General features: G+C 38.9%; 110 protein-coding genes and 2 tRNA genes (2 of these 112 running past the window's edge). 43 read left to right on the top strand and 69 right to left on the bottom strand.

All coding sequences use genetic code 11. From position 1 onward, the window contains the following. On the top strand, positions 1-77 hold the 3' end of the coding sequence (locus tag HCU67_RS03020) for a rhodanese-like domain-containing protein (protein WP_168551123.1). The gene continues 304 nt to the left of window position 1, outside the view; only the last 77 of its 381 coding nucleotides appear in the window; its start codon lies beyond the left edge, outside the window; it ends in the stop codon at positions 75-77. After that, entirely contained in the window at positions 77-658 is a 582-nt protein-coding gene (locus HCU67_RS03015) for a class I SAM-dependent methyltransferase (RefSeq protein WP_168551122.1), read from the top strand. Before HCU67_RS03020 ends, HCU67_RS03015 begins: the two co-directional genes overlap by 1 nt. 235 nt (positions 659-893) lie before the next feature. Here HCU67_RS03015 and HCU67_RS03010 read toward each other — a convergent pair whose 3' ends face one another. Genes HCU67_RS03010 through HCU67_RS03000 form a run of 3 tightly spaced genes read right to left on the bottom strand, consistent with a single transcriptional unit; the run spans position 894 to position 3,443 of the window. After that, entirely contained in the window at positions 894-1,766 is an 873-nt protein-coding gene (locus HCU67_RS03010; RefSeq protein ID WP_168551121.1) for a sterol desaturase family protein, read from the bottom strand. After that, positions 1,766-2,188 (bottom strand): monoheme cytochrome C, encoded by a 423-nt coding sequence (locus tag HCU67_RS03005; RefSeq protein ID WP_210423609.1) that lies wholly within the window; start codon positions 2,186-2,188, stop codon positions 1,766-1,768. Before HCU67_RS03005 ends, HCU67_RS03010 begins: the two co-directional genes overlap by 1 nt. Before the next feature lie 34 nt (positions 2,189-2,222). After that, positions 2,223-3,443, bottom strand: coding sequence for a sulfite oxidase (locus HCU67_RS03000; protein ID WP_168551119.1), 1,221 nt, complete (start codon positions 3,441-3,443; stop codon positions 2,223-2,225). Between the two features lie 199 nt (positions 3,444-3,642). Here HCU67_RS03000 and HCU67_RS02995 point away from each other — a divergent pair, with 199 nt between their 5' ends. The 8 genes from HCU67_RS02995 to HCU67_RS16710 all read left to right on the top strand — a co-directional run bounded on the left by HCU67_RS02995 (position 3,643) and on the right by HCU67_RS16710 (position 6,980). Continuing rightward, positions 3,643-3,849, top strand: coding sequence for a YgaP family membrane protein (locus HCU67_RS02995; RefSeq protein WP_168551118.1), 207 nt, complete (start codon positions 3,643-3,645; stop codon positions 3,847-3,849). A gap of 322 nt (positions 3,850-4,171) precedes the next feature. After that, on the top strand, positions 4,172-4,729 hold the full coding sequence (locus HCU67_RS02990) for a YeeE/YedE family protein (protein ID WP_168551117.1): 558 nt from the start codon (positions 4,172-4,174) through the stop codon (positions 4,727-4,729). Positions 4,730-4,731: 2 nt separating this feature from the next. Next, a complete protein-coding gene (locus HCU67_RS02985) occupies positions 4,732-5,145 on the top strand; it encodes a DUF6691 family protein (protein WP_168551116.1) in 414 nt (137 codons plus the stop codon). A gap of 97 nt (positions 5,146-5,242) precedes the next feature. Further along, positions 5,243-5,653 (top strand): response regulator, encoded by a 411-nt coding sequence (locus HCU67_RS02980; RefSeq protein WP_168551115.1) that lies wholly within the window; start codon positions 5,243-5,245, stop codon positions 5,651-5,653. A gap of 42 nt (positions 5,654-5,695) precedes the next feature. After that, positions 5,696-5,767 (top strand) — tRNA-Arg (locus HCU67_RS02975). A gap of 23 nt (positions 5,768-5,790) precedes the next feature. After that, a complete protein-coding gene (locus HCU67_RS02970; protein WP_168551114.1) occupies positions 5,791-6,231 on the top strand; it encodes a molybdenum cofactor biosynthesis protein MoaE in 441 nt (146 codons plus the stop codon). Further along, positions 6,213-6,671 (top strand): cyclic pyranopterin monophosphate synthase MoaC, encoded by a 459-nt coding sequence (moaC, locus tag HCU67_RS02965; protein ID WP_246865692.1) that lies wholly within the window; start codon positions 6,213-6,215, stop codon positions 6,669-6,671. The genes HCU67_RS02970 and moaC overlap by 19 nt, the downstream gene beginning before the upstream one ends. Positions 6,672-6,851: 180 nt before the next feature. After that, complete coding sequence (locus HCU67_RS16710) at positions 6,852-6,980, top strand: hypothetical protein (RefSeq protein WP_282597822.1); 129 nt, start codon at positions 6,852-6,854, stop codon at positions 6,978-6,980. A gap of 12 nt (positions 6,981-6,992) precedes the next feature. Here the strand turns inward: HCU67_RS16710 and HCU67_RS02960 are convergent, their stop codons facing one another. Continuing rightward, a complete protein-coding gene (locus HCU67_RS02960) occupies positions 6,993-7,934 on the bottom strand; it encodes an NAD-dependent epimerase/dehydratase family protein (protein ID WP_168551113.1) in 942 nt (313 codons plus the stop codon). Positions 7,935-7,999: 65 nt separating this feature from the next. Between HCU67_RS02960 and HCU67_RS02955 the strand changes: the two genes are divergently transcribed. Continuing rightward, complete coding sequence (locus HCU67_RS02955; protein WP_168551112.1) at positions 8,000-8,503, top strand: hypothetical protein; 504 nt, start codon at positions 8,000-8,002, stop codon at positions 8,501-8,503. A 59-nt stretch (positions 8,504-8,562) separates the two neighbouring features. On the opposite strand, the gene HCU67_RS02950 is transcribed toward HCU67_RS02955, so the two are convergent. The 4 genes from HCU67_RS02950 to HCU67_RS02935 form a co-directional block, all read right to left on the bottom strand. Next, positions 8,563-9,261 carry a tetratricopeptide repeat protein gene (locus tag HCU67_RS02950; protein ID WP_168551111.1) on the bottom strand — a complete coding sequence of 233 codons (699 nt, stop codon included), beginning with the start codon at positions 9,259-9,261 and terminating at the stop codon, positions 8,563-8,565. Positions 9,262-9,408: 147 nt separating this feature from the next. After that, entirely contained in the window at positions 9,409-9,786 is a 378-nt protein-coding gene (locus tag HCU67_RS02945; RefSeq protein WP_168551110.1) for a hypothetical protein, read from the bottom strand. Positions 9,787-9,915: 129 nt separating this feature from the next. Further along, the gene (locus HCU67_RS02940; RefSeq protein WP_168551109.1) at positions 9,916-10,719 is read right to left on the bottom strand and encodes an SDR family oxidoreductase; all 804 of its coding nucleotides are present in this window, start codon (positions 10,717-10,719) and stop codon (positions 9,916-9,918) included. After that, entirely contained in the window at positions 10,712-12,994 is a 2,283-nt protein-coding gene (locus tag HCU67_RS02935; RefSeq protein WP_168551108.1) for a M20/M25/M40 family metallo-hydrolase, read from the bottom strand. The genes HCU67_RS02940 and HCU67_RS02935 overlap by 8 nt, the downstream gene beginning before the upstream one ends. Positions 12,995-13,116: 122 nt before the next feature. Here HCU67_RS02935 and HCU67_RS02930 point away from each other — a divergent pair, with 122 nt between their 5' ends. Next, positions 13,117-13,587: a CBS domain-containing protein gene (locus tag HCU67_RS02930; RefSeq protein ID WP_168551107.1), complete on the top strand. Its 471-nt coding sequence runs from the start codon at positions 13,117-13,119 to the stop codon at positions 13,585-13,587. Positions 13,588-13,637: 50 nt separating this feature from the next. Here the strand turns inward: HCU67_RS02930 and HCU67_RS02925 are convergent, their stop codons facing one another. Genes HCU67_RS02925 through HCU67_RS02915 form a run of 3 tightly spaced genes read right to left on the bottom strand, consistent with a single transcriptional unit; the run spans position 13,638 to position 17,724 of the window. Further along, complete coding sequence (locus HCU67_RS02925; protein WP_168551106.1) at positions 13,638-13,994, bottom strand: hypothetical protein; 357 nt, start codon at positions 13,992-13,994, stop codon at positions 13,638-13,640. Between the two features lie 3 nt (positions 13,995-13,997). Further along, positions 13,998-14,570 carry a pentapeptide repeat-containing protein gene (locus HCU67_RS02920; RefSeq protein WP_168551105.1) on the bottom strand — a complete coding sequence of 191 codons (573 nt, stop codon included), beginning with the start codon at positions 14,568-14,570 and terminating at the stop codon, positions 13,998-14,000. Positions 14,571-14,574: 4 nt separating this feature from the next. After that, entirely contained in the window at positions 14,575-17,724 is a 3,150-nt protein-coding gene (locus HCU67_RS02915) for a VPS10 domain-containing protein (protein WP_168551104.1), read from the bottom strand. 161 nt (positions 17,725-17,885) lie between these two features. Between HCU67_RS02915 and HCU67_RS02910 the strand changes: the two genes are divergently transcribed. Beyond that, positions 17,886-18,635 (top strand): SDR family NAD(P)-dependent oxidoreductase, encoded by a 750-nt coding sequence (locus HCU67_RS02910; protein WP_168551103.1) that lies wholly within the window; start codon positions 17,886-17,888, stop codon positions 18,633-18,635. A 24-nt stretch (positions 18,636-18,659) separates the two neighbouring features. After that, on the top strand, positions 18,660-19,241 hold the full coding sequence (locus tag HCU67_RS02905; protein ID WP_168551102.1) for a TetR/AcrR family transcriptional regulator: 582 nt from the start codon (positions 18,660-18,662) through the stop codon (positions 19,239-19,241). A 9-nt stretch (positions 19,242-19,250) separates the two neighbouring features. Here HCU67_RS02905 and HCU67_RS02900 read toward each other — a convergent pair whose 3' ends face one another. Together HCU67_RS02900 and HCU67_RS02895 are read right to left on the bottom strand one after the other, a co-directional pair. After that, a complete protein-coding gene (locus tag HCU67_RS02900; protein ID WP_168551101.1) occupies positions 19,251-19,748 on the bottom strand; it encodes a DUF6265 family protein in 498 nt (165 codons plus the stop codon). A 36-nt stretch (positions 19,749-19,784) separates the two neighbouring features. After that, positions 19,785-20,486 (bottom strand): SIMPL domain-containing protein, encoded by a 702-nt coding sequence (locus HCU67_RS02895; RefSeq protein ID WP_168551100.1) that lies wholly within the window; start codon positions 20,484-20,486, stop codon positions 19,785-19,787. Between the two features lie 164 nt (positions 20,487-20,650). Between HCU67_RS02895 and HCU67_RS02890 the strand changes: the two genes are divergently transcribed. Further along, entirely contained in the window at positions 20,651-22,762 is a 2,112-nt protein-coding gene (locus HCU67_RS02890; protein ID WP_168551099.1) for a M48 family metalloprotease, read from the top strand. A 5-nt stretch (positions 22,763-22,767) separates the two neighbouring features. Here the strand turns inward: HCU67_RS02890 and HCU67_RS02885 are convergent, their stop codons facing one another. The 3 genes from HCU67_RS02885 to HCU67_RS02875 are packed head-to-tail and all read right to left on the bottom strand — an operon-like array spanning position 22,768 to position 24,350. Next, positions 22,768-23,190, bottom strand: coding sequence for a (4Fe-4S)-binding protein (locus tag HCU67_RS02885; RefSeq protein WP_168551098.1), 423 nt, complete (start codon positions 23,188-23,190; stop codon positions 22,768-22,770). A 1-nt stretch (position 23,191) separates the two neighbouring features. Continuing rightward, on the bottom strand, positions 23,192-23,485 hold the full coding sequence (locus HCU67_RS02880) for a GNAT family N-acetyltransferase (RefSeq protein ID WP_210423608.1): 294 nt from the start codon (positions 23,483-23,485) through the stop codon (positions 23,192-23,194). 55 nt (positions 23,486-23,540) lie between these two features. Next, entirely contained in the window at positions 23,541-24,350 is an 810-nt protein-coding gene (locus HCU67_RS02875) for a lysophospholipid acyltransferase family protein (RefSeq protein ID WP_168551097.1), read from the bottom strand. Positions 24,351-24,501: 151 nt separating this feature from the next. Between HCU67_RS02875 and HCU67_RS02870 the strand changes: the two genes are divergently transcribed. The 3 genes from HCU67_RS02870 to HCU67_RS02860 all read left to right on the top strand — a co-directional run bounded on the left by HCU67_RS02870 (position 24,502) and on the right by HCU67_RS02860 (position 25,911). Beyond that, on the top strand, positions 24,502-24,834 hold the full coding sequence (locus HCU67_RS02870) for a single-stranded DNA-binding protein (RefSeq protein WP_168551096.1): 333 nt from the start codon (positions 24,502-24,504) through the stop codon (positions 24,832-24,834). A 135-nt stretch (positions 24,835-24,969) separates the two neighbouring features. After that, a complete protein-coding gene (locus HCU67_RS02865) occupies positions 24,970-25,383 on the top strand; it encodes a hypothetical protein (protein WP_168551095.1) in 414 nt (137 codons plus the stop codon). A gap of 123 nt (positions 25,384-25,506) precedes the next feature. Beyond that, positions 25,507-25,911 carry a hypothetical protein gene (locus HCU67_RS02860; protein ID WP_168551094.1) on the top strand — a complete coding sequence of 135 codons (405 nt, stop codon included), beginning with the start codon at positions 25,507-25,509 and terminating at the stop codon, positions 25,909-25,911. A 283-nt stretch (positions 25,912-26,194) separates the two neighbouring features. On the opposite strand, the gene HCU67_RS02855 is transcribed toward HCU67_RS02860, so the two are convergent. After that, positions 26,195-28,573, bottom strand: coding sequence for a hypothetical protein (locus HCU67_RS02855; RefSeq protein WP_168551093.1), 2,379 nt, complete (start codon positions 28,571-28,573; stop codon positions 26,195-26,197). 68 nt (positions 28,574-28,641) lie between these two features. After that, complete coding sequence (locus HCU67_RS02850; RefSeq protein WP_168551092.1) at positions 28,642-29,544, bottom strand: histone deacetylase family protein; 903 nt, start codon at positions 29,542-29,544, stop codon at positions 28,642-28,644. A gap of 69 nt (positions 29,545-29,613) precedes the next feature. On the opposite strand from HCU67_RS02850, the gene HCU67_RS02845 reads away from it, so the two are divergent. Further along, positions 29,614-30,570, top strand: coding sequence for an L-threonylcarbamoyladenylate synthase (locus HCU67_RS02845; RefSeq protein ID WP_168551091.1), 957 nt, complete (start codon positions 29,614-29,616; stop codon positions 30,568-30,570). Positions 30,571-30,584: 14 nt separating this feature from the next. Here HCU67_RS02845 and HCU67_RS02840 read toward each other — a convergent pair whose 3' ends face one another. The 4 genes from HCU67_RS02840 to HCU67_RS02825 all read right to left on the bottom strand — a co-directional run bounded on the left by HCU67_RS02840 (position 30,585) and on the right by HCU67_RS02825 (position 38,014). Further along, positions 30,585-32,537, bottom strand: coding sequence for a hybrid sensor histidine kinase/response regulator (locus HCU67_RS02840; protein ID WP_168551090.1), 1,953 nt, complete (start codon positions 32,535-32,537; stop codon positions 30,585-30,587). Positions 32,538-32,636: 99 nt separating this feature from the next. Further along, complete coding sequence (metG, locus tag HCU67_RS02835; protein ID WP_168551089.1) at positions 32,637-34,715, bottom strand: methionine--tRNA ligase; 2,079 nt, start codon at positions 34,713-34,715, stop codon at positions 32,637-32,639. 142 nt (positions 34,716-34,857) lie between these two features. After that, positions 34,858-36,576, bottom strand: a complete 1,719-nt coding sequence (locus HCU67_RS02830; RefSeq protein WP_168551088.1) for a DUF1501 domain-containing protein — start codon at positions 36,574-36,576, stop codon at positions 34,858-34,860. A gap of 7 nt (positions 36,577-36,583) precedes the next feature. Continuing rightward, a complete protein-coding gene (locus tag HCU67_RS02825) occupies positions 36,584-38,014 on the bottom strand; it encodes a DUF1800 domain-containing protein (protein ID WP_345890686.1) in 1,431 nt (476 codons plus the stop codon). A gap of 244 nt (positions 38,015-38,258) precedes the next feature. On the opposite strand from HCU67_RS02825, the gene HCU67_RS02820 reads away from it, so the two are divergent. The 3 genes from HCU67_RS02820 to HCU67_RS02810 are packed head-to-tail and all read left to right on the top strand — an operon-like array spanning position 38,259 to position 41,361. Beyond that, positions 38,259-38,618, top strand: a complete 360-nt coding sequence (locus HCU67_RS02820; RefSeq protein WP_168552034.1) for a YraN family protein — start codon at positions 38,259-38,261, stop codon at positions 38,616-38,618. A gap of 51 nt (positions 38,619-38,669) precedes the next feature. After that, complete coding sequence (locus tag HCU67_RS02815) at positions 38,670-39,329, top strand: aspartate kinase (protein WP_168551086.1); 660 nt, start codon at positions 38,670-38,672, stop codon at positions 39,327-39,329. Between the two features lie 49 nt (positions 39,330-39,378). Beyond that, a complete protein-coding gene (locus HCU67_RS02810; RefSeq protein ID WP_168551085.1) occupies positions 39,379-41,361 on the top strand; it encodes a DUF3352 domain-containing protein in 1,983 nt (660 codons plus the stop codon). A 732-nt stretch (positions 41,362-42,093) separates the two neighbouring features. Here HCU67_RS02810 and HCU67_RS02805 read toward each other — a convergent pair. Together HCU67_RS02805 and HCU67_RS02800 are read right to left on the bottom strand one after the other, a co-directional pair. After that, complete coding sequence (locus HCU67_RS02805) at positions 42,094-43,128, bottom strand: alkane 1-monooxygenase (protein ID WP_168551084.1); 1,035 nt, start codon at positions 43,126-43,128, stop codon at positions 42,094-42,096. A 6-nt stretch (positions 43,129-43,134) separates the two neighbouring features. After that, positions 43,135-43,710: a TetR/AcrR family transcriptional regulator gene (locus HCU67_RS02800; protein ID WP_168551083.1), complete on the bottom strand. Its 576-nt coding sequence runs from the start codon at positions 43,708-43,710 to the stop codon at positions 43,135-43,137. A gap of 277 nt (positions 43,711-43,987) precedes the next feature. On the opposite strand from HCU67_RS02800, the gene HCU67_RS02795 reads away from it, so the two are divergent. After that, positions 43,988-44,224: a hypothetical protein gene (locus tag HCU67_RS02795; protein ID WP_168551082.1), complete on the top strand. Its 237-nt coding sequence runs from the start codon at positions 43,988-43,990 to the stop codon at positions 44,222-44,224. 48 nt (positions 44,225-44,272) lie between these two features. On the opposite strand, the gene HCU67_RS02790 is transcribed toward HCU67_RS02795, so the two are convergent. Beyond that, positions 44,273-45,166: a hypothetical protein gene (locus HCU67_RS02790; RefSeq protein WP_168551081.1), complete on the bottom strand. Its 894-nt coding sequence runs from the start codon at positions 45,164-45,166 to the stop codon at positions 44,273-44,275. Positions 45,167-45,392: 226 nt separating this feature from the next. On the opposite strand from HCU67_RS02790, the gene HCU67_RS02785 reads away from it, so the two are divergent. From HCU67_RS02785 to HCU67_RS02775, 3 genes are all read left to right on the top strand, one after another. Continuing rightward, positions 45,393-45,629: a hypothetical protein gene (locus HCU67_RS02785; protein WP_168551080.1), complete on the top strand. Its 237-nt coding sequence runs from the start codon at positions 45,393-45,395 to the stop codon at positions 45,627-45,629. Positions 45,630-45,715: 86 nt separating this feature from the next. After that, complete coding sequence (locus tag HCU67_RS02780) at positions 45,716-46,327, top strand: flavin reductase family protein (RefSeq protein WP_168551079.1); 612 nt, start codon at positions 45,716-45,718, stop codon at positions 46,325-46,327. A gap of 69 nt (positions 46,328-46,396) precedes the next feature. Next, entirely contained in the window at positions 46,397-47,602 is a 1,206-nt protein-coding gene (locus tag HCU67_RS02775) for a serine hydrolase domain-containing protein (protein WP_210423607.1), read from the top strand. 64 nt (positions 47,603-47,666) lie between these two features. Here the strand turns inward: HCU67_RS02775 and HCU67_RS02770 are convergent, their stop codons facing one another. From HCU67_RS02770 to HCU67_RS02740, 7 genes are all read right to left on the bottom strand, one after another. Continuing rightward, on the bottom strand, positions 47,667-48,089 hold the full coding sequence (locus tag HCU67_RS02770) for a hypothetical protein (protein ID WP_168551077.1): 423 nt from the start codon (positions 48,087-48,089) through the stop codon (positions 47,667-47,669). A gap of 60 nt (positions 48,090-48,149) precedes the next feature. Beyond that, positions 48,150-51,497, bottom strand: a complete 3,348-nt coding sequence (mfd, locus tag HCU67_RS02765; protein WP_168551076.1) for a transcription-repair coupling factor — start codon at positions 51,495-51,497, stop codon at positions 48,150-48,152. A 27-nt stretch (positions 51,498-51,524) separates the two neighbouring features. Beyond that, a complete protein-coding gene (gene pdeM, locus HCU67_RS02760; protein ID WP_168551075.1) occupies positions 51,525-52,157 on the bottom strand; it encodes a ligase-associated DNA damage response endonuclease PdeM in 633 nt (210 codons plus the stop codon). A 67-nt stretch (positions 52,158-52,224) separates the two neighbouring features. Next, complete coding sequence (locus HCU67_RS02755) at positions 52,225-54,684, bottom strand: ligase-associated DNA damage response DEXH box helicase (RefSeq protein ID WP_168551074.1); 2,460 nt, start codon at positions 54,682-54,684, stop codon at positions 52,225-52,227. A 28-nt stretch (positions 54,685-54,712) separates the two neighbouring features. Continuing rightward, positions 54,713-54,901 (bottom strand): hypothetical protein, encoded by a 189-nt coding sequence (locus HCU67_RS02750; protein WP_168551073.1) that lies wholly within the window; start codon positions 54,899-54,901, stop codon positions 54,713-54,715. Positions 54,902-54,926: 25 nt separating this feature from the next. Beyond that, the gene (locus tag HCU67_RS02745) at positions 54,927-56,561 is read right to left on the bottom strand and encodes an ATP-dependent DNA ligase (RefSeq protein WP_168551072.1); all 1,635 of its coding nucleotides are present in this window, start codon (positions 56,559-56,561) and stop codon (positions 54,927-54,929) included. Then, on the bottom strand, positions 56,558-57,583 hold the full coding sequence (locus tag HCU67_RS02740; protein ID WP_168551071.1) for a ligase-associated DNA damage response exonuclease: 1,026 nt from the start codon (positions 57,581-57,583) through the stop codon (positions 56,558-56,560). Before HCU67_RS02740 ends, HCU67_RS02745 begins: the two co-directional genes overlap by 4 nt. An 87-nt stretch (positions 57,584-57,670) precedes the next feature. Here HCU67_RS02740 and HCU67_RS02735 point away from each other — a divergent pair, with 87 nt between their 5' ends. Further along, positions 57,671-58,093: a tellurite resistance TerB family protein gene (locus HCU67_RS02735; protein WP_168551070.1), complete on the top strand. Its 423-nt coding sequence runs from the start codon at positions 57,671-57,673 to the stop codon at positions 58,091-58,093. On the opposite strand, the gene fbp is transcribed toward HCU67_RS02735, so the two are convergent. Next, positions 58,094-59,101, bottom strand: coding sequence for a class 1 fructose-bisphosphatase (gene fbp, locus HCU67_RS02730; protein ID WP_168551069.1), 1,008 nt, complete (start codon positions 59,099-59,101; stop codon positions 58,094-58,096). It abuts the gene before it with no gap. A 193-nt stretch (positions 59,102-59,294) separates the two neighbouring features. Between fbp and HCU67_RS02725 the strand changes: the two genes are divergently transcribed. The 3 genes from HCU67_RS02725 to HCU67_RS02715 are packed head-to-tail and all read left to right on the top strand — an operon-like array spanning position 59,295 to position 62,890. Next, on the top strand, positions 59,295-59,771 hold the full coding sequence (locus HCU67_RS02725; protein ID WP_168551068.1) for a GNAT family N-acetyltransferase: 477 nt from the start codon (positions 59,295-59,297) through the stop codon (positions 59,769-59,771). Beyond that, complete coding sequence (locus tag HCU67_RS02720) at positions 59,768-61,018, top strand: aspartate kinase (RefSeq protein ID WP_168551067.1); 1,251 nt, start codon at positions 59,768-59,770, stop codon at positions 61,016-61,018. Before HCU67_RS02725 ends, HCU67_RS02720 begins: the two co-directional genes overlap by 4 nt. A 54-nt stretch (positions 61,019-61,072) precedes the next feature. Further along, a complete protein-coding gene (locus HCU67_RS02715; protein ID WP_168551066.1) occupies positions 61,073-62,890 on the top strand; it encodes a GNAT family N-acyltransferase in 1,818 nt (605 codons plus the stop codon). On the opposite strand, the gene HCU67_RS02710 is transcribed toward HCU67_RS02715, so the two are convergent. From HCU67_RS02710 to HCU67_RS02630, 17 genes are all read right to left on the bottom strand, one after another. Then, positions 62,869-63,498, bottom strand: a complete 630-nt coding sequence (locus HCU67_RS02710) for a low molecular weight phosphatase family protein (protein WP_168551065.1) — start codon at positions 63,496-63,498, stop codon at positions 62,869-62,871. The two genes, HCU67_RS02715 and HCU67_RS02710, sit on opposite strands and share 22 nt — an antisense overlap. Before the next feature lie 14 nt (positions 63,499-63,512). Next, on the bottom strand, positions 63,513-63,989 hold the full coding sequence (locus tag HCU67_RS02705) for a GNAT family N-acetyltransferase (RefSeq protein WP_246865691.1): 477 nt from the start codon (positions 63,987-63,989) through the stop codon (positions 63,513-63,515). 34 nt (positions 63,990-64,023) lie between these two features. Then, on the bottom strand, positions 64,024-64,599 hold the full coding sequence (locus HCU67_RS02700) for a hypothetical protein (protein ID WP_168551063.1): 576 nt from the start codon (positions 64,597-64,599) through the stop codon (positions 64,024-64,026). Between the two features lie 7 nt (positions 64,600-64,606). Continuing rightward, on the bottom strand, positions 64,607-65,098 hold the full coding sequence (locus HCU67_RS02695; protein ID WP_168551062.1) for a DUF6428 family protein: 492 nt from the start codon (positions 65,096-65,098) through the stop codon (positions 64,607-64,609). A gap of 1 nt (position 65,099) precedes the next feature. Continuing rightward, positions 65,100-65,423, bottom strand: a complete 324-nt coding sequence (locus HCU67_RS02690; protein ID WP_168551061.1) for an ArsR/SmtB family transcription factor — start codon at positions 65,421-65,423, stop codon at positions 65,100-65,102. A 77-nt stretch (positions 65,424-65,500) separates the two neighbouring features. Further along, positions 65,501-65,941 carry a TM2 domain-containing protein gene (locus tag HCU67_RS02685; RefSeq protein ID WP_168551060.1) on the bottom strand — a complete coding sequence of 147 codons (441 nt, stop codon included), beginning with the start codon at positions 65,939-65,941 and terminating at the stop codon, positions 65,501-65,503. A gap of 53 nt (positions 65,942-65,994) precedes the next feature. Beyond that, positions 65,995-66,381, bottom strand: a complete 387-nt coding sequence (locus tag HCU67_RS02680) for a VOC family protein (protein ID WP_168551059.1) — start codon at positions 66,379-66,381, stop codon at positions 65,995-65,997. Continuing rightward, positions 66,378-66,833 carry a DUF1801 domain-containing protein gene (locus HCU67_RS02675; protein ID WP_168551058.1) on the bottom strand — a complete coding sequence of 152 codons (456 nt, stop codon included), beginning with the start codon at positions 66,831-66,833 and terminating at the stop codon, positions 66,378-66,380. The genes HCU67_RS02680 and HCU67_RS02675 overlap by 4 nt, the downstream gene beginning before the upstream one ends. Positions 66,834-66,839: 6 nt before the next feature. After that, on the bottom strand, positions 66,840-67,346 hold the full coding sequence (locus HCU67_RS02670; RefSeq protein WP_168551057.1) for a DUF4199 domain-containing protein: 507 nt from the start codon (positions 67,344-67,346) through the stop codon (positions 66,840-66,842). A 101-nt stretch (positions 67,347-67,447) separates the two neighbouring features. After that, positions 67,448-67,864 (bottom strand): LuxR C-terminal-related transcriptional regulator, encoded by a 417-nt coding sequence (locus HCU67_RS16705; protein WP_168551056.1) that lies wholly within the window; start codon positions 67,862-67,864, stop codon positions 67,448-67,450. 8 nt (positions 67,865-67,872) lie between these two features. Next, positions 67,873-68,814: a 2-hydroxyacid dehydrogenase gene (locus tag HCU67_RS02660; RefSeq protein WP_168551055.1), complete on the bottom strand. Its 942-nt coding sequence runs from the start codon at positions 68,812-68,814 to the stop codon at positions 67,873-67,875. Beyond that, positions 68,811-69,176, bottom strand: a complete 366-nt coding sequence (locus HCU67_RS02655) for a cupin domain-containing protein (RefSeq protein ID WP_168551054.1) — start codon at positions 69,174-69,176, stop codon at positions 68,811-68,813. Before HCU67_RS02655 ends, HCU67_RS02660 begins: the two co-directional genes overlap by 4 nt. Further along, entirely contained in the window at positions 69,173-70,525 is a 1,353-nt protein-coding gene (mgtE, locus tag HCU67_RS02650; protein WP_210423606.1) for a magnesium transporter, read from the bottom strand. The genes HCU67_RS02655 and mgtE overlap by 4 nt, the downstream gene beginning before the upstream one ends. Further along, positions 70,512-71,372, bottom strand: coding sequence for a 16S rRNA (adenine(1518)-N(6)/adenine(1519)-N(6))-dimethyltransferase RsmA (rsmA, locus tag HCU67_RS02645; protein ID WP_168551053.1), 861 nt, complete (start codon positions 71,370-71,372; stop codon positions 70,512-70,514). The genes mgtE and rsmA overlap by 14 nt, the downstream gene beginning before the upstream one ends. Before the next feature lie 20 nt (positions 71,373-71,392). Next, complete coding sequence (locus tag HCU67_RS02640; RefSeq protein ID WP_210423605.1) at positions 71,393-71,701, bottom strand: gamma-glutamylcyclotransferase family protein; 309 nt, start codon at positions 71,699-71,701, stop codon at positions 71,393-71,395. Positions 71,702-71,703: 2 nt separating this feature from the next. Next, positions 71,704-72,021, bottom strand: a complete 318-nt coding sequence (locus HCU67_RS02635; RefSeq protein ID WP_168551051.1) for a DUF4286 family protein — start codon at positions 72,019-72,021, stop codon at positions 71,704-71,706. Between the two features lie 84 nt (positions 72,022-72,105). Further along, entirely contained in the window at positions 72,106-73,893 is a 1,788-nt protein-coding gene (locus tag HCU67_RS02630; protein ID WP_168551050.1) for a tetratricopeptide repeat protein, read from the bottom strand. Positions 73,894-74,014: 121 nt separating this feature from the next. Here HCU67_RS02630 and HCU67_RS02625 point away from each other — a divergent pair, with 121 nt between their 5' ends. The 3 genes from HCU67_RS02625 to HCU67_RS02615 all read left to right on the top strand — a co-directional run bounded on the left by HCU67_RS02625 (position 74,015) and on the right by HCU67_RS02615 (position 78,168). Next, positions 74,015-75,388 carry a S41 family peptidase gene (locus HCU67_RS02625; RefSeq protein ID WP_168551049.1) on the top strand — a complete coding sequence of 458 codons (1,374 nt, stop codon included), beginning with the start codon at positions 74,015-74,017 and terminating at the stop codon, positions 75,386-75,388. A 109-nt stretch (positions 75,389-75,497) separates the two neighbouring features. Further along, positions 75,498-75,971: a (2Fe-2S)-binding protein gene (locus HCU67_RS02620; protein ID WP_168551048.1), complete on the top strand. Its 474-nt coding sequence runs from the start codon at positions 75,498-75,500 to the stop codon at positions 75,969-75,971. A 1-nt stretch (position 75,972) separates the two neighbouring features. After that, on the top strand, positions 75,973-78,168 hold the full coding sequence (locus HCU67_RS02615) for a xanthine dehydrogenase family protein molybdopterin-binding subunit (protein ID WP_246865690.1): 2,196 nt from the start codon (positions 75,973-75,975) through the stop codon (positions 78,166-78,168). A gap of 83 nt (positions 78,169-78,251) precedes the next feature. On the opposite strand, the gene HCU67_RS02610 is transcribed toward HCU67_RS02615, so the two are convergent. Genes HCU67_RS02610 through HCU67_RS02595 form a run of 4 tightly spaced genes read right to left on the bottom strand, consistent with a single transcriptional unit; the run spans position 78,252 to position 82,555 of the window. After that, positions 78,252-78,938 carry a hypothetical protein gene (locus tag HCU67_RS02610; RefSeq protein ID WP_168551047.1) on the bottom strand — a complete coding sequence of 229 codons (687 nt, stop codon included), beginning with the start codon at positions 78,936-78,938 and terminating at the stop codon, positions 78,252-78,254. Between the two features lie 47 nt (positions 78,939-78,985). Continuing rightward, positions 78,986-80,257, bottom strand: a complete 1,272-nt coding sequence (gene serS, locus HCU67_RS02605) for a serine--tRNA ligase (protein WP_168551046.1) — start codon at positions 80,255-80,257, stop codon at positions 78,986-78,988. A gap of 46 nt (positions 80,258-80,303) precedes the next feature. Next, positions 80,304-81,629, bottom strand: coding sequence for an HTTM domain-containing protein (locus tag HCU67_RS02600; protein ID WP_168551045.1), 1,326 nt, complete (start codon positions 81,627-81,629; stop codon positions 80,304-80,306). Next, a complete protein-coding gene (locus tag HCU67_RS02595; protein WP_168551044.1) occupies positions 81,629-82,555 on the bottom strand; it encodes a bifunctional riboflavin kinase/FAD synthetase in 927 nt (308 codons plus the stop codon). The genes HCU67_RS02600 and HCU67_RS02595 overlap by 1 nt, the downstream gene beginning before the upstream one ends. 53 nt (positions 82,556-82,608) lie before the next feature. Between HCU67_RS02595 and HCU67_RS02590 the strand changes: the two genes are divergently transcribed. Both HCU67_RS02590 and HCU67_RS02585 read left to right on the top strand, forming a co-directional pair. Beyond that, on the top strand, positions 82,609-86,361 hold the full coding sequence (locus HCU67_RS02590) for a reprolysin-like metallopeptidase (protein WP_168551043.1): 3,753 nt from the start codon (positions 82,609-82,611) through the stop codon (positions 86,359-86,361). 2 nt (positions 86,362-86,363) lie between these two features. Beyond that, the gene (locus HCU67_RS02585) at positions 86,364-87,071 is read left to right on the top strand and encodes a hypothetical protein (protein ID WP_246865689.1); all 708 of its coding nucleotides are present in this window, start codon (positions 86,364-86,366) and stop codon (positions 87,069-87,071) included. Positions 87,072-87,076: 5 nt separating this feature from the next. Here the strand turns inward: HCU67_RS02585 and pth are convergent, their stop codons facing one another. From pth to HCU67_RS02570, 3 genes are all read right to left on the bottom strand, one after another. Beyond that, the gene (pth, locus tag HCU67_RS02580) at positions 87,077-87,709 is read right to left on the bottom strand and encodes an aminoacyl-tRNA hydrolase (RefSeq protein WP_168551041.1); all 633 of its coding nucleotides are present in this window, start codon (positions 87,707-87,709) and stop codon (positions 87,077-87,079) included. Between the two features lie 78 nt (positions 87,710-87,787). Beyond that, positions 87,788-88,429 carry a 50S ribosomal protein L25/general stress protein Ctc gene (locus HCU67_RS02575; RefSeq protein WP_168551040.1) on the bottom strand — a complete coding sequence of 214 codons (642 nt, stop codon included), beginning with the start codon at positions 88,427-88,429 and terminating at the stop codon, positions 87,788-87,790. 63 nt (positions 88,430-88,492) lie between these two features. Next, the gene (locus tag HCU67_RS02570) at positions 88,493-89,434 is read right to left on the bottom strand and encodes a ribose-phosphate pyrophosphokinase (protein ID WP_168551039.1); all 942 of its coding nucleotides are present in this window, start codon (positions 89,432-89,434) and stop codon (positions 88,493-88,495) included. A gap of 143 nt (positions 89,435-89,577) precedes the next feature. Here HCU67_RS02570 and HCU67_RS02565 point away from each other — a divergent pair. From HCU67_RS02565 to HCU67_RS02555, 3 genes are all read left to right on the top strand, one after another. After that, positions 89,578-89,661, top strand: a tRNA-Leu gene (locus HCU67_RS02565). A gap of 121 nt (positions 89,662-89,782) precedes the next feature. Beyond that, positions 89,783-95,236, top strand: coding sequence for a BspA family leucine-rich repeat surface protein (locus HCU67_RS02560; protein ID WP_168551038.1), 5,454 nt, complete (start codon positions 89,783-89,785; stop codon positions 95,234-95,236). Beyond that, a complete protein-coding gene (locus HCU67_RS02555; protein ID WP_168551037.1) occupies positions 95,233-95,946 on the top strand; it encodes a hypothetical protein in 714 nt (237 codons plus the stop codon). The genes HCU67_RS02560 and HCU67_RS02555 overlap by 4 nt, the downstream gene beginning before the upstream one ends. A 26-nt stretch (positions 95,947-95,972) precedes the next feature. Here the strand turns inward: HCU67_RS02555 and HCU67_RS02550 are convergent, their stop codons facing one another. Then, on the bottom strand, positions 95,973-96,731 hold the full coding sequence (locus HCU67_RS02550) for an SOS response-associated peptidase (RefSeq protein WP_168551036.1): 759 nt from the start codon (positions 96,729-96,731) through the stop codon (positions 95,973-95,975). Between the two features lie 115 nt (positions 96,732-96,846). On the opposite strand from HCU67_RS02550, the gene dinB reads away from it, so the two are divergent. From dinB to HCU67_RS02535, 3 genes are read left to right on the top strand one after another with little or no spacing between them, the layout of a single operon-like run. Continuing rightward, positions 96,847-98,061 (top strand): DNA polymerase IV, encoded by a 1,215-nt coding sequence (gene dinB, locus HCU67_RS02545; RefSeq protein WP_168551035.1) that lies wholly within the window; start codon positions 96,847-96,849, stop codon positions 98,059-98,061. 1 nt (position 98,062) lies between these two features. Further along, entirely contained in the window at positions 98,063-101,083 is a 3,021-nt protein-coding gene (locus HCU67_RS02540) for a DNA polymerase III subunit alpha (RefSeq protein ID WP_168552031.1), read from the top strand. 27 nt (positions 101,084-101,110) lie between these two features. Continuing rightward, positions 101,111-103,411 (top strand): FdhF/YdeP family oxidoreductase, encoded by a 2,301-nt coding sequence (locus HCU67_RS02535; RefSeq protein ID WP_168551034.1) that lies wholly within the window; start codon positions 101,111-101,113, stop codon positions 103,409-103,411. Between the two features lie 5 nt (positions 103,412-103,416). Here the strand turns inward: HCU67_RS02535 and HCU67_RS02530 are convergent, their stop codons facing one another. Genes HCU67_RS02530 through HCU67_RS02505 form a run of 6 tightly spaced genes read right to left on the bottom strand, consistent with a single transcriptional unit; the run spans position 103,417 to position 109,352 of the window. Further along, positions 103,417-104,691 carry an aminotransferase class V-fold PLP-dependent enzyme gene (locus tag HCU67_RS02530; protein ID WP_168551033.1) on the bottom strand — a complete coding sequence of 425 codons (1,275 nt, stop codon included), beginning with the start codon at positions 104,689-104,691 and terminating at the stop codon, positions 103,417-103,419. A gap of 58 nt (positions 104,692-104,749) precedes the next feature. After that, positions 104,750-105,928, bottom strand: coding sequence for an acyl-CoA dehydrogenase family protein (locus HCU67_RS02525; RefSeq protein WP_168551032.1), 1,179 nt, complete (start codon positions 105,926-105,928; stop codon positions 104,750-104,752). 54 nt (positions 105,929-105,982) lie between these two features. After that, positions 105,983-106,693 carry a tRNA1(Val) (adenine(37)-N6)-methyltransferase gene (locus HCU67_RS02520; RefSeq protein WP_168552030.1) on the bottom strand — a complete coding sequence of 237 codons (711 nt, stop codon included), beginning with the start codon at positions 106,691-106,693 and terminating at the stop codon, positions 105,983-105,985. A 1-nt stretch (position 106,694) separates the two neighbouring features. After that, complete coding sequence (locus tag HCU67_RS02515; protein ID WP_168551031.1) at positions 106,695-108,122, bottom strand: sulfatase family protein; 1,428 nt, start codon at positions 108,120-108,122, stop codon at positions 106,695-106,697. Between the two features lie 50 nt (positions 108,123-108,172). Beyond that, the gene (gene rimM / locus HCU67_RS02510; protein ID WP_168551030.1) at positions 108,173-108,706 is read right to left on the bottom strand and encodes a ribosome maturation factor RimM; all 534 of its coding nucleotides are present in this window, start codon (positions 108,704-108,706) and stop codon (positions 108,173-108,175) included. A 13-nt stretch (positions 108,707-108,719) separates the two neighbouring features. Continuing rightward, complete coding sequence (locus HCU67_RS02505; RefSeq protein ID WP_168551029.1) at positions 108,720-109,352, bottom strand: 30S ribosomal protein S16; 633 nt, start codon at positions 109,350-109,352, stop codon at positions 108,720-108,722. A 256-nt stretch (positions 109,353-109,608) separates the two neighbouring features. On the opposite strand from HCU67_RS02505, the gene HCU67_RS02500 reads away from it, so the two are divergent. After that, on the top strand, positions 109,609-111,813 hold the full coding sequence (locus HCU67_RS02500; protein WP_168551028.1) for a peptidase domain-containing ABC transporter: 2,205 nt from the start codon (positions 109,609-109,611) through the stop codon (positions 111,811-111,813). Positions 111,814-111,816: 3 nt separating this feature from the next. Continuing rightward, on the top strand, positions 111,817-113,127 hold the full coding sequence (locus tag HCU67_RS02495) for an HlyD family secretion protein (RefSeq protein WP_168551027.1): 1,311 nt from the start codon (positions 111,817-111,819) through the stop codon (positions 113,125-113,127). Positions 113,128-113,179: 52 nt separating this feature from the next. On the opposite strand, the gene HCU67_RS02490 is transcribed toward HCU67_RS02495, so the two are convergent. The 5 genes from HCU67_RS02490 to HCU67_RS02470 form a co-directional block, all read right to left on the bottom strand. Further along, complete coding sequence (locus HCU67_RS02490) at positions 113,180-113,371, bottom strand: class I lanthipeptide (protein ID WP_168551026.1); 192 nt, start codon at positions 113,369-113,371, stop codon at positions 113,180-113,182. 202 nt (positions 113,372-113,573) lie between these two features. Continuing rightward, entirely contained in the window at positions 113,574-113,777 is a 204-nt protein-coding gene (locus HCU67_RS02485; RefSeq protein ID WP_168551025.1) for a hypothetical protein, read from the bottom strand. Between the two features lie 178 nt (positions 113,778-113,955). Then, entirely contained in the window at positions 113,956-114,150 is a 195-nt protein-coding gene (locus tag HCU67_RS02480) for a hypothetical protein (protein WP_168551024.1), read from the bottom strand. Between the two features lie 204 nt (positions 114,151-114,354). After that, on the bottom strand, positions 114,355-115,257 hold the full coding sequence (locus HCU67_RS02475) for a thiopeptide-type bacteriocin biosynthesis protein (protein WP_210423603.1): 903 nt from the start codon (positions 115,255-115,257) through the stop codon (positions 114,355-114,357). Continuing rightward, positions 115,244-115,343: the 3' portion of a lantibiotic dehydratase family protein gene (locus tag HCU67_RS02470; protein WP_168551022.1), read on the bottom strand. The gene runs 2,171 nt beyond the window's last position; 100 of the gene's 2,271 nt are visible here — the last part of the coding sequence; the start codon falls outside the window, past its right edge — the gene reads right to left on this strand; it ends in the stop codon at positions 115,244-115,246. The genes HCU67_RS02475 and HCU67_RS02470 overlap by 14 nt, the downstream gene beginning before the upstream one ends.

Here is a 115,343-nt window from a genome sequence, read left to right as displayed (position 1 = left end):
CAGAATTGCTAAAAGCAGAAGGCTTTACACAAATTTTTGATTATTCCGGTGGCTACAATGATTGGGTGCAGGAATAATGTCCGATATACTTAATGCAGCTTATTGGGATAACCGATATCAAGAAAATCAATTGGGATGGGATATCGGATATATTTCAACACCATTAAAGAATTACGCTGATCAACTTCCAGATAAGTCGATTCGAATTTTGATTCCTGGTGGAGGTAATTCCTATGAGGCTGAATACCTCTACAAAACGGGCTTTAAAAATACTTTTGTTGTTGATTTGGCGCAGACTGCAAAGGATAATTTTTTAGAGCGTTTTCCAGATTTTCCAGAAAACCAGTTTATAGTCAAAGATTTTTTTGATTTAGAAGGAACGTACGATTTGATTTTGGAACAGACGTTTTTTTGTGCATTGCATCCATCATTTCGTCTAACCTATGCTAAGAAAATGCATAAACTTCTGGTAGCTGGCGGGAGATTGGTTGGCTTACTATTTGATTTTCCATTGAATGGAGGACCGCCATTTGGTGGTACGAAAGAGGAATACTTAGGCTATTTCGAACCCTATTTTAAAGTTGGGGTTTTTGAGCAATGCTACAATTCAATACCTCCTCGAAAAGGAAAGGAACTCTTTATGAACTTAGTTCGTTAATTTAAAAGGAATTTAAATAATGTAGGAAAAATACTACATTATTGAATATTTTTGTATCTTCCAATTCCTAACCATTTTATTGAAAGTAGACTAATGGTTTATGGAAATACCACTTAATATTTTCGTTTTACTTTGGAACAATGCACTTTTAGTCATTGGATTGTTAAGTTTTCTCATTGGCATTCTTGTTTTTGTATATGAGATTCAAAGGCAATACGAATAGACCTATCAAAACTTATTTTCGCTTGATAAAACCGTAGACCAATTGCTGTAAAAAGTTTTTTGGCATTCTTTCATCTCCAGGATAACCCAAAACAATCGTACCACTATCTTCAGGTACATAGTTGGTTTTAAAAATATAATCCCAAAGGCTTAGACTTATCCCGAAATTGACACCAAAACTCCCTTTGGGCAACTCATAGGAATGATGGTATAAGTGCATTACCGGATTGTTAAAGATGTACTTTAAGGGTCCATAGGTAAGTTTAATATTAGCGTGATTTAAGTGACCAATCGTTATGGCCGCAAAGTGAACAATATAAGCTTGTTCTGGTTCAAAACCACCTAAAAGCATCACACCCAACGTTTTTAGGGGTTTGTATAGGATATTCTCCATCCAGTGATAACGTAGGTGGGCCGCAAATCCCATTTCTTTTACGCTATGATGAACCTGATGAAATTGCCATAAGAACCCGAATTTATGCAAACAAACATGGGTAAGCCATTGCACAAAATCCAATAAAATGAAGAAAACCACCAATTCCAACCAAATTGGCCAGTTTGATGTGTTAATTAAGGCCAAACTTTCAGCGCCAATACCAAATTGACCAAAAATCAGCTCCAGTATTTTATAGACCCCACTGATGATAATTGTGAAAATGAAAAAGTTGAAAAACATATAGAAGGCATCCAACCAGAAATCCTTTCTGAATATAGATTGGTTCTTGCGCCAAGGGAAGAGAATCTCTAAAAGCCAAACTGCAAATGAGATGGCAATCAAACCCCAGAAGTAGTTTTTATACCACGGTACCTCAAAAAGAATTGATTTCCATGTATAGCGCACAGTTCCATTAAAAGCTGCAATAAATGCATCAAAATAGTTCTCCATCATTCTACTATTTCATACCACTCCAGATTGGTCAGGTTTTCTCTTCTTCCCTTTCGCTCCGGAGCATAATTTTTTGCTAAGTAAGCTACAATCAATTCTTCATTTGTACCCAAATCCCATAGGTTTTGAGTTTCCTGCATCCATAAAATTGTACTTTTCCAACCTTCAGCAGACATTCTATTTTGGGTTACCAATTTTGATGAGTGACATTGCGTACAATTCTGAATAACTTGGGTGACTCCCTCATCATTGATAAAACCAGAATTTGCGATTGTCTCTTCGTCCAACGCAGCTGCAGAAATAATTTCCAAAGCAGAATCTTCAACTTCATCCTCAAAAACTTGAGGATTATTTTTCAAATAAAAAAGTCCGAAAATCAGCACTACAAAGAGCAATCCGAATACCAGCAATAGCTTTCCCAAAGACTGAATTTGTTTGCGAAAATTGTACTCCACTTTAAACCACTTTTATCGCTATTCTATGACAAGCATTATTTAAATAGCCTTTAGGATTCCAACCAGGCAAAACCATAGGTTGACTCCTACCTTGATTGTCTGTTGCTTTTGCCCAAATTTCGTAATAACCCGGTTGTCTAATGTCAATTGATGCATTAAAATGTTGCCATGCCAATCGATTTACAGGTTTTTGAAGATTACATGTTTTCCATGTGCTTCCGAAATCAATGGAATATTCCATTTTTGAAACTTCCAGTTCTCCGGCCCATGCATGCCCCCTTATCTTTAATGTTCTTTCATTGTTTAGTATTCCTCCTGTTTTAGGATAGGTAATCAAAGACTTAACAGGCATGGACTCAATGATACACATGTCTTCATCAGAAACCTTTTCACCAGGAGCGACTGCTTCACAAGGCACACGGTAAGACGAGCCGGTCATTTTTGCACCATCGTGAACTTTGTTTCTAACACTGATTCGATTTATCCATTTACCAGAAGCCGAGGCCGGCCATCCACCACAAACAAGCCGCAGTGGATAACCATGGGCTAAAGGGATGTCTTGACCATTCATTTGAAATGCCAATAGCGTTTCATTTTGAAGCGCTTTATTTATCGGAACGCCACGTGAAATAGGTTCTTTGGTAACATCTCCACTCAAATGCGTATCCGCCGCATGGTAGCCAATATAAACGGCATCTGGCTTAATGCCTACGTCGGCAAGCACATCGCTAAGGCGCACTCCGGTCCATTCTGCTGAGCTAACGGCACCGATGGTCCATTGATTGCCTTTTGCCGGCGGGTTGAACTCACTTCGCCCATTTCCCCCACATTCTAAGGTAAGTTGATACGTATACTGTTGAAATTTCGATTTTAGTTCTTGTAGGCTGTATTTTTTAATTTGTTTGACCGATTCACCATCAAAGGTCAGTGTCCATTCCTTGGAATTAATATTCGTAGGAATCTTTCCATTATTACGAATGAACATGAACTTGTTTGGGGTAATCTCATCGTCCAATAGATGTGCCTGGGCTTCCATGTTCCAAGGATTGTCGTTCAATACGACCATTTCCTTGTTTTTGTTGAAGAGTTTAAAAGGATCTTGGTCTTGAAGTCCAAGGGGTAGGTAACCTTTTGGTAATTTTTCGCCAAACACAATAGGCATCCCTAAAACACCCACCATGGATGCCAATGTAAGTCTACTCGTAAATTGTCGTCTATTCATATAATTGATGATAGTAGGCTCAAAATACTAAAATAGAATTTGCAATTGTGTAACAAAAGTTACATCTTTCTCATTAATAGACAATTACATTTGTTATGGACCTTAAGAAGTGGCAGAAGTTAGTATTGGTTTGTTTGCTTTGCGTTTCTTTCATAACTCCTATTGTCTTAATTATAGAGTATATCAAAACATTATAGCGATGAAAAAGAATATGGGAAATACCGACCGCATTATACGAATACTAGCGGCGATAATTATTGCTGTTTTATACTTCTTGGGTATAATTCAAGGCATTCTGGCTTATGTGTTAATTTCAGTTGGAGTAATTTTCCTTTTGACCAGTTTTGTTAGCTTTTGCCCTTTGTATACCCTTGTTGGCCTGAATACCTGCAAAGTCAAGAACTGATAAAAATCATACCGTTTGGAATCTGATTCCAATAGCTTGCATTAGATTTTAAACTTATACAGCTGTTCACATTTTTAATGTTGGATTCAATTGGTCAATTAGTGGCAATTGTCGGTCTAGCGATTTTAATAATCGCGATGTTGGTTATAGCTGAATTTGCTTTACCGCAAAGAAGCAGATAGCCAAAATTCACTGGTGTTATTTATCAAGTTGACTAGGCTTTCACGATATTTTTTGCCCAATATCGTTTACTAATTATGTTTTGTAACCTAGGTTACTTCTTGTTGCGAATAATTGTCCAATCTTCGTAAAAATTTAAACAATGGATGTGATTTTACAGCCGTGGCCTTGGTATGTTTCAGGGCCGTTGATTGCCCTTACCATGGCCTTATTGATATTGACTGGGCGGCGATTTGGAATGTCTTCAAATCTGAGAACCCTCTGCTCTGCTGCTGGTGCAGGAAGAATCGCTGAATTTTTTCGATTTGACTGGCGCGCACAACGTTGGAATTTAATTGTGGCCCTTGGTGTTTTGTTGGGTGGTTTTATTGCACAGAATTTTTTGTCTCCAAATGATGCCGTGGCTATTTCTGAGCAAACAATCGCAAAACTAAAGGTTTTGGGATTCAATGATGGTGGAATCAACTACATGCCCGAAAAGCTCTTCGGCTTAACTGTATTTTCTGATGTAAAAACCATGGTAATATTGATTGTTGGTGGTTTCTTGGTCGGTTTCGGTGCGAGATATGCGGGTGGTTGTACCTCCGGACATGCAATTTCTGGATTGAGTAACCTGCAGCTACCATCTTTGATAGCTGTAATTGGTTTTTTTGCTGGAGGTCTTTTGATGGTACACTTACTTTTCCCTTTAATCTTTTAAGTATGCGAAGTTTTATTTATTTGTTTATCGGAACGTTCTTTGGAATTGTTCTTTTCAAATCAGAGGCAGCATCTTGGTTCCGTATTTACGAGATGTTCCAATTCGATTCATTTCACATGTATGGTATTATTGGTTCAGCTTTATTTTTGGGAATCGTTTTTACACAATGGGCAAAGCGACCAGGTACAAAGTCGTTTTACGGAGATGAGTTAAATATAGCCGATAAAGAAAGATCAATAATTCGATACTCGATTGGTGGTGTGCTCTTTGGTTTAGGATGGGCACTTGCAGGTGCATGTCCGGGACCAATGTACGTTTTGGCGGGTGCTGGATTCTGGCCAATCCTTATTGTACTTGGCAGCGCAGTTGCTGGAACCTTTGTTTATGGCCTTCTTAAGCCTAAATTACCCCACTAAACCAACAAAAAAAGCAAGTACACAACAATTATTGTGGTCGGCTAAGATTTTGAGCTAGTATTGTTCTTGAAATCAAAGTTCCCTAAACCAAATTTTTGTGGTTGATTCTATTTGTATTATCGACGATGATATGGTCTCTCAATTTGCAACGCGTTACTGCTTAAAGCAATATGTAGAAGATGGTGAAGTCATCACTTGTAATAGTGCCGAAGAGGGACTTGAATTGTGCAGTGCTTTACTCAAAGAATCAAAAAATTTACCCGAGATTATTTTTTTAGATTTAAGTATGGACGGCATGGATGGATGGGATTTTATAAAAAATCTTGAAGTTCTTTGTCAAGGTAATATACAACCATCAATATTTATTCTTTCTGCCTTCAGTAACTCAAAAGACCGAGAAATAGCTAAACAGCATTCGATGATAGCAGGATATTTCGATAAGCCTTTGACAAAGCTAAACCTTGAAAAGGTTTTTGGTCCAAAACGCTCTTCCGAATTGGCGTTATAATTTCCGTATTACCCAAAAGCTTTATTTTTACGCATCTTTTTAGGCCCCGTAGTTCAATGGATAGAATAGAAGTTTCCTAAACTTTAGATGCAAGTTCGATTCTTGCCGGGGCTACTTTTCTTAGCTACCTTTAATGTATGCAAACGAAATTTCAAAAAGTGTTTATAGAAGGTGCGATTTCCCCAGAATTTATCGCTGATTGCTTAACCAATTTGCAGTCAAATACTGGTATTGGGGCGCACGATATTTTCCTTGGACAGGTAAGAGCCGATACAATTGATGGAAAAACGGTTTCAGCCATTGAGTATACGTCGTATGAAAATATGGCATTGCAAAAATTTGATGCAATTAGACAATCCGCACTTGAGAAATTTGAATTAAGTTCCATTTCTATTTTTCATAGTACGGGAAAAGTTGCTGTTGGAGAGATTTGCTTGTTCGTTTTAGTTTCTTCTGCACACCGAAGAGAAGTTTTTGAAGGATTACATCACATCGTGGAGGAAATCAAAAAGGAGGTTCCCGTTTTTGGAAAGGAACTCTTTGAAGATGATTCCTATAAATGGAAAGTGAATACATAAAAATGGTAGACATTACCCAAAAGCAAAACACACATAGAACAGCAATCGCACAAGCAGTGGTTAGGGTTGGTTCTATGCTCACAATTGATGCAATTAAGAAAAAGACAGTTCCGAAAGGTGATGTATTTGCAATGAGCAAAGCCGCTGGTTTTTTAGGTTTAAAGAAAACCCCGGAATTACTACCTGATTGTCATCCGCTGCCAATTGAATATGCCGGAATAGCATACGAAATTGACGATTTGAATATAATTATTAGGGTGACCGTTAAAACCTTTTATAAAACTGGCGTAGAAGTTGAAGCCATGCACGGTGCGAGTGTAGTAGCGCTAAACATGTATGATATGCTGAAACCCATCGATAAGGGTATTGAAATTAAAGACATCAAATTGCTTGAGAAAACGGGGGGTAAGTCTGATATTAGAAATCAGAGCTTAACTTGATATCGTATGTACCCCGAATAAAATCTAATTTTCAAATACGCTAAGAATCTTCACTAATTTTTGATCTCGATTTTAACATTCTAGCAGTATTATTCTTACAGCGCTGTTAATCTTCTATCAATCATCCAATTTTATTTTCCTTTTGGCGTTTTCAAATTCGAGAACAGAAAAATTAATGTCATGGAAGTCAAGAAAGAAAGAAAAGAAGAAAATGCAGAGTTGATGATTGTCTTTTATCTAGTAATGATATTAGGAACCCTATACGCATTAACTAGAATTGGTTTAAAAGTTATTGAGAATATTAATTAAGCCTTCTACACTTTAATTTTTCAGGTTAGACAACATTTCATGTGTTGTCCTTTCTAAATCGAATTCATGTTGCCAACCCCAATCTTCCCTTGATGAAGAATCATCAATACTACTTGGCCAAGAATCTGCAATTTGTTGGCGAAAATCAGGAGAATATGAGATTTCGAATTCCTTGATTTGTTCTTTTATACTAGCAGCCACGGCTTCAGGAGTAAAACTCATCGCAGCCAGATTGTAGGAAGATCGTATGGTCAGTTTTTCCGGATTTGCTTCCATAATTGAAATGGTAGCCCTAATCGCATCATCCATGAACATCATTGGTAATCGGGTACCTTCTTGTAAAAAGCAAGTATAGGAATTCACTTTAAGTGCTTCATGAAAAATTTCAACCGCATAGTCAGTGGTACCTCCGCCAGGTAAGGTTTTCCAACTGATAAGACCGGGATAGCGCACACTTCTAACGTCTACACCAAATTTGTTATGGTAGTATTCACACCAACGCTCTCCTGATTGCTTACTGATGCCATATACCGTGCTGGGTTCCATTAGTGTATGTTGAGGCGTATTCTCTTTTGGTGTATTTGGACCGAAAACAGCTATACTGGAAGGCCAAAATATCTTATCGATTTTCTTTTCTTTTGCGAGGTTGAGGACGTTAAATAGTGAATTCATATTAAGATCCCAGGCTCGCATAGGAAACTTTTCTGCCGTAGCACTCAACATGGCCGCCATTAAATAAACTTCTTCTATTTCATAGTGCATTACCACATCTTCAATGGCTTCATAATTTGTAGCATCCAATAGCTCAAAAGGACCGGATTGCATTATGGTATCACTACCTTCCCTAATATCACTTGCCACAACGTTTTCTTGGCCATATTTTGCCCTTAGGGCCATGGTAAGTTCGGTGCCAATTTGGCCACAAGCCCCTAAAATTAGTATTGATTTGGTCATGGTAAAGAGGAGTTAATTCTATTTGCAACAAAGATAGCTTTTCCCAAAAGTTGTACTTTCGTTTTATGCGTTGTTTTTTATGCACATTGGTTTTGATCTTGGCAGTGGGTGGATGTAGAAAAGCCCCAGAAACAGCTGATAACGGTGATTCTGCTGAAATAAGCTTGTTTACGTTTCAGGGCACCCCAAATGTTTTAAAACTTGAGGGTGAGGCTATTTCAATTAGTTCGAATTGGAAAGAATTCGCCCAATTGGAACGAGGTTTTGATGTGATGTTCCAAGCCACGACCAAAGAAGATTTGATTCTTGCAATCAATGACTTACTTGATTCGGAGAAAGTGTTGAGAGAAGGGGAATACCCTGAAAAATTTGATACAGCGAAAATTAAAAGTAGGCAAAAAGTATTCCGCACATTCTTGCTTAAAATTAAGGCAGGTTTAGCCAATAATTTGGATGTAACGGAAGGACTTAAACAAATGTTGTCAGCTTACAATGCACTTCGAAACCAAATGAATTCCATAGTGAACAACACCTTGGATACTGAATTGATATTGAACGAATCCTTTTAGTCAAAAAAAAGCAGAAGAATTTTCTTCTGCTTATAGATTTGTTAAAATTAAAGTTGGAACTAGTTTCCTTCAGTTTCACCTTCATTTTTTCTAGACTCCAGTGCTTGTTTGCTCAAACTTGCTAAATTGAAACTTGGTTCCAATTTTAGGGCCTCGTCCATGAAACCAATGGCCTGTTCAATATTGTTCTTATCTTGATTGAAGACCAAAAGACCTTTTAAATGAAGAAATGCAGCTTTCAACGAGACTTCATAAGGTTGTTGGCGTTCGAAAAAAGCATGTTTCATATCATCTTGTGAATTTGCAAGACCATATTCAATGTTAATGGCAGCCCCATCGGTATCACCGGTTTGAATTTGAAGATCAGCAATTTCATAAGCTAGGAAAGGGTTGGGGTTGCGTTCGTACAACACCTTAAATTGCTCCAAAGCCCTTTGTGGTTGATTGATTGACTTTAAGGATACCGCTTTCACTTGTACGGCCAGGTCAGAGTCTTCAGGGTTTTTTTCTATCCCAATAGTATTTAGGGCCTGTAAATGCTGATTATTGTTCATGTAGATGTAAGCCAGTGTATCACGGCGTTCCTTTGAAGGGGCAATCACGTTAAGATGGGTCAATGCACTGATTACACCACTAACATCTGCCTGCAATCGCATTTCTTGATAATAGGCTTCGAAATGCTTTTGTAATTCACTTTTGCTCTGTGCATTCAAATTAATCGATAACAAAACGATTAAAATTGGAGCTAATTTTTTCATCATCATTGGTTTAAAGTGCGGCAAATCTAAAAAATATCCACTAACCACAGCACTTGAGAACGGCTATTAACAAAAAAACCGCCTAATGGCGGTTTTTTATTGAGGGGTGCTAATGACTAGCAAAATAGCTATTCAAATATGTATTCGTTAAACGGCTAAAAGGGCAATATCCCGATTAGTGTAAAATCGAATTAATCTGGCATAAAAGGCCAAGTTCTTTACATCACTGTCCAAGCATGATTTTAAAAAATCTGCCAGGTCTTTAAAAAATATGTTCATTGGAACGGTAGCCAATATCATATTTATCTTTTGCGGTTGATAATCTTCTTCATTGATGATTATATCCATTTTCACCCGGTGTCGGTGATAATCAATTGTTGCACAAGCTGCTTTGTAATGATTTTTTAAAAGTGCTTTGTGAAACTCCTCAAAATTATCCAATGGGGCACCGCTAGCATCAAGACTGTTGTCTATCAACTTTTCGATTTCTGTTAATATTTTAGTACCCAATCTGGAATTCTCCATCACGATATCCATTTCTTTACGAATATAAAATTACAATAACCTACGCTGCTAAGACGGCATTTGGTCTTGGAATTAACAGATGTTAAGAAGCAAAGTTGTGAAACCAATCAGGGGTGATGTGAAAGGACATTATGTTGTGGTTATAGGAAAAGAGTAGGAATAACGAAAATTCCTACTTTTAATAATTTTTTTGGTTGATTTTAAGTTAGTGTTAACAAAATCAGGCACTTGCAGATTTCTTTTTTTGGCTTCTGCGATGTAATAATCACGCTTTTTAGGGTGATTTGGGTAAACTCCGTTAATAACTTTTCCCCAATGTTCTTCATTGATTACCTTCTCAATAATTCCAATACAATCATTTTGATGAATTAGATTAATGAAGTCATCGCCATTGGTTAAATTTTTTTTGCCTGATAAAAAAGTGATAGGATGTCTATCTTTTCCGATTAGTCCCCCAAACCTTAGAATCGTGGTATTAAAGTTTTGTTCTTGAGCCAACATTTGTTCACATTCCAAAAGTGCTTTGCCAGACTTCGTATTGGGGCTAGTTTTTGATTCTTCTGTTATTTCACCAGTGACATCTCCATACACCGAAGTGCTACTAATAAAAATCACCTTTTTAAGTCTCGAGTCTATGATTTTATCTTTTAGATGCTTGATTTTAAGAACATAATCTTCAAAGGGTGGTTTTCTAAGTTTAGGTGGAATATTTAATATCAAAATTTCCAAGTCTTGTAAAAAACCATTGATATCTCCTGAGATTTGTTCCTCTCCCAACTCTATTTGAAATGGTTTAATTCGAGCCTGTTGCAACTCAAATAACTTTTTAGATGATGTGGTTGTTCCAAAAACAATATTTCCTTGATCAACGAGATGTTTCGCTAAAGGAAGACCCAGCCAACCACAACCTAAAACGCCAATCTGCTTATTCAAAAGTTAAGGTTTTGGTCACTAGAATCGCATCATTTAGCACAAAAGGCATTGGTATTTGATCTTTTGGTCGATTAGGAACCGTGAATAGTGAATGCTCAAGTAAATCATTTGAGGATTCGTAAAAACCTAATTCTAATACCTCGTCCTTTGACCATTGTAATTCTATTTCTGTTGCAGCATTATTTGAGATTTGGTGGGTCAATAATCGTTGCCCCATATTATTTAGATAGTCTTCAGAAAATTCAATGCCGTTGACCCTCGCTTTCGAAAAATTTTGGTTGCTATAGACCTCTAGACGATTTACATTACGATTCGGTTTTACACAAAGGTTCAACTTACGGTATTCACCAATGATGGTGTCTTGCTCAATAAGTAAATCTGGGGTTTTGATTTGTTTTAAAGGTGCTTCGGCAACATATCTGAATCGACTACCATATTTGCTAGTTATGGTTTTCTTGGCATCACCCTCTTCCGTTCCCATTTTGTTTTGCAAAAACTGACTGTTCCAATCTGTCAGCACATTATCATAAGTTGCCCATTCAGCTTTTTGGTTATCGTTATCATAAACGTAAACCAATGAACTTGGTTTGGGCATCGATTCTGAAAAATAGCTGTTCAAATGTGCATATAGGTTTAGAATAAAGAAAACCAATAACAATACTGCAGCCAAAGCGCGTTTTCTCTTAAATATGCCAAAAAAGGGAAGCACAAAAAAGAATGTAAAGGTTGTCATCAAAGTGGCTGCAATCATCATTTTTAAGCCCAAACCAACCGGAAACATTTTTATAAATGGTGTAAAGATGGCAATAGCTGGTAATGCAAGAAATGCCAAGAGATGAGGATTCGGTTGCTTTTGATTAATCCAAACTAAAAGCCCCACCAAAAGACCGAAAAGTGGTACTAAAAAGAAATTTGCCCCTTTTAAGTAGAGATTCAATATCGTGCATAAGATTAACCAAAGAAAAATTGGAGCAACCAGTAGATTAGGAGTTGAAACCTTTTGAAACTCCCTATAAATCAATAGGCATGTGGCCAAACTTACTAATGAAAGGGCTGTGATATAGGTATGACCCACATAGGTAAAGCCATGTAGCATGTCTTTGAACCCAGGATACCACCAGGTAAGGCCATCCCAAAAGAAGTAACCATACAGGCCAGTGAGGATTAAGACAATAAGCATTGGGATAAATCCCAAAAGAATGCCTTTTAGGGTAAGTACTTTTTTTCGAAAACCAATTACAATTAAAATACTAAAGGTTATAGTAGCAAGTATCAAAAGACCCCAAATCCAATCAAAGGGATAAGTAACTACATTGAATAGTGGAATACTGAAATATACAATGTCGTTCAAACTTTTCAAATTCGTTAAATCAACTCCTGAAAAGTGGTATAATAGTGGCATCAAATAGCTCCCTTGGTGGGATAGCGATTCTTTATTTAGCCTGTCGAAAGTATCCAACGATGTATGGTAGTCAAAATGATCGTCAATAAAAGCAAAATTAAAGCCTTCAATATCGGCATCCCTTCTAAAAACGGTTAAATCAGTATCGTTGGGTAGCATTTTGTATATGCTGTATACCAAGGAATTTGCAACTGGATATTCTGGATTGGCTTTAACAAATTCAGTAATTAGCTTTTGATTGCCCCTATTGGTTTCCATCAACATAATGCTTGGCCCACCACTGCCCCTTGCCTCAAAATTTAGGATTAAACCAACATCCTTAATCCATGGATGCTCATTTACAAAAAGTTGAGCTCCATTAAGACCTATTTCTTCCGCATCGGTCAAAAGGAGGATAATATCATTCTTTGGTTTTTTATTTTCCTCTAAGAATGCCCTTGTGCCCTCAAGTATGGTAGCGACCCCACTGGCAGCATCGCTCGCGCCAAATGAAGAATGAGGGCTGCTATCGTAGTGGGATAGTAGCATTAAAGCCTTCCCATCTTCGGTACCCTTAATGCGAGCCATGATGTTTTTAGCGTAACATAAATTGCCCCAGGCTTCAGACAAAACATAACCTTCTTGAAGTTGAGGCTCCAGACCTAATTGAGTGAGGTAATCAACAATATAATCATGTACATTTTGATGTGCTGGTTCAAAACCAACTCCATGTTGTTGACCTGACATTAACTTAACATGTTCGAGGGCGCGGTCAGTTGAAAACTTAGTCTTAGCAAGATCACCGTCTTTTTCATATTTGGGCATTAGCGATTTAAATGTCCAGAAAGTGGCCAGAACCAACAATAGAAGTGCGAGTGTTGGTGAGTTTTTCATAGTGTTATCAGTTGCCCCTAAAATATAAAATATTGAATTCACCCAATGTTTTGATTGCCAAAACAATAGGGAAATTGTAAAAAAAATCTTAAATTGATAAATCAACCTAAAAAGTAAGTAGTATGGCAATCAAAAGTTTTCAAGGTGTCAGGGCCAAGGTAGATTCGAAGAAAGAAAACGAAGCTCCAATATTGGTTTCCGATTATATGACCAAAAGGTTGGTCACATTTTCACCTCAACAATCAATTTTAGAAGTAATGGAGGCTTTTGCCAAATTCAAAATTTCCGGAGGGCCGGTGATGGATGACAGTGGTTTTCTGGTCGGAATTATTTCAGAAGCCGATTGTATGAAACAGATTTCTGAAAGTCGTTATTTCAATCAACCAATATTGGATAAGAGTGTTGAGCGATTTATGACAAAAAATGTTGAGACAATACCCCATGATATGACCATATTTGATGCGGCTGGTATTTTTGACCGCCATAATCGTAGAAGATTACCAGTAATGAAAGATGGTATATTGGTTGGCCAGATAAGTCGAAAAGACATTGTCGTGGCAGCACTTAAGTTAAGTGGTGCGAACTGGAAGTAAAATCAACGCTTTTATAATTGTATAAAAGGCCTTCTTAATGAAGGCCTTTTTTATTCCCTTTTGACTATTAAATAATAGTCATCTTCAAGTTCACGGTAACCCAAATCATATACAAAGTAGTAGTTTGTTCCTTTCTTAGTCTTTAGGATGTTGGTTAAAAACTCGAAATCAAAACCTTTATCAATTAAACGAGTCTTGGTGGTTTTTGCTGTCTTCCCATCTTTTAAGTCAAAACTACTTAAGATGCGATAATTTTTTCGAAGGCGATTATTGATATTTCTAACTAGGTTTTTACTGTCTTTATTAAGCTGGTTATTGTGCGCGTTGCGACAGTAATCGGAGCAGAATTTCTTATCGGCCCGACCACGGATTTCCGTTTCGCATTCCAAACATTTTCGAGCTTCCATGGTTTAGTGTTCCACCACAATATCGTATTTTTTCAATAAACCAATGAGACTCTCTTGCCTAAACTTGGCCTTCGTTAGGGTATTTAGCTCTGGGTCAATTTCGAAATTAAATGCCGTATAAAAATCAACTCCCTTTAAATTGGTTCTTTCGAAGACAGCGTTTTTTAAATCACAATTAAAAAATTTGGTGTTGGTCAGATTACTCAAAGTGAAATCTGTTTGATGAAGAATACAATCGTCAAAATAGGTGTTCGGTAATTTCATCTCGTAAAAACTAGCCAATGATAAATTGCATCCTTTAAATTGAAAATTCAAAAGCAATGGGTCACAAGTTTCGAATAATACACCAACCAATTTGCACGTATCAAACATTACATCGTTGAACTGGGTATTGGCTACATTCACATTGGTCAAGTTGCACTTTTCAAAATGACATTCCACGAAATGTTGATTGTCAAGGAAGCCTTTCTCGAAATGACAATCATAAAAACGACAATATTCATAATTACCTTTTGGAAGTTTATCCTTGCTGAAGTCTAATTTTTTAAATTCTTTGTCCTGGATAAATTCATTCATACGGTTATTCCTCCTTCAGAATTATGGCTGGTAAATCCAATTCTTTAAAACTTGTATTGAATGCATTCATTTCAGTTTCAACGATTGAAGTCTTCTCCTTGTCATAAGCGTCCCAAGCATTTATTAAGTCTTGTAACCTTGCCTTAGCACCTTCAGTCACCTTAGGTTCGGCTGTATCAACAAAACCTTTTAAGTGCATGAAATCTGCATTGAGCTGATTATGAAAATTGATTACGTCTTGGAACGTCTTTTGTTTTGGTTGAATTAAATTGGCTTCCCAGTTGTTGATGCGTTTTAGTAAACTGTCTCCTTTTGCCAAAAGTTCTTTTGCACTTTCATTATCCTCCAGTAAATTCTTGTATGATTTTAGTTGATTTTTAGCCGAACGCATTTGGTTTACGGCCCCATGAATATTTTTAAGTGCGGATTCAATTTGATTGAGCACGGATAGCTGTTCAGTATAATCAGCCATCGAAGCTTTAATTTTTGGGTTGGCCAACACTTCTGTGGAAGTTTCGACGGTTTCGCCAGATGAACTCAAACGTAAGGTATAGGTGCCCGGGGCCACACGAGTACCTGAATAATTACCATAAACAAAAACCTTTTCAACTGCGGGTATGGCCTCTTTTCTGAAATCCCAAGTAAAACGATTGTATCCTTTTTTACTTGGTAGTACTTGTGGTTTTGGAGGTCCACCAGGCCATGATTTAAAGCCTTTTGGCTTTTGATTGGTATAACTGCGAATAACTTCTCCATTTTGCAGTATCTCAAGCTTTAACTGGGCAGTATCCATTTTTTGCGGTAAATAGTAGTCAATAGTGACTCCTGATTTCGGATTTTGCCCTAGCCCTGGTCTAGGTTTTTCTTGGTAACCCCCGAAAATTCTATAGCTAGGTTTTGGCTTTACAATTCTTAATGTTTGACTTGTGTCAAAAGAACTTTGAATAGCGCCTAAATCATCTAATATCCAAAAAGAACGACCGGCAGTAGCAATCACAAGATCATTATCTTGAATTACCAGATCGTTGATTGGTACCAGAGGCAGGTTCAACTGAAATTTTTGCCAATTAGCGCCATCGTCCATTGATACATATAACCCAGTTTCGGTACCCGCATAAAGCAATCCTTTCTTCTTTTTGTCTTCTCTAACCGCTCTAACGAAGGTGTGTTTATCGGTAATGCCATTAGTAATTTTGGTCCACGAAGAGCCGTAGTCCGTTGTTTTAAAGATATAAGGTTTTAAATCCATAGACTTATAGCGCATAACAGCGATATAAGCTGTCGCAGGATCATGGGGTGAAACTTCGATACTATTAATGATGCCATTACCAATATTTGGTGGAGTGATATTTTTCCAATTCGCACCGCCATCTTTTGTTATATGTACCAGGCCATCATCGCTTCCTGCATAGAGAACACCCTTTTCATGTGTGGATTCAGTAAGATACATGAGGGTATTGTAATTCTCACCTCCGGCAGCTTCGTTCGTATAAGGGCCTCCACCAGGACCTTGTTTGTCTTTCTCATTTCGAGTTAAATCTGGACTTACGACCTCCCAGCTTTGGCCACCATCCGTTGTTTTAAAAACGACATTACCTGCATGATAAATGGTATTTCGGTCATGGGGAGAACTAATAATTGGTGCGTTCCAATTGTAGCGATATTTAAAATCTTCAGGTACCTTTCCGAGTCCAAGCTCAGGGTATGCTTTTATAGGTTTTCCCTCTCTTGAGGCTTTCACCCATTTTTCAATAATTCCTTGGTAGCAGCCACCATAAACAATCTCAGGATTATCAGGGTCAAAGGCAAGGTATGCACTCTCACAACCAGCAACCGAATGCCAATCCTTCCAATCAATGCCAGCATCGTTAGTGCGACTGGCTATTGAAATTGCTGAATTATCTTGCTGTCCGCCATAAACATTGTAAGGGACCAAATTATCAGTGATAACCCTATAAAATTGAGAAGTGGCTTGATTTTGTTGCGTGCTCCAGCTTTTTCCTCCATTATTGGAAACATTTGAACCCCCATCGTTTGAGTTGATCATAACTTGATTGTTATGTGGATGTATCCATAAATGGTGGTTGTCACCATGTGGAGTAGGTAATGGGGTAAAGGTTCGGCCACCATCAATTGATTTGGTAACAGGTGCATTTAGAACGTAAACGATATTTTCATTTTGTGGGTCGGCAAAAATCTCCATGTAATACCATGAGCGCGCAATATTGATTCGGTCTTTATTTACTTGTTTCCATTTTTTACCAGCGTCCACAGATTTGTAAACCCCTCCTTTGGTACCTTCTGCCTCAATAACCGCATATACCAATTCAGGATTTACCCTTGAGACCGAAATGCCCGATTTTCCAAATTCCTTAGGAAGACCTTCCTTTAGCTGATTCCACGTACTTCCGCCGTCGGTTGATTTGTAGATACCCGAAGAGGAACCGCCAGATTCCATAGTCCATGGATAACGGCGGTGCTGCCACATGGCTGCGTAAAGAATCATAGGGTTGTTCATATCCATTGATAACGAAGAGGCTCCCGTATTCTCATCGACAAATAAAACCCTTTCCCAGCTGCTGCCACCATTGATTGAGCGATAGATACCCCGTTGTTGCGATGGGCCGTATTGGGCTCCCTGAGCTGAAATAAAAATAATATCAGGATTGGTTGGATGAATGATCACATCTGAAATATGGCGAGTCTCATCAAGACCGATATGTTTCCAAGTTTTACCTGCATCTGTTGATTTGTAGACACCATCACCCATTGATGTCATAACACCTCGAGCCGCATGTTCACCCATGCCCACTACAACGATATTTGGATTGCTTTCTGCAACAGCAATTGCACCAACGGTACCTGTATTTAATTGACCGTCAGATATATTTTTCCAAGTAATTCCATCATCAATGGTTTTCCAGATTCCACCACCCGTGGTCCCCATATAATAGGTCATGGGTTGGCCAACAACACCTGTAGAAGTAACACTTCGCCCACCCCTAAAAGGTCCAATATTCCGCCATTTGAGACCAGAATAAAGAGAGTCGTTAAGTTCAATTGTTGGTTTTTGTTCTTGTTTTTTTCTACGCTGTGCATTTAGAACTAAGGGCAATATCAAAGTAAATACAAGAAGGAATTTGACAGATTTCATTTGGTTGGATTTTAAAGTAAGGAAGATACAAAAGGAAACATAAAATATTAAAGCGCTGTTAAAGTGTGAATTTATTTTGGAATGATTATTCTAAAATAAATATGTTTGTATTGGAACAATCGTTCTAAAATAGAATTCAAACAAATTTTCAATTTAAAGTCATGAAAAAATTAGAAAACAAAGTCGCCATAGTAACAGGTGCCACAAGCGGAATGGGCCTTGAAACCGCCAAATTGTTCCTCAAGGAAGGGGCCAAGGTAGTTTTAACAGGTAGGAGTGAAGAAAAACTAAATGCCCTTAGACCGGAATTGTCAGGAGATTATTTATTGGTCAACGCAGAAGCTTCGAATCTATCTGATAGTGATCGCTTAATTCAAAGCACGGTTGAAGCTTTTGGAAAAATTGACATCTTATTCTTAAACGCGGGTATTTTTAGAATTGAAACTATTGATGGACTGACCGAAGCCATATATGATGAGGTTCATAATATTAATGTAAAAGGTCCACTTTTTACCGTTAAATCGGCTTATGATTATTTGAATGAAGGGGCGAGTATCATCTTCAATACATCCATTGTTAATGTAAAAGGTTTCGCGGGTATGGCGGCATATGGTTCCAGTAAGGCCGCGCTCAGGTCTATTACTCGTACACTTGCTTCAGAATTTGGTCCACGAGGTATTCGGGTTAATGCCATTGCACCTGGTCCAATTGATACGCCAATATATGGCAAGCACAATGTACCACAAGAAAATATTGACCAAATGGCCGCGAATTTTCCCTCTATGATTAGTTTAGGTCGTTTTGGTAATTCTGAAGAAATTGCTACTACTGCCTTGTTTTTGGCATCAGCAGATAGCAGTTTCATAACAGGAGCTGAAATTCCGGTAGATGGCGGTTTTGCGCAAGTGTAGTAAATTTGGAACAAGTATTCTAAAATGCCACGTTCAAAACAGTTTTGTGAAGAAGAAACGTTGAAAAAAGCAGTGGAACTCTTTTGGGAAAAAGGGTTCCATGCTACTTCAATGCAAGATTTGGTCTCGCATTTAGGAATAAATCGTGCCAGTCTATACGATACCTATGGTGGTAAAGAACAACTGTTCGATAAAGCTTTTGCCCAGTATCGAGAATCTGCGGGCAGTTGGTTGGAGGCATTATTTCGTGAGGAAACTTCGGTTAAGTTGGGTTTCAAGAAATTGTTTGCGACCGCGATTGAAGAGGCAACCACGGATTCCTGCCGAAAAGGGTGCTTCGTAGTGAATACCACAACAGAATTAATACCAGGCCATACAAAAATTGAACGTGTACTTCTTGAACATAAAGATTATGTCGAGAAGCTATTTTCAAGTTACGTACAACAGGGCATTGATAGTGGTGAAATACCTAAATCTAAAAATGCCAATGAATTGGGTTTGATGCTTTACACCCTTTATAATGGAATTCGGGTAGTATCTAAAGTGGATACCAATCAAAAAAAACTTCAGAAAGTCGCTGATGCCGGGTTATCGATACTCGATTAAGAATCCACTTTAGGATTTTTTCTTATGGTATTCAAATAGCACCTCCTCTTTTTTGCCTTCACTTTCAATTAACACATAAGCGTTCATTTTGGTCTCGCTAATTTTTTCCATGGTCAGACCTTCAAAGAATACCTTGTCTTCCCCAATTTTCACCAGTTTAAAATCGACGGTTTGGTCTTTTTCCTCCCATCCCTTTAGGCTTCCATCGAAATGCTTGAGTTGCATGATAATAGTTTCCCCTACCTGTTTGATGTGTCCTGATTCATAAAAAGATACTTTGCCATCATTCACTAATCGAAATACGAACATCATACTTTCACCGAGAGGTTCACTCCAAATTTCTTCGGCAACACCACCAAAGGCTTCCCCTTTCCAATGTCCTGCAACCCAAGCTACTTGTTCGAGCGTGGCATTTGGAGAAGTTTCGCCTTCTGTTAGTTTGAATGTTTTTTGCGCGGTTAGCGTAGTATAGCTAAATGCTACTAAAAGAATAAGAATAACCCTCATATTGTTGACTTTTACTTAAAGACGAATACAAGGCGATTATTTGGACAATTCAAATTTCACATTTACAGTGCTTTCTACGCGAATTTTTTCAAAACCTATATCCAAAGGCGCTGGAGCACTTGAATCTTGCATGGCCATAGTGCGCATTTCTAATCGAGGCTGGTTATAGCTAGGATAATAAGGCTGTGAATTATCGACAATGTGAATTGCTATCCCAACCTTTTGTCCGAGTGGATTGGTAAGGGCATCTGCTTTTTTCTTTGCTTTTTTTACTGCCCTAGATTTTAATTCAAGTTCTAGCTCATCCATTTTGGAATACTCGGTTTTTTCTAGATAGGTATTGGCAATATCCAAATCTTCGAGTGCAGCCATCACTTTGCCAGCGGTTAATCCATCATAAACCAAAAGGGAAAACTGTTTGCTTTTAAGCACTGTTTTAGACCGTAAAAAGTACTTTTTATAGTTGCTCGCAAGGTCTTTTATGGTCAGCTGTTTATCGATATCAATCCCCAGGGCTTCAAGACTTTTTGCCATTTGGGTTTCTTGCTCTTCTACAGATTTTCGATCTTTTGAATCTTTTTCCTGTATTGTTATACTTAAATAGATTTTATCTGGGGAAACCAAGGTGTCAACCCGGGCAGAGGTTTCGAGATATGGAATGTCGAGGAAATTTCGGGTTTGTGCCATAATACTGTTAATAGCTAAAATACATATGAGTGTTAATACAAGCTTTCTCATCCTATTTTAATTTTCAGTTTTAGTGTTTATGAATACCGCAAAGTTTAAAAAGACTATTGTTGGTATCCTCAAATGTAACTTTTTTCATTTTCGAATAGAGCAATTACAATACCATTTTCTAGTAAACTTCGTTAGTACAATTACCAAACCCTAACCAAATCTAAATGATTGCTTCTTTTTACCCTTCAAGTCCAGTAACTACAGATAAGAAACTGACAAGTTTAACGCCATCGTACCAATTCAAGGCATTTTTGGCAATTTTGTCCATTCTGTTGTTTTTCGTCCTGTATACAGCCCTCGTCGTTTCTCTCGGTTTTCTAGTATACTACGCCGTAATTTATGACATGGGCAGTGTAAACAAATTGACCATACTTATGAAAGCGGGTGCCATTGCAGGAGCGGCCATGCTTTTTGCTTTTACCTTAAAGTTTATTTTCAAGCTAAAAAATAACAAGCCAGCCAATCGTATCAAATTAGAAAAAGGGGATCATCCAGATTTGTGGGCCTTCATTAATCAGATTTGTAAAGAGACCGGAGCACCAAAACCCAGACATATTTACGTGGACCCAGATGTAAATGCTTATGTCTCTTATTCCAACATGTGGTTAAGCTTGTTTCTTCCGGTTCGTAAAGACCTCACCATTGGTATGGGACTTGTTGATTGTTTGAACCTATCAGAATTCAAAGCTGTAATAAGTCACGAGTTTGGTCATTTTGCCCAGCGCAGTATGAAAATTGGCAGTTATATAATTTCGGCCAATACAGTGATTCATGGTATGATCTATTCTAGGGATAAATGGGACGACCTGTTGGACCAATGGCGGAGTTCTGATATTCGCCTGTCAGCAGCAGCTTGGGTCATCACGCCAGTAATTTGGATAATAAGACAAGTATTGGCGCTGTTTTATCAATTTCTCAACATTATGTATTCGCAACTTTCAAGAGAAATGGAGTTTAACGCAGATAAAGTAGCCGTGAGTACCTCGGGCAGTGATGCCATTATTTCAGCCCTTTGGAAATTGGATAATGGAGTTGCCAAATGGAATGGAACCGTAAACAGTGCTTATTTGGCCTCACAAAAAGAAAACTTTGTTAAAAATCTTTACCATCACAATGCATTGGCAATTTCTAGGGATTCTGAAAAACAGCAAGATTTGATAAGAAATTTGCCCAGTGACCCAAGAGGTGGCAAACAGTATTTTTCTACGTCAGATGTATCTAAGGTAAGCATGTACGCAAGTCATCCACCAAATGATAAACGAGAAGACAATGCAAAATTTCCTTATGTACACTGTGAAGAGGATGCCCGTACCCCATGGATTTTATTTGGGGAAAAGGATAGGGTACAGGAAGAAATGACGCGTTTGATTTACGAGCAATATATCAACAAGCAACCAAAAAACTTCGTAACAACAGAAATCTTCGAGGCTTTTATACAAGCAGAAACCGCAGATGAGGCCTTATCAAAAGAATATGCCGATACCTTTAAAAATCGGTTTGTTGAAATTCCGGAAAAAGAAGTGTTGGCCAGCGAATCACAAAGACTAGGAATACCGGATAAGACGGTCTTTGACAAACTTAAAGATGAGTTGAAATTGCTGATGCAACCGATTAATGAGCTTGAAGAACTTATGCTCAAAGCACAACAGATTGCTGAAGGCACAAGTAAAGAAAAAGCATTTAGTGTGCATGGACTAACGTACAACAAAAAGAACCTGCAACAAGGGTATGAGTATTTGGTTAATCAACGAGAGAAACTTTACAACGAAACCTTCAAGGCTTGGGATAGTTCTTTTTTCTCTTCGCATTATGCATTGGCCGTTAAAGCGGGCCATAACCAAGAACTATTGAAGTATTATGAACAACATCGTGTATTGGTCAATCTTTATAAAACCATCTCGAACACTAAGGCCAAGATTTATCAAAAGGTAAACGATGCACAGGCCCAAGGTGAGATTACCCAAGGTATGATCAATGCATTACAGCACACAATAAAGCAGTCCGTCGCTGCCTTGAACGAAGATATTCTAAATTTGGCCGACCACGATTTTGTGCCATTGCCCAATATTGAGACAGTTGACGAACTTCAAAAAGCCATTGTAGATGGCGGTTCTTTTAAATTAGAGACAGGCAATATTTTTGAGAATGGTGGATTTGATAGAATAGCCAACACTTTAGAAAATGCCGTTGTACACTGTCAACGGGTTGAGCAAAAAAGCATCGGAATACTACTCAAATTTCACAAAGAACTACAAGAAAAGGCAAAAATCACATAAGAATTTCAACCCTCGAATCCGATTTTATTATGTGCCCCATCACAATAGGGTTTGTTTTGAGAAGCTCCACATCGGCAAAAAGCAGTTGATCTTTTTTTGATTTCTTCAGCACCATTGGCCAGAACAACTTTTATTGTCCCGCTGACCAACAGAGGACCGTTTTCTGCTACGGTACACTCTGTAATTTTTGTTTCTTCCATTTCAACTTCTCCTTTTTCTTTATAAGATAGTGCCCCAGAAGGACATTTGTTAATTTGAGATTTTAGTTCCTCAATTGAAGCATTTTCTGGTTTAATCCAAGGTTTTCCTTTTGGGTCATATACCTCAGGTAAAGTTCGCCAGCAGATTTCTGAATGAATACATTTTTTTGGTTTCCAGACCACGGTGAAATCACCAATCGTATATTCCTTTACAATTTCCTTATCCATATTATCCAATATTAATTCCTTTTAAAACAAGTTCTTTCCATTTAGGATGCTCTTTGATGTAATGGGCAACAAAGGGACAAAGTGGAACTAATGTAAGTTCCTTTTTGTCAATATCTTCTAGAGCTTGTTTTATCAGTTCAGATCCAATACCCTGGCCTTCCAACTCTGTAGGAACTTCAGTATGCGTAAGATATATTTTATCTTTTGTTCGAATATATTCAACGTGAGGTATGTGTTCAGGGAGCTGAAATTCATAGCGTTTCTTTTCTTCGTTATCAACTAAAGTATATGGCATTATTATTTATTTCTTCTAAAGATAACGAAAGGAAGTACATGAAAATGAATCGAAACTATTTTGCTAATTGGTGTACTTGATTGTATAGAAAGTCAAGTAGTTCGTCACCTTTGTAAGCTTGCATTTCGGAAAAAGTGATGGGTTTGCCTATTGCCAGTTTGATGGTTTTACCAACTTTGTTGCGCACTTCATTCAGCAACATTGAAATGCGAAGATCCATACTGACTTGACTTATAAATTGAAAAAGTGGACTATTCTGGCCATAAAAGTAAAATGGAACTACTGAGGCTTTTGATTGCCTAATGAGCTTAAGAATGAACTTTTTCCAATCCAATTCTTCCGCTTTCTTAAAAGGGCGTTTTGAAGTGGCGACCCCACCAGACGGAAAGATTACTATTGACTCTCCATTTTCAATGCATCTCAGCGCGTCTTTTCGAGTTTTGATGTTGGTCTGAATTGCCTCTTTGGTAGTAGCGAAATCAATAGGTAAGAAATAACGGTTCAATACTTTTTCACGGCAAAGAACAGAATTCACCAAAAATTTGAAATCCTTTCTTTTCTGTTTTACCATATGCCCGAAAACAATACCGTCTACAACACCGAATGGGTGGTTTGCAATGAAAATCAAGGGTTCTTTTTGTGGAATCGCGTCGAATGCCAACTGTTCAAAATCAAGTTTAAGATCTAACCGGTCTATTAATATTTTCCAAATTTCCTCACTTGATGGATTTAAGGCCAAAACTTCATTATACATCTGTTCTAGTTTGGGTTGGCCCGAGAGTTTTTCTATAGAACGTATGATAATTCGTTTGATTTTTTTGTCTCCTTCACTGCTATAAGTCAATTTGGTTTTATTACTATTCATAAGGGTTTAAATGAATACAAACGACTACAAATATTTACAACCGAAAGTAAATGTTTTGTAACCGCGTCTCTAAGTTAGCCCATTTTATGTTTGCATTGTCGAATGATAGTCGTTCGATAGTATTAACTGTTTAACACATAAAAATTAAATTATGAACGCCTTAAAAAACAAAGTACAGTTGATTGGTAATTTAGGTCAAGATCCAGAAATCGTGACTTTAGAAAGTGGTAATAAATTGGCTAAATTCAGTATTGCAACAAGCGAAAGTTTCAAGAATGCAAAAGGTGAAAAAATTGAAGATACCCAATGGCATAATATTGTTGCCTGGGGTAAAACGGCAGATATTGTAGAAAACTTTTTGGTAAAGGGTAAGCAAGTGGCGATAGAAGGTAAGTTGACACACCGCTCTTATGAAAACAGCGAAGGAGAGAAACGCTATATAACCGAAGTTCGTTGTAATGAACTTTTATTACTGGGCAAATAAAAAAATGTGCAGATTATACAGAAAAAAGGGCAGTTTGCCCTTTTTTCTTTTATGTATTGCATTTTTAACAATAACTTATGGTAATTAGTGAAACGATTCGCAGTCTTTTGCGTCTATTATTACGTAAATATCACGATGCACAACAAAACATTGCATATAATTCTATTTTTAGCCGCTTTACCGTTAATGGTAAAGGCTCAAGAACAAAATGTAACTAGTGCATCACAATTCTACCATGAATTAGGAATTAAGGACGCCAAATACGAACTTTCATTAGAGAGTCTAAATAGTGAAGATGAAAAAGATTTTTGGATAGATCAAATCGCCTTCGAAAATGGCTTAAAGAAATTAAATCCCAACGGATATCAATTATATGTAGACGGAAAGAGTCAGGTTTACCGCCAACACAAAATACATTGTGGTGATAGGTGCAATCATAGCGAAGAATTCGCTAAGTACATTTCTTATTATGTCGTTAATGGTAAATTAGGTCTTACTGAAACGGCCGTTTACGCTGCTGAAAGTAAGAAAACCAAAAAGAAGGAATAATTTAAACCCGTCTTTTTTACTTTATTCGGTAGTTCACCATTCTTTAAAGGAGCCTCACAACATTACTAGTAATTCTTTAATTATTAGGATAATAAGTAAGAAAAAGACTACGTTCTAAGAAACATGGAACGTAAGCTCTTCATACTGTATTTTTTAGTGTCATTTCTAAATCTCTACGGTCAACAGGAGCCTGTTGATAGTTCAGAGTTCTTTTTCAATCTAGCATTAAGGGACGCCAATCATGAGGATTCGTTGCAAAGTATAGATCTTGAAGATGAACAGGATTATTGGTTGGACCAACAAAACTTTGAAGAGCAGCTTTTGATAGAGAGCAAAGAGGCATATCAGATTTATATCAATGGTAAGGGTTTAGCCTACCAATTACATTTTAATGATTGTTCAGAAAGTTGCGTGCACAGTAAATTCTATTATAACCGGGCAACATTTTATATTACGCAAGCTTCATTGGAAGCAGAATTTTCAGAAGAAGAAAAGCAAAGTATACAAGTGGTAATCAATATTGACTGATAGGCTTCCAAACCTGAAGATAGGTAGTGTATTTAAGCCACTTTTTTCAGTAAGTCAAAGCAAGGACACTTCTTACATCGTTTGTGTTCTCCTTTTTTGAATTTTTCGCAACACTTGGTTTTGCATTTTTTAGGATTTAAATGCTTCAAGCGTGTTTCTATTAGTTTTTTTTCTTTCTTTTTCTTTCCCATCAGCGATGGCAAAGATATTTATATTTAATCAATCTAAATAAAAATATATACAAAAAGTACTCAGTAAATCGGTAATATTTTCTAAGGGGATTTCACAACTTGTTACTCGGAAAAGAAGCTCCTTGATTTCCAGAAATATCTATGTCCAATTCTTTCGAAATTAATTGATTTCCGTTGACCACACCTTCCAGTGTTAACTTAAGATTGGATAAGCCAGGATTATACAACGTCAAGTTGATATTATTTTCTTCATCAATATTCAGTAGTGGTTCCCAACCTATGACACCGTAATCACTGAATAATTTTCCATTGAATGAAAGGTAATCTGGTGTGATATATTTTTTTGGCAATTCGAACCCTAATGGAACTTGATAACCGAAATCGAATTTTTTGAATTTAGATTTGGCGAACTTTTGAGGGTCCGTGTATATTTTGATAATTCCTCCACCGCCTCGACGTAACCCAGATGCACCATCGCGGTTGATTTCGACATAGTCGACTATGTCCATTCGAAAGCCATATAAGAAGTCAAAATCAATAAGGAAAAAATCATCTAAGAATACTGCCGGGATATTGTTTGTTGGGTTGTTTGGATTACGATTAAAAATATTTACCTGACCATTGAAGGTTTGGGTCATGGTAAAACCGAATTGATTTAAGTAAACATACAAGGGCAGATTTCGACTTGTATCATCAATATCAAAAAAGTCGACCCTGCCGCGACTTCTATCTCGAATCGAGTCTCTTCTCTTTTCCTCTTTTTTGGCAACAACTTCAACTTCATCAAGTACAGTTACTTTTTGAAAAAGTGCATATTCTGTAAATTCAGACTCTGATTGCGATTCTTCTAGTTTTACCAGTTTAGGAAACTCGAGTTTTGGTAAGTTAGGCTTGGGGATACTCATTGGAGTAAATCTTAGAAATACTCCTGGTTTCTCAAATTCTCCTTTTTTGTTTACTTCCATAAGTACAAGCTTTTCTTGAGCTACAGGAAAAACACCATCAATTTTAAAGGTATTACTTCCCTCTTCAACTATACCAGAGCGTGCGTCACTATAAAATGTACCATTCGCAATAAAATTAGCACCTCCTTTATTTACCGTTCCATATAGCGTGATACCATTTTCTGGAAGAAATTGCATTTCCCCCGCTTTTTTTATCCCGTTGTTCCAATTTTTGGTGTTGGAGACAGTAATAAGTGCATTGTTTAAGTCATAAATATTCTTAGCGTTGACATTTTCGAAATATTTTCTTGCCAATGGAATTTGACCTTTGGTGAAAGGGACGATCTCAGTATATGACAATAAACTATGATGCCGATCGTAACTCTTTGTTTTTTTTGGTAATATGCTTGCGCTCAAAGTATTGTACAGTTCATTCTTTCCTATACCTTTTAAGGTAAGACGTATGCTATCTCCGTCTATACTAAACGAATAATCCAATTTTGATGTTTCGTTGTTTTTTGCCGAAATCTTATAGTAATATCGTTCAGCTATAAGACTACCATATTCATTACAGAGGGTGAAAATATTCATCCCATCAAACAAATCGTTTAGAGGGATAATTTGAACCGATTCGCCATTTTCATCAAATTGCACATCGAGCGCTTTGACATTTTTACCGTTGTGAATGGCCAAAACAAGTTTCTCAGATGAATTTAGATTGGTATAGGATGTTATAGCTAGATTTTCACCAATATTTTTTATTGACAACGTTTGTTTAGCCTTACCCAATGTTTTTGATAGATTGATGGGTTCTTGGGTTCCGTATCTAGCAAAATAGGTTTTGTTTTTCTTAGGGTTCAATAGAAATTGGCCTTCACCTAATTTACCCAACTTGACTTTTTCCAAAACGATTCCACCCTCATCCTCAATTAAAACCTCATGAACATTTGTTTTTGTTGCAGGTTCTCCGTTAAGTCTTATTCTAATTACATTTTCTTTGTTGAGGGCCAGGGAACCTCCTTCCGAAAAAAGCTCCAATTTAGGTTTTGAAGTTTTTGGAGCACCTACCGTTTCACCTGTCGAATTTAATATGGTTATCTCTTCCTCGAAATGATTGGTCTCATCAAAGTTTCGCATGTAATCAGTGAATGCCTGAAGTACGACAGTGCCATTTTCAGCGGCAATAGAATCAATTTCAATAAGACCGAAACTAGCACCATTTTCCAATAGTAGCATTTGTTCTGAAATGATTGCTCCTTTCTTAGTTTTAAGCTTAACGTATAAGTTTCTGCTGGCATTTGCTGGTCTTTGGTTTGTTCTATCCCACAAATATGCTTTAAACGCCAATTGTTCGCCTTCTAGAAAAACATTCTTGTTCAAATGTAAATAAGCAATTTCCCTAGGTACTTGACCATTCTGTTCATAATTCTCCAAAAATTGGTCAAAATGGGTTTGAGCCGTTAAAACAGAACTGGCTCCAAAAACTAAAAACATTAAAATCGAACCAATCAATTTGGAAATTTTCATACGCAGAAATTTATATACTAATGATTGTCAATAAAATAAGAAATTTCCAAGAATTTTTAAACAGCTGATTAGAAATAAATTTCTTGTGCTAGGCGAAAAGTATTGGCATGTGCATCAATAATAATTTTAATATCAGGTGAATAGCCACCACCCATACTGCACTGCACCGGAATATTTTGCTCGTGACACGTTTGCAGTACAAATCGATCCCTTTCTGAGCAGCCTTTTATTGACATGCCCAATGTGCCCAACTTGTCTGTTTCTACGACATCAACACCACACAAATAAAATATGAAGTCCGGTTCTTGTTCATCAATAAGTCTGGGTAGGGTCTCTTTTAGAAGTCTCAGGAAGGTTGTATCATTGGTTCCTTTTTCAAGAGCAATATCCAAATCTGAACGTTCTTTCTTAAATGGATAATTACCCTTGCCGTGCATTGAAAAAGTAAATACGGTATCGTCATTTTGGAATATTTCGGCGGTGCCGTTTCCTTGATGAACATCCAAGTCAACAATGACTATTTTTTTGGCCAACCCTGATGATTGTAAATGTCGAGCGGCAATAGCTTGGTCGTTGAGCATACAAAAGGCTTCACCCCTATTGGAGTAGGCGTGATGCGTACCACCAGCAATATTCATCGCAATTCCATTTTTTAAAGCAAATTCACATCCCTTTATCGTGCCATCGGCGATGATCAATTCTCGATTAACCAATTCTCTAGAAAGTGGAAAACCAATTTTTCTGACTTCACTGGGTTTCAAATTCAATTGGGTCAAATTCTCAAAATAGTTCTCCTCGTGGGCTTTTAGAACTGATGCATTATCTGGGTACGTTGGTTCAAAAAAGTTATCGGTTTCACAAGTACCCTCATGAAGTAATTGTTGTGGTAAAAGATCATATTTGGCCATAGGAAATCGATGGCCTTCAGGCAATGGATGCTTATAGATTGGGTGATATGCTATTTTTAGCAATTGGTCTTTTTTTCAAATATCTAGTTTCTGGTTTTAGAATCAAAAAGTTAAACCAAGTACCTTTGCCAGATGGATACTTCCATCACCACAGATCTTGAACTTTGTCGTACCCTCTTAAAAGAGGGTGAGGTAGTTGCCATACCAACTGAAACAGTTTATGGATTGGCCGCCAATATATTCGACTCCCAAGCAGTTGAAAAAATCTTTTCGGTAAAAAAGAGACCGAGATTCAATCCTCTTATTGTACACATAAAAGATTTGGGTTCTTTGAAATCAGTAGTTGAAAAAGTACCTGAAAAAGCGTTGCTTTTAGCCAAAGAATTTTGGCCAGGACCACTTACCTTAATTTTACCAAAAAAGGATGGGATAAGCGATATCATAACCGCGGGCAAACCTACAGTCGGAGTTCGAATTCCGAATCATAAAACAACCTTGGAATTATTAAAAGGCCTTAGTTTTCCGGTAGCAGCACCGAGCGCAAACCCTTTTACAAGAATAAGTCCAACATCGGCGATCCAAGTCTTCGATTATTTCGGTAAGTCGGTTACGGTTCTTGACGGGGGACAATGTGAAATTGGTTTGGAATCAACAATTGTTGGTTTTGAAGATGATGAACCGGTGGTTTATCGAAAAGGTGGGATTCCACTAGAATCTATTGAAGCTATTGTTGGACCAGTAAAAATAAACTCTAAAAGTGAATCAGAACCCGTTGCCCCAGGAATGCTATTGAAACATTATTCACCAAGAACAAGATTACTTCTCACAGAAGATTTTGATGCAATCTTACCAGATTTTAAGGGCAGTAAGGTTGGGGTGCTGTCGTTTTCAAGAACTGAATTCGAAAACGTTTCTTATGTAAAGACTTTGTCTTTAGCTAGGGATTTGCAGGAAGCTGCGAAGAATTTATTTCAATCACTTTACGAACTTGATAGGCTGAATTTGGATGTCATAATCGCTGAAATATTTCCAAAAACAGGACTTGGTTTAACAATTAATGACAGACTTGAACGTGCCAGAGCCACTTAGCGTTTATTTAGCTGTTACGGGATGGGGATATACTTTAGAAGTATTTTTTTGAATTCCTCCCGCTTAATAGGTTTTAGAATAATATCGTTACATCCTGCATCCAAAATTTCCTTTTTCTCCTTTTCCATAACAAAAGCAGTCTGAGCGATTATCGGAATTTCTTTATTTACCTCCCTTATTTTCTTGGTGGCTTCAATACCATTTAAATAGGGCATTTTTATATCCATTAAAATCAAATCAATAGTAGTAGATTCCATGGCTTTCTCTATGGCATCATTGCCATCTATTGCGTGAATTACGTTATAAGTTTTACTCATCCAAAGCTCTAACAATGTGAAGTTGGCCTCTTCATCTTCAGCGACTAAAATCGTATGTTTTTCCCCTGGATTTTTTGAGGTTTGAGGCCTGTACGGAATGGTGAAAAAGAAAGTACTTCCAACACCCACTTCTGAATCAAGCCACATTTTTCCACCAAATAGTTGAGTCAATGCAGCTGCAATAGGAATCCCTAAACCAGTGCCGCTATTAATTCCTGTTTTGTTTTTAACTTGTTGAAATCGTTCAAATATGAGCTTCTGGTTATTCTTATGAATGCCACTGCCAGAATCCTTAACGAAACATTCCAGCTCTTTGTGATCAACCCTATACCCAAATTCAATTGAACCCGATTCGGTATGTTTTAGGGAGTTTTCTATCAAGTTTGAAAATATCTGCTGAACACGCAAGGAATCTATTGAAATATAAGCTTCATTCCTGGCCAATGGTTTGCTCGTTTTAAAATTGACCGTTGGATTGTTATTGATTACCACAAATTGATCTCTTAGAGAATCTATGATATCATTGAAATTCTCATTTTGAAAGTTCAATTCCTGTTGATTGGCCTCTAATTTTGATATATCCAAAATGTCTGAAATAATACCAAGTAATCGATTTCCTGAGCCTTTAATGTTCTTGAGGCATTTTTGCTTTTCAGTGGTACTTAAATCATCGGTTTCAAGAAGTTCGGAGAATCCGATGATGGCGTTTAAAGGTGTTCTTATTTCATGGGACATATTGGCAAGGAAAGCCGTTTTTAGCTTTTCACTTTCCTCAACCTTTTTATATGCTTTTTCCAATTCTAATCGAGAGCGTTCACGTTCGGTAATGTTTTTCATGAACATTACAAATTCATCTTGCTTTGGGGAGAAGGCAGAAATATCAAATACACGATTTGTCATATTACACTGGTCTACAAAGCTGATAGATTGCCCAGTTATACCAACATTACAAAGTGTTGTGATGGTATTTTGATTGACATCGGGAAAAAGTTCTAAAAAGGTCTTCCCGGTAATCTCATTTTGATCTATACCGATTTGTTCGGCGTAGGCCGCATTCGTTTCAATTATTCGAAAATCAATTGGTTTGTTCTCTTCATCTTTAATGACTTTACACCACTGAAAACCATCAGGCATATTTTCAATTAAATCGGAATTTAATTGGGAACTTTTGGTAACCAATTCGTATGCTTTTTCCAATTCTTTTTGATGGGTGATGTCCTCAAAAAGCATCATAAACTCACCTTTTTTATCGGAATAGGCTGTGGATTTATAAAAGCGATTGGTGTGTTTATTGTAGCCGGTAATGGTTTCGGTTTGCAAGGTTAAAGCTACTCGGCCGTAAGTATCAATCCAGGACTGTTCGGCATCTGGCATTATTTCTAGAATAGTTTTGCCTTGACAGAATTCTTTGCTTAAACCTGTATGTTTTTCGAAAGCTTGATTCGTTTGCAGAAACCTATAGTCGAAAGGAACGTTATTTTCATCACAGATTATCTCACATCGTGCAAGACCTTCTGAAATATGGTCTGCTAATCCATTAAAATCAATTTTCCAATTTTCAGAAATCGTTGATTTGGATGATGTTACATCTGAAGTTAAATTTTTCTTTTGAACCGAAGTATCAGTCGGGGTGGAGTCTTCAAATTTCATAACTATCCAGTTAGAAACAGTACGGAATTGCTTCGTTTTATTGTAATAAAATTATGAAATTATGTAGGAAAAATCTAGTAAAACCAACGATTTGATAAGTTAACTAATGGCTGAACCATTTTCAACTTCTCCCTCCGGATTCAGAAATACCAGTTTGCCATCTGAATTCTCGGCCAACAAAATCATGCCCTGACTTTCAACTCCTCGTAATTTTCGAGGTGCCAAATTCACCAAAACCGTTACTTGCTTTCCGATTAATTCTTCAACTGTAAAGTGCTCGGCAATGCCAGATACAATGGTTCGCCTGTCTAAACCTGTATCAACTTTCATTACGATAAGTTTGTCTGCCTTGGGCATTTTTTCAGCCTCTATTATGGTTCCAACCCTCATATCCAATTTTGAAAAATCATCATAGGTAATGGTATCCTTCTGTGGGGTCAAATTGTTCGTAGATTCCATATTGTTTTCTTTTTGTGAGGAGTTGGCTTTTTTGGTTGCTTCCAGTTTTTGCAATTGAGCTTCTATTTCTTGGTCTTCAATCTTTCTGAAAAGAAGTTCGCTTTTATTAATCTGATGCCCTGATGACAACAGAATTTCTTTATTGGAAACCTCATTCCAAAGGATAGTATTGATGTTAAGGATTTTGGACAATTTGTTGGATGTAAAAGGCAAAAAAGGCTCGCTTAAAACGGCAAGGGCCGAAGCTATTTGAAGTGCCACGAACATTACTGTTTTTGTTCTAATTTCATCTGTTTTTACAGTTTTCCATGGTTCTTCGTCAGCTAGATATTTATTACCTAATCTAGCTAAGTTCATTAATTCTTGACTTGCTTCACGAAAGCGGTAGCGCTCCAAACAATTGGCCAATTTAGATGGAAAATCCTGCATTGATTTAAGGGTACTAAAGTCAACTTCTGAATAATCACCTGGTTCAGGAACAAAACCGTTATAATATTTATGAGTTAAGACTGCTACACGATTCACGAAATTGCCAAATATGGCTACAAGTTCATTATTGTTTCTTGCTTGAAAGTCTTTCCAAGTAAAATCATTATCCTTGGTTTCAGGAGCATTGGCAGTTAAGGTATAGCGCAGTACATCTTGCATATCAGGAAATTCTAACAGGTACTCATGTAACCAAACTGCCCAATTTTTTGATGTCGATAACTTGTTTCCTTCTAAATTTAGAAACTCATTGGCAGGAACATTTTCAGGTAAAATGTAATCGCCGTGGGCTTTCAACATGCTTGGGAAAATTATACAATGAAATACAATATTGTCCTTTCCGATGAAGTGCAGCATTTTGGTATTTTCATCCTTCCAATAGGATTCCCAATCGATTCCTTCTCGTTCAGCCCATTCCTTGGTAGAGGAGATATAGCCAATTGGGGCATCAAACCATACGTACAAAACTTTGCCTTCAGCATCCTTCACTGGTACCGGAATTCCCCAGTCTAGATCTCGGGTAACTGCGCGAGGTTTTAATCCTGCATCAATCCAACTTTTGCACTGGCCATAGACGTTCGGTTTCCAATCTGATTTATGCCCTTGAATAATCCAATCGGTTAAAAAATCTTCATAACGATCTAAGGGTAAAAACCAATGCTTGGTTTCTTTCAAAGTTGGTATGGCCCCAGTAATGGTTGATTTTGGACTGATGAGATCCGTAGCATTCAAACTTGACCCGCAATTTTCACATTGATCACCATAAGCTTCTAGATGCCCACATACGGGACATGTTCCCGTAACAAATCGGTCGGCCAAAAACTGATCTGCCTCTTCATCATAAAGTTGCTGGGTGGTTTCTTCTATAAAATCGCCTTGATCGTAAAGTTTTTTGAAAAAATCAGAAGCCGTTTGGTGATGTATCTGGGCTGAAGTTCTTGAATAATTGTCGAAGGTTATACCAAAGTCTTCAAAAGACTTTTTAATAATACCGTGGTATTTGTCGATTATATCTTTTGGCGAGACTCCTTCTTTTTTGGCCTTCATTGGGATGGCCACCCCATGCTCATCACTACCACAAATAAATGCAACATCATTGCCTTGTAATCTCTGAAAACGGGCATAGATATCAGCAGGAACGTAGACCCCTGCCAAATGACCAATATGAATTGGGCCATTTGTATAGGGTAGCGCAGCCGTAATTGTTATTCTAGAGGCTTGATTTTCGGCCATCAATTTGAACTTTAAGGCGCAAAAATAAAGAATAACTCAAAGGAAGAGGCAGAAAAAAAGAAACCTCCGAAGTACCAGTACCAAAAAACTTGGGGCGGGGGTGAGGGCACTTGCGGAGGCTACTTTAGAATGTAGGCGTAGCTTACATTATCATGACAGATTTACTCATTTTTTGGTCGGCAACATTTATTTGGTAAATGTATTTGCCAGTGGCAAGACTGTCACGTACACTTTCCCTGATATTAATTTCAGTTGGACCTTCGAGGGTCATTTCGTTATACACTGTGCCGACTCGTTGCCCAAGTATGTTGTACAATTGAATGTCTACATGGGCTGCAAATGGCATTTCCAAATGAATATGGGGCGCATTTTGAGTCGGATAATATGGCGTATGCACCACTTCAGTAGCTAATTCTTCTGAAGGCAAATCACCATCTGGCCTTGGCGGGGTGTCTATCGGAGTTGGCGGGTCATTGTCCATAGCAATATCAGGAAATTCAACACCACTACAATTGAAACCAAGATCTACAGGGTTGTAGGGGTGTGATGCATTAAAATAGATGTGTTGCTGCACATCTGCAATTGGTACACATAACCATTCTGCCAGCACGGTGGCATAGAGATCCCTAAAGTCCATGGTATATTCCAAGTTACCTCGGTTATTCGGTTGATCTAGTGATGGGTGGTCCCCTATAAAAGCGCTACCGCTCAAGCCGGAACCAAAGAACAATGTGGGTGCAGCTTTTCCGTGGTCTGTGCCGTTCGATCCATTTTCATAAATACGTCGACCAAACTCAGAAAAGGTCATGCTCAATACCTTGTCATCTTGTTCGGTAAAAGCTAAATCGTCATAGAAGTTCTTAACAGCTATAGAAAGCCTTGACATTAAGCGTTCGTGGGCCAATGGTTGATTGCCATGGGTGTCGAATCCACCCATTGAGATCATGTAAACCTTAGTCCCTAAATTTCCTTTTATTAAACGGGCCAATAACGCTAATTGCCTAGCAAAACCATTGTCTTGATATTCCACTTGATTTTGACCACGTTGGTAAGCCTCGTGAATTTTACCGGCATACTCGTAGGTGGTATTGGCAACGCCTCTTAAGAAACGCAACTGGTCTCCGTACATACAACTGTCAAACAGCTCATTGGAAAGGTCATAGAAGAATCCAGTTTCTGCGATTTCTTCCAATTGATCAATATTGTTCGTGACAAATGCATAATTCGTTTCTTCACCTTGGAAAACCAAGTTCGAAATGCTGCCAATTTGAATTGCAGCTGGTGCATCTGGCGGATTAATTAAGTAATCTGGGTAAAGATTTTCAAAATGCCTTCCCATCCAGCCTGTGTCCAAACCAGTAAATCCATTGGACGTCAAATCAGTATTCGCATAAATATCAGAACCGGTAAAATGGGATAGACTTTGATTTTCATATCCAACACCATGAACGGCCTTAAATTGACCATCGCCCCACATGGGTTCGACTGCGTTCATGTAAGTGGGGACACCAAAATCATCGGTCAATTTTAGAATCTTACTTTCAGGAATGTAGATGTTTGGCCTGGCGTTGACATATGAATCGTATTGCTGAATAGGAATAACGGTGCTCAAACCGTCGTTACCACCATTCAATCGAATTAAAATCAAAATATTGTCGGTGTTGGCATTTGCAATTGCCGCAGTGAGGGGTGACGGCGCCGACGCCGACAATATTTGATGGCCAAGCATCATTGTGCCTGAACCGGCTATGCCCAGTGCTTGAAGAAATGATCTTCTACTCCAGGTCTTGTGTTCTAGGTCGTGGCCTTCATGTTCTAGGCCTTTATATGGTGATTCGTGATGGTTATGGGTATCGCACATAGCGGTATTATTTAAGTTGAAATTCGGGTTGTCTTGTAAGATAGCGTAGCAAGGTATACACTTGAATAGGGGCTTCCATACTAACGGCAAGCATCCAAAGGCTTAGTCCACCATCAATATAATCAGGCGAATAATAGTTCTCGGGCACATCATCAATCTTGAAAGCATCCATGGCATTTTCAAAATCCTGTTCTGTCAAAAGACCCTTAGGAGTGAACTTGTCAACAATGGCACGAACTACGATTTCGGGGTTGCTGGTGTTGCTATTTGCCGGACCGACCAAATCCATGGCCAGTGTTCTAAATCGTTCCTGATCTGCCTGAAAGAATCCATCGACAAAGACCTCCGCTGTCAACCATCTACCAATAATATAATTGGTATTTATCCAAGATCGGTCTCGTTGCCAACCCGCGACATCAACAGGTTCAAAAAGTTGTTGACCTATTAGGGCACTTGCATCAATCATATTTTGAACAAGGCCATCATCGTAACCAAAACCCAGCTCCTTTGTGAAGTTTAAGTATAGGTCAAATGGAGACTTTATAATTACACCGATTGCCGTCTCGTCAAAAAAGTGCTCACTTTTGAACAATTGCCGTAATACCGGTGCCAATTCAAAATTATTTGCAACAAAAGTGGTTGCCAGTCCATTGATGATAACATCTGCATTTCCGGTTTCGTCTTGTGAATCAGGGTGTATAAAAAACTCATAGAGCTTCTTGCAGATAAAGTAGCCTATTTCATTCGGTCTTTGAGTGAAGAGAATATTTATTACATCATCATACCCCCAATTGCCGGTTTGACCCAAAATTGTTTTGGTGCCTGCATCATGTCTCTCGGGGTTGTAGCCAACCGGAGAACAGCCAATCTCACCGCGATTGGTATATCCTGAAAGTGCTCGGGATGTTTCAATAATATCTTCTTCTGTATATCCATTGCCCTCTCCAAGTGCAAACAATTCATATAACTCCCGTGAATAGTTTTCATTAGGATTATTACCGTTATTGAATGCACCATCCAAATAATAAAGCATGGCATTTGTCAATCCGATTTCACTAATCAGTGTTCTGAAGTTACCAAGTGCATTTCTTTGAAGACAATTGATGTACTCATAGAGGTAGGCATTACAATTGTAAATACTTAATTGTGTAACAACATGATTACTCCAGAAGAAACTGAGGCGATCCCTTAGATTATTGCTCAATAGTGCATTACCATAAGCAATTCTAAATTCTTCACGTTGTGCGTTTCTCAGTTGCCTTGCCAAATCATCGTCTTCGGGATAATTTGCATTGGTCCAAGTAGACCATGCAGGAGCAGGAATTTCAGGCGCTGCTAAGGCAGCGTCGACCAAATTATCAACTAAGGCGTTTGCGGTTTGCCCAACGGCCGCTTCTACTTCGGCGTTTGAGGCACTAAATCCTAGTCTTCTATACAAATGCTGAACTCTAATCTTATCTAGAGGTGGGGCATAAGTAGCTAGGCTGGAGGTGTTGCAGTTAACAAACATATCCATAGCATGTCAGCGTTAAAAGTTGTTCATAGTTTCTTGGGTAAAACTATGTGCTTAGGTAGGTGTGGTTCTTAGATGGATTAAAATTACAATGAGAAGACGTAAATCACGACTAAAAGCAGTTTTTTTCGATGAAATGCACTTTGCAATGCGTATTTTGCTCCCTTCTATGGGTACGCACAATGAGTTTGGCAAGTTAGGAGAACAAAAAGCAGTTGAATTTTTAATCTCAAAAGGATACCGTATTCGTTACACAAATTATAGGTATCAAAAAGCTGAGGTAGATATTATTGCCCAAAAGAAAAATATTCTGGCTATTGTTGAAGTGCGTTCGAGAAGTTCAGAGTTTCACGAGAATATTGCTGAGACCGTTGGTAGAAAGAAAATAGGTCTTTTAATTTCGGCAGCTGATCAGTATGTATTGGAAAACGATTTGAATGTTGAGGTGCGTTTTGACATTATTACAATACTGAAAAAAGGAAACGAATTTATTCTCGAACATCTCTTGGATGCTTTTCATCATTTTTAACCATTTGTTTTATTTATAACATTTTGTTATTTTTGCCGAAACCTAATCCAAATGAAAACCATTTCTTCGGTTGTTGAGCAATACATAAAAAAGAAGCCTTTTTTACAGAGTGCGCTAGCCCAAGGTATAATTAATCTAACATCACTTTCTCGACAAATTAGACCTGAGGTTTCTGAAATTTTAGGTAAAGATGTTAAGGATGGAGCCATTGTTATGGCACTAAAACGTCTTTCTGATGATCTTGAATTTAGAGCTACACATAGAATTGTAAAAGTCCTAAAGAATATTGGTGAAATTACCGTTCGCTCCAATCTAACCGACTACACCTTTTTGTCTTCGGAAACCGTACTGCCCCAACAAGCAAAATTATTAGAGGCCGTTAATGAAGATCAAGACATCTTTTACACCTCTTCCCGAGGGGTGAACGAAATTAATATCGTGGTTAGCAATAAATTGGACGATACCGTTGAAACGCTATTCAAAAATGAGCGATTGACCCAGAAAGCCGAGAACCTATCTTCGGTTACCGTAAAACTGCCAGCAGAGAATGTTTCGGTTCCGGGTATTTATTATTTTATTTTTCAGAGACTTGCTTGGGAGGGTATCGTACTTTACGAAGTCATTTCAACAACAAATGAGTTTACAATTTTGGTCAATGATGATCAGGTTGATACCGCCTTCAAGACAATTAAAGATCTGAAAACACTTTAAAGGACTAAATTCTTAGGTTTTTCGTTTTGGTTATAATCCCTTTGTGATTATGATTAAAAAAAGAGTCTTTTTCGGATCTATTGGAGTCGTTCTGATTTATCTCTTATATCTCCTCTATATTTTTGTTATTTCCCCTAAAACCAATCTGCAACCAATTTATCTCATACCAAAAGATGCGGTATTTGTAATCGAATCGGAAACTCCGGTCGAAAGTTGGAAAGCAGTAAGTGAAAGTGAAGCCTGGTCTCACCTTACCGGCAACGATTATTTTTCAGAACTAACTGAAAATATTCAAAAAGTAGATACCATTTTCAATCAACGGAAGCGATTATTTGAATTCTTTGATGATCGTTCGTTGTACATTTCAATACATATGATTTCGCCGAAAGACTATGGCATCTTTTATGTTTTGGATTTAAAACGAATTGCAAAATTAAAACTCCTAAAAACCTACTTGAATACCTTGCTTAATGAAAATTATTCGCTGAGCAAACGACAATATCATGGACATGAAATTCTTGAGATTTTCGACAGAAAAGAAAAGGAAACATTTCATCTTGCTTTTGTAAAGAATCAATTGGTGGCTTCGTACACACATACTTTGGTAGAGGCTTCAATAGACCAATACCAAGAACCAGCGTTAGGAAGAAATCTAAACTTTATTGAGGTAAACAAAAAAGTGGGTTATGAAGACCTTTTTCGGCTATATCTTCAGTATGATTACTTGGATGATTATATCAGACAATATTCAAATCAAACTTCACCTTGGGTAAAAAGGGCAAGTGAGACCTTTTTGTTTTCTGGGTTTCATCTCGACCTCGATGAAAAGGGGAATTTGAGCGCCGATGGTTTCACTAATATTGACTTAAAAAACGAAACTTATTTACAGGCCCTTCAAAAGTCTGGAAAAAGCAATCGTACAATTCCTCGAATCGCTCCAAAAAATACCGCACTTTATCTCAGCTATGGATTTGATGATTTCTCAGAATTTTATAAAAATTTTGAACTGCTGCTAAATGAAAATCCTGAAAGATTTAAATCGTATCAAGAGGGTATTTCGACAATCGAAAAATTCTTGAAAATTGATGTCGAAGAACACTTTGTTAGTTGGATTGGTTCTGAAATGGGAATATTACAGCTAAAATCTGAAAATCAGAACGTCAAGAACGATCTTGCCTTAATTCTAAAAACCAAGGATAAAGAAGTGGCGAACAAAAATCTTGATTTCGTGCTAAAACAAATAAAAAAACGGACCCCCGTTAAGTTTAAAGCAGTTCAGTACAAAGGGCATGAAATAAATTTTCTTTCCATCAAAGGATTTTTCAAAGCTATTCTTGGTGGGCGTTTTGATGAATTTGATAAACCTTATTTTACCCAAATTGATGATTTTGTCATTTTTAGTAATAATCCCAACACACTCAAATCAATAATCGACGGTGTTAAGTTGGGGCAAACGCTTAACTATAGTGAGGAGTTTACTGAATTTGACCGAAAATTTGAAGATGAATCCAGTCTATACGTTTTTGCAAATGTTCCTTTGTTGTACGACACCTTTTTATCCAGTGCCGATGCTCAAACCAAAATACTTTTACGAAAAAACAAAGATTTTCTGATTTGCTTCCCAAATGCTGGATTTCAATTGACTCCTGCAGAAGATTTATTTGAGACTAGACTGGTATTGGATTATCTGGATGTTGAAGATGTAAGGGAGAACGACTTTTATGTCAAAAAAGTTTCAAGAAAATCACACCAACCTGTTTCTCGGCTTCCAAAGGAAATAACGACCGCTGTATTTAATCTTCCTCCAATCAACCCTGTAGATTTGAGCGCGAATTTTTTCATTAAAAAATATAATTCCGGTTCGGTCAAATATGAAGTGCATCTTAAGGATGGTAAAAAGCACGGAAGGTACCAGGAATTTTATCCCAATGGCGCAAAAAAAATGACAGGTCGCTTTAAGAATGACGAACAGATTGGTACATGGCGCTACTACAATAAGGAAGGCGAGCTTTTGATTAAAAAGCAACTGTAGCGCGCTCATAGAAAAATTAAGACCGCTGCCAGACCTTGTATAAATGAGATTAAAATCAACATGCCTAGTAGTAAGTTTGGGGATTTGATAGTCATAGTTTCTCGAATTTATTTCAAAACTATATTCTGGGTATGCCAACCTTTAGTATTGAACTACGTACCCTGAATTACTATAGACGAGTGGCAAAAACCCAACGGTCAATCAATTAGGGCATTCTCGCATATTCTAAAAGACCAAGGGCTTGAATAGTATAAAATGCACCTGAAAAGACTAGGAATACAAACGAAATAAATACGACCAATTTAAAAATACGCTTTAGTGTCATGGCTTTAATTTTCTATATAAGCTACGACAGGATTGAAATGCACAATTTTATCCAGTGCCCAATTACAGAAAAGTTAGGTCGAATGGAAGGAGATGACTTCTCAATTGTAAAAAATGATTGATACCAATACTTGCTTTCTTTGACACTTTATCCCAGATTATCAACCATTTACAGAATACCAATAGGTTATTGCTCCAACCTAAAATGCACCATTAGGTTGTTTTCCATAAGGAAATATAATAGGAGTCTAAATAGAAAAATTAAGAATACGAGAATAAATACACCCTTTATTGACTTTTTACGCCTTTTGTACTTAATTTTTGCCTCCATAGAAAAGAAAGTATATTCTTACAACGATGATAGCCGTCATTATTTTGAAGCAAGACAAGTTTTCGATAAAACGCAGCTTAGGCCAATGTTTTAAGCTTTTTATTCATCACCCAAAACCATAAGGGTTGCACCAAAGCTAGTAACATCATTCCAGGATAACCGGTTGGCATTTGAGGGCTCTTTTGATGCGATTTTAGAATCTGATATTTTTTACTTCCGTTATAGTGATGATCGGAATGTCTTGATAGATTGAACAATAATGTTCTTCCTATAGGATGATCGGAATTCCATGAATGGTGATGGCGAACTGGTTCATAACGACCATGTTCGTTCTTTTTTCGTAGAAGACCGTAGTGCTCAATGTAATTTACGGTCTCCAATAATACTATTCCAATTATGGCTGCCCCTAGAAAAGCGATTAGAACTTCCGTTCCAAAGAGCGAATAAATGGCAGTAACCATAATGACATTGGCTATTGAATACACAATCATTCTATTCTGAATTGAAAACCAAGACTTGCCATCGGCATGCAATCTTTTATATTCCAGTTGCCAAGCTTCAACATAACTTCCAAAATGCGAACGTAACCAATACGTGAACAACAATTCATTTTTTTTAGCGGTGGCAGAATCTTCAGGTGTAGCCACATTTCTATGATGACCACCATTGTGGTAGGGCAGAAAGTGGGTGTCAAGTGAAGTGAGCAATAAAACTTCTCCAATAAATTGTTCCCAGCGCGAATGTCGATGCCCCAATTCGTGTCCAACATTAATGCCAATCACACCACACATGAAACCCATTGCGGTTATTCTACCTATATATTCCAAAGACCCAAAAGGGGTGTCCGCAATAACGTAAAAGAAATAAATAAGAAAACCTATTTGAAGAGGTAAGCAACCGTATAAGATGTAATCGTATATCTTTTGGTTCTTTTCATCATCTGCCAATTTCTTATCCATGTTTTCGCGGTCGGGTGGCACAAGTAGCTCGAGTAAGGGAACCAAACCGAAAAAGACCAGAAACGTAAAAAAGGTCCATATACCTTGAAAATTAAAAGCTACCAGTACTGTAAGGGGTATGGTATAAACAAATAAGTACTTTAATCTTTTCATGTGTAGCTATTTTGAGATTCCTTTTGTAATAATGGTTATCAGACTATCGAAATGAGATTCCAGTCGGTCGTATTCTCCTTTTAAATAGAAATTAGGTTCCAATCCTTGTAAAAGCATGACAAGAACCTGTGCATAAACCATATGGTCTCCCGGAAGTTCCAATTCATGCTTTTGAACGCCTCGTTGAATGAGATGTACTATTTGTTCTACCTCCCAATTGATCATTTCTTGTTTTACCCTGTCTACAAAATCATAATGCTCGTAGAAATTCGGTCTTAGGGTTTCTTGATAGTTAGGAGCATGTCGTAAGACCTCCATGCGCTTCAACATATAGTTGTGCAAAACAACTCTAGTATCGGATACCTGGTCTTCAAAAACGATTGTTAATTCGGTTTTAAGCAGTTCCAATTCTTGTAAGACCACAGCCTCGAAAAGCAGCTCTTTGCTCCCAAAATGATAGTATAACGACCCTTTGGCCTTTTGTGCAGTTTTTGCAATATCTTCCATAGCGGTCTTATAGTAACCGTACTTACTGAAAGTTGTACTTGCTGCAGTAATAAGCTGATTTTTAATATTAGACATTTTGACTAAAAACGGATAATAGTCAAATATAAGAATTTTGATTTAACTCTTTTCACAAGTTTTCTTATCCAAACAGTGTGTGCAAAATGTTTTGCAATCCGATAAAATGCACCATGTACCAGATAAGATGTTCCGAAGGCTGAAAACGTTCATCGAGGATAAAATGCACTTTAACCGAACAATTGTTTTTTAGCGAGTTTTTTGTCTGGATAAACGACGAAAATCGACCTCAGGGGGTGCCTCAGGGTAATTTTACATCGTAACAATTACCCAAGACATGAAAGCAATTTTGACCTTCGTTTTTTTCTTCTTCATCACAGCAGCAGCAATGGCAAACACTCCAGCTAAGCAAGCTAAAGTTGAAACTACTACTATGAAGGTTGAATTGAACATCACAATCGAGAAGAGCGATGTTGAGAAGTCTGAGGTTGCTAGATTGTACATGTACAAGAACTCAAGGGTAAAGAAAGCGTTGAAATTTGCTACCAAGGCCAACAAAGCTAAAATGGCATAAAAAGATATAATAGGATTTGACTGTGTGGCCCTCGAAAGAGGGCTTTTTTTATTTTAAGTCTTTTTCAAACTGATTGTGAATCGCTAGAATTAGTAAACCGAAAATGACTGCAAAAATTATAAGAACCGTATTGACTAGGCCATCAACTGAGAATGAAATCCTTATTAATATGGTAGAAATTACAAAACCTGAATTTCGAATCACCTTATGGTATTTGTCAGTGTAAAAGAAAGAGACTAGTAAAAGCAAAACATCAACTATAATCAAAACAGAAAAAAATTCGTCAAAGAAAATGCTGTTTATGTTTTTTAATTTTCCAACACCAATTACACTGTCCGATAGTTGTGAAAAACCCCAACTTCCAAAGGAGTAAAGCGCTAGCCCAAGTAATAAAGGCACCAATACTAAAGCTATCCCTTTTTTAAGATTGACAAAATTTTCCAGGCCTTTACTTAGTTCCTTGTCCGCTTCGTTCTTTTTACGATTCTTATTTAAACGGTAAAACCAAAATAAGAGGTAAAATAAAATAATCGACGCCAGTATATCATAAGTGAATTGTAAATCCCCTTTAATCTTGAACCAATCGGTTGACAATTTCAAATTCGCCAAATCTTTGAATAATCTTCTAATAATGATGAGACTTATAATCTCATATTGTTTACTGATGTATGTGGTAATTGAACGTGGCAGATAAAATATCAATAGATAAACCTCATAAACAAGAATAAAAGAAAAAGGGGTATAGACGGCAGCTATGGGGCTACCTAAGAGCGGATTTTCTTCGTCAAGAAACTGTAGTGAGTCCGCCAAATAGATAAATACCAGATGAACAATAAAACTAACGATGGATAATAACAGTATACTTCGTTCAATTTTTCTTTTTGATTTTTCTGAAAGAAGTAAATGATGAAGCCTTTTGACCACTGATTTAAAGAAGTTCATTTCTAAAGATAATCATTAGGTAAGTAAGGTCTTGAGAAGATGGTCTTCCGATAAAATGCACCATGTATCGGATAAGAGGTTCCAACGCCTGAAAACGTTTATCGAGGATAAAATGCACTTAAACCGAACAATTGTTTTTTAGCGAGTTTTTTGTCTGGATAAACGACGAAAATCGACCTTAGGGGGTGCCTCAGGGTAATTTTACATCGTAACAATTACCCAAGACATGAAAGCAATTTTAACCTTCGTTTTTTTCTTCTTCATCACAGCAGCAGCAATGGCAAACACTCCAGCTAAGCAAGTTAAAGTTGAAACTACTATTATGAAGGTTGAATTGAACATCACTATCGAGAAGAGTGATATTGAGAAGTCTGAGGTTGCTAGATTGTACATGTACAAGAACTCAAGGGTAAAGAAAGCGTTGAAATTTGCTACCAAGGCCAACAAAGCTAAAATGGCATAAGAAGATATAATAGGATTTGACTGTGCGGCCCTCGAAAGAGGGCTTTTTTATTGGGTTCGGAATACCTTTGTAAAAAATTACAATAGATGCAAGAATTCAGTTTTGAATCGCTAATGCAATTGCCAAGCCGTTACCGCGGTGTTTTGCTCAATAAAATTTCAGGATTAAAACCAGCCAATCTCATTGGTACAAAATCAGAAGCTGGGCAAACCAATTTGGCGGTTTTTAATTCGGTGGTTCATATTGGTGCCAATCCTCCGTATTTGGGTTTCATTTTAAGGCCTACCACCGTTGAACGCCATACCTACAACAACATAAAGGCTACAGGTGTTTATACCATCAATCAAATCACGACCCAAATTCATCAAAAGGCTCATCAAACTTCAGCGAATTACGAGCGTGATAATTCTGAATTTGATGCCGTTGGTCTTACCGAATACTTCCATCAAGATTTTCACGCCCCGTTTGTTATGGAAAGCCACATAAAAATAGGTCTTCGATTTGAAGAAGAGCAGTATATAAAGTGTAATGATACCCGATTGGTTATTGGTAAAATAGAGCACTTATTATTGCCGGATGACATGATTGAGAAGGATGGTAATATCTCTCTAGAACAGCTCGATAGTGTAACAATTGGTGGATTGGATTCTTATTTCTCCATTGAGAAGTTGGGCCGCTATGCCTATGCCAAACCCTGATACGTTTGTAACAAAATTGGGTTTTTCATGTCTATTGCTATAAGACAACCACATTCAAAACGGGAAACCATGACTATAAAAAACACACTGCTAGGCCTCTTCAGTTTTTGTTTTATACTACTAAGTGGACAAAGCCAGAATTACGAATCTTTAGATGAAGAACTAGCTGAAATTTCGAAAATTGGTTTGTTAAAGGGGTTTGGTGTTGCTGTCGTTAGTTCTGATGGCACTCTATTTGCAAAAGGTTATGGCCATTCAGATGTTGAAAAAAATATACCTTATACAGAACACTCCATTCAAAACATTGGTTCCGTTTCAAAGACCTTAATCGGTATAGCCTTGATGAAGGCTCAAGAAATGGGCAAGCTAAAGCTTGATGACCCCATCAATAAACACCTTGATTTTGAAGTAGTCAATCCCTATCATCCGGAACAACGCATTTTAATTAGACACTTAGCCACGCACACCAGTACCATTTTGGATACTGATTTGTACGATAAAAAAGCCTACTATGTGTTGAATGAGGAAGATTTGAAATTGGAAATCGTACAAGACATTGGTGAGGAGCTCCAAACCTTAACCACAAAAGTATCAATGGCTGACTACCTTAAAAACTTTTTGGCTAAGGATGGTATATGGTATAAGAAGAAAAACTTTTCAAAAAAGAATCCAGGTAAAAAATACGAGTACAGTAATGTGGCGGCAACTTTGGCGGCTTATGTCCTAGAAAAAGCTACCGGGGTTCCCTATGATGAGTTTACGGCCAACCATATTTTGGAACCTTTGAAAATGACCACATCCGGCTGGTCTTTTGATACCATTGATGCAGCAAAGCACACCAAATTGTATGTTCAATCGGGCGAAGAGATACCTCGATATGCATTGGTGACCTATCCCGATGGGGGATTGCTGACCAATTTGTATGATTTTAGCACTTATCTGAATGAACTAATGAAAGGGTATTTTGGAGAAGGAACGCTTTTAAGTGAAGCTTCTTATAAGGAATTGTTTACCGAACAGCTACCACAGCAAAAGGTGCCCAAGAATCCGAACAGTTATGATGAGGAGTTTAATTCTGGAATTTTTATGGGATTCACTCCAATAGGTTTGGTGGGCCATTCAGGAGGTGATCCCGGTATCAGTACGTTTATGTTTTTTGACCCAGAGTTGAAATTGGGCCATATTATCATGGTAAATACCGCTTTGACAGGTGAGTCAGTTGAAAAGCAACTGATTCCGATTTTTAAAGCGGTGAATAAGAATTTGAAAGAGTAAGACTAGTTACAGTATAGAAAACGAAATTAAAAGCGCTCTGTTTTTCTTTTTGAACAAATAAAAACTACTCTTTGCGAATTAGAAATTCGCCTGACACACCTATCCAGTTCAAAATTATTACTTCGCGACCTTCTCTGTCAACAGTTAAACCGAAAGATCTATTAATTCGTGAACCTAAGGTTTCTGTAATATTTGAACCATCTCTGGATTCAATTGAAATTTCATAAACATTCTCATTCCTACTTTGTGAAATCAAAAAGTCTTCTTCGGGGAAGTCTCGCATATAGTTGAGAGTATAATCATCTTGATTATTTGTTTCAATTATATTGTTTTCTGAAAATGTAAACTCAAATAGACTTTCTGTTTGATTGTTTCCTATAGAAAATGGAGTTGTAATCCATTCTCCGGCATAACTCGAAGGGACAGAAAATAGCGAGTTGGAAGCTTCATTTTCTTCATTCGAACATCCGTAAAGTATGATGATCATTACGAGCAAAATTTTTCTATACATATGACACTAATATTAACTCAATAAAAGAATTAAATTTTATCCTTTGTAAAGTGGTTCCAATACCTTTAAGGCCTGTTCTACACTTTTGATCCCTTCAAAAACCAACAACAATCGCAATCCGTTACGGGTTTGTTTCTCTTTGAGCTGACATTCTTGGGGATGCGTCTGAACATATTGCAATACCCTTGTAAAAGTGGCAGTTTGGTAGAAGGGCGATTGCTGATCGGCAATAAAATAACCAATAAACTTGCCCTTTTTAAGAATAACACGCTCTAACCCAATAGAAGTGGCAATCCACTTAATCCGAACTGAATTTAAGAGGTCAACGGCCTGCTCGGGCAATTCCCCAAAACGGTCTATTAAGGAAGTTTCATACTGCTGCAGCCCTTCCTCGTCTTTAATCTCATTTAATTGGGTGTATAAATTCAGACGTTCTGTAATATTATTGACATAATCATCAGGAAAGAGTAACTCAAAATCGGTATCCAATTGGGTGTCTTTCACAAAGACTTTTTCTTTATCCCCTTCAACTTCATCATAGAGTTCTTTGAACTCATTTTCCTTAAGTTCTTCAATAGCTTCGGTCAAAATCTTTTGGTAGGTCTCGAAACCGATTTCATTGATAAAACCACTTTGCTCACCACCTAATAAATCTCCGGCACCGCGAATTTCCAAATCTTTCATAGCGATATTAAAACCGCTCCCCAATTCGGTAAACTGCTCTAAAGCTTGAATACGTTTTCGGGCATCGGGCGTCATGACTTCGTAAGGTGGTGTGATAAAGTAGCAGAATGCTTTTTTATTACTACGTCCTACGCGACCGCGCATTTGGTGCAAATCACTAAGACCGAAATTATTGGCGTTGTGTATAAAAATGGTGTTCGCGTTAGTCACATCGAGACCACTTTCTACAATGGTTGTTGAAACCAACACATCAAACTCACCATTCATAAATGCCAACATGAGCTGCTCCAATTTTTTACCCTCCATTTGGCCATGGCCTATTCCGATTTTGGCATCGGGCACCAATCGTTGAATCATACCCGCAACCTCTTTGATGTTTTCAATTCGGTTGTGAATAAAGAAAACCTGCCCACCGCGCTGAATTTCATAGGAAACCGCATCGCGAATGATTTCTTCTTGAAAACGAATGACTCGGCTTTCAATAGGGTAGCGATTTGGTGGTGGTGTGTTAATTACCGAAAGGTCGCGAGCGGCCATCAAACTGAATTGTAAGGTTCTCGGTATTGGCGTTGCCGTTAAGGTCAACACGTCTACATTTTCTTTGATGGACTTTAATTTGTCTTTAACTGAAACTCCAAATTTTTGTTCTTCATCTACAATGAGTAAACCTAAATCTTTGAACTGAACATTTTTGTTGACAAGTTGGTGCGTACCAATGATGATGTCTATTTTACCTTGGCCCAAGCGTTCCAAGATGTCACGTTTTTCCTTGGTGCTACGAAACCGGTTGAGGTAATCAACTGTCACCGGCATATCGTCAAACCGTTTTTTAAAGGTATTGCTATGTTGAAATGCCAAGATGGTAGTTGGCACCAAAACGGCCACTTGTTTTCCGTTATCAACTGCCTTAAAAGCAGCTCGAATAGCGACCTCCGTTTTTCCAAAACCGACATCCCCACAAATCAAACGATCCATTGGGCGCTCGCTTTCCATGTCTTTTTTTACATCGTCAGTGGCCTTGGCTTGATCTGGCGTATCTTCATAAATAAAAGAGGCTTCCAATTCGTGCTGTAGATAACTGTCAGGAGCATATTGATAGCCTTTTTCCAAACGACGCTTAGCGTATACTTTGATGAGATCAAACGCAATCTTTTTGACACGGCTTTTGGTCTTCTGCTTGAGCTTTTTCCAAGCGGCTGAACCCAGCTTGAATATCTTGGGTTCCTTACCATCCTTGCCGTTGTATTTTGAAATTTTATGCAAGGAATGAATACTCACGTAAAGAATATCCCGGTCACCATACACCAATTTTATCGCTTCTTGCTTTTTACCTTCTACGTCAATTTTTTGAAGTCCACCAAACTTTCCAATGCCATGATCGATATGGGTGACATAGTCCCCAATTTCAAGTTTATTAAGTTCTTTAAGGGTAATGGCCTGTTTCTTGGCATACCCATTTTTTAAATGGAACTTATGGTAGCGCTCAAATATTTGATGGTCTGTATAACAAGCCACCTTCAAATCAGTATCTAGAAAACCTTGATACAATGGAAAAACTATGGTCTGGTAATGAACATCTCCTTCATGTTCTTGTAAAATGTCATTGAAACGCTTGGCCTGTTGCTCAGTAGAACAAAAAATATAGTTGGTGTAGCCAGCATCATGGTTTTCATTGAGGTTTTCAATAAGAAGGTCAAACTTTTTATTAAAGGAAGTTTGTGGTTTTGTTTGGAATGTCACCTCGAGCGCAGTCGAGGGATTACTTTGACCATCAATTTCAACCACAGAAAAATCTTGTAATTGCGTTTTGAGCAATTCTGAATTCACAAAAAGTTCTTCTGGTGTCGAATGCTTGATTTCAGCGCTTAGTTTGGCGAAATTTTCCTTGGCCTTTTCAAAATTGGAGTCGATTTGGGAAAAGACCAAGTCGAGATTTTTAGAAAAAATGACCGTTTTAGAGGCTATATATTTCAAGAAACTTTCGCGTGTTTCTTGGGTAAACTTGTTTTCTACATTCGGGATGATGGTGATTTTTTTGACCTTTTCGGTCGAGAGTTGGGTCTCTACATCAAAAGTTCGAATACTATCGACTTCATCACCAAAGAATTCAATACGATAAGGTTCATCATGCGAAAATGAGAACACGTCTACGATTCCCCCTCGAACGGAAAACTCGCCGGGTTCCGTTACAAAATCAACGCGTTTGAATTCATATTCGAAGAGCACCTCATTCAAAAAATCCAAAGAAATGGTATCGCCAACTTGAAGCTTTTGCGTGTTTTTGTCCAATTCTTTACGAGTGACGACCTTTTCAAAAAGTGCATCGGGATAGGTAACAATGACTGCAGGCTTCTTTCTCGAATTGATTCGGTTCAAAACTTCGGCGCGAAGCAAAACATTGGCATTGTCAGTTTCCTCAATTTCATAGGGGCGTCGATAACTGCCAGGATAGAAAAGCACATCTTTTTCACCTAGTAATTGTTCAAGATCATTCAAAATGTAAGCGGCCTCTTCCTTATCCTGTAACAAGACAAGAAAAGGTGAATCTGCACCTTTAAAAGATTCAGAAATGGCAAATGAAACTGAAGAACCTACGAGGCCTTTGAGACTTACTTTGTTTTCAGGCTGGGCAATAGCTTTCCGCAGTTTCCTAAGTTTTGGAGACTGTTCAAATAGTTGGGAAACGGACGATTGAATCAATCCAACAATTTTCCGGCAAATATAAAGCTAGATTTGTACCACTTCACCCTCTACCACCACAAAAATTTCATCATTTTTTTTAGGGGTCAGGGTATAATTTCCCGTGAATTCCCCAAAAGCGGGTAAGATCAATTGATTACTGGTTTTAAAAAAACAAGGAAGCTTCAAACGTTGCCTCCCAAAGCCTTGAAGCCGCACAGCAGGATGTATATGACCACAAAAATTGAATAAACCGTCTCTTTCATCTGGGTGGTGAGTGAGTAAAAAATGGTCAAGTATCAGTTCTTCGAAAATTTCAATACCAACCGAACTAAATTTTTCAGGAGAAATAATATCGTGGTTCCCAGCTACAAGGCTAATTTTTGAAGCCGTTTTTTCAACCCAATTTTGAAATAAATCCCACTCCTTATTAAGCGATGAGTGGAATAGATCGCCTAGAAAAACAATGTGAAATGGTTGAAAATGACCCGCCAATTCATCTAACAGAATAAAGTTTTTATGCACCGCTTTTCTTGGTACTGCGGCACCAAATTTTCTAAAATGACCTACCTTTCCTAGATGCACATCAGAAATCAATAAAAGTGATTTTTCTTCCCAGAAGATTCCACCATGGGGGTGGAGTACAAAAGAATGGTTTTTGATTTTTATTGTTTCTGTCATAGGTCTTTGCGTTTGACACGCAATGCCAAAATTATGGATTCCAGCTTTCGTAAGAAGGACAAAAAGCTTACTTCATCAAAATCTTGGTCATCCTTTTAATTCTGTCAGCCAATTTTTCATTTGAGAGCTTTTCCCGAAGTCTATCGGTAATCAGAGGGAATGAAAATGGCGTGGGATTTTGACATTGTTTCCAAACGATTTCTTGGGTAGCAATTCGTTCTAAGGCGAGGCGTAGTCGCCCTTCTTCCAGCTGATGTTCAATGGTTTCGGTAAATGCCTGTTGAAAAAGTAGATTATCGGGTTCATAATCTCTAAAAACATCAAAAAGCAATTGCGAACTGCTCTGAAGGTGTTTCATTTTTACACCTTTTTCAGGATATCCAGTAAAAACCATTCCACTGATAACGGCAATATCACGAAACTTTCTTCTCGACATTTCATTGCTGTTCAAACTTTTTTGAAGGTCAGAAAGCATGTATTCCGTTGTAAAAAGGTTGTTATCCAAAACGGCCTGAATGTCTAGGGGCTTGTCGGATAGCATTTCAAAGCCATAGTCATTGAAGGCCAATGAGCACGTAATGGGCGATAACAAACTGATACGGTAGGATAGCAAACTACTCATGGCTTCATGAACAGCCCGCCCTTCGAAGGGATAAAAGATGTGATGGTAACCATCTCTTGTTTTGAAAGTTTCGATTAGAAATTCATCGGGTTTGGGCACCAAGCTTTCTTCTCGTTGTTTCTGAAAAATATGGTTTAGGGCAACCAATTCTTTGCTTTGTTCTTTTTCGGTTGCTGCTTTGTAGAGTTCGAGGCGCAACAATTCCGACATCTGGGCAGAAAAACTCAATCGACCACCCATCCAAGCAGGTACTTTGTTGGTTCGTTTCGTAGAATTACGAACTTGCACCTTCATGCTCCGAATGCGAATAAACTCCAAATTGCGCCCCGCAAAAACAAATACATCTCCAGGGTTTAGTTTCGAAACGAAGTATTCTTCGATAGAACCGATATAGCCCCCTTTTTGATAATGTACCGAGAGGTTGGCATCACCCACAATAGTGCCAATTTGAAAGCGATGGCGCATCGCTATGCCCTTGTTGTTGACCTTGAATTTTCCGTCAGCTTCCACCTCAACTTTCTTGTACTCGTCATAGCTTTTTAAGCTTTGACTACCCATTACCAAGAAATTCAATAGCCACTGCCACTCATCTTCGGTGATACCCTGATAACAAAACGTCTGTTTTATTTCAGGAAAAATCTCCTTCGGATAAAAGCCATTTGAAACAGCAAGGGTCGTTAAATATTGAATGAGCACATCATAACTGTTCAAAAAAGGCAAACGGTCTTCGACAGCATTTTCTTTAACGGCCACTTGAAGTGCCGAGGCTTCAATCAATTCAATGGCGTGGGTAGGTAAAAAATGGATTACACTGGTTTTGCCAGGTTGGTGACCACTACGACCAGCACGTTGTAAAAAGCGGGCAACGCCTTTTGGGCCACCGATTTGAATAACGGTTTCAACCGGAGCAAAATCAACACCTAAATCTAGACTTGAAGTGCAGACCACTGCTTTTAGACTTTCGTTACGTATGGCATTTTCGACCCAAATACGGGTCTCTTTATTTACACTACCGTGGTGCATGGCCATCTCACCCGCAAACTCAGGATAGCGTTCCAAGATTTTCTGAAACCAAATTTCACATTGACTACGGGTATTGGTGAAAAGGAGGGTGGTCTTACTTTTTTTGATGATGGGAATTACATCATCCAACAAATGAAGCCCGAGGTGTCCGCGCCATGGAAAGGTTTCCATTTGCTTCGGAATGATACTGCTGACCCTTATTTTCTTTTTAATATTTGCCTTGACCAAAACGGAATTTTCCATCTCCGATGAGGTAGGGCCCAAAAGGACTTCCCTTGCTTGTTCTAAATTCCCGATTGTAGCCGAAATGCCCCAGATTCGGAGCTCATTACAAACGGTTTTGAGCCTTGAAAGGGCAAGCTCCATTTGAATGCCACGTTTTGTGCCGAGCAATTCATGCCATTCGTCAATGACAATGGCCGAACAGTTTTTAAACTTGTTGCCATAGTCTTTTGATGCCAGTAGCAACTGTAAACTTTCAGGTGTGGTAATCAATAAATCAGGAAGCGAGTTTCGTTGTCTCGCACGTTCTTTATTGGAAGTATCGCCTGTACGTATGCCCACGGTCATGGGTAACTCCAAATCGGTAACAATGCGTTCTGCCGATTGTTTGATTTCTTGCGAAAGGGCCCGAAGTGGGGTTATCCAAACAGCCTTTAACCCCTTTTTATGCTTCGATTTGTAATCGGGGTTGTTCTTAATGTAGTTAAGGACAATAGGGAACCAAAGTGCATAGGTTTTTCCACTTCCGGTTGGGGCATTGAGCAATCCGTGTTTGCCCTGCAAAAAAGCGGTCCAGGTTTCTTTTTGAAACGTGTGTGGTTTCCAGCTTTGCTGCTGGAACCAATTGTTTGCTATTTCAAAAAGTTGTTGTCTATTCATGCCGATTGTACTCTGAATTTAAATAAGGTCATGAATCTTTACTTGACTGTTCTTTTTTGGTATTAATATAAGATTGATAGGCAATTCCTGCACTGGCGATACTACCGAATATTCCGATAAAAGTATCTCCAGTGATTATCAAATAAATGCCTGCAAGGGTTCCAACTACACCAATGATTAGTCCTAGGTTAAATGTGTTTTTCTTTTTCTTCTCCATCAATTTTGATATTAAAAGTGCTAGTTCAAGAATTCGGTATTAGCGTTCTTAAATCATTTATTGAGTTTGCCTCTTCAATTTTTTTGTCTTTTCGCCATCGTAAGATCCTGGGAAAACGGGTTGCTACACCACTTTTATGGCGTTTTGAAAGGGCGATGCCTTCAAATGCAATTTCAAAAACATGATGTGGGGTTACACTTCGCACTGGGCCAAAACGTTCCAAGGTGTTTTTTTTGATCCACGCATCCACCTCCTTGAATTCTGCATCCGTAAGTCCGGAATAAGCCTTGGCGAAAGTGACCAACTCCCTTTTTCCGTCAGCATTCTCTTGCCACAATGCAAATGTGTAATCCGTGAATAAATTACTTCTTCTACCATGACCACGCATGGCATAGGTAAGTACGGCATCAATGGTCAATGGGTCGACCTTCCATTTCCACCAATCTCCTTTTTTACGGCCAACTTGATAGGGGGAATTCAATTTTTTAAGCATCAACCCTTCGCTTCTCTTTTCCCTTGAGAGTTCCCTTTCCGCTGCTACTACTGACCAAGAATTGAATTGCATCCGTTCTGATAAAAGTAGCGGAAGGTCGCTGAGCGAAGTCGAAGTGACATTTTCGTCGTTTCGACTTCGTTCAACCATCATTTCAAGTAGTTCCCTTCGTTCTAAAAACGATTTCGAACGAATATCTTGTCCTTGCCACTCTAGTAAGTCATAGGCTTTTAAAACTACTGGGGTCTTTTTCAGTAGATTTTTGGAAACTGTTTTTCGGCCTATTCTAGTCTGTAAATCGTTAAAGGTCCCTATTTCACCATTGGGGTAGGGCAAGAGCTCACCATCCAACACAGTACCATTCGGAATTGGGCCTAAAAACTTTTGAAACTCGGGATATTTATCCGTAACCAATTCCTCGCCTCGACTCCAAACAAATAATTCATCGTTACGCAGAATTACCTGTGCCCGTATACCATCCCATTTATGTTCAAATGACCAGTCTTTGACATCTCCCAAATCTTCAATGTTGTCTTCTAGGGCATAGGCCAAATAAAAGGGATAGGGTTTTGAAAGAAAATCACTTTCATTTTCTTGCAAGACTAGATCTTGATATGAAATCACGTTTGGGTCCCAATTTCCCATGAGCTTATAGGCCAAAACATCTTCATCGATTTCAGTTGCTTTGGATAACGCCTTTGTCATCAACTTTTGACTTACTCCTATTCGTAATCCACCAGTTATTAATTTGGTAAATACAAATCTGCAATAATAGTCCAGTTGTTTCCAGTTATCAAAGAGATAGGTTTTTTTGTCTTCATCCGATTGTTTTTTTAACCAAATCATCTCTTGTAAAAAGTCAGTCAATGACTTCTCCGTAGATTTTTCATCAGAGGGAACTACCAATGCAATGGTCTCGGCCAAATCACCCACGATGTGGTAACTTTCTTCAAAGAGCCATAGTGGAATATTGGCCAACTCAGAGGCCCACTCACGCAATAAAGTGGTATTCACGGGTCGAGGTGGACGTCGATGCGATAATATGGCGATGGTCCAAACTTTATCCTTGTCAGGTGCATGTGAGAAGTAGTTGGCGAGTGCATTGACCTTGACATTAGTTTTGTTGGTGCTATCCAATGTTTTAATAAGTCGTGCAAACTGTTTCATTCGGCCTCAACTTTTTCGGTTTCAGCATTCACTTCGCCATTTTCACCTTCAAATTGTGTGCTTTCGGTTCTTGCATCATAGCCTAGCGTTCTTAAATACTTTGAAAAAATATCGGTATAGCCATGGGTGCAAATAATTTTTGATGCCCCTGTTTCCTTAATGGCGGTTAGCAATCCTGGCCAATCGCAATGATCGCTCAACACAAAACCTTTGTCAATGGCCCGTCTTCTTCTTGCTCCTCTAAATGCCATCCATCCACTTGCAGTGGCGGTAACAAAAGGAGTCATTTTTCGAATCCAAGTACTGCCGTGGGCTGAGGGTGGGGCTATAACAATATTCCCTTTAATGTCCTCCTTTTTTGTGTCGCGGGTGATGAGCTCTGTTTTGGGAAAATCAGTCAACGGACGGAGGACTTCCGTCATTTTTTCGACCGCACCGTGCGTAAATATTTTACCAATGGATGGGTCTAGGTGTTTTAATAAGCGTTGTGCTTTGCCCAAAGAATATCCAAACAAAACAGAGGTTTGACCTGCTGATTGGTTTTCGGCCCACCACTTGTTAATATCAGATATAACTTCTTCTTGAGGTCTCCATAAAAAGGCCGGAAGGCCAAAAGTGCATTCGGTAATAAACGTATCGCATTTTACGGGTTCGTAGGGAGTAGCGACCCCATCAGCTTCTAGTTTATAGTCCCCGGTAAACACCCATACCTCCCCTTTGTGTTCAACTCGAATTTGGGACGAGCCGATGATATGACCGGCTGGATGCAAACTAAACTTGACCCCATTGATCATAAACGATTCTCCCCATTCCCTTCCGGAAATCGTTATAGTTCCCAAACGATGTTTTACAATGGGTACATTTCTGTGATGGGTAATATAGGCCTTGTGGCCCCATCGGCTATGATCGGCATGCCCATGGGATATAATGGCCTTTTCCACCGGGCGCCATGGGTCTAAATAGACATCGGCGGCTTCGCAATAGATACCCTTATTGGTAAATCGTAAAAGTGGAGATTTCATAGCTCGATGAAATTACAAATTTCTTTTGGGCATTATTTAGGAAGGTTTTTTGGAGCGAAGTATATTTGCCAAACAAAAATTTTAACAATGCCCATTATAGATTTATACGAAGCTGGAAATTCAAGAAAGCAGTTGGCTCACTTCGCAACTTTATGCAGTCTGGCCGCGGTTGATGGTGAAATCAATGAAGAGGAAAAAGCTGTTTTAGACAAGTTCGCTTTTAAACTTGATATCAGTGAGGCTGAGTATAAAGAGATTATGAAAAAGGAGAATAAATATCCTATAGAAACCCCACACAGTGAGGAAAAACGTCTAAAGCGTTTATTCGATTTCTTTCAGATTATTTTTTCAGATAGGGATGTTGATGATACCCAACTACGTATGGTTGAGAAATATGCCATAGGTCTTGGTTTTCCAGTTGATAAATCAGAAGCGATTATCGAAAAATCCATTAAAATCTTTACGGGTCAAATTGCTTTTGACGATTATTTGTATCTGATGGATAAATAATCAGTGGTACTTATCTAAAAATTCCTGAAGTTTCAAGACCATATTTTTACTTCCACAGAAAAACGGAATACGTTGGTGTAATTCTGTAGGTTGTACGTCTAAAATTCGCGATTTGCCTCCTATGGCCAGTCCGCCGGCTTGCTCGGCCAAAAAGGCCATTGGATTGCACTCGTATAACAACCTTAATTTACCATTATTGGTCACGCTGCTTTTAGGGTACATATATATGCCACCTTTAATCATATTTCGATGAAAATCGGAAACCAATGAACCAATATATCTTGAGGTGTACGGACGGTCTCCTTCCTCTTTCTGACAATATTTGATATAGTCCTTTACACCTTGATGAAAATGAACATAGTTTCCTTCATTGACCGAATAGATTCTTCCATCTTCAGGGAATTGCATGTTCGGATGTGAAAGGTAAAACGTTCCTATAGCAGGGTTCAATGTGAATCCGTTTACCCCATTTCCCGTGGTATATACCAGCATGGTTGAGGTGCCATAAACCACATACCCCGCAGCAACCTGTTGATTACCCGGTTGCAGAAAATCTTCTAATTGAACTGGTGTGCCAACAGGAGTTATTCTTCGGTAAATCGAAAAAATGGTCCCAACGGATACATTTACATCAATATTACTTGAACCGTCAAGAGGGTCAATTAAGACTACATATTTATTGTTATGATTCTCATCTTGACTATTAATGGTAATAAAATCATCTTCCTCTTCTGAAGCAATTCCGCAGACGATTTCTCGGTTTTTTAAGGTTTGAATGAATTTCTCATTCGCTAGAACATCCAATTTCTTTTGGTCCTCGCCTTGAATATTGGTGTCGCCGGCATCACCCAAAATATCAACCAAACCTGCTTTATTGACTTCATGGTTCACTACTTTGGCCGCAAGGCGAATGGCATTGATGAGTTTGGACAATTCTCCAGTAGAGTATTGAAAATCAGTTTGGTTTTCAATTATAAATTCCCCTAGAGTCTTGGTTCTATTGTGCATTGGTGAGAAGGTTGTATTTGTTCGAAACAAAGGTCGTTGATTTTAGATTACTACAACGATTTCGATAAGTTTTTGTTGTTTTAATCCGGACATCTTTGCCAAAGTACATTTTGAAAACAAAGAACACTCAAATCGTTGCATATTTAAACAACGGTTTGATAATTTATAACAAAGTGTTTTATTTGCAACAATTATGGAATTTAGTATAAGAGAAGCAGTGAGGTCTGATATGAAAAGCGTACACGCTTTGATTACAGAATTGGCGGTTTTTGAGAAGGAGCCAGAAGCCGTAAAAGTTACCATAGGCGATTTGGAGCGGGATGGGTTTGGTGAAGCACCTTTGTTTCATTGTTTTGTAGCAGATTTTAATGGTGATGTAGTAGGAATAGCTTTGGTTTATCCGCGTTATTCAACGTGGAGAGGCCCCGTAATCCATTTAGAGGACCTGATTGTTACAAAAGCTATGCGAGGTAAGGGAATCGGGGCGGCACTTTTGAAACGCGTGGTTCAATACGGGGTTGCTAAAGGTGTTGGTAGAATCGGATGGGAGGTTTTGGATTGGAATGAACCGGCCATAAAGTTTTATGAAGATTGTGGGGCTATTGTTATGAGGGATTGGCATGTCGTTCAAATGGATGATGTGGCAATGAAAAAGTTTTTAGAAGCATGAGAATATTCAAATTTGGGGGAGCATCCGTTAAAGATGCAAATGGAGTAAGGAATTTGGTCAAAGTACTCGAAGCTGTAGGCCATGAAAAAATCGTTTTGGTTATATCGGCAATGGGTAAAATGACCAACGCCATGGAAGAGGTAATAGATGCCTATTTCAATGAAGAATCTCAGCTTGATGATAAAATTCAAGTTGTCGTCGACTATCATAAGGCGATTATAAACGATCTCTTTGAGGTAAAGAACCATGATGTACACCATAAGGTCAATAAATTAATAGAGGAATTCCGCGGTTTCTTGATGTGGAATAAATCACCCAAATATGCTTTTGTTTATGATCAAGTCGTAGGTTATGGAGAATTGATTTCTACGACAATTGTAAGCTCGTATTTGACCGAAATTGGAATGACCAATAATTGGTTGGATGTTCGAGAACTGATTAAGACCGACAATTCGTATCGTGATGCCCAAGTAAATTGGGATTCAACCGAACAACGAGTCTCTGAAAAAGTGGAACCGGCGCAATTGAATATCACTCAAGGTTTCTTAGGTAGTGATGAAAATAATTTCACCACAACCTTAGGTCGGGAAGGTTCGGATTACACTGCTGCCATTCTGGGGTATTGCCTCAACGCCAAGTCTGTTACCATTTGGAAAGACGTTCCAGGGGTCTTAAATGCAGACCCTAGACATTTCAAAGAAACCCAAAAGTTGGAACAAATCAGTTATCGTGAGGCCATAGAATTGGCATTTTACGGTGCCTCTGTTATTCACCCGAAAACGTTGCAGCCTCTACAGCAAAAAGAGATACCACTGCATGTAAAATCATTTGTTCATCCAGAAGCCCAAGGTACCACTGTCGGTAAGGGAAAAAAGATTGTTCCTGAAGTGCCTTGTTTCATTGTTAAAAAGAACCAGGTCTTATTAAAACTATCATCACTTGACTTCTCTTTTATTGTAGAGAACAACATCAGTGATATTTTCAAAATGTTTCACGATTATCGATTGAAAGTTGATTTGATTCAGAATTCGGCAATTAGCTTTTCAGTTTGCTTGGACAATAAATTCTCGGGACTAAAATCGATTTTACCTGAATTGGAAAAAAGGTTCAAGGTCACCTGTCATGAAGACGTATCCTTATATACCATAAGACACTTTGACGAACAGGCCGTTGAATCGGTTTTGAACGGATATGATGTACTTGTTGAACAACGTGGAAAGGAAACCGTTCAGTTGGTCGTAAAATAGTAATGGCCCCCGCCTAATTGTCTATATTTACAGTCTACCAACTAAATCAAATCAATGGGGCTGGTTACGGCGAAAGAGGTGGCCAAGGTTATAAATCTTGACCGTTATGGTGTTTTTGGAACGTTCATCGGATGGTTGTTGATGAAGATAACCCGTATTTCGAACCTCAATCGATTTTATAAAAAGCATAAAAATCTCCCAGGCCCTGATTTTTGCGATACCATTTTAGAGCATTACGATATTGATTTTGAACTTGTTGAAGAGGAGTTTAAGCGCTTACCTAAATCCGGACCTTACATTACCATTTCAAATCACCCTTTAGGGGGTATAGATGGTGTTCTTTTGCTAAAACTTATGCTATCACAGCGGGATGATTTTAAGATTATAGCCAATTTCCTTTTACACCGTATTGCACCCCTGAAGCCTTACATAATGCCGGTGAATCCTTTTGAAAACCATAAAGATGCCAAAAGCAGTGTTATGGGTTTTAAAAGTGCACTGAAACATATCAAAGAAGGGCACCCCTTAGGTATTTTCCCTGCTGGAGAAGTATCTACCTATCGCGATGATAAATTGGTGGTAGACCGCCCTTGGGAAGAGGCTGCCTTAAAATTGATTCGTAAGGCAGAGGTACCTGTTGTTCCCATATATTTCCATGCTAAAAACAGCCGTTTGTTTTATCGTTTGTCCAAAATCAATGATGTTTTTAGAACGGCCAAATTACCTTCTGAGTTAACGACCCAACGAAGAAGACCGATTAAGGTACGCATAGGCCAACCCATTTCTGTGGCCAACCAAAAAGAGGCAGAGAGTCTAGAGGATTTTACCGAGTTGCTCCGTAAAAAAACCTATTTATTGGCCAATGTTTTTGAGAAGGAACGTTTGATTGATAAAGTGCCAACTAGCATAAAAATTCCAAAACCGACCAAAAAAATTGCCTCTGCAGTTCGAACTGAAGTTTTGCAAGGTGAGATTGAAAAGTTGCGGGAAAAAGATCTTCGTTTATTACAGAGTAAAAATTATGAGGTATATCTGGCACAGGCCAAAGACATGCCTTTTTTGCTCCAAGAAATAGGAAGACAACGTGAGATTACCTTTCGTGAAGTCGGGGAAGGAACGAACAACGCAGTTGATCTGGATGGTTTTGACTCGTACTATCATCATTTATTCCTTTGGGATGATAACGACAAAAACTTGGTTGGAGCCTATCGAATGGGTCTGGGTTCCACTATTTTTAAAGACCACGGAATAGATGGTTTTTACCTTCAAGATCTCTTTCGTTTTGAGCCTGAATTGTATGGTATGATGTCGAAATCCATTGAAATGGGTAGGGCATACATCGTAAAAGAATATCAACAAAAACCAATGCCACTCTTTTTACTTTGGAAAGGCATAGTACATACAACACTTCGACATCCTGAACATAAATATCTAATAGGCGGTGTAAGTATTAGTAATCAATTTTCGAATTTCTCGAAATCGTTGATGATTGAATTTATGAAATCGCATTATTGGGATCCTTATGTAGCGCAATATATTCGTCCCAAAAAAGAGTTTAAGGTACAATTGAAAGATGCCGATAAGGAATTTGTCTTTGATGAGACAGAAGCCGATTTGAACAAATTTGATCGCTTGATTGAAGAAGTGGAACCTGGAAGCCTAAGGCTTCCTGTTCTAATCAAAAAGTACATCAAACAAAACGCCAAAGTTGTTGCCTTTAATGTCGACCCATTATTTAACAATGCAGTTGATGGTTTGATGTACATTAAAATTGCTGATTTACCGGAGAGTACGGTAAAACCGGTTATGGAAGAATTTCAAGCCGAGCTGGAACGTAAACATTCAGAAGGTCAAGCTTCAGAAACGGATTGAAAGACCCAAAAAAGTTCAGTGGCAATCTGAATACTTCGTTCTAAGTATTTTTCACTCTGTTGTTCGGTTCCATCAAAGGCCTTAGGGTCTTCGTAGGTGATTGGAAAACGTGCTTCTGCCCCTACAACCATTGGGCAAGCTTCATTCGCAGAATCACATGTCATAATAGCTCCAAAGCCGGAATCGGGATTGAACGAATCATCATACGTTTTAGAAAAACAAATAACAGGATGTTTGTTACCTGAATAGTTAACTGCATATATAGGGTTTTGGTCATCCGAAAGTTTTAAAATTTCAAAGCCTTGATAGGTTAAGGTTTCACCCACTTTTGGAAACATTGCTGTTGCCTCTGTTCCTCCAGAATAGCAGCTTAAGTTATCCACATTAAAATAATGAGCCATGGTCTGAGCCCATATCTGTGATAAATGACTTCTTCTTGAATTATGGGTGCAAATGAAATTCAATCGAATTTCTTCCTTTTGACCTCGTTTTTGAATGATGTAATCAACAAGGGGTTGAAGAACCGACATGCGCTCTTTGGAAATGGTTTTGGCATTTAAGGAATTAATTGTTTTCTCCAGTTCAATAAATAGTTTGTCTTGGTTCATAGCAAATAGAATTATTAGATACCGACGATTTTACTTCGTTTCTCAAATAAAAGATTATCCATCCATATCCCGTCTTTGGTTTTGCCCACTTTTTCTCGTTTACCTAAAAATCGAAAACCTACCTTTTCGTGTAGTTTAATGCTCGCTTGGTTTTGAGGAAAGATACCTGATTGTAAGGTCCAATATCCGGCATTTTCGCTCTCCACAATAAGTTTTTCCATCAACGCCTTTCCAACTCCTTTTCCTCGGGCATTTTTGCCAATATAAACACTGACTTCTGCGACCCCGCCATAGACACATCTGCTTGATACGGGTGAAAGTGCCGCCCAACCAAGTATTTCGTTTTCAGATTCAGCAATTAAACGACATTCGTCAATATGGGCAACATCCCAACTTTTGTAATCTGGGACAGTGGTTTCAAAAGTGGCAATTCCGGTTGATATTCCCTCGGCATAAATCTGGCCAACTTTGGGCCAATCGGTGGATGACATTCTTCTTATTACCATCGGTTTTAGAACTATAGATTTAACAACAGTTTACTTTAATCCTTTGATTGTGCAGAAAGTTTCTAGGACCTTCAATAGCAAGCAAAATGTGTAAAAGGGCCAAAATAAATGCCCCAGGCACAGCATTTTCAGCAACGAATAGCAACGTTCTTCCCGCTAAACTCGAATAATCAATTTCTGAAATAAAAAGAAGGGTATTTTCAGTAAATCTAATTTTAAGGGCGATTATCAATACGACTAACCCATAATGGGTTGCATTTGCAAACAAATGGAGAATGTATTCTTGTTTAGGCAATCCTCCCATAAATTTCCGGCTGTCCTCTTCAGAATGTGCATCGATAGCAAGAATAACAAAATCGATTACGACCAATAATAACCCAATTAAGAACCAAAAGAAATTCTGTTGATTTAATACCAAGAAAATGACAATTAAAGGGAAAAGTATAGCCCTTAAGGTATGGGTTAAGTGTTCTAATTTACTTTCAATTCTATTGTATAGCTGATACTTCCAAAGATGTAGGTAAAGCCCATCATAGGTGGCAAGGACCATATAGGTGAAAAGTGAAATTGCCGTTATGAGAAATATGACTTCCATAGAAATATTAACAACAACCGCTTCCTGGAGCACAAGAAGAAGCTCCTGATTTTACAACTGCCTCAGTTGGAACGCCACAGGTCTCTTTTGCTTTGCAGTCCGTCTTTTTGATAGATAGCTTGAAAACTAACTTTTCATTGTTCCAAGTGTAGTCATCAATGAATAATTGTGCCGTATGGAATTGGTCATTACTGTATTCAATTTTTAATTCGGCCTCACGGTCCATTGCCCTCATTTTATCAACCTTATTCAAAATACCAAGTGCTTTGTATGAGCTCATAAATTCGGTTTTTCCGATTTCTGATGGACTTTCCCAAAGTTGGATTATGGTCTCCTTCCAGGCATCGGTTCCAGCACCGCAATCCACCGATTCAATGGCAATATTTTTTACCTCGGTAATGTGGTAATTCGCCGGCACCAATTGTCCGGGTTGGTACTCAAATAGTAAACTTTTGTTTTTATGGTCTTCGAGTAAGGATAAGAATTCCGATGTTATCATGCTAACAACAATTTAGATTAATATTTACAAAAAAGGAGGATAATAACTCTTGTACGTGGCCCCATCTTTCTTTGTTAATGCAATAACAGAGATTTTTTCCTTCGAAGGTTCCATCGAGTAGTCCTACTTTTTTTATTTCATTAAGGTGTTGGGATATAGTGGGTTGGGCCAAACCAATTTCATCTACGAGATCGGTACAAATACAATTCTCTTGTTTGCTTATATATTCAAGGATAGCTACCCTTGCAGGATGCGCCATTACCTTGGCAATTTTTGCAAGCTCATTATGTCGCGGAGAGAAAATATGTGTTTTAGTTGCTCCCATGTAAAATTATATATTGCAATATTACGATGATAAATTGAAATAAAAAAGGCCAGCGTTAATTTCTGACCTTATTATTTTTAGAACCAAGGCTTTTTGCCCACTTGGTATGTGTTGTAAAATTCCTCATCTGACTTCGTCAAATAAATAATTCCTTCGATTAATCCAATTAATCCCGGAATCCAAAAGAAAAACGCCCCAACAACAATGCAACTTGTTGCATAGCCTAAAAGGGTTACACCAAGCATTATAAAACCTTCTTTCTGATACCCAAGAATAAACTTATGAATTCCTAAAGACCCAAGAATTATTGCAAGAATACCAGCGAGAATTTTTTTATTATCACCCCCACCAACTGCATTATTCAATCCTTCGCTGAATTCGCTGGCTGTTTTTTTAGCTTCTTCTTTGAAATCACTTGCAGCCTCTTTGGCATCCTCTGCAGCTTCTTTTGCAGCGTCCTTTGCCTTGTCAAAAGCTTCTTCTGCCTTATCACCTAAATCTTTGTTGTCTTCAGACATGATTTTTAATTTGATTGGTTAATAGAACCTAAATGTAAAAAATAAATCATTAGTTACAGAAAGGCTTTATCAACAGGTTCCCAAAGCTCAATTTTGTTGCCTTCAGGATCAAGGATCCAACCGAATTTGCCGTAGTCGTATTCTTCAACTTCACCAATAATTGTAACACCCTCTTTTTTAAGTTCGGCCAATAACTCTTTTAAGTTTTCCACTCTAAAGTTCATCATGAACTGTTTTTCGCTCGGATTGAAATACTCGGTGTCATCCTTGAACGGGCTCCATTGCGTCATACAATCTTTACCCTCCTTGTCTTTCCACCAAAAACTCCATCCGTATTGGTCGGTAGGTATCCCTAAGTGCTTTTTGTACCAATTTTTAATGCCATCTGGGTCTTTGGTTTTGAAGAAAAACCCACCTAGGCCTGTTACTCTTTTGTTCATTGTTTTACGTTTTTCTCATATAATGCAATCCACTGATCAGCTGTCATTTTTTTGCACAGTTCCCCAATCAACACGTATGGAATATTTGCTATTTTTTTAAATCGAATGCAACTCTTACCCATATCCAATTTCGTTTTCACGTGTTTTGGATATTCACCTACAAACCAATCCAATAGTTTTTTATCGGCGTAGATACCAGAATGGTAAAGTGCTATGAAATTCTTTTGCGAGGCAATATTAATAAAGGGCAAAGGCACTTTTGGGTCACAGTGGTACCCGTCAGGATATTTTGAATGCGGCACATAATACGCTATCATTTTGTAACCAATTCCTTCTTCGAATCCTGTTGGTAAATTATCACGAACGGTTTCCCTTAGTTTTGAAATTGCTTCGGTTCGTTCTGATGGTACTTTTGAAATATACTCGTCTACTGTTTTGGCGTCTATGGTCATGTCAATTTATTTACGTTGAAGAATCAAGGAAGAAATTAAGGAAATAATAAAACCAATGACAAAAACGGTCATGGTCATCAATCCAAAACTAAAGAGTGGGTTGGTAAAAAGTTCTTTTTGAGATTCAAGTTCTGCCAATTTCACCTTGAATTCTTCTGGCGACATTGAGACTTTCATTTGTTCAACCGAGGCATTGTAATAGTCATCCATAAATGTAGGATTCAATACTTCAGTGTAAATCACATCTAAAATACCAAATACTACTGCAGTTATAAGACTGATTAAAACCCCAATGGTCAGTGCCTTTTTAAAGGCAACTTTTCCATTGTTTTCGTTATCTCGGTAATGTTTGATTCCAAAGAACACAAAAAGCAACGCAATGATCATCGAGGCGTAACCCAGCACTTCTTGCGAAGCAAAGCTCAAATCGTCCATTACATACCACGAGAGCAAAAAAAGAACACAGATGGCTATGGCACCAAAAGCGCCATATTTAATAATAGTTTTTTTCATGATTTTCTTATTTAAAGGTTTAGGCCAAAACTAGTCTCAATAGGTAGGAACCGACTCATACTAAAGTACCAAATTGCTAGTACTTAGGTAGGAAAGCAGGTCTAAGTGGTGATTATTTGAAGTTCTTTTGCTTTTTGTATCGCCTGTGTTCTTCTTTTTGCATCTAGTTTGATAAGTAGGTTGGAAACATGGGTTTTGATCGTACTTTCGGAGATATGTAATTTTTCACCAATTTCTTTATTGGAAAGTCCTTTGGAAATCTCCATCAGTACTTCGTATTCACGATTGCTTATACCCAACTCTTGAATTTTTTTGAAATCTATGGTAAATGAGTCCTGTTGGAGTTGTTTCTTTTTTTGTTGATTGATATAGAGACCAATACCCAAAAAAACAATAGCAACAATTGAAATTATAAGCTCGATTGAGGTACTACCCGAAAGGAATGAATATTTGCCCAATTGAAAAAGGACAAGTAATGAAACAATGAGGGCCGAAAAGACAAAGATGGTCTTCTTCACACTCTAATTTAGCAAAATTCTGCCTTCACCTTGTCGACAATTGTCTGCGCTAATTTTTCTTTGCTTTCCACGGTCCATCCAGCAACGTGTGGGGTTAGGAGTACATTCTTTGCTTTGCGCAAATATTTAAAAGGCTTTGGCTTGTTCGAAAAAAAGTCGCCAAAATCAAATGATTTCTTCTCATATTCAAGCACGTCGAGACCCGCCCCAAGTATTTTGCCCGATTTGAGAGCGGACACCAAATCTTTGGTTACCACACAACTTCCTCGGGCGGTATTTAAGAACCAAAATGGTTTTTCAAAGGCATTGATAAATTCGGTATTTATCATTTTCATGGTTAACTCTGTCTGTGGAACATGCAAACTCACCACATCAGCACGATTTTGAAATTCCAAAATTCCCACCTGTCTGGCGTTTTCATCTCCAACTCCGCCGATAATATCATAGCAGATAACTTCATCCACATCAAAACCCATTAATTTTTTGGCAAAGGCTTTCCCCATATTGCCGTAACCGATAATGCCGACAGTTTTACCCTCAAGTTCAACGCCACGACTTCCTTCCCTGTCCCATTTTCCTTTTTTAACCTCTCGGTTTGCCTTATTCAATTTGTTCATTAGGCTAAGCAACATGCCTAAGGCATGTTCGCCTACAGCATTACGGTTACCCTCTGCTGCAGCAGCTATGAAAATGTTTTTTGAACGCGCATATTTAAGGTCGATATTTTCCAAGCCTGCCCCAACACGACCTATGAATTTCAAGTTTGTGGCGGTATCCAAAAATTTAGAATCAATTGTAAAACGGCTTCTAATTATCAATCCATCATAAGCCGAAATCTTTTTCTCAATATCCTCTTTTGAGGACTTGTAATCTTCATCATTCTCAAAACCAAGCTCCTTAAACTGTTCAATGAGCAGGGTATGGTTGGTGTCAACATGTAAAACCTTCATATGCGGGGGTAGTGGGTTTGTGTCATTTCGTGTTCAACAGTTCCCGTATGGGCTGTTGAAAGCTTTTCAAAAAGTAATAAATGAACTTCTTCGTTATTTTTTGTGGCTGGACAATGTTCCACACCTTTTGGAACGACAATTAGCTCACCTTCTTTAACAACTTCGGTTCGATCTCGAAACTGCATGTAAAGGGTGCCCTTGAGTACTTGAAAGAGTTCATCTTCATTTTCATGGACATGCCAAACAAATTCGCCTTGAATCTTGGCTAAGATTACCTGCATATCATCAACAACGGCAATCTGATGTGGATGCCATGTTACGTCAAACAGGGAGTGTTTTTCCTTAAGGTTAATTGATTTCATAATCCCAAAATAAGTTTAGCAATCCAGAAATAAATAAGAATCCCAAATATATCGTTACTAGTTGTTATGAAAGGTCCAGTGGCTATTGCTGGATCGATGCCTCTTTTGTCTAAAAACAGCGGGATGAAAGTTCCAATAAAACCAGCCACAACAATGACTGCAATTAAAGAAATGGAAATGGCCATGGCTGTCATAAAATCACCTTTCCAAATCCAAGTGAACAACAATAATAGTGCAGAAAGTATAATGCCGTTCAATAGGGCCAATAACATTTCTTTGATCAGGCGGTTACCGATGCTCCCCTTAATATCGTCATTGGCAAGTCCCTGAACTATAATTGCGCTTGATTGCACGCCAACATTTCCGGCCATTGCGGCAATTAGCGGTGTAAAAAGAAAGAGGACTGTATACTTTTTGAACATCTCTTCAAATCCACCCATAATAACAGCGGCTGCTGCTCCACCGAATAGGCCCAAAATAAGCCATGGCAAGCGGGCACGTGTTAATTCCCAAATAGTATCATCGGCCTCTACATCTTGCGATATACCAGCGGCCAATTGATAATCTCGTTCGGCCTCATCTCGAATAACATCAACGATATCATCAATGGTGATGCGCCCAACCAATCGTCCGATTTCATCAACTACAGGTATGGCTTCCAAGTCATATTTCTGCATGATTTTGGCGACCTCTTCCGGTTTTTCGTTGACATTGACATAATCAACTTTTGGAATATAAACTTCTCGAATATGGGTTTCTGTTGAAACTGTCAGTAAGTCCTTTAAAGATAGCCGACCCTTTAATTTTTCTTCATCATCTATCACATAAATGGAATGTACCCGGGTTACTTCTTCAGCTTGGGTACGCATCTCTTTGACACAACGGGTTACCGTCCAGTTTTCATTAACCTTGACCAATTCTTTAGCCATAAGTCCACCTGCGGTATCCTCATCATAGCGCAAAAGATCAACAATATCTTTGGCATGGTCCCTATCCTCAATTTCTGAGATTACTTCTTTGACCAATTCTTTTGGAAGCTCACCTACAATATCTGCCGCATCATCAGTATCCAATTCCTCTAACTCATCGGCAATTTCTTTTGGGGATAGGTTATTCAGAATAGCTTCTCGAACGTCTTCGTCAAGTTCGGTAATAGCGTCGGAAGTCTTTTCGCTATCCAGCAGCTTAATGATATAGGTTGCTTCTTCCTCATCGAGCTCATTGGCAATTTCAGCAATATCTGCATAATGAAACTCCTTCATTAAGGTTCTCAACTCTGCATCTTTTGATTCAGAGATCAAGGTTTGCACCTGTTCTAAAAGCTCGTCTGTGAGTTTAAACGGAATCATATTGAATTTTCTGGGTCAATTCAACAAAATTGGCGACAGATATCTGTTCTGGTCGGCGGTCAAAGATAGCATCTTCTCGAAGACTATCGGAAAGCCCAAAACCCTTCAAACTGTTTCTTAATGTTTTTCTGCGTTGGTTGAAAGCTGCCTTTACTACTTTGAACAATAACTGTTCGTCGCAGTCCAATTGAAAATTTTCTTTTCGGGTTAACCGCAACACTCCCGACTGTACTTTAGGCGGTGGGACAAATACATGTGGATGCACCGTGAAAAGATATTCGGCTCTATAAAAAGCCTGAACCAAAACAGAAAGAATACCATAGGTTTTACTCCCTTCTTTTTCACAAATTCGTTGCGCAACCTCTTTTTGGAACATACCTGAAAATTCTGGAATTTGATTGCGATGTTCGAGCATTTTAAAGACTATCTGTGACGAAATATTGTAGGGGAAGTTTCCCGTAATGCCAAATTGCTGTTGCCCGAATAGTTCTTGTAAATCGAACTTTAAAAAATCAGCTTCTAATACGGTCAATTTACTATTCTGCTCTAAGACCTTTGGGTGTTCTAAAGGAAAACTGTGGTTTAAATAGACTATGGATTCCTCATCCAAATCCATGGCAACCAAATCCATCCCTCGTAGAAGTAAATACTTAGTGAGTACTCCGGTGCCGGGGCCAATTTCGATTACTTTTAGATAGCCTTCAAGGGAAAGGGTTTCGGCAATTTTTTGGGCAATTTTTTCATCTTTTAGAAAGTGTTGCCCTAAATGTTTTTTCGCCTTTACTGGGGAATTATCTTGCCCTTTTTTTTCAAATTTTCTATGCGAATCCCTTCTTTTTTTGGGCATGATTTGGTTTTGTGCCTAAGTTAACCTGAATTCTCGACATAGACCCATGCTTCCCTACCAGAGACAAGGGTTATCAGTTTGCGAGTATAGGCCGAAGTTTCATAGACATCACAAATTTTGAGGTCTTCATTATTTAACTCATACACCATTCCATCAACAAAATCATTGGAATTAGTGGTTGGCCTAACCAATGGATACCTTTCGTAAACCGCATTTTCAAACCATTTATAACTTGGAAGTTGGTCCGCTTGACCCTCTAAGATTCTACCGAAAACATACTGTTGTACTTGAGGGTCTTGTAAGGTGCCGTAGGTGAATAAGAGAGGCAACTTCAAGGTATTTGCTGACTAATTACTTCAAGTTCAGTTCTAAAGGCAACGAATTTATTGGCAAAGCGTCTCATGCCGTCTGCCCTCATGATTTCAGCATTTTCTTTATAGTAACTTTCCAAGGTTTGTTTATCCGGACAAGTATATTGAATCGAATAGGACGTGCCTCCCATCTCCTCTTCAACTAAAACCTTGGTCATTTTAGCATGACTGAATTTACCTGTGGCCAGCATATCGGGTATGTGCTTGTCTTTCATCCACGACAGCCAATCGTCATGAACCTCGTCTTCAATATTGATGGTTACGTTATAAATTATCATAGCAATGAGTTCGGGTACAAGTTCAAAAAACAAGTTTAATTTTCAAATTAAACTTGGAGATGAATTGTCGTCGTTATTAAATTTTTAATTGATGGAATCACCACGTAATCGCCTGAAATTTTTACGGGCTTGAGGAAAGTAATAACTGTCTTGGTAATTATAGATGATTTTCTCGTATTGAGGTTTTGCCTTTTCTGGAGCATTTAAATGATTTTCATACAGCTGTCCCAAAGCAAAATGGGCGTCGTCTGCCAAAATATCTTGTGAGTAGAATTCTATGATTTTAATGTAATTGAATTCAGCTGCTTCATATTTTCCTTGTTCTTCCAAAAGTTTGGCTTGCCGAAGTAATGCCTCATCTTCAATTTTTTCACCCTTGTGATTTTGTAGAATATCCTCTAAAATATCAACGGCCTGTTGAGTTTTCTTCTGATAGGCCAGCAAATCGGCACGAGCATATTTTTTTAGGGCGGTTTGGGTGGAGTCTTCCAAAGAATTATCAGATATCAGCAGGCTTAATTGCATGGCATCATTTGCGATAAGCTGCGAAGTGGAGCTTCGCAATACTTTTAATTGTGTTAATGCCCAATCAAAATCGCCCTTGTAAAAGCTGGTTTCTGCTACTTTGTAGCGAGCATCTTGCCCAATAACATCGTTTTTAAGACTTTTTTGAATTTGCGTAAAATAGATAAGAGCCTCACTGAACCGTTGGTCAAAAACTAAAATCTCACCTAAAGCCATTTTAATGTAGGCCACTCCAAACCGTCCAAGAGGTTGTTCCAAACTTTTTTTGAGCATGGCAATTGCAGGATCTGGCTGTTCCTTTCTAAAAGTCAAAAAATTTGCATAGGCAATCTGTAATTGTAAGAGATTGTTTTGATAACCATATTCATCAAGCAGGGCCTCGTATTTTTTTTCGATTGCATCCAATTTTTTTCCACCTGTATTTAATAACTCTATTTCGATTAAGCTTAGCTGGGCGTTCAATTTTCTATTCGGCTGCGAAGCGTTTTCTACGATGTATTCAAATATGGCTACCGCAGTATCGTAGTCTTCGTTTTCTTGAGCAATATCACCTAGATTTCGAATTCGGTCCAAATTTGAGCCTTCAGCTCTCTTGTAGATTGCTTTTTCTTGGGCAAAAGCCTGTTTAAATTGGTTTTGTTGAATAAAAAGCCAACTTAATAGCTCGTTCCAAAGAACATCAGGATTTTTTTGGGCATTCACCAGTAAGGTCTTTCTTAATTTGACGTTGTTCTCATTTTGTGGATCTTCCGAAATAAAGTCATTGATGTTTCGCAGAACGTTTGAACGAGAGGATTTACCATCATAAACCAATTGAAGGTAGGACTGGTACATTTTTTCAATCTCACCTTGCTCTCCATAAATACGGGCCAATTGAAAATTGTAATTCAGCTCGGGTTTTAAAGTCATTGCTCTTGTATAGGCTTGAATGGCCTCATCAAGTAAGGCGTACTTTTGAAAACGATATCCAATACCGTAACCGAAATTCGGATTTTCATCTATTTTTTCAATGGCCTTTTGGTAGTATTCACTGCTCTTTTCCGGTTGGTTTTGAAGTGCATAATTATAGCCGAGTTCAATAAAGAATGTCGGAAAAACAAAGTTTTGAGAAATCTTATCCTGTAGAAACGTTTCAGCCTCTTGATAGCGTTCGAGTTGTTGATAACAGGCAACCAATGCTTCAGAATAGTCAGTGCGCCTTGGATTCTTCTTTACAAGATTTTCGTAGAAAACCACAGCTTTTTCAAAATCACCGTCTTGAAAATATTGCTTGGCCAAAAAATCGTCTTGCCCCCAAGAAAATTCTGCAACCACAAAACACAAAACAAAGAATAGGGTGTATTTCAAAAATGAGCTTTTAGATAAAGATAACGCTGGTTTTATTGGTTTTGTGTTAAGGTCTTATAAAAATCAATTTCAATGTAACAAAAGAAATAGAAGGTCGTCAACAGGAAAACTAATAATTTATATGAGGGCAAGAACTCTAACCCTGTTGCTATTTCTAACCACATCTCTTGTATTCGGCCAATCAAAATTTTCAGAAAAGGAAGTTCTTGACGATTTGGATGCTTTAAAGAATACACTGGAAGAAACACACTATAATCTTTTTGCCTATACCTCAAAGAATGAATTCAATGAACGGTATCAAGAATTAAAAAACGGGGTGTCAAAAGATTCCCTTTCCTTGTTAGAGACGACGAACTTGTTTCAAAAGTTTACCTCATCTGTGAATAACGGGCACACTTGGATCGAATTTCCAATTCAATCGTACATGGAGTACGCTGAAAACGGTGGAACGGTTTTTCCTTTGGAATTGGCATTTGAGAATAAAAAGGCCCTGATTCGAAAAAATTGGTCTGGAGAAGATGCTTTACTACCTGGAATGGAGATAATAACCATAAACGGGGTCTCAATAGCGAACATTGTTAATCAACTTTACCCACAAATTTCTGCTGAGCGTGAATACTTTAAAAATGCCAAAATCGAATTGTATTCTTTTCCCAGACTTTATTGGCAAGTCTTTGGTGAGACAGATGAATTTAGTGTTACGATTAAAAACAATAATTCTGAAAAAATATATCGGCTTAAGGCGGTACCTGCAATTGACGGTTATGAAATGAAAAGGGATGAAGTCATAAATGCAACTAGGCAATTGGACTTTTTTGAAGAAATAGCATACTTAAGGCCAGGTGGATTTGGTGGCGATAAAGAAAAATATCTGGCTTTTATTGACTCTTCCTTTTCAGAAATCAAAACAAGAAAAAGCAAGCATCTAATTTTAGACTTGCGCAATAATCCTGGTGGTGACGATAGTTTTAGTGACTACTTGGTCTCTTTCTTGGCAGACAGACCATTTCAATGGAACTCAAAATTTTCTTTAAAGACCAGTAGTTTTTTAAAGAAACATATTCGAAAGAATTATGATATATCCACCGACTTTTGGCAAAAAGCCCTTTCGCATGAAGATGGCGAAATATATGACTATGATTTTGAAGACTACCAACCCCAACCTACTGAGAAACGATTTTATGGAGCGGTATACGTACTGGTAAATCGACAATCACATTCACAAGCCACAGTTACTGCGGCTCAATTACAAGATTACGGTTTTGCAACGGTGGTTGGTGAAGAAACCGCAGAATACCCCACTTTATTTGCCTCGATATTTCAGTTTACATTGCCAAATACAGGCATTGCCGTTAACGTTTCAAAAGGTCGAATTGTTCGTGTGAATGGAAGTGAAAAACAAGAAGGTGTTCAACCTGACATTATGATAAAAGACCATTTGTTGGATGAAACCGATGAAATATTAGAGGGACTAAAGCAGCAGATTGGTTCCTGAAACATGTTTTTGGCGGTAATGTTAATCGGCATCTAGGGTATCAAAATTTTTTCCCAAACTGAAAGTCACGAAAAGCTTCTTTCTGTAACTTGAGGGAAACAAAAAATTTATGCCTACCTATTCTTTAAACATCAATGGTAAAGTCCAAACTGTTGAAGTTGCAGAAGGTACTCCGTTGTTATGGGTACTACGTGAACATTTGGGACTCACCGGTACCAAATACAGTTGTGGAATAGCACAATGTGGTTCTTGTACCATTCATCTAGACGGTAATCCTACCAAAGCATGTGTTTTACCAGTAAATGCAGTGCCTGATGGTAAAGTAATTACCACAATAGAAGGTCTTTCTGAAAATAATGAGCATCCTTTACAAAAAGCATGGATTGAGGCCCAAGCTCCCCAATGTGGATATTGTCAATCTGGGCAATTGATGCAGGCAGCGGCATTATTGAAAGACAATCCTAACCCGACTCGAGAAGAAATAAAAAGTCATATGAACGGAATTCTTTGCCGATGCGGAACCTATATGCGCATTATCAAAGCCATTGAATTGGCAAGTGAACAATCAGCCAAAACTGCTTAAAATGATGAGTAATCTTAATAATAGAAAATCCAGTAGGTCTTTCAACCGTCGGCAATTCTTAAAATCTTCGAGCGGGGTTGCCCTTTTTATCGGTGTCTCAGGACTGTTGCCAACCGTTGTTTCGTGTCGGGACCAAAAAAGAGTTGAAGAACAGTTTCAAAAACATGAAGTCACGGCTTGGGTTCAGATTTCAGAAGATGGTCAAATCACCATTTACAATCCTGCTGCAGAAATGGGCCAAGGGTCGATGACTGCTTTACCCATCATATTTGCAGAAGAAATGGATGCAGATTGGTCCAAGGTAAATGTTGAATTTTCTCCGCAAGAGGCTGAAATCTATGGCGGAGAAGGCTGGGCACCTGGCACTAAACTCATGTTCACTGTGGGTAGTCGAACAACAAATAGTTACTATTCAACATTGAGACGGGCAGGGGCACAAGCCAGATATGTTTTGCTTAGCTCAGCAGCAGCACACTGGAACGTTCCTATTGAAGAGTTGATTACGATTGAAGGTAATGTGGTGCATGAAGCAAGTAACCAAAAAATCGAATATGGGCAGTTAGTACGTTTTTTGACCATGCCGGAGTCCATACCTGATTTTAACGAAGGAGGACTTAAAGACCCGAAAGATTTTCGATTGATTGGCAGTATCATACCGCGAACCGAAATACCCGAAAAAGTAAATGGTAGTGCACAATTTGCCATTGATATTCGCTTACCTGAAATGATATATGGTGTTTTGGAGCGAGGCAACCTACATGGAGCCAAACCTACATTGCAAAATGAAGAAGAAATTTTGGCTATGGACGGTGTGCTGAAACTGGTTCCTTTTGATTATGGGATTGGTATCGTTGCCACAACTTTAGAAGGGGCACTTAGTGCTAAAAAAGCACTCAAAATTGAATGGAGTGATGCCCAAGCATCGGGATTCAATTCACAAGAGATTTATGCTTCTTATGAAGATATTTTGGCGGAGGATAAAACTGGCGATGTACGAAATGAAATTGGCGATTTCAATAAAGCGTCTAGTTCTGCCACAAAAACGTACGAAGCCGATTTTAAGAACGACTATGTCTACCATGCACAGATGGAACCGTTGAATGCCATTGTCCAAGTGTCAGAGGACTTAAAGAAGGCAGAAGTTTGGGTTGGGAGCCAACAGGGTAGTGATACAAAACTGGGCATTCCAAGTTTACTAGGAATAGGTCATGAGGATGTAACAGTACACCTACAATATCTTGGTGGTGGTTTTGGGCGTAGGAGCATGAGCGATTTTGTAGTTGAATGTGGAACCTTAGCCAAAGAAATGGCACCAAGACCAGTGAAATTGCTTTGGACCCGTGAGGATGATGTCACCTATGGCTGCTACAGGCCATTGACTTTACAGCGCTTAAAGGCTTGCACCGACTCTCAGGGAAACCTAACCGGATTTTCACATGTTGTGGTAGGCGATGGGGGCCATTTGGTTGCTGGTGGTGCCCGAAATGACCATTATCAAATTACCAATCAATGGTTGGAATGGCGAAGCGCCTCACATGGGGTTCGCCTAAAGCATTGGCGTGCAGTTGGTCATGGCCCTAACAAGTTTGCAATTGAAGCCATGCTGGATGAAATTGCCTATGAACAAGGGCAGGACCCAATAGCCTTAAGACGAAAATTGATGACCAATCAATCTCCACGGGCTTTGGCCACTTTGGAAAAAGCTGCTGAAATGGCGGATTGGGATGCCTTTTTACCTGAAAACCGAGCTAAGGGAGTTGCCTTTGTAGAACACGGTTCTATGGGTACGGGCATTTGTGAAATCTCGGTAAATCGCGAAACAGGTAAAATACGTGTTCATAAATTCTGGATTGCACTTGATGCAGGCGTTGTGGTGCAACCTGACAATGTAAAAGCACAGATGGAAGGCGGAATTATTATGGGTATGAGTAGTGTGCTAAGCGAACAGCTTACCGTGGTCGATGGTAAAATTCAACAAAGCAATTACCACGATTACAAATTATTGCGCATGCAAGATGTGCCCGATAGTATTGAAACTGAAATCTTACCATCTGCGGAACACCCAGAAGGTGTTGGTGAAACAGCTACCCCAATGGTAGCAGGTGCCATTGCAAATGCCTTTTTACGATTGACAGGTAAACGTTTGCGACATATACCCTTTACCCCAGAACGGGTATTGGAGGTTTTAAATACTTGATTTTAAGGATGGCGTTACTCAATTAGAGGTATTTGTTTTTGTGCTCAATTTCCGGTTCGGCTGATGGAATTTTGAAGTCTATTTTATAAACAGGTCTTTAGCAAACTTAAGTTCGAAATACGATTGGTGTTCTGAAGTTGGATTACATCAAACCCTTTTAAGGTCAATGACTTCACTTGAAAAATGTTCTCAGGTGATTTTTGATCAACTGTAATTATCAAAAAGGTATTCCCATTTATTTTCCGGAAATACCAGTACCCGTTGGCTTTGTCCGTAAAATTGATGTATTGTTTTCTTTTGAGCTTTTCTTTTTCAGCTTTATCAAGAAAGAACCTTTCCTTGGTAAAACGCCCTTGAATACCCTGAATTTCACCACAATGCTGTTCTATTAAATAGGTATTCAATTCTTTAGGCTCAAGTTCTAGGGCATGACTTAAATCAAGCTTTTTAAATACCGAAGTGGTGCCTTTTGCACCCTTTAAAACAAGTTGGTCGTTGTCAATAGAAATTACTTTAAGCTTGCCCTTGATACCTGTAACCTTGATTTTGTTTTTTTTCCGGTTTGTAATCAGGGGCTCATTAGTACTATTGGCCATATTACCTATCAAACCCTTATCAAAATCGAGTAAAATTACACCGGAATCATGCTTTGTTGTAGTCGTTAAATTATGAAGGCTGGTATCAGTTGCCATCCAGACACCATCGAGTTCTTGTGCAGGTAACAATAGGGTTTCCAAAACCAATGCAACGAGCAAGATTAGCTTCTTCATATTTCTTTAGTACTTAGGATTTCCTTTACCATGATAGAAATCATCAACTAGCTGATGACTTCAAAGCCGCAATAGGGAACCAAAACTTCAGGTATTTTGATTCCATCAGTTGTTTGATAGTTTTCTAAAATACCAGCAAGAACTCTTGGCAATGCAAGAGCACTTCCATTTAAGGTATGTGCCAATTGTGTCTTGCCGTTCTCATCTTTAAAACGAAGCTTTAAACGATTGGCTTGAAATGTTTCAAAATTGGAAACAGAGCTGATTTCTAGCCAACGGTCTTGAGCCGTAGAAAATACTTCAAAGTCATAGGTCATGGCAGAGGTAAAACCTAGGTCACCGCCGCATAGGCGCAAAATACGATATGGCAGTTTCAATTCCTTCAATATGGTCTTTACATGTTCAACCATAGCATCCAAAGCTTGATAAGAGTTGTCAGGATGCTCAACTCGCACAATCTCAACTTTGTCGAATTGGTGTAGTCGGTTGAGTCCACGAACATGGGCTCCATAACTACCAGCCTCACGTCGAAAGCAGGGCGTATAACCCGTCAACTGAATTGGAAAATCTTCCTTTTTAACTATTTCATCGCGAAAAATGTTGGTCACAGGAACTTCTGCAGTTGGAATCAAATACAAATTATCCCCGGTAACATGGTACATCTGTCCTTCTTTATCCGGCAGTTGTCCCGTACCATAGCCGGAAGTTTCATTGATTAAATGTGGAACTTGAATTTCTTGATAACCTGCTGCGGTATTTTTATCCAAAAAATAAGAAATCAAGGCACGTTGTAAGCGAGCACCTTTGCCTTTATAAACCGGGAATCCTGCACCGGTAATTTTCACACCCAATTCAAAATCAATGAGGTCATATTTTTTGGCAAGCTCCCAATGGGGTAGGGCACCATCAATCAACTCTGGAATATCCCCTTCGCGAAATACTTCTTCATTATCATCTTCAGAATTACCTGCTGGCACCAACGGGTTGGGAATATTCGGAATTTCATACAATGCTTTTTGCAAAGCTTCCGTACTGATAGTTAGAATTTCCCCAAGTTGTTTTGAACTTTCCTTTAAGTCACCCGTTTTCGCTTTGAGCTCGTTGGCTTCAGCTGCTTTACCACTTTTGAAAAGCATCCCTATCTCTTTGGAAATTTTGTTTGATTCTGCAAGTGTATTGTCCAATTCGGTTTGGGTAGCACGGCGTTTCTCGTCCAATTCCAAAACTTGGTCAAATAAAGGAACCGCATCGATATTACGCTTTTTTAAAGCCTCGATAAACGCATCTTTATGCTCACGAATTTTCTGTAGCTGAAGCATGATTTTTATTTGAAAGGGCAAATTTAGAGAAAACCTTTTGGCTGCCCTATTTATATTCCTCCGGAATTAGAATCCATTCGTTTCTCCGAAAGTGATTCCACTTGGCCTCGGCCATATCTACTTTTGGGTCTATTAAAGGATAGTATTCCCCTTGATTGACTTTGGCTTTACCGGTTACAAAGATTTGTACATCTTCCCCTTTTGCCTTGTATTCTTTTTTAAGTCTTTGGGCAAATGTCCAAATAAAGTCAGGATACGAGCCGATGCGCCGTCGTTGTTTTTTGGTGAGGTAATCATCTAAATCAATGTGGGTTACCTGCTTGGTTTCTTTGTTCACTACCCTAAAATTCGAATAGCCCGAACGGCTGCGTAACATCATACGCCAACTTAATCGATGCCCTTCTTCCGTCCAAACAACATTGCCTGGTATTATATGATGTCGAAGCGGCAGTAGTATTTGTATGAAGAAATAACCAATGAAAACTGCTACCAATATTTTACTTGCCTTAAGATTGAATATAGGGGAGTTGGCCGTTGCTTCTTCCAAGGGTTTTTTAAAGAAGAGTTTACGAATGGTTTTGGTTTCAAAAAAGAACACACAAAAAGCAAGGGACAAATAGGGAAAAATACCTATTCGAAAAACATAGCTATTGAACAGATGGAAGAAAATGGATAAAGCAAAAGCGATTCTTCTAGTGGGTTTCCAAAGCAAGGCAGGCACCACCAATAGGTCAAAGGCAATCCCGAAAACCCCAATTGCTTTATGCACCCAAGCTTCCTGCAAAAATTCCCCAATAAGAAAATAGTCCTTTTTGCCCTTCATTAAAACCTCAATGAAACTGCTATCAAACCAATCGGCATAAAGTTTAGCGACCGAGGCATAGGTGTATACAATAAACAAATGCACAATAATGATCCATCGTACATAATTGTACATGTAATCGGTCTTAATTGACGGATTAAATTTTGCGTCCAATGAGTGATTTCTGTTGGCCGGTAGAAATCCCATTATGTAGGCCAATAACATTAGTAGGTAGTAGTGGTTATTGTAAGAGGTTTTCTGCATTAAATAAACCCCTGACCAGAGTACTGCAAATCCAAATGCTGCATAACGATATTTGTAACCAACGGTAATCAATATTCCACAAAGGCCCATCAGTACAAAATAGTAGTACATACCGTCACCTGGTAAGGGCTGCAACCACTCAAAACCGATAAACGAAAAAGTAAATTGGGGTTCAATAAAGGTTTTGCGAACCCAACCTGTTGCAATGGCACCAAATGCTTCACAACACACCAGAATACCATAGAACACCCTAAAGGCAATTAATTGGGCATTGTCAATCTTTCTGTAAAGGAAATCATTGAACATTATTTTGAAAATAAATCTTGCACCGTTTGCTTATCCTTAAATAATTGTGCTTTTAAAGCATCAAGCGAATCGAATTTTTCCTCTTCACGAATATGCTTGATGAACTCAACTGAAATGGATTCGTCATAAATATCGCCCTCAAAATCAAAAAGATTGACCTCTGTACTAACAGTATTGCCTTTGACCGTCGGATTGAAACCGATATTCATCATTCCATTTAATTGGCGATCCTTAATCTTACATTTTACGGCATACACCCCATTTTTGGGTATAAGCTTATAGTCTTCAGGTACTTTAATGTTCGCTGTTGGGTAACCTAAAGTCTTTCCGATGCCCTTACCCTTGGTTACCGTTCCGTTTATCATATAGTGGTACCCTAAGAACGAATTTGCTGTTTCAATATCAGCTTCTAAAAGTGCTTTCCTGATTTTAGTGGAACTCACAGAAACATCTTCAATCTCTTGGGCTGGTATTTCTTCTACCTCAAAATCAAGGGTTGAACCAAAGTTTCTAAGGTCGTTGATGTTGGCATTGCGATTTCTACCGAATCTATGGTCATATCCAATAATAACTTTCTTCGCATTTAGTCCATTCACCAACAAATCACGAACAAATTCAATGGCGGTCATTCGCGAAAAGGATTTTGTAAATGGATGGATTATGGTGTAATCAAGACCCATATTCTCTAGTATTGCTACTTTTTCATCAAGCGTATTCAGCATCTTAATATCACTGTCTTTCTGCAATACCATACGAGGATGCGGAAAGAACGTCAGTAGGATGGATTTTAAACCCGTAGCCTTGGCCCGATTATTGAGACGTTCCAATATCTTACGGTGTCCAATATGAACGCCATCAAAAGTACCGATTGTTATGACCGAAGGGTGCTTCTCATTGTATTGAGAGATGCCACGGATTGTTTTCACTTAGAGAAAAATAAAAAAGCTTATTTTTAAAATCTTAATGCCCCATTCTCAGCATGAAAGCTAAATTACGCCTTGTTTTATCAACAGCCATATTTTTTGCTTCAATTTCAGTTATTGCACAACAAAACTACTGGCAAGGAACGACCACAAAATTAGTCGACCAAAATTCCAATAATTACTATTTCAGTTTAGACGAAACATCATTTAAAAGCTCACTGCGTCAGGCAATACAAGATAACTCTGGCACCCAAGTAGTCCATTTTCCTGATGAAAATGGAAAAATGATTGCCTTTCATGTAAAGGAATCTTCGGTTTTACATCCAGAATTAGCAAAGCGATTTCCACAAATCAAATCATTTGTTGGCTGGTCTGCTGATGCAAAAAAGAAAGTTCGATTTAGCACCTCACACCGAGGGGTGCAAGTTATGCTACAAGATTTCGAAGCACAGAAAACAATGTTCATTCAAAAAGAAAGCAGAACATCTAGTATATACAAAATGAATGGGCGCAGTTTGACAAATAAGAACTTCGTTTGCAAAACTCTGGATGAAGGAGCAAAAATGATGGGCTTAGGTGGCTTTACGCAAAAGTTGGTTGACGATCAAACCCTAAGAACCTATCGTTTGGCAGTCTCAGCTTCCGGTGATTATACCAATTATCATGGAGGTACTGTAACGGATGCATTAGCCGCTATGAACGCTACAATAACACGGGTCAATGAGATTTTGGAACGGGATGTCGGTGTACGATTGGAATTGGTTGCCAACGTTACCAATGTCATCTTCACAGACCCAACAACGGACCCATATTCTTCTGGATCTAATCTCCTTGGTGAAGTACAAAACGAGCTTGAAACCACTATCGGTTCAGCAAACTTTGATATCGGACACTTGTTTCACCTTGATGATGATAATGGTAACGCCGGTGGTATTGGTACTGTTTGTGGCCCTATAAAAGGGAGGGCATTCTCGTCTGCCAATATTCCAGAAACCGATTTATACGATTTAGATTATGTAGGCCATGAAATGGGGCACCAGTTAGGCGCCAACCATACCTGGTCATTCGAAACCGAAGGTACTGGTGTTCAAGCTGAACCCGCAAGTGGAACTACGATTATGGGATATGCCGGAATAACTGGTGCAAATAACGTTGCTCCCAATGGCGATGCCTATTACCACTACAATAGCATTCAGCAAATGACGACCTATATCAGAAGCCAGACCTGTGCTGTGGATACCGATTTAACCAATAATGTGCCGGTTATCGTGGAAAATCCTGATTATGTGATACCAGCAGGTACTGCTTTTGTGCTGACGGGCAATGCCACTGACCCAGATGCAGGAGACACACTGTTGTATTGTTGGGAACAAATCGATAATGGTGTGGTTACCCGAGATACTTTTGGGCCTGAAAACCCAATAGGTGCCAACTTTAGATCGCTATCACCGACTACTGATGCCTCACGGTATTTTCCAAGACTTTCAAGAGTTATCTCTGGCAATTTGACCCAATCGTTGCCACCACTGAATTCGGCATGGGAAACTGTTTCTACTATAAGTCGCGAATTTAATTTTGCACTCACTGTTCGAGATAATGGTTTCGGTGGAGGCCAGGTGGCAACAGAAGAGGTTAAGGTTGATGTAGTGGATACTGGCAATGTCTTTGCCATAACGTCACAATCAGAAAGCTCATTGCAATTTAATGGTGGTTCGGTTATTACAGTGGAATGGGATGTTGCTGGCACCAATTTACCTCCGATTAGCGCAGATTTTGTAGATGTATTTTTGTCCACTGATGGTGGTGCGAGTTTTACAATTCCTCTGGCAACTGCAATTCCAAATGATGGTAGTGCAGGTATACAATTGCCGGGAACACCAACAAGTCAAGCCCGAATTATGGTAAGGGCCAACGGAAATATTTTCTTCGCGGTAAACGCTGAGAATTTTGAGATTACCGCCTCGGATTTTATTTTGAATTTTGATGAGCTTGAGTATACAGTCTGCAAACCTGATAACCTGACGATTGATTTTGTATACGAAACATTTAATGGTTTTGCTGGTACTACAAACTTAACGGCAAATCTACCAACTGGTGTTTCGGGAACATTTACGCCATCTTCAGTAACAACTAATGATACCGCTGTTTCACTAGCGCTTTCAGATGTATCTTCTTTGGATGTTGGCAGTTACCCAATTGAGATAACGGGTACTTCAGGAGGGTCAACTACTGAAGTGGATGTTCTACTGCATGTCTTTGATTCAAATTTGAATGATGCAGTTTTATTGGCGCCTGCCGATTTAGCTGTTGATACTCGAATAAATCCAACCTTTTCATGGGAAGACGACCCCAATCATGCATCTTATGAAATTGAAATTGCAACCGACGATGCCTTTACCAATATTGTTGAAACTGGTCTTGTAAATGTCAATATGTACGAGTCAAGTAATTTGGATCCGTCAACAACATATTTTTGGCGAGTTCGGCCTAGTAATAATTGTGCTGTAGGTAATTACTCTGCTCCCTTTAGTTTCACTACTATTTTAATTGACTGTATAACGGTTTCAGCTCAGGGTTTACCTCGAGCTATATCGAATGGAGCGCCATCTGCCATCACAGCAACGGTAAACCTTTCACAAAATTTACCCATTGCTGATATTGATGTGGCCCTAGAATTGGAACATACCTACCTAGGGGATTTGGTCATAAGCTTGACTTCACCAAATGGAACCAAGGTCTTATTGACCTCGAACACTTGTGGCCCATTGAATAACATAAATGCCACTTTTGATGATGACGGAACCGAAATCAGTTGTTCCGGTAATCCTGCAATTAGTGGAACCGTTCGACCCCTTGCTGCACTTTCCACTTTTAATGGAGAGTTCGGCGAAGGAGAATGGGTGCTTGAAATTGATGATACCGCAGCAGGCGATGGAGGTCAACTTATTGACTTTACGGTTACTTTCTGCGTTGAGGGAACATTTAGACCGGACGAAGATGAAGATGGCGTTTTTGACGATGGTGACGATTTGTGCCTAGGAACCCCAAAAGGTGTTCAAGTCAATACCGATGGTTGCCAAGTTTATCGCTTTCCGACCGACAACTTTTTCATTGAAATCAATAATGAAACTTGTCGCGATAACAATGATGGGGCGCTTAATCTGAACGCCGTTGATACTTCCCTTAATTATGAAGGAACGTTATCTGGACCGGGCGGTGATACCGTTTTGGCATTTAATGATCAAACTTCTTTTACCGACCTAACGGCTGGTAATTACAGTTTATGTATAACGGGTACTGATGGTATCAACAACTATGAGGAAACCTGTTTTGCGATTACCATAAATGAACCCGAACCGCTACAGGCCAGTGCTGTTTTTGACGAACAAGATTTGACAACTACCATTTCACTGCAAGGAGGAACCTTATATAATATTGAAGTGAACGGGGTGGTAACCCAAACCCGAGAAACTGAAATCACCCTTGATTTGAGAAACGGAGTAAATGAAATAAGGGTATTTACCAATTTGCCTTGTCAAGGGGAATTCAAAGAGACGTTTTTGGTGAATACTGGAGCATTTCTTGCACCTAATCCTACACAAGATCAGGTAACCTTATTTCTGAATGATTTTTCAGGAGAATTGAATGTTCAATTGTTCTCCTATGATGGTAGATTAATCAAATCAGATAATCGTAATATCAGTTCAGGTAGGTTGGATGTGCAACTAAACGATTTTCCTTCGGGACTCTATTTATTGAAACTATCGGGAAATCGAATCAGCGAAACCTTCAAAATTCTGAAGCGATGAAAATGAAGAAGTATCTAAGTTTTTTAGTGTTGGGGCTACTGATTTCATGCTCTGGAGGCGGTGATGACAATCCTCCTACACCGCCCTTACCAGATCCACCTTCAGCTGCCACCTTGGTCTTTCCTTTTGAAAATTCAGAATGCAACACAGGTGTTGATTTAAACACTGATTTTAGTGAGGTTACATTTGAATGGAATGCTTCTGAAAATACAGACGTTTATACCTTGGAAGTCATCAATTTAAACTCTTCGACTCCTCCACAGACTTTGTTTACCTCAGAAACGACGGCAACTTTGGCTATTGCCAAAGGAACACCTTTTTCATGGTCTATTACCTCGCGAAACAACGAATCTCAAGAAAGCGCTGAAAGTGAAAGCTGGCTCTTTTATAACGCTGGAACCATCGTTAATTATCCACCTTTTCCTGCGACCATCCTTGAACCGGAATCAGGATCAACAGCGGTTAAAAACCAGAATGATGAGGTTGTATTTGATTGGGACGGTACCGATGTAGAAGATGATATTGTTTCCTACGAGCTTTTTTTCGCCACTGGGTCGCCTAATACCCTGACTTCTGTTTATGTTGGGGCAGATTCAAGCTTTGCAATTTCAGGTCTGGAATCCGGATCTGTGAATTATTGGAAGGTCATTACTACAGACGCCCAAGGAAACAACTCAGATTCAGGAGTCTACGATTTTAAGGTGCAATAATCTACTTAGCTGTTATTAAAGGTATTCATGGTGTTCGCAACACCAGAAAACATGAAAGACCGAATCAATTCGGTTGATTTTTTTAAGCGCTCTTGCATTTTACCTTCCTCTTCAGCGTTCCATTGCCCCAGAACATAATCGACTTGGCGACCTTTCGAAAAATCTGCGCCAACACCAAATCTAAACCGGTTGTATTTGGTGGTTTGCAATTGTTGTTGAATATCTTTTAGCCCATTGTGCCCACCATCACTTCCTTTGGTCTTTAAACGAATAGTGCCAAAAGGTAGGTTTATATCATCTGTGATAATCAGAATGTTTTGTAACGGAATCTTTTCTTTGTCCATCCAATAGCGAACAGCCTTGCCACTCAAGTTCATATAGGTAGATGGTTTGAGACAAATGGCCGACCGTCCTTTGTGTTTAAAGGTCGCTACTGCTCCCAAACGGTCGTCAGCAAAGGTCAATTCTTCTTCAGTGGCCAATTGGTCCAATACCTGAAATCCGATGTTATGTCTGGTGTTTTCGTACTTATCACCAATATTTCCCAATCCTGTGATTAAAAACTTTTTCATAGGGTCGTTTTCTTCGAGGTACTGTTTTGCTTTATGACCAAATAATTTTCTAAGAAATTCGAACACGCAATTTTCAATTTATCCAAAAATACAAAAGCGCCTAACTTAGAAGAAAGGCGCTTTTTAGTATAATTTCGGAATGATTTAGCTTTCAGCTGAAGCTTCAGCAGCTGGTGCTTCACCACCTTCAGCTGGTGCACCTTCTTCACCTTCTTCCTCTTCCTCATCGTCAACGATGGCGTTTCTAGCAGCCTTCACTTGAACTACGGTGATGTTATCAGGATGCATGATAGTGTAATCATCGCTTTTGATGGACTCAACAGCTACTTTTTGACCGATTTTAAGGGTCGAAATATCCACTTTGATTTCATCCGGCAACAAATTTGGCAATGCTTTTACAGAAAGCTTACGCTTTCTAAACAAAAGGCGACCACCATTTCGTACCCCAGGTGAATTTCCTTCCAAACGAACAGGAATATTCATGGTTACAGCTTTGTCGTCGAATAACTGGAAGAAATCTATATGTAAGATTTTATCCGTTACAGGGTGAAATTGAATGTCTTGTAAAACAGCATTCAAGGTTTCCCCACCTTCAAGTTCAATTACCGCAGTGTATGCATTTGGAGTGTACACCAGGTTTTTGAACGCTAGTTCATCAGCTGAAAAGTGCAATGGTGATTCCCCTCCGTACAGAACGCAAGGGACCTTTCCAGCATTACGTAAGGCCTTAGTAGCAACCTTGCCCACGCTTTCTCTTTTAGATCCTTTGATCGTAATTGACTTCATATTTACTATTTAAATTATTTTTTTCGAATTGTTTGAACCTTGAAGCCCAACCGTAGTCGAAGGCTACATTATAAATTTTGACGAAATTGAAGTGTTGTGGTGTACGCGATGCATAACATCTGCGAATAAACCTGCACAACTCAACACCTTAATTTTCGGATGATTATCTCTTGAAGGAATTGAATCGGTGATGATCAATTCTTGCAATTGTGATTTTTCTATTTTTTCATAAGCATTGCCTGATAGCAGACCATGGGTGGTAATTGCTCTAACACTGACAGCACCCCTTTCCATCATCAAATCGGCAGCTTTAGTCAAGGTACCCGCCGTATCTACCATATCATCAACCAATACGACGTTTTTGCCTTTAACATCACCAATAAGTTCCATATGCGATATGACGTTGGCTTTTGCTCTTTGTTTGTAACAAATAACAACGTCACTTTCCAAAGCCTTGGAATAGGCATAAGCTCTTTTTGAACCACCCATATCTGGAGAAGCAATACAGAGATTGTCCAGTTTTAAGCTTTGCAAATACGGTAAAAAGAGAGTTGACGCGAATAAATGATCTACTGGTTTTTCAAAAAACCCCTGGATTTGATCTGCATGTAAATCCATGGTAATGATTCGTGTTGCTCCCGCGGTCTCCAACATTTTGGCAATCATCTTGGCAGCAATAGGCACCCTAGGTTTGTCCTTTCGGTCCTGTCTAGCCCATCCAAAATAGGGCATGACCGCTGTGATATGTCTAGCAGAGGCGCGTTTTGCGGCATCCAACATCAACAACATTTCCATCAAATTCTCTGAACTCGGATTGGTAGAACCTATGATAAAGATTCGAGCTCCTCGAATTGACTCTTCAAAAGAGGGCTGAAACTCCCCGTCACTGTATCTAGAGAAATGGATTTTACCCAAATCAGCTCCGTATGCTCCAGCGATTTTTTCGCCTAGTGCCGTACTTTGTGTGCACGCAAAAATTTTAGGTTCTGGAACTTGATATGGCATTCTTCTCAAATTAAGAAAGACCAGCATTTCAACGGCCCTTCAAAAGCGGTGCAAATTTAAAAATTAATCTGGGTTGCTAAAGTATAATTGTGGTTAATTTGGTTTTGTGATTGAAATAATTTTTTAGCTTTGCAGTCCCATTTGCCGAAGTGGCGGAATTGGTAGACGCGCTGGATTCAAAATCCAGTGGTAGCAATACCGTGTGGGTTCGATTCCCACCTTCGGTACTTAGAAGCCTCAAACGACTGTTTGGGGCTTTTTTCTTTCCGATAAAAATCATCAGTTTTAGCCAAGAGTCATATAATATTTTTAGTGTTTTTAGGTTTTTATTAAGACTAAACACGACCTATGAGACTAACTTTTACGCTAGCCTTTCTTCTTGTTTCCCTTACAGTTTTTTCTCAAGCCTTTGTAACTACTTGGAAAACTGATAATGAAGGTTCATCAAATGACAATCAAATTACCATTCCAACACATCCTGATGTAACCTATAATTACGAGGTGGACTGGGGTGATGGTACGACAAATACTATTGTAACAGGCAACATTACCCATACATATGCTGCACCCGGAACCTACCAAGTTTCGATAACAGGCGATTTTCCCCACATTTATTTTGGTGGTCTAGATGAAGGCAAAAAATTAATTTCTATCGATCAATGGGGTGGAATAGAATGGCAATCAATGTTCTCGGCATTTTGGTATTGCGAAAATTTAGACGTTTTGGCGAACGACGTGCCAAATCTTTCAGGGGTCCAGAATATGGTTAACATGTTCACAGGTTGCACTTCCTTGGTTGGTAATTCTGCAATGGGTACTTGGCAAGTCGGAACAGTTACTGATATGTCTTCTTTATTTAGTGGCACCTCAAATTTTAACATCGATATCTCCAATTGGAATGTAAGCAATGTGCAGGCGATGCCGGCAATGTTTTCAGGTTCTGCATTTAATCAAGATATAAGTGCTTGGAATGTGTCCAAAGTCCAAAACATGTTAGGGATGTTTTCCGCTACCCAAAACTTTAATATTGATATATCCGGTTGGGATGTTTCTTCAGTGTCGGACATGAGTTACATGTTTTCTTTCGCGACTGGCTTTGATCAACCATTGAATACATGGAATACTTCCGCAGTACTAAATATGGAAGCCATGTTTAAGAATGCTCCAAATTTCAACAGAGAACTAAATAGTTGGAATGTTTCCAAGGTGGAAAATATGAAAGAAATGTTTTCAGGAGCTTCTAGTTTTAATAACAATATTTCGCAATGGAATGTGGGTGCTGTTTTGAATATGGAAAACATGTTTAGAAATGCAGTTGACTTTAATCAACCTATAGAATTATGGAATGTTGAGAATGTTACCATGATGAAGGAGCTTTTCGCTGGTGCATCAAGTTTTAATCAAAATTTAAATGGATGGAATGTTGGCCAGGTAACTTCAATGCAAGGAATGTTTGCTGGAGCTTCAAATTTTAATCAGAATATTTCGAATTGGGATACGAGTAATGTAACCACAATGCGAGGTATGTTCTTTGATGCAAACTCCTTTGACCAAAATATTGGTGCTTGGGATCTTAGCAACAATATTGATTTGGGCGCGATGTTCTTCGGGGCCACCTCGTTCAACCAAGATGTCTCTGGTTGGAACGTAAGCGGTGTTAGTAGTATGGACGCAATGTTTGAAAGAGCAACTTCTTTTGACCAAGACTTGGGCGGATGGGATATAACTAACGTAACGACTATGAAAGATATGTTTAATGACGCAGGCCTGTCTCAAGTTAATTATGACGCAACTTTAACTGGCTGGGCGAATCTTCCATCTTTACAAAGTAATGTTCAGTTTGACGCTGGTAACAGCACCCTTTGCACTGGGGCATCAGCAAAATCAAAATTGATAAACGATTTTAGTTGGACAATAACGGATGGGGGCATCGGGGTCTGCCCATTTATCACAACATGGAAAACAGATAATCCAGGGGGTTCAAATGACAATCAAATCACAATTCCCACTTTTCCTGGAGAGACCTATGATTATTCAATCGATTGGGGTGATGGTAATATAGATACCAATGTTATGGGTGATATTACCCACACCTATGCAAATCCTGGAACATATACCATTTCTATTAGTGGTCAATTTCCAAGGCTTTATTTTTTAGGAGCAACTACCGACGAAAATTCCCCGTTCGACAATCAAAAATTGTTGTCAGTTGATCTTTGGGGTTCGATTCAATGGACATCCATGGAATTTGCCTTTTTCAATTGTACCGAGCTTGATGTTGTCGCCCCTGACGAACCCATTTTGGATAATGTTACCAATATGAATTCAATGTTCAATGGTTGCTATTCCTTAGAAGGCACAACTGAATTTGAAAATTGGGAGGTTGGTAATGTTCAAATCATGAATGATTTGTTTGCTGATTGTTTTGAGTTCAACCAAGAGCTTGGTTCTTGGGATGTAAGTAACGTAACAGATATGTCTTTTATGTTTTCCTCAGCCCAACAATTTAACGGCAATATCAGTAATTGGAATACATCTGCGGTTCAGAATATGCGGGCCATGTTTCAAGATTCGTGGGCTTTTAATCAGGGTATTGGTAATTGGAATGTATCTCAGGTTACTGATATGCAAAATATGTTCTTTGGTGCGACAAGTTTTGACCAAAATCTGGAAAATTGGAATGTTTCAAATGTTGGCAATATGTCTTCCATGTTTTTCGGAGCAAAACTTTCAACCGCCAACTATGATTCGCTCTTAGCGGGTTGGGCCAGTTTATCCAATCTTCAAAACGGAGTAGTTTTCGATGCCGGTGGTAGTCAATTTTGTAACTCGTTAGAAGATAGACAGTCTATAATTGACAACTATGGCTGGAACATTGAAGATGATGGTGCCAATAGCGAATGTTTTTTTATAACTACATGGAAGACTGACAACCCTGGTCTATCTGAAGATAATCAAATTACGATTCCAACATTTCCGGGTGGCACCTACGATTACAACGTGGATTGGGGTGATGGTACCTCAGATACCAATGTTACTGCCTCAATTACACATACGTATTCCAATCCTGGAGAATATGACGTAATCATTTCGGGAGATTTCAACCAAATATTTTTTAATAACCAAAACCGTGAAAATTTTATCGGCGATGAGGAAAAGATAATTGACATAAAACAGTGGGGAACTGCAAGATGGGGATTTATGTTTGGTGCTTTTGCTGGCTGTAAAAATTTAGACATTTCAGCACAGGATATTCCTGATTTCTCTAATTCCAACTCTTTGGGAGCTATGTTTTTAAACTGTGTTTCTTTGATTGGAAATGAAAGTTTTGAATTTTGGGACGTTTCGTCGATCAATAACATGCCCAATCTATTTAGAGGAGCCGACCTCTTCAATCAAAACATAGGTGCATGGGATGTTTCCAACGTTACTGATATGGCCGGAATGTTCAGCGAGGCCAAGACTTTTAACCAAGATTTAAATGGCTGGAATGTAAGTAGCGTTGAACAAATGCAAAGTTTGTTTGCTGGGGCTTCCGTTTTTAACAGTGAGCTAAATAATTGGGATGTTTCCAGTGTTACCAATATGGCCGCTATGTTTAATCGAACGTCTTTTAATCAGGATATTTCAGGCTGGGACGTCAGTAAAGTTGAATTCATGGACTTCATGTTTTCCAGTAACCCGACTTTCAATCAAGATATCAGCCAATGGGATGTTTCTAGTGTAACGAGTATGGCAAGTATGTTTTTTATGAATCGGACCTTCGATTATAATTTGGGGGGATGGGACGTTTCTCAGGTCACCGATATGTCAAATATGTTTGTTCAAAGTACAGGAATGTCTTATCAAAACTACAACGACATGCTTATTGGCTGGAACAATCTCCCATCTTTACAGTCAAACGTGCAGTTTGATACCTCAAATCACGAATACTGTGAAGCCGAAGACGCCAGACAAAACCTAATAGATACCTATGGGTGGATAATCAACGACAATGGCAAGAATTGCATTGAAGGGCAACGTCCATACATAACAACATGGAAAACTGACAATTTTGGAGATTCAGAAGATAATCAACTATTGATTTCAACAAACGAATTCGCCATTTATCAATATGATATTGATTGGGGGGATGGCACTTCAGATACTAATGTCCGTGGAGACATATTACATACCTATATCACTCCTGGTATTTATGAGGTTCAAATCAGTGGGTATTTTCCCTCGAATGGTTTCTTCGGCAATGATCGTCTCGATAGGGAAAAATTATTGACTGTGGAGCAATGGGGAGATATTGTTTGGGATAATTTTAATAACGCCTTTGCAGAATGCCTAAATATGGACGTTGTTGCAACTGATACTCCAAACCTATCCAAAGTGGAACAAATGGTTTACTCTTTCGGACTTTGCCATTCTTTAGTTGGAAATGATTCTTTTAATGACTGGGATGTTAGTAATGTTGAAAGATTTGATAGTATGTTCAGAGTTTGCTACGAATTCAATCAAGACTTATCGAATTGGGATATCAGTAACGCTGAATTTATCAATGGGATGTTCAATTTCGCAACATCTTATAACCAAGATTTAAGTTCTTGGGATACTTCGAATGTTGTTAATATGAGCAACATGTTCAACAATGCACATTCTTTTAATAAGGATTTGAGTACTTGGGATGTTTCTAATGTAACTGACATGCGTGGTATGTTCAGACTAGCTGAGGCCTTTGATCAAGATTTGGGTAACTGGAATGTATCAAACGTAACCAATATGTCTGAAATGTTTTTTGAAGCTGGAATATCTGCGCCAAATTATGATTCTACACTTTTGGAATGGTCTGTATTACCTAGCCTGCAAAACAACGTAGTTTTTGATGCAGGTGATAGCCAATATTGTGAAGCTATTGATGCAAGACAATTTATAATTGACACTTACGGTTGGACAATAACAGATGGCGGCGAGTTTGCCCTCTGCAATCAAGACAATGATGGTGATGGAGTATTGGACCAGTTTGATCAATGTCTGAATTCGGCACCAGGAGCCGTGGTCAATGAAAACGGATGTGATTTTATCGCTAATGATGCCATTCAGGTATTTGTGCTTACTCCAAGCTGTACCGATAGCTCAGATGGTTCTATTGAAGTAAACATGAACGCTGCTGGGTACCAATTGGACATTTCCCTCGAAGGAATAGCAGTTAGCAATCAATTCAATGATGTTACCTCCGGAACAAATTTTGAAATTGAAGACCTATCAGTCGGGACCTATACGGTTACCGTTTCAATTCCAGAGGTTTTATTTGAACGCACGTTTGGAGTGACGGTAAACGCTTTGGACTCGGTCAGTGGAAAACGGCAAAGCTTGGATACAAAATCAAGAACCGCCTCATATCTTGTTTCCGGTAGTAAAACCTACACTGTAAGGGTAAATGGAGAGCTCCAAAATTTTGAGTTCGAAAATGATAAAGAAAATGTGATATCCCTAGAAAACTTGAATGGTGAAACTGAAATCGTTATATCTGGTGAAAGTGATTGTCAGGGAAAAATTGAAGATAGCTTCTTTGTAGATGATTCCATCTCCATTTTCCCCACAGTAGTAACCAGTCATTTTAATGTACTAAGCTCCAATTCAAAATTGGAATTTGCTATCTATAATCTTGAGGGTAGGGTAATGCAACCATTAAAGCAACTCGAATTTTCAACTCAAGCAGTAGAAATTGACGTCAGTTTATTGCCTTCGGGGATGTATTTCATCAACCTAGTGGAGGGTGAAAATGTGAAAACCTTTAAAATCATTAAGCGATGAAAAAGTTCTTGAATATTAAAATTAGGTTGTTGATGTTTTCAGCACTGATTTTTTTGGTTTCGTGTGAGGAAGAAATGGCAAGTGAAGAACCAGTTGAACCGCCAATCCAAAATGAGACCCCGCCCGCAAAGGCGGTAGGAACCTTGCCGGTAAATGGCGAACCATGTTCTGATTATGAAGAAGTCTCAGGTGATGACTCCAAAGTATCGGTTTTGTTCAATTGGAACTCTGCACAATTTGCGGATAGTTATGTATTAAATGTTTTGGAAGGAAGTAGTCAAGTATTTACAGGTTCATTCACTACTTTAAATGCCAATGTAGAGTTGGATAGGGGTAAGACCTTTAGTTGGTCAGTGACTTCGGTAAATGAAGATGGCCAGACGAATGGTGATTCCAATTCATTTACCACCCCAGGTACACCAATCGGGAATTTTGCACCCTATACGGCTGAGATAGTGGTAACATTTGATGAGGGGACTTCAGAAATGACTGTCACGTGGGTCGGAAGTGATGAAGATGGTGATGAGTTGACTTTTGATGTTGAGGTATTTGAAGAAGGCCAATCCGTTTTTGATTCGGTCGATTTGACGTCTACTTCGATAGGACCAATTGGTTACATGCTTGATACGGATTATACAGTTGAGGTGATTTCCAGAGATGGATTTGGCAACTTTTCGGTCGCACGATTAGAGGTGACTTCACCAGATTAAGATTAGGCTTTTAGATTTACTTTTTCCTAAGCAAAATCTATACTGACCTCTACGTAGTCTTCCTTTTTTATGATTTCAGGATAATTGGGGTCTATTGTTCTTGAGTATAGGTTTTTCGTCACGGGGTGGGCGGCGAGTGCTCCTTCCCATAGATCTTCTTCAATTAGGTTTTGTACATCATCTTGGTTTAATCCTTCGGCCAACCATTCGTCTTTGTTTTCATAATCGATGATGACCGGTCTTCGTTTTTTGTCGTTATGTATTGCTGCAAACATGGGTGTAGCTTCTTTTGTCAATACTGAAAAGGTTCTGCGTCCGTCAGCGGTGTTGGTATAAATCCCCGCCAGAAAGAGTGGGTCGCCATCTTTTCTGCTAAAATAGAACGGTACTTTAAAGTCTTTGCCCTTCACCTTTACTTTGGTGTTGTGCGGTTCAAAAAAACCATCTACGGGAATTAGGCATCGCTGATGTTCCCAAGAATAGCGATAGATAAAATGGTCGAATAGCTTTTCAGATTTGGCATTCAACCCACCAAAGGTCTTTGGGTTTTTAAAATATTCCTTGTAATCTGCCTGGTTCTGTTTAGAAGGCATTATACCCCACATATTAGGTGAAAGGGCATCAGGTCGCTCTTGTGTTATACTCCACATCACGGGATGACTAAAACCGCTTACAGAGAAGTAAATGAGCTCAAAATCGTCCGGAATGTTCCCAACGAGTGCTTCTACATTCGCCCATTTTTGTAGTTCCGCCTTTTTGCGGGATTGTCTCGTGTTATAGCACATAGTAGTTACATATTGAATGGAAGTTAATTATAAGTTTTATTGATGAAATTATATATTGGAAATAATCCATAAAAAAGGAAATATTCCATAAATTAGCTATCCTTTTTCTGAACGAGTGAGTAAGACCATTTTACATCTGGATTTGGATACATTTTTTGTATCCGTAGAGCGGCGAATCAACCCTGAATTGCAGGGCAAACCCTTATTGGTCGGTGGTATCAGTGATAGGGGCGTTGTTGCGGCCTGCAGCTATGAGACCCGGGGCTATGGCATTCACTCGGGCATGCCCATGAAAATGGCGCGGGAGCTTTGTCCAGAAGCAACTGTGATTAAGGGCAATGCAGGTACTTATAGCAAGGTTTCCGATGAGGTCACCGAGATTATTAAAGAAGGGGTCCCCGTATTTGAAAAATCGAGTATCGATGAGTTTTATGCCGACCTGTCGGGTATGGACAAATTCTTTGGGGCCTATAAATACGCTACTGAGTTGCGCCGTAAGGTCATTAAGGAGACAGGAATGCCCATTTCATTTGGACTTTCAGTCAATAAAGTGGTCTCTAAAGTTGCTACTAATGAGGCTAAACCAAACAATCAATTGAAAATTGATTTTGGACTGGAAAAACCTTTTCTGGCACCACTTTCAATCAAAAAAATACCCATGGTGGGCGACAAGACCTATCAGACTTTGCGTAATCTGGGCATACGGCAAGTACGAACGGTACAAGAAATGCCGATGGATGTCATGCAACGCGTACTCGGGGCGAATGGTAGAGTGATTTGGAAACGTGCCAACGGTATGGATAATACTCCGGTAATTCCTTTTCACGAACGAAAGTCGATTTCAAATGAACGCACCTTTGACCGTGATACTATAGATGTGGTCAAACTCAAGGGCATTATTGTGGCCATGGCCGAGAACCTAGCCTATCAATTGAGACGGGGTGAAAAATTGACGGCCTGTATTGCGGTGAAGATCCGCTATTCAGATTTCAATACCTACTCAAAACAAAAGCGTATTCCGTATACGAGTGCTGACCATATTTTAATTCCAAAAATTATGGAGCTTTTTGATTCGCTCTACAGCAAACGAATGTTGGTTCGCTTAGTGGGTATTCGATTCAGTCACCTGGTCTCGGGCAATTATCAAATTAACTTGTTTGATGATACCGAAGAGGCCTTGAACCTCTATCAGGCAATGGATAGGGTTCGTAACCGTTTTGGCGACCGTGCCGTAATTCGGGCCTCAGCTATGGGTGCACGAACCATTGGCAGAATGCATAATCCGTTCAATGGACAACCGCCGATTGTACTGGCACACAGAAAGCAATGATATGTATCTGAATTGTCATACGTACTATAGCCTCCGCTTTGGAACCTTTTCTGAACAGGAGCTTTTGCAATTGGCACAAGAGAATCAGATAAAACAACTGGTACTCACTGACATCAACAACACCTCTGCTTGTCTGAATTTTGTGCGTGAAGCTCCGAAGTATGATGTGAGACCTATTTTGGGAATAGACTTTAGAAAAGGAGTGGAAACTTGTTTCATAGGTATTGCAAGAAATAACGCGGGCTACCAAGAATTGAACGAGTTGTTGTCGTACCACCTTCATGGCGATTTGAAAATTCCTGAAAGGGCGCCCATATTAAAAAATGCCGTTGTAGTATATCCTTTCGAAACGGTTTTGCTTAATGAATTGGATGGATTCCTCCCTCACGAATTTATTGGTATTTCGATACGGGATTTACGAAGGTTGCCTTTCTCACGCTTAAAAACGTATCGCGATAAATTGGTGGTACAGCAACCCGTAACCTTTCGAAACAAACGCGATTATAACGCCCATCGATTGCTTCGGGCCATTGACAATAATGTCTTGTTGAGTAAGCTTGAAGAATCTGAATTGGCCAGTGAAGAAGACCGAATGCATTCGTTGGAAAATTTGGTCGAGGCCTTTTCTGAATACCCCTTTATCCTTGAGAATACCCAGAAATTACTTGAACAGTGTAGTATTCATTTTGATTTTTCCACGAACCGTATCCCTCAAAATTTGAAATACTATACGGGTAGCAAAAAAGAAGACGAGGCCTTGCTCCATAAGTTATGTTACGATGGACTGCCCAAGCGCTACGAAACCATATCTGTAACCGTTCAGAATAGACTGGACAAAGAGTTGGAGCTTATCAAAAAAATGGGTTTTGTCTCCTATTTTTTGATTAATTGGAACATTATCTCGCATGCCCGCGAACAGGGATTTTTCTATGTGGGGCGAGGCAGTGGGGCCAATAGCATTGTAGCCTACCTATTACAGATTACAGATGTAGACCCCATAGAACTTGATTTATATTTTGAGCGCTTCATTAATCTCTACCGTGCCAACCCACCTGATTTCGACATCGATTTTTCGTGGCGTGACCGAGAGGCAATGACCCAGTACATTTTTGACCGTTTTGACCATGTGGCCCTGGTGGGTACCTACGTTACTTTTAAGTATAAAGGGGTTGTAAGAGAGTTGGGCAAGGTATTCGGACTGCCAAAAAGTGAAATTGATGCCCTTAGTAATGGCGTAGTATCGACACCGAAATCGGATAGTGTGGTTCGGCTTGTACTCAAATACGGAAAGTTGATTGAGGGCATGCCCAATTACGTGAGTGTTCATGCAAGCGGAATATTAATTAGTGAAAAACCGCTACACCATTTTTCAGCGACATTCATGCCCCCAAAAGGGTTTGCAACCGTACATTTTGATATGGTCATTGCCGAAGACGTGGGCCTATTTAAGTTTGATATTTTGGCCCAACGCGGACTTGGTAAAATAAAGGACACCCTTGGTATTGTAGCATACAACCAACCCGAAAAAGCAAATTTTGACATTCACGATGTGAAGCGCTTTTACAAAGACCCCATAATCAATAATATGGTAAAAACTGCACAGTGTATGGGCTGCTTTTATGTAGAATCGCCCGCTATGCGTATGCTGTTAAAAAAGCTCGAAGTGGATAACTACTTGGGCTTGGTTGCTGCAAGTTCGATTATACGGCCTGGAGTGTCAAAGAGTGGTATGATGCGTGAATACATTTTAAGGCATCGAAACCCGGGTAGGGCCGAACGGGAAGCCCACCCTGTGATGCTCGATATTATGCCCGAAACCTATGGGGTAATGGTGTACCAGGAAGATGTGATAAAAGTAGCGCACTTTTTTGCGGATTTAGACCTGGGAGAGGCCGATGTATTACGGCGTGGAATGAGCGGTAAATTTCGTTCACGGGCTGAGTTTGAAAAAGTCAAGGAAAAGTTCAGAACCAATTGTATTAAAAAGGGCTATGATGAACAGTTGATTGATGAAATTTGGTATCAGGTGGCCAGTTTTGCCGGTTATGCCTTCGCCAAAGGGCATTCAGCATCCTATGCCGTTGAAAGTTATCAAAGCCTTTACTTGAGAGCCTATTTTCCGTTGGAATATATGGTGGCCGTACTGAACAATGGTGGTGGTTTTTACCGGGCTGAATTTTACATTCATGATGCCCGAATGTTGGGGGCAACCATTCATCCGCCCTGTATCAATCAAAGTTATGGTGCCAATGTCATCTATGGCACCCATATTTATTTGGGCATGATGTACCTGCGCGAATTGGAAGAACGGGTCATGCAGCGCATCATTAAAGAGCGGGAAACCAATGGAAAGTTCACATCGCTGGAAAATTTCATTGATCGTGTGTTTATCTCCATAGAGCAAATCAGCATATTGGTTCGTATTGACGCTTTTCGTTTTACAGGCATCAATAAACACGAGCTGCTCTGGAAAGCACATATGTTATTGGGTAAAAGCAAGCGTATTGACCACCCAAAGTTGTTTCCCCCGAAACGGGGTAAGTTTAGAATTCCAAAACTGGATACCACGCCTCTTGAAACTGCCTTTGAACAATGGGAACTCTTAGGTTTTCCGTTATGTACACCTTTTGACTTGTTGAAAGAACCGCTATTAAGTAAAAACGGGCAACGTGATTTGCAGCGGTATCTCAACAAAAAAATTGACATCTATGGCTACCTGGTGACTGTAAAGAATACTAGCACCCATACGGGAAAGCGTATGTATTTTGCCACGCTCATTGACCAATATGGCGAGGTGTTCGATACGGTACTTTTTCCACCTGTAGCTGCGAAATATCCCTTTCGGGGTAAGGGTATTTATCGTTTTTACGGTAAGGTGGTCAGTGAGTTCGGTTTTCTGAGTATTGAGGTTATCAAAATGCAAAAGCAGGATTTTATTCAAGACCCGCGATATGCAGAGATGAAAACAAGTAGAAAAAAGGATATTACCAATCAGACAAAATCCAGGGGGAGAAACAAATAATGCCCGTATGAGGGTTATCTTTAGGGAATGGTTCATAAGAAACGAAACATCTCGCTAACGGGTAACATTGAATTCACGGGATTGGAACTCTCTGCTCCCTCTCAAACTGCGGCAGGTCTTGACGGGGTAACTGCTGCTTTAAATCATAGTTTTAAAGAGATGGGTGTACTCCGTTCAATGAAGGCCTTGGCCAAAATGAACCAAGAAGACGGTTTTCGATGCCCCAGTTGTGCCTGGCCCGTACCTAAAAACCCATCAAAGCTTGCTGAATATTGTGAGAATGGTGCAAAAGCCCTTGCTGACGAGGCAACTCGGGAATATGTGGATGCCGAGTTTTTTTCTCAAGTTTCAGTTGAAGAACTTTCCCTTTTAAGCGATTACGATTTAAATAAATTGGGCCGTTTGGTCGAACCCTTGGTACTCAGGGAAGGAAATGTACATTACGAACCAATTTCTTGGCAGGATGCTTATCAACTTATAGCCAAAGAACTAGGAAAACTCCAAAATCCAGATGAAGCGATTTTCTACACTTCAGGGCGCTCTAGCAATGAAGCAGCTTTTCTGTACGGAATGTTTGCCCGGGCTTTCGGCACCAATAATATGCCAGATTGTTCAAATATGTGCCATGAATCATCTGGAGTTGCACTCTCAGAAACCTTGGGTATTGGCAAGGGCTCGGTCAAAGTTGAAGATTTTTATGGGGCAGAAGTGGTTTTGGTAGTTGGTCAAAATCCAGGTACCAATCACCCACGCATGCTTTCGGCCCTGTCAGAATGCAAGAAAAATGGGGGAAAAGTAATTAGTATTAATCCTCTAGCGGAAACAGGATTGGTAAATTTCAAAAACCCCCAAAAAGTGGGGGATATGCTGGGTAGCGGTAATACTATGGCAGATATTCATCTACCGGTAAAAATCAATGAAGATGTTGCCCTTGCAAAATTGTTACTGAAAAAGTTAAACAAACTGGATGCTGAAAATAATCAGGTTCTCGACCATGGTTTTATTGAAAATTATGTCAAAGGCTATGATGATTTAAGAACTGATTTGTCGAAATATTCCGAAGAGGAACTTTTACAACGTACTGGGCTCGATTCAACATTGGTAGATGAGGTTGTTGAATTACTGGCGAATAATTCAAAAATTATTATTTGTTGGGCTATGGGGCTTACCCAACATAAGAATGCGGTGCATAACATTCGGGAGTTTGTCAATATTTTATTGCTAAAAGGATCTGTTGGAAAACCTTTTGCAGGGACATGTCCCGTTCGCGGGCATAGCAATGTACAAGGCGACCGGAGCGTCGGTATCATGCATTTCGTAAATGAAGGCTTGAACAATCGTATTCGTGAACATTTGAAATTCGAACCGCCTACAAAAAAAGGTGTTGATACGGTTGAAGCGATTCAAGCAATGCATCAAGGCAAGGCCAAAGTCTTTGTTTGTTTGGGTGGGAATTTTGTCATGGCAGCTTCCGACACAAGCTATACCTCCGAAGCCGTTCAAAAATGTGATTTGACTGTTCAAATCAGTACCAAATTGAACAGAAGTCATTTGATAACTGGTAAGACCGCTCTATTGTTACCCACCTTCGGTCGCTCTGAAAAGGATGTACAAAAAGGACGGTCACAGTTCTTGACAATGGAAAGTAGCACCGGAAAAGTACGGCGCAGTAAAGGATTGTTGAAACCAGTTTCGGGGCAATTAAAAAGTGAACCAGAAATCATTGCGATGTTGGCGCACACCTTTTTTGAGGGTCAACACCCTGTAGATTGGGAAAATTTGGCTTCTGATTACGAAGCCATTCGTGCCTTGATTGATAAAACCGTAAAAGGATTTCAGAACACCAGTAAAAATTCCAAAGGGCACGGTTACTATTTACCCAATAACGTGAGAAATTTAGATTTTAGCATGCTTCCTGATGGGAAGGCCCAATTGACTACAAATCCATTGCCGGACCTTAAATTAAAAAAAGAGGAACTGGTTTTAATGACCATTCGTTCTCATGACCAGTTCAATACTACTATTTATGGGTTGCACGATAGATATCGTGGAATTCACAATGAACGTAGGGTGCTATTTATGAACGAGAAAGACATGGAAAGCCGAGCGCTTAAAAAACGCGATGTGGTGAATTTAAAAAGTAGTTACAATAAAAAAATTCGTGTTGCTGAAAAATTCATTGTAGTCCCCTATGCAATACCGCAAGGAAATTGTGCAGCGTATTTTCCAGAGACCAACTTGCTCGTACCGATAGATCAATTTGCGGATAGAAGTCAGACGCCCATCAGTAAATCCATTAAAATCACTGTTGAAAAAGTGATTGCTTGAAACCCTTAGGTAGCGAGTTCTTTTAGTGCTTTAACAAGGTAATCAATGTCTTTTTTGGTGATATAAAGAGCGAAGGAAAGTCTCAAAGCATTTAACCCTTTGCTGAACATTGGTCGGCAATCGATACCGTATTCCTCCCAAAGTTGATTTTTAACATCATTAACGTCCTTTCCATTTACTTCAATCACTTGAATTGCCCCTGAAAGTTTATCTGAATCAGGGGTTTTTATTGTGAATCTTGAGTCCTTTTCAATCTTTGACCGGAAGTACGCTTTCAACTCAAATGTACGTTGGTGAATACGTTCACTGCCAATGGTATTGTGAAAGTCTATTGATGCCCCAAGACCCAAAACTTCCGGTAGGTTACGGGTATTGTAATTTTCCAATCGCCGAATGCTTGTGTCAGTATATCCACGGGCAACGATTAAGGGTTTTAAATACTGTTGACTTTCTTTTTTTGCATAGAAAATTCCAACTCCTTTGGGTGAAAACAACCATTTATGAGAACTGGCAGTATAAAAGTCGCAACCTAAATCGTGCAGATTGATTTGGAACATTCCGGCGGATTGGGCCCCGTCAACAGCTACCAGAATGCCTTTTTCATGTGCCATCTTTGAAACTTCTTTGACCGGTAGTATCATGCCATTGGTATTCACAATATGACACATTGAAATGACCTTCGTTTTTGGGGTAATGGCCTTTTTATAGACCTCGACCAAGTCTGATACCGTTTCAGGTAGAATTGGTAATTCTGGCCTTACCAATTTGATGCCTTTGGATTCTTGCCATACTTCCCAAGGTATTGAACCGCTTGCATGTTCATGATTAGCCAATATCACCTCATCGCCCGGTTTTAAATCAAAACTACGAGCAATCAAGTTCATGCCTTCAGTTGTGTTATGGGTCAAGGCAATTTCTTCGGATGATACCGAAAATAGTTTAGCAACTTTCTTTCTGACTTCTTCTTTCTCATCGTCCCAACCACCCCACATATATCGTGACGGAAACCCATCCAATGTATTTCTAAACGTATTGGTGGCCTGTTGTATGTGTGTAGAAGATGCTCCTAAAGAGGCGTTGTTGAAATAGTGAAGTCCTTCTGCAAAATTGAACTGTGATTTTATCAATTCCCAATAGGCTTCAGTGGTATTTTCAACATCGCTTAATCCTGCTGATTCCCATGTATTCAATAAATCAGCTCCAAATATGGGAACGGCAAAAGAACTTAGGGTTCCTTGGCTTACTTGCTTTAAGAACCTTCTTCGTGAAGCGGTTTTCATGCTCTTGTATTTAGTAACAGTTTTGCTAAAGTTACAAAAGCACTAAAGTCTTTTGGGTTTATTTGAAAGCTGGAATACCCGTAATATCAGCGCCAGTAATCAATAGATGAATATCGTGGGTACCCTCATAGGTAATCACACTTTCTAGGTTCATCATATGGCGCATGATACTGTATTCTCCAGTAATGCCCATTCCACCCAAAACTTGACGGGCTTCGCGAGCTATTTTGATGGCCATTTCAACATTGTTGCGTTTTGCCATTGAGATTTGGGCGGTAGTTGCCCGCCCTTCATTTTTTAGTTGGCCTAAACGAAATGCTAATAGTTGTGCTTTGGTAATCTCTGTTACCATTTCTGCCAATTTCTTCTGTTGCAATTGAAATGCAGCAATGGGTTTGCCAAATTGTACCCGTTCTTTAGCATAGCGTAGGGCGGTATCATAACAGTCCATAGCTGCGCCTATAGCTCCCCAAGAAATTCCATATCTGGCAGAATCTAAACATCCTAGTGGTGCTCCTAATCCCGATTTGTTCGGAAGAAGGTTTTCTTTTGGCACTTTGACATTGTCAAAAATCAATTCACCAGTTGCGGAAGCGCGAAGCGACCATTTATTATGGGTTTCAGGCGTAGAAAAGCCTTCCATACCTCGTTCAACAATAAGGCCGTGAATGCGCCCTTCTTCGTTTTTTGCCCAAACTACAGCAACATCTGCAAAAGGAGAGTTCGAAATCCAAAGTTTGGCACCATTTAGCAAATAATGGTCGCCCATGTCTTTGTATTTGGTTTCCATACCACCGGGATTGGAACCATGATTGGGCTCTGTTAAACCAAAGCAGCCCATCCATTCACCAGAAGCCAATTTTGGAAGGTATTTTTTGCGTTGTTCTTCGTTTCCGTAGGTAAAAATGGGATACATCACCAACGAAGATTGAACTGATGCGGTTGAACGAACACCACTGTCACCTCTTTCAATTTCTTGCATGATTAATCCATAGCTGATTTGGTCAAGTCCGGCACCACCATATTCCGCTGGAATGTATGGTCCGAATGCACCTATCTCAGATAATCCTGCGATAATCTGATTTGGAAATTCTGCCTTTTGGGCATATTCTTCAATAATTGGCGAAACATCACGCTTGACCCATTGACGGGCAGCATCTCTGACCAATTTATGTTCTTCAGACAATAGGTCATCTAAATTGTAATAATCGGGTGCTTCAAACAAATCAGGTTTCATGCAAAAAATTTTATCAAAGGTACTAACGAAATAAAACATTAGACCTTGTATTTGTTACATTTTTAAGTAAAAATCCTTAGTTAGATTTATATAAGAATCGGTGTATAGATGTCGCTCTTTCTCTATAACGAGTTCCTCGACTTTAACCTCGATTTTATTTTTAGAAAATTGAAGAAGGGATCTTTTGAAAGGAGAATTGTAATTGCCTTTGACATGGGTGATTTTTAGAGGGAATAGGTCATAACTAGAAGCAATGGAGCAAAAATCATCTTGTATTGCAAAGGGGACAACAACGGCGAATTGCCCTGAAACTGAAAGTAGTTTTGAAACTCCTTCCAATAAGACATCAAAGGGCAAGGATTGGCTTTGACGGGCTTTGTCACGCTCAAAATTCCTAGATGGCACATCTTCTTTATAAAACGGGGGATTCGAAATAATTAAATCGTAGGGTTCATCCATTTCAGCTATGAACTCCTGAAACGAAGCATGATAGCAAAATAGTCTATCGGACCATGGGGAAGCTTCAAAGTTTTCAACGCATTGTTCGAATGCGTTTTCGTCCAATTCAATAGCATCGATAAGTTCAGCCGTTGAACGTTGTGCCATTTGCAATGCAATAAGTCCAGTTCCGGAGCCGATATCAAGTATAGATTTTGGGTTGTGATCTAGAGAAGCCCATGCCCCCAATAAAACGCCATCGGTTCCCACCTTCATTGCGCAACGGTCTTGTTGAATAGTAAACGCTTTAAATCGGAATTCCTCCATTCTAAATTCTACCAGGTTCACGGGTTTCCTCACCCTCGATGTCGAGCAAAGCATCACCGAGTTCTTGGCGCTTTTTTTTGGCCAACGATTTGATTTTTCGAACAACATCTGGAAATTTTTCGGCAACATTTTGGGTTTCGCTGACATCATTTTCTAAATCATACAGCTCAATTTCTTCAAGATTGATAAATCGATAGTTACCCGGTTGACCATCCTTGCCAGGTTCTTGACCAGCCATGGTTCTATACCTGTGCGGGAAATACAGTTTCCATTTGCCATAGCGAACACCAAAGAGTTCGTTTACCCGATAATAGAAGAAGTATGCTTCTTGGGGACTCTTGCTACTTTCTCCTTTTAATAAAGACCAGGAACTTTTACCATCAATGCTTTGATCAGGAAGTTCCGCTCCAGTAAGTTCAGCTATGGTAGGTAAAAGGTCAATGGCCATAAGCGGTTCCTTAATTAATTTACCTGGGGCAATACTATCAGGATATTTCACGATAAAAGGTTCGCGTTGCCCACCTTCCCATGCAGTTCCTTTACCCTCTCGCAAAGGCCAAGCACTTCCGGCATGGTTACCATAAGATAGCCAAGGTCCATTATCGGATGTATAAATAACCATGGTGTTTTCTTCAAGCCCATTTTTTTTGAGGGCATCTAGAATTTGGCCAACTGACCAATCGAGCTCCATAATCACATCCCCATATAATCCTTTCTCGGATTTTCCTTTGAACTTTTCAGAGACGAATAATGGCACATGAGGTTGCGGGTGGGGGACATAAAGAAAAAAGGGATTGTCTTTATTCCGATTGATAAAGTCTATGCTACGTTCTGTTATTTGAGTTGTCAATTGAGACTGCTCGGTCAAGGTGTCAATGACCATTTCATTCTCATACAAATGAAGATTTGGAAAGTTGAAAATTGGTCCTTGTTGCGGGTGATAGGGCCACATATCATTGGAGTAAGGTATTCCAAACCATTCATCAAAACCATGCCGTGTTGGTAAGAACTTTTTATGATGCCCTAAGTGCCATTTTCCGTAAATAGCAGTCTTATATCCAATCGCTTTGAGCATTTCGGCAATGGTGGTTTCCGTAGCATTGATACCATGGGTGTTATCAGGTCCTAGTGCATTGTGAATTCCTATGCGGTTTGGGTAACAACCAGTCAAAAGTCCGGCTCTCGAGGCAGAACAAACAGCTTGGGCCGCGTAATAGTTGGTAAGTGTGATGCCATCTGCGGCCATTTGGTCCAAATTTGGCGTCTTAATAGCACTGCCAAAAATCCCGACATCGTTGTAACCCTGGTCATCTGTAAAAATGATTACAATGTTCGGAGGGGTTGGTTCTTTTACAACTTTCGTTTGAGTTGCATCAAACTTGCACGAATAACTAATTATTAGGCCTAGGAGGAAGACTAAATAGCGCATTATTGATAGCTAATTTCACTAAAGATAGAGATTAACTGATTCAGAAAATTTCACTCTTCTCCTAAATAGAGATCTATGAGGCCTTCAGGAGTTTGCACATGAACAGTTTTATCTTCTCGATTTACCTTGGTTATGATATCATCGGTAAGTGGAATGAGCAATTGCTTTTCTCCTTTTTGGACTTCGAATAAAACCTGTGCAGCGGAATCATTGATGGACTGTATTGTTCCAACATCGCCATGAACGTTATCCAGCATTGTAAAACCAATAACTTCATGATAATAAAACTGGTTTCCATCTAATTTGGGAAGCATTGTCAAGGGTAAATACACCCCTTTCCCTAGAATAGTATCAGCTGAAGCTTCATCTGATACATCTTCAAACGAAACGCGGAGTAATGTCGATTTGTGCAATCGACTTTTTTTAATGAAAAATGGAACCAAATTTTTGCCCAATTCGACAAAAACTGATTCCATTTCTTCATAAATCTCGGGTTCATCAGTATCCAATTTTAGGAGTACTTCACCCTTGAAACTATACTTTGATACGATTTTGCCCAGGTAGAAACAATCTTCCTTGCGCATCGTTACTCTTTATTTACTCTTTTGGAGCTTCTTCTTCAGTAGCATCTGCCTCAGGAGCAGCCTCTTCAGCAGGAGCTTCTTCAGTTTCAGCGTTTGCTTCAGTGGTAGCTTCTTCTGCTGGAGCCTCCTCAGTAGTGGCCTCTACAGCTGCTTCGCCTTCTGCGGCAGCCTCTTCAGCTACTTCTTCTGCCTCTGGTTCTGGCTGTTGCGCTTTAAGTCGAGCTTCGCTTACCTCTTTTTCAGCTTCCAAAGCTTTGGCTTTTGCATCGGCATCAGCTTTGCTTAAACCATCACGTTTTGCCTGAACCTTAGCTTCTTTATCTTCCAACCAAGCAGCAAATTTCTTTTCAGCTTCTTCTTCAGAAAAGGCACCTTTCGCAACACCTCCAAGTAGGTGTTTTTTCATCATTACACCTTTGTAGCTCAAAATTGCACGTGCAGTATCGGTAGCTTGGGCCCCGTTTTGCAACCATTGTACCGAACCATCAATATCTAAGTTGATGGTAGCAGGATTCGTGTTTGGGTTATAGGTACCCAATTTCTCTAAAAATTTACCGTCTCTTTTTGCTCGGGAATCTGCAGCAACGATCCAATAGAATGGTTTTCCTTTTTTACCATGGCGTTGCAGTCTAATTTTTACTGGCATATCACATTAATTTGTGGGGTACCCGACCCCGGTTATTAATTCTTTAATTTCAAAATGTCAATCGCTTTCGGGTAAAAGCGGGTGCAAAAATACGTTTAATTTTAGATTTTCCTACTATAAAGTGCCTAGAGTGTGCGCTACCTATTAAAATTCTTTCTTTTGGGTAAGGTCGGATATTTTGTATCCGAACTAAAGTGCCCTAGAAATGAACTTTTTTTCCTCGTGTAGAATATTCAGAATTGCTATCTTGTAAGTTATGCTTAGGACGCAACGATTTCCCTTTTACAGGCAACTTGACCAAATGGATTGCGGTCCTACCTGCATTCGAATGATTGCCAAATATTATGGTAGGTCTTTTCCCGTTGACTTTTTAAGAAGAAAGTCGAATATTACAAAAGAAGGGGTCTCATTAGGTGGTATTGCTGAAGCCGCTGAAACCATAGGCTTTCATACACTGGCCGTCAGTTTGGATTTTGAAACACTCGAAAAGGAAGTTCCACTGCCTTGTATTGCCCACTGGAGACAACGACATTTTGTAGTCATTTACAAAATAACCAAGGATCGGGTTTTCATAGCGGATCCTGCCCATGGCTTGGTAGATTACAGCAAATCGGAGTTTATCAAAGGGTGGATAGGTAAAAATGCCGACATAAATTCAGAAGGCTTCCTTTTATTATTTGAAACTACCCCTAGATTTTATGATCAAGATGAAGAAGAGGACAAGAAAATCGGGTTCAAATTCTTGACCTCCTATTTCAAACCCTATTCAAAATACATAACCCAGCTATTTTTGGGTCTTTTTGTTGGAAGTATCTTACAATTGATATTTCCCTTCCTGACCCAATCAATTGTGGATTATGGTATCAATTACCAGAACATCAATTTTATCTATTTGATATTAATTGCACAATTGACCCTTTTCGTATCGCAAACTACAGTTGAGGTTATTCGAAGTTGGATTCTTTTGCACGTTACCAGTAGAATCAACATCAACTTGATTTCCGATTTTTTAATCAAACTAATGCGATTGCCAATTGCTTTTTTTGACTCAAAAAATACAGGGGATATCATACAACGAATATATGATCACGATAGAATTCAAGAATTCTTATCAAGCACAACATTGAATACCATTTTCTCGGCCTTCAATATTTTGGTCTTTGGTGTGGTCCTGGCGTATTACAACATGCTTATTTTCTCAATTTTTATGATTGGGTCTCTGATTTATGTGGGCTGGACCCTACTCTTTTTGAAAAAACGGGCAGAACTTGATTACAAGCGTTTTGATCAATCAGCTGACAACCAAAGCAGTATCTACCAGTTGATTTCTGGTATGCAAGAAATAAAATTGAACGGCTCAGAACGTAGAAGACGATGGGAATGGGAGGCCATTCAGGTAAAACTTTTTAAAGTTTCTTTGAAGAGCCTGGCTTTAACACAAACCCAGAATGTTGGTGGCCGTTTCTTTAACGAGCTTAAAAATATCCTAATAACATTTGTGGCAGCTAAATCGGTCATCGATGGCAACCTAACATTGGGTATGATGCTTTCAGTTCAGTATATAATCGGTCAATTGAATTTGCCAATCAATAATTTCATCACATTTATCCAAACGGGCCAGGATGCTAAAATCAGCTTGGAACGTTTATCCGAAATCCACCAAAAAGACGATGAAGAAGACCGTCGTTTGGAACCCATAACGGAGTTGCCTGAAGACCTTAGTATTTCTTTGGAAAAGGTCAGTTTCCGGTACGGAGGTAAAAACTCACCAAAGGTTTTGGATAATATCTCGTTGGAAATTCCTGAAGGAAAAATAACGGCAATCGTTGGTGCAAGCGGAAGTGGTAAAACCACCTTGATCAAGCTGCTCTTAAAATTCTATGCTCCAACCAAAGGAAAAATTAAGATTGGCAATACCAACCTCAAAAATTTGGGCACCACCTTTTGGCGGAAAGCTTGCGGCTCTGTTATGCAAGACGGTTTTCTTTTTGGGGATACCATTGCGCGTAATATTACCGAATCAGACTCGGATGGTATCATGGATAAAAAACGATTGGCCCACGCCGTAGATGTTGCCAATATTGGAGATTTTATAGAACAACTACCGTCAGGATTCAATACAAAAATTGGTAGCGCAGGTACCAATGTGAGCGGCGGTCAAAAACAGCGTATATTAATTGCAAGGGCTGTTTATAAAAATCCAAATTACATCTTTTTTGATGAGGCAACGAGTGCGCTGGATGCGAACAATGAACGGACCATCATGGAAAAATTGGATGCGTTTTACAAGGGCAAAACAGCTGTTGTGGTTGCCCATCGTTTGAGTACGGTCAAAAACGCCGACCAAATAATTGTGTTGGACAAAGGAAAAATTACCGAAAGGGGCAGTCATGCCGAATTAACCAAAAAGAAAGGGCTTTATTACGAGTTGGTTAAAAATCAATTGGAACTGGGGCAGTAGGTTATGGAAGAAGAAGGATACAAAGCAAAAATTGAACATTTGAATGAACGGTCCGATCAAGTTCAGGAGATTTTGGGCCGTACACCCAATTGGATGATACGTTGGGGTACATCACTTGTTTTTGCCATTGTTGCACTCTTATTGGTGGGTTCTGCAATCGTCAGTTATAACGATGTTATACCCGCTGAAATCGTAATTACCAGCAAAAACCCTCCCATTTATTTAAAAGCCCGATCATCTGGTAGGCTAACCCAGGTACTCACGCAACCTGATGAGGTAGTTTCAAAAGGACAGGTTTTAGCCGAAATCGAGAATACCGCCTCTTACGAAGATGTGATTTTTCTACAAAAACAATTAGACTTGGTTTCGAATAAATTGATAAGTCTTGATTCGTTGAAGGCTGCTTTTCCTGCACAATTGAATTTAGGCGAAATGCAGGCCCTGTACGGAACTTTTCTTATCGCGTACCAAAATATGATTCTGTACCAAACCTTAGCTCCGAATAAGAAACAATCCGCCCTGCTTCGACAGCAACTGACTGAAGAACGTAAATTCTTGGCCAATCAAAAACGTCAACTTAAAATTTTTGAACAGAATTTGGCGCTGGCAAAAAGCAATTATGAACGAAACAAAAAGCTGTTCGAAAAAGATGTGATTTCAAGATCGGAATTTGAAAACGTGGAACGACGATTTTTAGAAGATCAGCAACGGTATGAAAGCATCAAGACGGCCATTTTTAGTTCTCAGATTTCGTTGAATGAGTTTACAAGTAATTTGACCAGAACAAATATTGAAGGCACGGAATTTGAAAACACCAATGCACAAGATTTACAAAATGCGGAACAAAATCTAAGAACCGCTTTAACTACATGGGATCAACAATATTTGCTTAGAAGCCCAATAGATGGAAAGGTTACTGTTTTTGATATTTGGGACCGGTATCAAAATGTAGATATTGGCGAGGTGCTGTTCACGGTGGTGCCCCATAAAATGGATGGAATCATCGGTAGGGTCTCGCTCCCGGTTCGAAATTCTGGAAAGGTAAAAGAAGGGCAATCCGTTTTGGTGAAGTTGGACAATTATCCCTACGAGGAATGGGGAAGCCTTAGCGGAAAGATTGAGAGTATTTCAGAGGTTCCGCTCCAAGGCGAAGAAACCGTTTACACATTATACATCACCTTAGAAAATTTAGAGACGTCTTTTGGTAAGACAATTGCATTCAAACAAGAGATGCAAGGGAGGGCAGAGATAGTGGTTGAAGAACTTAGTGTGCTACAACGCGTATTCTATGAATTGAGGAAAGTTTTTGACTGAAGTTAAAAGCCACCTAAAAAGGTGGCTTTACAATTTTCAAGAGTTAATACCCTTAGTAATCACATGCCCGGGTATCGTAGCAATGATCGGAATGATTTCCACACTCTGCATTACCAATGCAGGTTTCCATGGTTGGACAACCGATGTTGGTGTGCCATGAAGATCCACCATTCAATTGCTCTTTTTGGAAGTTGGAGATAACTTTTTTGTTCAGACTCAACCCAATTTTCTTACTTTTTTTCATAATGATATATTTAAATTAATCACTTTAAATTAGATAGTATTGAAAGAGAAATCGGGTAGAAGAAGTGTAAAAAAGAGGAAGCTTTTATTCCTTATTAATTCTTAAAAAATGTAACTATAATTGCAATTCATCATTAAACCGATATTCTTTTCCTGATAAAAAAAAGCTGCTTTTAAGCAGCTTGTTCATGTGAATTGTAATTCTAATTGTCGTTACAACCACCAATAAGTTCTTCACTTTGTTGGCATCTGTTACCTTGAGTGAAACCACCGCCTCCACCTCCGCCACCGCATTGAATTCCCGGCAAAGCGGAAATTCCTGTTAATCCGCCTTTTATGGAAGTAGATTTAAATTGAGAAATAATTTTTTTGTTCAAAGACAATCCAATTTTTTTACTTTTTTTCATAATGATATATGTATATAATTACTTGTAAATTAGGACTTTGTAAAATAAATATCAGGTTAAATAAGTTCATAATACTGGTACTTTTTATTCAGAATATTTGAAATTCAGTTGAACTTTTTACATTAAAAAAGGCTTCTTTTACAAGAAGCCTAGATAAATAAGAAATTAATAAATCTTCTTATTGGTCATTGCAAGTCGCTTGACTAAGACAATAATCTCCTTGTAAACTTGTACAATCTTTAAATTCAGTATTTACACATCCTTGACTACAGTATGTCCATCCACGAGTTGCTCCTCCTTTAATCGTACTTTGTTGGAAATTAGAAACAACCTTTTTGTTTAATGAAAGACCGATTTTTTTACTTTTTTTCATGATAATAAATTATAAGTTATACAACATGAAAATAGAGCGGTTAATCCGGAATGGAAGGGTTTAGAATTGTACAATAAGTACACTATTTTTTCCCAATAAATAGTCAATATTTAATTAGGTCGTGATATTTCTATAAACTGCAAGTTGCAGTAGTGAACATAGAGCGAAATCACCTAGGTATTTATATTCAAAAATCACCAACCTTTAAGAATTGACCATTAATTTTGCTTCCTTTTTTTGCCTAGCATAAACCGATTTATAAAACCGGTACAAAAAATCATAACAAACCATTTCATTCAATCGGTTTTTTGATTTGAATAAGCGGTTCATCAACATATGGATATAGCTGTTCAGCAGTTGATTTTTTGAAAGTTGCAATTGATTTTTTCGCTCTATTTCCAATAGCTTTTCTGCAATAGGAGAAACAGTACAAGTGAACTGTTCCAGAATATCCAAAATGGGTTGGTAATCGGGATTTGATTGCTGTGTAAAACTCATGAATTCATCAATACCCGCTCGTTCTTTGCGGTATTTGTCGTCCAACTGTTTTTTAAGGGGTCTCGACATGTTAAATTCCTTGCCGAATCCAATTTTTAAATCTTCCAAAAGCTGTAGCTTTTGTGCAATAGTGTAACCAAAAACCTTTACTAGGGTGTCTATGGCACGTAGACCATATAACCACCGCAATCGTTCCCCTTCATCGCCTTCAATAAGACTTAAAAATTTCGTAGTTGCAATACTGTCAAAGTGAAATAGCGATTCTGATAGTTCAATGGTGTTTGCTCCATAACGTTCAAGTTCCCGGTTATAGGTATCAAGTTGTACTTTCCAAACGATATCTTGTTGCGATAAAGGCTGTAAAGCTTCAAAGATAGGATTCATTATTTCAGACACTGAAATGCCATGTTCAACTAAGAATCGCAAGCGTAAATGATGTTTAGGGTCGGCATATCTTATAAAAAACCATTTCTGAATGAGTTGCTTCTCTAATAATTCTTCAGCAATAGGTAAGATTACCTCGGTCAAGATGGTGTCCGACATTTTTGGTCCCGAATAGATTTTATAATAAATCCATTCGCTGCCTGGTATAAAACTACGCTGCACCATAGAATTCTTTTTTCATTTGGGTTGCTTGAAGGTGCTTTTCTTCGTTGAAAAATGAGACCACAACTTGGTTTGTAAAATACCCCCTT

This window comes from Croceivirga thetidis, assembly GCF_012272815.1.
Taxonomy (GTDB): domain Bacteria; phylum Bacteroidota; class Bacteroidia; order Flavobacteriales; family Flavobacteriaceae; genus Croceivirga; species Croceivirga thetidis.
Note: the sequence above shows the minus strand (reverse complement) of the source record. Positions and strands in the feature narration are given on the sequence as shown.

What these genes read in the sequence shown, in the direction of transcription:
- HCU67_RS02885 (WP_168551098.1), bottom strand. Translation starts at nt 23,190, where the DNA reads ATGGATAAGGAAATTGTAAAGGAATATACGATTGGTGATTTCACCGTG.
- HCU67_RS02500 (WP_168551028.1), top strand. Translation starts at nt 109,609, where the DNA reads ATGCTTAGGACGCAACGATTTCCCTTTTACAGGCAACTTGACCAAATG.
- HCU67_RS02620 (WP_168551048.1), top strand. Translation starts at nt 75,498, where the DNA reads ATGCCTACCTATTCTTTAAACATCAATGGTAAAGTCCAAACTGTTGAA.
- HCU67_RS02890 (WP_168551099.1), top strand. Translation starts at nt 20,651, where the DNA reads ATGATTGCTTCTTTTTACCCTTCAAGTCCAGTAACTACAGATAAGAAA.
- HCU67_RS02950 (WP_168551111.1), bottom strand. Translation starts at nt 9,261, where the DNA reads ATGAAAAAATTAGCTCCAATTTTAATCGTTTTGTTATCGATTAATTTG.
- HCU67_RS02905 (WP_168551102.1), top strand. Translation starts at nt 18,660, where the DNA reads ATGCCACGTTCAAAACAGTTTTGTGAAGAAGAAACGTTGAAAAAAGCA.
- HCU67_RS02515 (WP_168551031.1), bottom strand. Translation starts at nt 108,122, where the DNA reads ATGCGCTATTTAGTCTTCCTCCTAGGCCTAATAATTAGTTATTCGTGC.
- HCU67_RS02875 (WP_168551097.1), bottom strand. Translation starts at nt 24,350, where the DNA reads ATGAATAGTAATAAAACCAAATTGACTTATAGCAGTGAAGGAGACAAA.
- HCU67_RS02715 (WP_168551066.1), top strand. Translation starts at nt 61,073, where the DNA reads ATGGGGCTGGTTACGGCGAAAGAGGTGGCCAAGGTTATAAATCTTGAC.
- HCU67_RS02710 (WP_168551065.1), bottom strand. Translation starts at nt 63,498, where the DNA reads ATGAACCAAGACAAACTATTTATTGAACTGGAGAAAACAATTAATTCC.
- HCU67_RS03015 (WP_168551122.1), top strand. Translation starts at nt 77, where the DNA reads ATGTCCGATATACTTAATGCAGCTTATTGGGATAACCGATATCAAGAA.
- HCU67_RS02755 (WP_168551074.1), bottom strand. Translation starts at nt 54,684, where the DNA reads ATGAATAGACAACAACTTTTTGAAATAGCAAACAATTGGTTCCAGCAG.
- HCU67_RS02985 (WP_168551116.1), top strand. Translation starts at nt 4,732, where the DNA reads ATGCGAAGTTTTATTTATTTGTTTATCGGAACGTTCTTTGGAATTGTT.
- HCU67_RS02815 (WP_168551086.1), top strand. Translation starts at nt 38,670, where the DNA reads ATGAAAACCATTTCTTCGGTTGTTGAGCAATACATAAAAAAGAAGCCT.
- HCU67_RS02770 (WP_168551077.1), bottom strand. Translation starts at nt 48,089, where the DNA reads ATGATCATCATACTTTACGGATGTTCGAATGAAGAAAATGAAGCTTCC.
- pdeM (WP_168551075.1), bottom strand. Translation starts at nt 52,157, where the DNA reads ATGACAGAAACAATAAAAATCAAAAACCATTCTTTTGTACTCCACCCC.
- HCU67_RS02780 (WP_168551079.1), top strand. Translation starts at nt 45,716, where the DNA reads ATGCAAGAATTCAGTTTTGAATCGCTAATGCAATTGCCAAGCCGTTAC.
- mgtE (WP_210423606.1), bottom strand. Translation starts at nt 70,525, where the DNA reads ATGATTCCGTTTAAACTCACAGACGAGCTTTTAGAACAGGTGCAAACC.
- HCU67_RS02900 (WP_168551101.1), bottom strand. Translation starts at nt 19,748, where the DNA reads ATGAGGGTTATTCTTATTCTTTTAGTAGCATTTAGCTATACTACGCTA.
- HCU67_RS02610 (WP_168551047.1), bottom strand. Translation starts at nt 78,938, where the DNA reads ATGAAGAAGCTAATCTTGCTCGTTGCATTGGTTTTGGAAACCCTATTG.
- HCU67_RS02855 (WP_168551093.1), bottom strand. Translation starts at nt 28,573, where the DNA reads ATGAAAATTTCCAAATTGATTGGTTCGATTTTAATGTTTTTAGTTTTT.
- rimM (WP_168551030.1), bottom strand. Translation starts at nt 108,706, where the DNA reads ATGCGCAAGGAAGATTGTTTCTACCTGGGCAAAATCGTATCAAAGTAT.
- HCU67_RS02960 (WP_168551113.1), bottom strand. Translation starts at nt 7,934, where the DNA reads ATGACCAAATCAATACTAATTTTAGGGGCTTGTGGCCAAATTGGCACC.
- HCU67_RS02475 (WP_210423603.1), bottom strand. Translation starts at nt 115,257, where the DNA reads ATGGTGCAGCGTAGTTTTATACCAGGCAGCGAATGGATTTATTATAAA.
- HCU67_RS02925 (WP_168551106.1), bottom strand. Translation starts at nt 13,994, where the DNA reads ATGGAAGCTCGAAAATGTTTGGAATGCGAAACGGAAATCCGTGGTCGG.
- HCU67_RS02790 (WP_168551081.1), bottom strand. Translation starts at nt 45,166, where the DNA reads ATGAACTTCTTTAAATCAGTGGTCAAAAGGCTTCATCATTTACTTCTT.
- HCU67_RS02625 (WP_168551049.1), top strand. Translation starts at nt 74,015, where the DNA reads ATGAGGGCAAGAACTCTAACCCTGTTGCTATTTCTAACCACATCTCTT.
- HCU67_RS02870 (WP_168551096.1), top strand. Translation starts at nt 24,502, where the DNA reads ATGAACGCCTTAAAAAACAAAGTACAGTTGATTGGTAATTTAGGTCAA.
- HCU67_RS02485 (WP_168551025.1), bottom strand. Translation starts at nt 113,777, where the DNA reads ATGAAAAAAAGTAAAAAAATTGGATTGTCTTTGAACAAAAAAATTATT.
- HCU67_RS03000 (WP_168551119.1), bottom strand. Translation starts at nt 3,443, where the DNA reads ATGAATAGACGACAATTTACGAGTAGACTTACATTGGCATCCATGGTG.
- HCU67_RS02575 (WP_168551040.1), bottom strand. Translation starts at nt 88,429, where the DNA reads ATGAAGTCAATTACGATCAAAGGATCTAAAAGAGAAAGCGTGGGCAAG.
- HCU67_RS02490 (WP_168551026.1), bottom strand. Translation starts at nt 113,371, where the DNA reads ATGAAAAAAAGTAAGAAAATTGGGTTGAGTCTGAACAAAAAAGTTATC.
- HCU67_RS02635 (WP_168551051.1), bottom strand. Translation starts at nt 72,021, where the DNA reads ATGATAATTTATAACGTAACCATCAATATTGAAGACGAGGTTCATGAC.
- HCU67_RS02550 (WP_168551036.1), bottom strand. Translation starts at nt 96,731, where the DNA reads ATGTGCTATAACACGAGACAATCCCGCAAAAAGGCGGAACTACAAAAA.
- HCU67_RS02915 (WP_168551104.1), bottom strand. Translation starts at nt 17,724, where the DNA reads ATGAAATCTGTCAAATTCCTTCTTGTATTTACTTTGATATTGCCCTTA.
- HCU67_RS02810 (WP_168551085.1), top strand. Translation starts at nt 39,379, where the DNA reads ATGATTAAAAAAAGAGTCTTTTTCGGATCTATTGGAGTCGTTCTGATT.
- HCU67_RS02785 (WP_168551080.1), top strand. Translation starts at nt 45,393, where the DNA reads ATGAAAGCAATTTTAACCTTCGTTTTTTTCTTCTTCATCACAGCAGCA.
- HCU67_RS02585 (WP_246865689.1), top strand. Translation starts at nt 86,364, where the DNA reads ATGAAGAAGTATCTAAGTTTTTTAGTGTTGGGGCTACTGATTTCATGC.
- HCU67_RS02865 (WP_168551095.1), top strand. Translation starts at nt 24,970, where the DNA reads ATGCACAACAAAACATTGCATATAATTCTATTTTTAGCCGCTTTACCG.
- HCU67_RS03010 (WP_168551121.1), bottom strand. Translation starts at nt 1,766, where the DNA reads ATGGAGAACTATTTTGATGCATTTATTGCAGCTTTTAATGGAACTGTG.
- HCU67_RS02955 (WP_168551112.1), top strand. Translation starts at nt 8,000, where the DNA reads ATGCGTTGTTTTTTATGCACATTGGTTTTGATCTTGGCAGTGGGTGGA.
- HCU67_RS02990 (WP_168551117.1), top strand. Translation starts at nt 4,172, where the DNA reads ATGGATGTGATTTTACAGCCGTGGCCTTGGTATGTTTCAGGGCCGTTG.
- serS (WP_168551046.1), bottom strand. Translation starts at nt 80,257, where the DNA reads ATGCTTCAGCTACAGAAAATTCGTGAGCATAAAGATGCGTTTATCGAG.
- HCU67_RS02805 (WP_168551084.1), bottom strand. Translation starts at nt 43,128, where the DNA reads ATGAAAAGATTAAAGTACTTATTTGTTTATACCATACCCCTTACAGTA.
- HCU67_RS02690 (WP_168551061.1), bottom strand. Translation starts at nt 65,423, where the DNA reads ATGGGAGCAACTAAAACACATATTTTCTCTCCGCGACATAATGAGCTT.
- HCU67_RS02525 (WP_168551032.1), bottom strand. Translation starts at nt 105,928, where the DNA reads ATGAAACCTGATTTGTTTGAAGCACCCGATTATTACAATTTAGATGAC.
- HCU67_RS02685 (WP_168551060.1), bottom strand. Translation starts at nt 65,941, where the DNA reads ATGTCTGAAGACAACAAAGATTTAGGTGATAAGGCAGAAGAAGCTTTT.
- HCU67_RS02735 (WP_168551070.1), top strand. Translation starts at nt 57,671, where the DNA reads ATGCCCATTATAGATTTATACGAAGCTGGAAATTCAAGAAAGCAGTTG.
- HCU67_RS02660 (WP_168551055.1), bottom strand. Translation starts at nt 68,814, where the DNA reads ATGAAGGTTTTACATGTTGACACCAACCATACCCTGCTCATTGAACAG.
- HCU67_RS02555 (WP_168551037.1), top strand. Translation starts at nt 95,233, where the DNA reads ATGAAAAAGTTCTTGAATATTAAAATTAGGTTGTTGATGTTTTCAGCA.
- HCU67_RS02745 (WP_168551072.1), bottom strand. Translation starts at nt 56,561, where the DNA reads ATGAAACAGTTTGCACGACTTATTAAAACATTGGATAGCACCAACAAA.
- HCU67_RS02520 (WP_168552030.1), bottom strand. Translation starts at nt 106,693, where the DNA reads ATGGAGGAATTCCGATTTAAAGCGTTTACTATTCAACAAGACCGTTGC.
- HCU67_RS16710 (WP_282597822.1), top strand. Translation starts at nt 6,852, where the DNA reads ATGGAAGTCAAGAAAGAAAGAAAAGAAGAAAATGCAGAGTTGATGATT.
- HCU67_RS02720 (WP_168551067.1), top strand. Translation starts at nt 59,768, where the DNA reads ATGAGAATATTCAAATTTGGGGGAGCATCCGTTAAAGATGCAAATGGA.
- HCU67_RS02895 (WP_168551100.1), bottom strand. Translation starts at nt 20,486, where the DNA reads ATGAGAAAGCTTGTATTAACACTCATATGTATTTTAGCTATTAACAGT.
- HCU67_RS02705 (WP_246865691.1), bottom strand. Translation starts at nt 63,989, where the DNA reads ATGTCATCCACCGATTGGCCCAAAGTTGGCCAGATTTATGCCGAGGGA.
- HCU67_RS02695 (WP_168551062.1), bottom strand. Translation starts at nt 65,098, where the DNA reads ATGATAACATCGGAATTCTTATCCTTACTCGAAGACCATAAAAACAAA.
- HCU67_RS02840 (WP_168551090.1), bottom strand. Translation starts at nt 32,537, where the DNA reads ATGAAATTTGAAGACTCCACCCCGACTGATACTTCGGTTCAAAAGAAA.
- HCU67_RS02670 (WP_168551057.1), bottom strand. Translation starts at nt 67,346, where the DNA reads ATGAAAAAAACTATTATTAAATATGGCGCTTTTGGTGCCATAGCCATC.
- HCU67_RS02680 (WP_168551059.1), bottom strand. Translation starts at nt 66,381, where the DNA reads ATGAACAAAAGAGTAACAGGCCTAGGTGGGTTTTTCTTCAAAACCAAA.
- HCU67_RS02615 (WP_246865690.1), top strand. Translation starts at nt 75,973, where the DNA reads ATGATGAGTAATCTTAATAATAGAAAATCCAGTAGGTCTTTCAACCGT.
- HCU67_RS02910 (WP_168551103.1), top strand. Translation starts at nt 17,886, where the DNA reads ATGAAAAAATTAGAAAACAAAGTCGCCATAGTAACAGGTGCCACAAGC.
- HCU67_RS02820 (WP_168552034.1), top strand. Translation starts at nt 38,259, where the DNA reads ATGGGTACGCACAATGAGTTTGGCAAGTTAGGAGAACAAAAAGCAGTT.
- HCU67_RS02570 (WP_168551039.1), bottom strand. Translation starts at nt 89,434, where the DNA reads ATGCCATATCAAGTTCCAGAACCTAAAATTTTTGCGTGCACACAAAGT.
- HCU67_RS02930 (WP_168551107.1), top strand. Translation starts at nt 13,117, where the DNA reads ATGGCAATCAAAAGTTTTCAAGGTGTCAGGGCCAAGGTAGATTCGAAG.
- HCU67_RS02970 (WP_168551114.1), top strand. Translation starts at nt 5,791, where the DNA reads ATGCAAACGAAATTTCAAAAAGTGTTTATAGAAGGTGCGATTTCCCCA.
- fbp (WP_168551069.1), bottom strand. Translation starts at nt 59,101, where the DNA reads ATGCACAATAGAACCAAGACTCTAGGGGAATTTATAATTGAAAACCAA.
- HCU67_RS02750 (WP_168551073.1), bottom strand. Translation starts at nt 54,901, where the DNA reads ATGGAGAAGAAAAAGAAAAACACATTTAACCTAGGACTAATCATTGGT.
- HCU67_RS02590 (WP_168551043.1), top strand. Translation starts at nt 82,609, where the DNA reads ATGAAAGCTAAATTACGCCTTGTTTTATCAACAGCCATATTTTTTGCT.
- HCU67_RS02800 (WP_168551083.1), bottom strand. Translation starts at nt 43,710, where the DNA reads ATGTCTAATATTAAAAATCAGCTTATTACTGCAGCAAGTACAACTTTC.
- HCU67_RS02560 (WP_168551038.1), top strand. Translation starts at nt 89,783, where the DNA reads ATGAGACTAACTTTTACGCTAGCCTTTCTTCTTGTTTCCCTTACAGTT.
- HCU67_RS02725 (WP_168551068.1), top strand. Translation starts at nt 59,295, where the DNA reads ATGGAATTTAGTATAAGAGAAGCAGTGAGGTCTGATATGAAAAGCGTA.
- HCU67_RS02920 (WP_168551105.1), bottom strand. Translation starts at nt 14,570, where the DNA reads ATGAATGAATTTATCCAGGACAAAGAATTTAAAAAATTAGACTTCAGC.
- HCU67_RS02480 (WP_168551024.1), bottom strand. Translation starts at nt 114,150, where the DNA reads ATGAAAAAAAGTAAAAAAATCGGTCTTTCATTAAACAAAAAGGTTGTT.
- moaC (WP_246865692.1), top strand. Translation starts at nt 6,213, where the DNA reads ATGGAAAGTGAATACATAAAAATGGTAGACATTACCCAAAAGCAAAAC.
- rsmA (WP_168551053.1), bottom strand. Translation starts at nt 71,372, where the DNA reads ATGCCCAAAAAAAGAAGGGATTCGCATAGAAAATTTGAAAAAAAAGGG.
- HCU67_RS02535 (WP_168551034.1), top strand. Translation starts at nt 101,111, where the DNA reads ATGGTTCATAAGAAACGAAACATCTCGCTAACGGGTAACATTGAATTC.
- HCU67_RS02675 (WP_168551058.1), bottom strand. Translation starts at nt 66,833, where the DNA reads ATGACCATAGACGCCAAAACAGTAGACGAGTATATTTCAAAAGTACCA.
- metG (WP_168551089.1), bottom strand. Translation starts at nt 34,715, where the DNA reads ATGGCCGAAAATCAAGCCTCTAGAATAACAATTACGGCTGCGCTACCC.
- HCU67_RS02775 (WP_210423607.1), top strand. Translation starts at nt 46,397, where the DNA reads ATGACTATAAAAAACACACTGCTAGGCCTCTTCAGTTTTTGTTTTATA.
- HCU67_RS02505 (WP_168551029.1), bottom strand. Translation starts at nt 109,352, where the DNA reads ATGCCAGTAAAAATTAGACTGCAACGCCATGGTAAAAAAGGAAAACCA.
- HCU67_RS02845 (WP_168551091.1), top strand. Translation starts at nt 29,614, where the DNA reads ATGGATACTTCCATCACCACAGATCTTGAACTTTGTCGTACCCTCTTA.
- HCU67_RS02600 (WP_168551045.1), bottom strand. Translation starts at nt 81,629, where the DNA reads ATGTTCAATGATTTCCTTTACAGAAAGATTGACAATGCCCAATTAATT.
- HCU67_RS02995 (WP_168551118.1), top strand. Translation starts at nt 3,643, where the DNA reads ATGAAAAAGAATATGGGAAATACCGACCGCATTATACGAATACTAGCG.
- HCU67_RS02700 (WP_168551063.1), bottom strand. Translation starts at nt 64,599, where the DNA reads ATGGAAGTCATATTTCTCATAACGGCAATTTCACTTTTCACCTATATG.
- HCU67_RS02860 (WP_168551094.1), top strand. Translation starts at nt 25,507, where the DNA reads ATGGAACGTAAGCTCTTCATACTGTATTTTTTAGTGTCATTTCTAAAT.
- HCU67_RS02935 (WP_168551108.1), bottom strand. Translation starts at nt 12,994, where the DNA reads ATGAAAAACTCACCAACACTCGCACTTCTATTGTTGGTTCTGGCCACT.
- HCU67_RS02530 (WP_168551033.1), bottom strand. Translation starts at nt 104,691, where the DNA reads ATGAAAACCGCTTCACGAAGAAGGTTCTTAAAGCAAGTAAGCCAAGGA.
- HCU67_RS02880 (WP_210423608.1), bottom strand. Translation starts at nt 23,485, where the DNA reads ATGCCATATACTTTAGTTGATAACGAAGAAAAGAAACGCTATGAATTT.
- HCU67_RS02655 (WP_168551054.1), bottom strand. Translation starts at nt 69,176, where the DNA reads ATGAAATCAATTAACCTTAAGGAAAAACACTCCCTGTTTGACGTAACA.
- HCU67_RS02830 (WP_168551088.1), bottom strand. Translation starts at nt 36,576, where the DNA reads ATGTGCGATACCCATAACCATCACGAATCACCATATAAAGGCCTAGAA.
- HCU67_RS02740 (WP_168551071.1), bottom strand. Translation starts at nt 57,583, where the DNA reads ATGAAATCTCCACTTTTACGATTTACCAATAAGGGTATCTATTGCGAA.
- HCU67_RS02495 (WP_168551027.1), top strand. Translation starts at nt 111,817, where the DNA reads ATGGAAGAAGAAGGATACAAAGCAAAAATTGAACATTTGAATGAACGG.
- HCU67_RS02945 (WP_168551110.1), bottom strand. Translation starts at nt 9,786, where the DNA reads ATGGAGAATTCCAGATTGGGTACTAAAATATTAACAGAAATCGAAAAG.
- HCU67_RS02795 (WP_168551082.1), top strand. Translation starts at nt 43,988, where the DNA reads ATGAAAGCAATTTTGACCTTCGTTTTTTTCTTCTTCATCACAGCAGCA.
- HCU67_RS02540 (WP_168552031.1), top strand. Translation starts at nt 98,063, where the DNA reads ATGTATCTGAATTGTCATACGTACTATAGCCTCCGCTTTGGAACCTTT.